This is a genomic window from Metasolibacillus sp., assembly GCF_025291715.1.
Classification (GTDB): Bacteria; Bacillota; Bacilli; order Bacillales_A; family Planococcaceae; genus Metasolibacillus; species Metasolibacillus louembei.
Genome location: NZ_JAMBIZ010000014.1, coordinates 1 through 85,632, shown reverse-complemented (window position 1 = coordinate 85,632; position 85,632 = coordinate 1). Strand labels below are relative to the sequence as shown.

Annotated in this window: 97 protein-coding genes and 1 other annotated feature; of the genes, 78 read left to right on the top strand and 19 right to left on the bottom strand. The window is 37.8% G+C overall.

The features are described from left to right. Positions 1 to 299: 299 nt before the first annotated feature. On the bottom strand, positions 300 to 509 hold the full coding sequence (locus tag M3Z76_RS10920) for a YheE family protein (protein WP_293926557.1): 210 nt from the start codon (positions 507 to 509) through the stop codon (positions 300 to 302). Between the two features lie 123 nt (positions 510 to 632). Here M3Z76_RS10920 and M3Z76_RS10915 point away from each other — a divergent pair, with 123 nt between their 5' ends. Both M3Z76_RS10915 and M3Z76_RS10910 read left to right on the top strand, forming a co-directional pair. Further along, positions 633 to 1,778, top strand: a complete 1,146-nt coding sequence (locus M3Z76_RS10915) for a DUF445 domain-containing protein (RefSeq protein WP_293926554.1) — start codon at positions 633 to 635, stop codon at positions 1,776 to 1,778. An 18-nt stretch (positions 1,779 to 1,796) separates the two neighbouring features. Then, positions 1,797 to 2,141 (top strand): YlbF family regulator, encoded by a 345-nt coding sequence (locus M3Z76_RS10910; RefSeq protein ID WP_293926551.1) that lies wholly within the window; start codon positions 1,797 to 1,799, stop codon positions 2,139 to 2,141. A gap of 92 nt (positions 2,142 to 2,233) precedes the next feature. Here the strand turns inward: M3Z76_RS10910 and M3Z76_RS10905 are convergent, their stop codons facing one another. After that, positions 2,234 to 3,532 carry a DUF2252 domain-containing protein gene (locus tag M3Z76_RS10905; RefSeq protein ID WP_293926548.1) on the bottom strand — a complete coding sequence of 433 codons (1,299 nt, stop codon included), beginning with the start codon at positions 3,530 to 3,532 and terminating at the stop codon, positions 2,234 to 2,236. Positions 3,533 to 3,686: 154 nt separating this feature from the next. Between M3Z76_RS10905 and M3Z76_RS10900 the strand changes: the two genes are divergently transcribed. The 6 genes from M3Z76_RS10900 (at position 3,687) to M3Z76_RS10875 (ending at position 9,768) form a co-directional block, all read left to right on the top strand. Then, positions 3,687 to 5,189, top strand: a complete 1,503-nt coding sequence (locus tag M3Z76_RS10900; protein ID WP_293926546.1) for a coproporphyrinogen III oxidase — start codon at positions 3,687 to 3,689, stop codon at positions 5,187 to 5,189. A gap of 241 nt (positions 5,190 to 5,430) precedes the next feature. Then, positions 5,431 to 6,858 (top strand): GGDEF domain-containing protein, encoded by a 1,428-nt coding sequence (locus M3Z76_RS10895; RefSeq protein ID WP_293926543.1) that lies wholly within the window; start codon positions 5,431 to 5,433, stop codon positions 6,856 to 6,858. A 17-nt stretch (positions 6,859 to 6,875) separates the two neighbouring features. Beyond that, positions 6,876 to 8,072 carry an MBL fold metallo-hydrolase gene (locus M3Z76_RS10890; protein WP_293926540.1) on the top strand — a complete coding sequence of 399 codons (1,197 nt, stop codon included), beginning with the start codon at positions 6,876 to 6,878 and terminating at the stop codon, positions 8,070 to 8,072. Then, positions 8,059 to 8,307: a DUF3006 domain-containing protein gene (locus M3Z76_RS10885; RefSeq protein WP_293926537.1), complete on the top strand. Its 249-nt coding sequence runs from the start codon at positions 8,059 to 8,061 to the stop codon at positions 8,305 to 8,307. Before M3Z76_RS10890 ends, M3Z76_RS10885 begins: the two co-directional genes overlap by 14 nt. A gap of 227 nt (positions 8,308 to 8,534) precedes the next feature. Next, positions 8,535 to 9,323, top strand: coding sequence for an HAD family hydrolase (locus M3Z76_RS10880; protein WP_293926535.1), 789 nt, complete (start codon positions 8,535 to 8,537; stop codon positions 9,321 to 9,323). 109 nt (positions 9,324 to 9,432) lie between these two features. Next, the gene (locus M3Z76_RS10875; protein WP_293926532.1) at positions 9,433 to 9,768 is read left to right on the top strand and encodes a hypothetical protein; all 336 of its coding nucleotides are present in this window, start codon (positions 9,433 to 9,435) and stop codon (positions 9,766 to 9,768) included. A gap of 48 nt (positions 9,769 to 9,816) precedes the next feature. Here M3Z76_RS10875 and M3Z76_RS10870 read toward each other — a convergent pair whose 3' ends face one another. After that, positions 9,817 to 11,070: a polysaccharide deacetylase family protein gene (locus tag M3Z76_RS10870; protein WP_293926530.1), complete on the bottom strand. Its 1,254-nt coding sequence runs from the start codon at positions 11,068 to 11,070 to the stop codon at positions 9,817 to 9,819. Positions 11,071 to 11,233: 163 nt separating this feature from the next. Beyond that, positions 11,234 to 12,859, bottom strand: a complete 1,626-nt coding sequence (gene serA / locus M3Z76_RS10865) for a phosphoglycerate dehydrogenase (protein ID WP_293926528.1) — start codon at positions 12,857 to 12,859, stop codon at positions 11,234 to 11,236. Positions 12,860 to 12,919: 60 nt separating this feature from the next. Then, positions 12,920 to 13,164: a binding site (T-box leader), on the bottom strand. Positions 13,165 to 13,491: 327 nt separating this feature from the next. Here serA and M3Z76_RS10860 point away from each other — a divergent pair. Then, positions 13,492 to 14,274: an enoyl-CoA hydratase gene (locus M3Z76_RS10860; RefSeq protein ID WP_293926526.1), complete on the top strand. Its 783-nt coding sequence runs from the start codon at positions 13,492 to 13,494 to the stop codon at positions 14,272 to 14,274. A gap of 616 nt (positions 14,275 to 14,890) precedes the next feature. Here M3Z76_RS10860 and M3Z76_RS10855 read toward each other — a convergent pair. Continuing rightward, positions 14,891 to 15,700 (bottom strand): hypothetical protein, encoded by an 810-nt coding sequence (locus tag M3Z76_RS10855; RefSeq protein WP_293926523.1) that lies wholly within the window; start codon positions 15,698 to 15,700, stop codon positions 14,891 to 14,893. Positions 15,701 to 15,976: 276 nt separating this feature from the next. Here M3Z76_RS10855 and M3Z76_RS10850 point away from each other — a divergent pair, with 276 nt between their 5' ends. Beyond that, positions 15,977 to 17,155: a hypothetical protein gene (locus tag M3Z76_RS10850; protein ID WP_293926521.1), complete on the top strand. Its 1,179-nt coding sequence runs from the start codon at positions 15,977 to 15,979 to the stop codon at positions 17,153 to 17,155. A 47-nt stretch (positions 17,156 to 17,202) separates the two neighbouring features. Here the strand turns inward: M3Z76_RS10850 and M3Z76_RS10845 are convergent, their stop codons facing one another. Then, positions 17,203 to 17,388: a YhzD family protein gene (locus M3Z76_RS10845; protein ID WP_293926518.1), complete on the bottom strand. Its 186-nt coding sequence runs from the start codon at positions 17,386 to 17,388 to the stop codon at positions 17,203 to 17,205. A 180-nt stretch (positions 17,389 to 17,568) separates the two neighbouring features. Here M3Z76_RS10845 and yhaM point away from each other — a divergent pair, with 180 nt between their 5' ends. Continuing rightward, positions 17,569 to 18,504: a 3'-5' exoribonuclease YhaM gene (gene yhaM / locus M3Z76_RS10840; protein ID WP_293926515.1), complete on the top strand. Its 936-nt coding sequence runs from the start codon at positions 17,569 to 17,571 to the stop codon at positions 18,502 to 18,504. Positions 18,505 to 18,664: 160 nt separating this feature from the next. Here yhaM and serC read toward each other — a convergent pair whose 3' ends face one another. Further along, on the bottom strand, positions 18,665 to 19,756 hold the full coding sequence (gene serC / locus M3Z76_RS10835; RefSeq protein WP_293926512.1) for a 3-phosphoserine/phosphohydroxythreonine transaminase: 1,092 nt from the start codon (positions 19,754 to 19,756) through the stop codon (positions 18,665 to 18,667). Between the two features lie 223 nt (positions 19,757 to 19,979). Between serC and M3Z76_RS10830 the strand changes: the two genes are divergently transcribed. Continuing rightward, complete coding sequence (locus tag M3Z76_RS10830) at positions 19,980 to 20,318, top strand: zinc ribbon domain-containing protein YjdM (RefSeq protein ID WP_293926510.1); 339 nt, start codon at positions 19,980 to 19,982, stop codon at positions 20,316 to 20,318. A gap of 44 nt (positions 20,319 to 20,362) precedes the next feature. Here the strand turns inward: M3Z76_RS10830 and M3Z76_RS10825 are convergent, their stop codons facing one another. Beyond that, positions 20,363 to 21,205, bottom strand: coding sequence for a peptidylprolyl isomerase (locus M3Z76_RS10825; RefSeq protein ID WP_293926507.1), 843 nt, complete (start codon positions 21,203 to 21,205; stop codon positions 20,363 to 20,365). 151 nt (positions 21,206 to 21,356) lie between these two features. Here M3Z76_RS10825 and M3Z76_RS10820 point away from each other — a divergent pair, with 151 nt between their 5' ends. Then, the gene (locus tag M3Z76_RS10820) at positions 21,357 to 21,461 is read left to right on the top strand and encodes a YjcZ family sporulation protein (protein ID WP_293926504.1); all 105 of its coding nucleotides are present in this window, start codon (positions 21,357 to 21,359) and stop codon (positions 21,459 to 21,461) included. 51 nt (positions 21,462 to 21,512) lie between these two features. Here the strand turns inward: M3Z76_RS10820 and M3Z76_RS10815 are convergent, their stop codons facing one another. From M3Z76_RS10815 to M3Z76_RS10790, 6 genes are all read right to left on the bottom strand, one after another. Then, positions 21,513 to 21,725: a hypothetical protein gene (locus M3Z76_RS10815; protein WP_406601089.1), complete on the bottom strand. Its 213-nt coding sequence runs from the start codon at positions 21,723 to 21,725 to the stop codon at positions 21,513 to 21,515. 42 nt (positions 21,726 to 21,767) lie between these two features. Next, positions 21,768 to 22,310, bottom strand: coding sequence for a DUF3267 domain-containing protein (locus M3Z76_RS10810; protein WP_293926495.1), 543 nt, complete (start codon positions 22,308 to 22,310; stop codon positions 21,768 to 21,770). Positions 22,311 to 22,454: 144 nt separating this feature from the next. Continuing rightward, on the bottom strand, positions 22,455 to 23,003 hold the full coding sequence (locus tag M3Z76_RS10805; protein ID WP_293926492.1) for an HTH-type transcriptional regulator Hpr: 549 nt from the start codon (positions 23,001 to 23,003) through the stop codon (positions 22,455 to 22,457). A 158-nt stretch (positions 23,004 to 23,161) separates the two neighbouring features. Then, positions 23,162 to 23,542, bottom strand: a complete 381-nt coding sequence (locus tag M3Z76_RS10800) for a YtxH domain-containing protein (RefSeq protein ID WP_293926489.1) — start codon at positions 23,540 to 23,542, stop codon at positions 23,162 to 23,164. Positions 23,543 to 23,655: 113 nt separating this feature from the next. Next, positions 23,656 to 24,183, bottom strand: coding sequence for a tryptophan transporter (locus M3Z76_RS10795; RefSeq protein ID WP_293926486.1), 528 nt, complete (start codon positions 24,181 to 24,183; stop codon positions 23,656 to 23,658). Positions 24,184 to 24,302: 119 nt separating this feature from the next. Then, entirely contained in the window at positions 24,303 to 24,716 is a 414-nt protein-coding gene (locus M3Z76_RS10790) for an HIT family protein (RefSeq protein WP_293926484.1), read from the bottom strand. A gap of 104 nt (positions 24,717 to 24,820) precedes the next feature. Between M3Z76_RS10790 and M3Z76_RS10785 the strand changes: the two genes are divergently transcribed. Together M3Z76_RS10785 and M3Z76_RS10780 are read left to right on the top strand one after the other, a co-directional pair. Beyond that, positions 24,821 to 25,573: an ABC transporter ATP-binding protein gene (locus M3Z76_RS10785; protein WP_293926482.1), complete on the top strand. Its 753-nt coding sequence runs from the start codon at positions 24,821 to 24,823 to the stop codon at positions 25,571 to 25,573. Beyond that, positions 25,557 to 26,741 (top strand): ABC transporter permease, encoded by a 1,185-nt coding sequence (locus M3Z76_RS10780; RefSeq protein ID WP_293926479.1) that lies wholly within the window; start codon positions 25,557 to 25,559, stop codon positions 26,739 to 26,741. The genes M3Z76_RS10785 and M3Z76_RS10780 overlap by 17 nt, the downstream gene beginning before the upstream one ends. 79 nt (positions 26,742 to 26,820) lie before the next feature. Here the strand turns inward: M3Z76_RS10780 and M3Z76_RS10775 are convergent, their stop codons facing one another. Next, positions 26,821 to 27,327, bottom strand: a complete 507-nt coding sequence (locus M3Z76_RS10775; RefSeq protein ID WP_293926476.1) for an antibiotic biosynthesis monooxygenase family protein — start codon at positions 27,325 to 27,327, stop codon at positions 26,821 to 26,823. 228 nt (positions 27,328 to 27,555) lie between these two features. Between M3Z76_RS10775 and hemE the strand changes: the two genes are divergently transcribed. The 11 genes from hemE (at position 27,556) to M3Z76_RS10720 (ending at position 39,986) form a co-directional block, all read left to right on the top strand. Further along, positions 27,556 to 28,605, top strand: coding sequence for a uroporphyrinogen decarboxylase (gene hemE / locus M3Z76_RS10770; protein WP_293926473.1), 1,050 nt, complete (start codon positions 27,556 to 27,558; stop codon positions 28,603 to 28,605). Between the two features lie 22 nt (positions 28,606 to 28,627). Further along, positions 28,628 to 29,560 carry a ferrochelatase gene (gene hemH / locus M3Z76_RS10765; protein ID WP_293926470.1) on the top strand — a complete coding sequence of 311 codons (933 nt, stop codon included), beginning with the start codon at positions 28,628 to 28,630 and terminating at the stop codon, positions 29,558 to 29,560. Positions 29,561 to 29,840: 280 nt separating this feature from the next. Beyond that, positions 29,841 to 31,277 carry a protoporphyrinogen oxidase gene (hemY, locus tag M3Z76_RS10760; protein ID WP_293926568.1) on the top strand — a complete coding sequence of 479 codons (1,437 nt, stop codon included), beginning with the start codon at positions 29,841 to 29,843 and terminating at the stop codon, positions 31,275 to 31,277. Positions 31,278 to 31,416: 139 nt separating this feature from the next. Beyond that, positions 31,417 to 32,421: a permease gene (locus M3Z76_RS10755; protein ID WP_293926467.1), complete on the top strand. Its 1,005-nt coding sequence runs from the start codon at positions 31,417 to 31,419 to the stop codon at positions 32,419 to 32,421. A gap of 11 nt (positions 32,422 to 32,432) precedes the next feature. Continuing rightward, the gene (locus M3Z76_RS10750) at positions 32,433 to 33,338 is read left to right on the top strand and encodes a TIGR03943 family putative permease subunit (protein WP_293926464.1); all 906 of its coding nucleotides are present in this window, start codon (positions 32,433 to 32,435) and stop codon (positions 33,336 to 33,338) included. A gap of 148 nt (positions 33,339 to 33,486) precedes the next feature. Continuing rightward, entirely contained in the window at positions 33,487 to 34,434 is a 948-nt protein-coding gene (locus M3Z76_RS10745) for a YncE family protein (RefSeq protein WP_293926461.1), read from the top strand. Next, positions 34,435 to 35,127 (top strand): response regulator transcription factor, encoded by a 693-nt coding sequence (locus M3Z76_RS10740; protein ID WP_293926458.1) that lies wholly within the window; start codon positions 34,435 to 34,437, stop codon positions 35,125 to 35,127. Continuing rightward, positions 35,124 to 36,512 (top strand): sensor histidine kinase, encoded by a 1,389-nt coding sequence (locus M3Z76_RS10735; protein ID WP_293926455.1) that lies wholly within the window; start codon positions 35,124 to 35,126, stop codon positions 36,510 to 36,512. The genes M3Z76_RS10740 and M3Z76_RS10735 overlap by 4 nt, the downstream gene beginning before the upstream one ends. A gap of 3 nt (positions 36,513 to 36,515) precedes the next feature. Beyond that, a complete protein-coding gene (locus M3Z76_RS10730; RefSeq protein WP_293926452.1) occupies positions 36,516 to 37,007 on the top strand; it encodes a FixH family protein in 492 nt (163 codons plus the stop codon). Positions 37,008 to 37,133: 126 nt separating this feature from the next. Continuing rightward, entirely contained in the window at positions 37,134 to 37,706 is a 573-nt protein-coding gene (locus tag M3Z76_RS10725) for a TetR/AcrR family transcriptional regulator (protein WP_293926450.1), read from the top strand. A 96-nt stretch (positions 37,707 to 37,802) separates the two neighbouring features. Continuing rightward, entirely contained in the window at positions 37,803 to 39,986 is a 2,184-nt protein-coding gene (locus M3Z76_RS10720) for a YhgE/Pip family protein (RefSeq protein ID WP_483310162.1), read from the top strand. Positions 39,987 to 40,160: 174 nt separating this feature from the next. Here M3Z76_RS10720 and yhfH read toward each other — a convergent pair whose 3' ends face one another. Next, the gene (gene yhfH, locus M3Z76_RS10715; protein WP_293926446.1) at positions 40,161 to 40,286 is read right to left on the bottom strand and encodes a protein YhfH; all 126 of its coding nucleotides are present in this window, start codon (positions 40,284 to 40,286) and stop codon (positions 40,161 to 40,163) included. Positions 40,287 to 40,428: 142 nt separating this feature from the next. On the opposite strand from yhfH, the gene lplA reads away from it, so the two are divergent. The 11 genes from lplA to M3Z76_RS10660 all read left to right on the top strand — a co-directional run bounded on the left by lplA (position 40,429) and on the right by M3Z76_RS10660 (position 52,794). Continuing rightward, on the top strand, positions 40,429 to 41,421 hold the full coding sequence (lplA, locus tag M3Z76_RS10710; protein ID WP_293926443.1) for a lipoate--protein ligase: 993 nt from the start codon (positions 40,429 to 40,431) through the stop codon (positions 41,419 to 41,421). A gap of 220 nt (positions 41,422 to 41,641) precedes the next feature. Next, on the top strand, positions 41,642 to 42,346 hold the full coding sequence (locus M3Z76_RS10705; RefSeq protein WP_293926441.1) for a response regulator transcription factor: 705 nt from the start codon (positions 41,642 to 41,644) through the stop codon (positions 42,344 to 42,346). Further along, the gene (locus tag M3Z76_RS10700) at positions 42,346 to 43,344 is read left to right on the top strand and encodes a sensor histidine kinase (protein WP_293926438.1); all 999 of its coding nucleotides are present in this window, start codon (positions 42,346 to 42,348) and stop codon (positions 43,342 to 43,344) included. The genes M3Z76_RS10705 and M3Z76_RS10700 overlap by 1 nt, the downstream gene beginning before the upstream one ends. Positions 43,345 to 43,346: 2 nt before the next feature. Next, a complete protein-coding gene (locus M3Z76_RS10695; RefSeq protein WP_293926435.1) occupies positions 43,347 to 44,120 on the top strand; it encodes an ABC transporter ATP-binding protein in 774 nt (257 codons plus the stop codon). Next, a complete protein-coding gene (locus tag M3Z76_RS10690) occupies positions 44,092 to 46,023 on the top strand; it encodes an ABC transporter permease (RefSeq protein ID WP_293926433.1) in 1,932 nt (643 codons plus the stop codon). The genes M3Z76_RS10695 and M3Z76_RS10690 overlap by 29 nt, the downstream gene beginning before the upstream one ends. A 159-nt stretch (positions 46,024 to 46,182) precedes the next feature. Continuing rightward, complete coding sequence (locus M3Z76_RS10685; RefSeq protein ID WP_293926431.1) at positions 46,183 to 47,733, top strand: fatty acid--CoA ligase family protein; 1,551 nt, start codon at positions 46,183 to 46,185, stop codon at positions 47,731 to 47,733. A gap of 128 nt (positions 47,734 to 47,861) precedes the next feature. Next, complete coding sequence (locus M3Z76_RS10680; protein WP_293926429.1) at positions 47,862 to 48,608, top strand: tetratricopeptide repeat protein; 747 nt, start codon at positions 47,862 to 47,864, stop codon at positions 48,606 to 48,608. Positions 48,609 to 48,700: 92 nt separating this feature from the next. Then, the gene (locus M3Z76_RS10675) at positions 48,701 to 50,680 is read left to right on the top strand and encodes a S9 family peptidase (protein WP_293926427.1); all 1,980 of its coding nucleotides are present in this window, start codon (positions 48,701 to 48,703) and stop codon (positions 50,678 to 50,680) included. A 141-nt stretch (positions 50,681 to 50,821) separates the two neighbouring features. Next, positions 50,822 to 51,454: a hypothetical protein gene (locus M3Z76_RS10670; protein WP_293926424.1), complete on the top strand. Its 633-nt coding sequence runs from the start codon at positions 50,822 to 50,824 to the stop codon at positions 51,452 to 51,454. A 215-nt stretch (positions 51,455 to 51,669) separates the two neighbouring features. After that, positions 51,670 to 52,314, top strand: a complete 645-nt coding sequence (locus M3Z76_RS10665) for a DedA family protein (protein WP_293926422.1) — start codon at positions 51,670 to 51,672, stop codon at positions 52,312 to 52,314. A 15-nt stretch (positions 52,315 to 52,329) separates the two neighbouring features. Continuing rightward, positions 52,330 to 52,794, top strand: coding sequence for an S-ribosylhomocysteine lyase (locus M3Z76_RS10660; RefSeq protein WP_293926419.1), 465 nt, complete (start codon positions 52,330 to 52,332; stop codon positions 52,792 to 52,794). Positions 52,795 to 52,828: 34 nt separating this feature from the next. Here M3Z76_RS10660 and M3Z76_RS10655 read toward each other — a convergent pair whose 3' ends face one another. Next, complete coding sequence (locus M3Z76_RS10655) at positions 52,829 to 53,605, bottom strand: enoyl-CoA hydratase-related protein (protein WP_293926416.1); 777 nt, start codon at positions 53,603 to 53,605, stop codon at positions 52,829 to 52,831. Positions 53,606 to 53,904: 299 nt separating this feature from the next. On the opposite strand from M3Z76_RS10655, the gene M3Z76_RS10650 reads away from it, so the two are divergent. The 21 genes from M3Z76_RS10650 to M3Z76_RS10550 all read left to right on the top strand — a co-directional run bounded on the left by M3Z76_RS10650 (position 53,905) and on the right by M3Z76_RS10550 (position 72,306). Continuing rightward, positions 53,905 to 55,143, top strand: a complete 1,239-nt coding sequence (locus M3Z76_RS10650) for an EAL and HDOD domain-containing protein (RefSeq protein ID WP_293926413.1) — start codon at positions 53,905 to 53,907, stop codon at positions 55,141 to 55,143. Positions 55,144 to 55,213: 70 nt separating this feature from the next. Beyond that, positions 55,214 to 56,044, top strand: coding sequence for a YitT family protein (locus tag M3Z76_RS10645; RefSeq protein WP_293926565.1), 831 nt, complete (start codon positions 55,214 to 55,216; stop codon positions 56,042 to 56,044). A gap of 34 nt (positions 56,045 to 56,078) precedes the next feature. After that, entirely contained in the window at positions 56,079 to 56,396 is a 318-nt protein-coding gene (locus M3Z76_RS10640; RefSeq protein ID WP_293926410.1) for a c-type cytochrome, read from the top strand. 125 nt (positions 56,397 to 56,521) lie between these two features. After that, positions 56,522 to 57,463 carry an HPr(Ser) kinase/phosphatase gene (gene hprK, locus M3Z76_RS10635; RefSeq protein WP_293926407.1) on the top strand — a complete coding sequence of 314 codons (942 nt, stop codon included), beginning with the start codon at positions 56,522 to 56,524 and terminating at the stop codon, positions 57,461 to 57,463. A gap of 15 nt (positions 57,464 to 57,478) precedes the next feature. Beyond that, positions 57,479 to 58,297, top strand: a complete 819-nt coding sequence (gene lgt / locus M3Z76_RS10630) for a prolipoprotein diacylglyceryl transferase (RefSeq protein WP_293926562.1) — start codon at positions 57,479 to 57,481, stop codon at positions 58,295 to 58,297. 10 nt (positions 58,298 to 58,307) lie between these two features. Further along, positions 58,308 to 58,946 carry a pyrophosphatase PpaX gene (gene ppaX, locus M3Z76_RS10625; protein ID WP_293926560.1) on the top strand — a complete coding sequence of 213 codons (639 nt, stop codon included), beginning with the start codon at positions 58,308 to 58,310 and terminating at the stop codon, positions 58,944 to 58,946. 4 nt (positions 58,947 to 58,950) lie between these two features. Beyond that, entirely contained in the window at positions 58,951 to 59,457 is a 507-nt protein-coding gene (locus M3Z76_RS10620; RefSeq protein WP_293926404.1) for an acyltransferase, read from the top strand. A gap of 489 nt (positions 59,458 to 59,946) precedes the next feature. Further along, positions 59,947 to 61,110 carry an ATP phosphoribosyltransferase regulatory subunit gene (locus tag M3Z76_RS10615; protein WP_293926401.1) on the top strand — a complete coding sequence of 388 codons (1,164 nt, stop codon included), beginning with the start codon at positions 59,947 to 59,949 and terminating at the stop codon, positions 61,108 to 61,110. Continuing rightward, positions 61,107 to 61,730: an ATP phosphoribosyltransferase gene (gene hisG, locus M3Z76_RS10610; protein WP_293926399.1), complete on the top strand. Its 624-nt coding sequence runs from the start codon at positions 61,107 to 61,109 to the stop codon at positions 61,728 to 61,730. The genes M3Z76_RS10615 and hisG overlap by 4 nt, the downstream gene beginning before the upstream one ends. A 16-nt stretch (positions 61,731 to 61,746) precedes the next feature. Further along, positions 61,747 to 63,027, top strand: coding sequence for a histidinol dehydrogenase (hisD, locus tag M3Z76_RS10605; RefSeq protein WP_293926397.1), 1,281 nt, complete (start codon positions 61,747 to 61,749; stop codon positions 63,025 to 63,027). Further along, positions 63,028 to 63,618, top strand: coding sequence for an imidazoleglycerol-phosphate dehydratase HisB (hisB, locus tag M3Z76_RS10600; protein WP_293926395.1), 591 nt, complete (start codon positions 63,028 to 63,030; stop codon positions 63,616 to 63,618). Next, positions 63,615 to 64,217, top strand: a complete 603-nt coding sequence (gene hisH, locus M3Z76_RS10595) for an imidazole glycerol phosphate synthase subunit HisH (RefSeq protein ID WP_293926392.1) — start codon at positions 63,615 to 63,617, stop codon at positions 64,215 to 64,217. The genes hisB and hisH overlap by 4 nt, the downstream gene beginning before the upstream one ends. Then, a complete protein-coding gene (gene hisF, locus M3Z76_RS10590; protein ID WP_293926390.1) occupies positions 64,217 to 64,969 on the top strand; it encodes an imidazole glycerol phosphate synthase subunit HisF in 753 nt (250 codons plus the stop codon). The genes hisH and hisF overlap by 1 nt, the downstream gene beginning before the upstream one ends. Continuing rightward, on the top strand, positions 64,966 to 65,580 hold the full coding sequence (gene hisIE, locus M3Z76_RS10585) for a bifunctional phosphoribosyl-AMP cyclohydrolase/phosphoribosyl-ATP diphosphatase HisIE (RefSeq protein WP_293926388.1): 615 nt from the start codon (positions 64,966 to 64,968) through the stop codon (positions 65,578 to 65,580). The genes hisF and hisIE overlap by 4 nt, the downstream gene beginning before the upstream one ends. A 306-nt stretch (positions 65,581 to 65,886) precedes the next feature. Continuing rightward, positions 65,887 to 67,407, top strand: coding sequence for a tetratricopeptide repeat protein (locus M3Z76_RS10580; RefSeq protein ID WP_293926385.1), 1,521 nt, complete (start codon positions 65,887 to 65,889; stop codon positions 67,405 to 67,407). A gap of 74 nt (positions 67,408 to 67,481) precedes the next feature. Then, complete coding sequence (gene trxB / locus M3Z76_RS10575; protein WP_293926382.1) at positions 67,482 to 68,426, top strand: thioredoxin-disulfide reductase; 945 nt, start codon at positions 67,482 to 67,484, stop codon at positions 68,424 to 68,426. A 187-nt stretch (positions 68,427 to 68,613) separates the two neighbouring features. Beyond that, on the top strand, positions 68,614 to 69,078 hold the full coding sequence (locus M3Z76_RS10570; RefSeq protein WP_293926379.1) for an NUDIX domain-containing protein: 465 nt from the start codon (positions 68,614 to 68,616) through the stop codon (positions 69,076 to 69,078). 24 nt (positions 69,079 to 69,102) lie between these two features. After that, a complete protein-coding gene (rapZ, locus tag M3Z76_RS10565; protein WP_293926376.1) occupies positions 69,103 to 69,984 on the top strand; it encodes an RNase adapter RapZ in 882 nt (293 codons plus the stop codon). Between the two features lie 4 nt (positions 69,985 to 69,988). Continuing rightward, the gene (locus M3Z76_RS10560; RefSeq protein ID WP_293926373.1) at positions 69,989 to 70,966 is read left to right on the top strand and encodes a gluconeogenesis factor YvcK family protein; all 978 of its coding nucleotides are present in this window, start codon (positions 69,989 to 69,991) and stop codon (positions 70,964 to 70,966) included. Positions 70,967 to 71,013: 47 nt separating this feature from the next. Further along, positions 71,014 to 71,955 carry a DNA-binding protein WhiA gene (gene whiA / locus M3Z76_RS10555; protein WP_293926370.1) on the top strand — a complete coding sequence of 314 codons (942 nt, stop codon included), beginning with the start codon at positions 71,014 to 71,016 and terminating at the stop codon, positions 71,953 to 71,955. A gap of 93 nt (positions 71,956 to 72,048) precedes the next feature. Next, positions 72,049 to 72,306, top strand: a complete 258-nt coding sequence (locus tag M3Z76_RS10550) for an HPr family phosphocarrier protein (protein ID WP_293926367.1) — start codon at positions 72,049 to 72,051, stop codon at positions 72,304 to 72,306. A gap of 464 nt (positions 72,307 to 72,770) precedes the next feature. Here the strand turns inward: M3Z76_RS10550 and M3Z76_RS10545 are convergent, their stop codons facing one another. Together M3Z76_RS10545 and M3Z76_RS10540 are read right to left on the bottom strand one after the other, a co-directional pair. Then, positions 72,771 to 73,871 carry a tyrosine-type recombinase/integrase gene (locus tag M3Z76_RS10545; protein WP_293926364.1) on the bottom strand — a complete coding sequence of 367 codons (1,101 nt, stop codon included), beginning with the start codon at positions 73,869 to 73,871 and terminating at the stop codon, positions 72,771 to 72,773. A gap of 82 nt (positions 73,872 to 73,953) precedes the next feature. After that, positions 73,954 to 74,613, bottom strand: coding sequence for a LexA family protein (locus tag M3Z76_RS10540; RefSeq protein WP_293926361.1), 660 nt, complete (start codon positions 74,611 to 74,613; stop codon positions 73,954 to 73,956). Positions 74,614 to 74,792: 179 nt separating this feature from the next. Here M3Z76_RS10540 and M3Z76_RS10535 point away from each other — a divergent pair, with 179 nt between their 5' ends. From M3Z76_RS10535 to M3Z76_RS10440, 20 genes are all read left to right on the top strand, one after another. Continuing rightward, the gene (locus M3Z76_RS10535) at positions 74,793 to 75,014 is read left to right on the top strand and encodes a helix-turn-helix transcriptional regulator (protein ID WP_107842015.1); all 222 of its coding nucleotides are present in this window, start codon (positions 74,793 to 74,795) and stop codon (positions 75,012 to 75,014) included. A gap of 105 nt (positions 75,015 to 75,119) precedes the next feature. After that, entirely contained in the window at positions 75,120 to 75,434 is a 315-nt protein-coding gene (locus tag M3Z76_RS10530) for a DUF771 domain-containing protein (protein ID WP_293926355.1), read from the top strand. A gap of 165 nt (positions 75,435 to 75,599) precedes the next feature. Next, on the top strand, positions 75,600 to 76,070 hold the full coding sequence (locus M3Z76_RS10525) for a hypothetical protein (RefSeq protein ID WP_293926352.1): 471 nt from the start codon (positions 75,600 to 75,602) through the stop codon (positions 76,068 to 76,070). Between the two features lie 126 nt (positions 76,071 to 76,196). Continuing rightward, positions 76,197 to 76,331: a hypothetical protein gene (locus M3Z76_RS10520; protein ID WP_293926349.1), complete on the top strand. Its 135-nt coding sequence runs from the start codon at positions 76,197 to 76,199 to the stop codon at positions 76,329 to 76,331. A gap of 195 nt (positions 76,332 to 76,526) precedes the next feature. Then, positions 76,527 to 76,709 carry a hypothetical protein gene (locus tag M3Z76_RS10515; protein WP_293926346.1) on the top strand — a complete coding sequence of 61 codons (183 nt, stop codon included), beginning with the start codon at positions 76,527 to 76,529 and terminating at the stop codon, positions 76,707 to 76,709. Positions 76,710 to 76,793: 84 nt separating this feature from the next. After that, the gene (locus tag M3Z76_RS10510) at positions 76,794 to 77,672 is read left to right on the top strand and encodes a hypothetical protein (RefSeq protein ID WP_293926343.1); all 879 of its coding nucleotides are present in this window, start codon (positions 76,794 to 76,796) and stop codon (positions 77,670 to 77,672) included. Then, entirely contained in the window at positions 77,672 to 78,145 is a 474-nt protein-coding gene (locus M3Z76_RS10505; RefSeq protein WP_293926341.1) for a siphovirus Gp157 family protein, read from the top strand. The genes M3Z76_RS10510 and M3Z76_RS10505 overlap by 1 nt, the downstream gene beginning before the upstream one ends. A 10-nt stretch (positions 78,146 to 78,155) precedes the next feature. Continuing rightward, the gene (locus M3Z76_RS10500) at positions 78,156 to 78,341 is read left to right on the top strand and encodes a hypothetical protein (RefSeq protein WP_293926339.1); all 186 of its coding nucleotides are present in this window, start codon (positions 78,156 to 78,158) and stop codon (positions 78,339 to 78,341) included. A gap of 11 nt (positions 78,342 to 78,352) precedes the next feature. Next, positions 78,353 to 78,802 carry an AP2/ERF family transcription factor gene (locus M3Z76_RS10495; RefSeq protein WP_293926337.1) on the top strand — a complete coding sequence of 150 codons (450 nt, stop codon included), beginning with the start codon at positions 78,353 to 78,355 and terminating at the stop codon, positions 78,800 to 78,802. A 33-nt stretch (positions 78,803 to 78,835) separates the two neighbouring features. Next, positions 78,836 to 79,537 carry an AAA family ATPase gene (locus M3Z76_RS10490; protein WP_293926335.1) on the top strand — a complete coding sequence of 234 codons (702 nt, stop codon included), beginning with the start codon at positions 78,836 to 78,838 and terminating at the stop codon, positions 79,535 to 79,537. Next, entirely contained in the window at positions 79,537 to 80,004 is a 468-nt protein-coding gene (locus M3Z76_RS10485) for a DUF669 domain-containing protein (RefSeq protein ID WP_293926332.1), read from the top strand. Before M3Z76_RS10490 ends, M3Z76_RS10485 begins: the two co-directional genes overlap by 1 nt. Positions 80,005 to 80,073: 69 nt before the next feature. Further along, entirely contained in the window at positions 80,074 to 80,277 is a 204-nt protein-coding gene (locus M3Z76_RS10480; protein WP_293926329.1) for a hypothetical protein, read from the top strand. After that, positions 80,277 to 80,645 carry a hypothetical protein gene (locus tag M3Z76_RS10475; RefSeq protein ID WP_293926327.1) on the top strand — a complete coding sequence of 123 codons (369 nt, stop codon included), beginning with the start codon at positions 80,277 to 80,279 and terminating at the stop codon, positions 80,643 to 80,645. The genes M3Z76_RS10480 and M3Z76_RS10475 overlap by 1 nt, the downstream gene beginning before the upstream one ends. Next, positions 80,638 to 80,985 carry a hypothetical protein gene (locus M3Z76_RS10470; protein WP_293926324.1) on the top strand — a complete coding sequence of 116 codons (348 nt, stop codon included), beginning with the start codon at positions 80,638 to 80,640 and terminating at the stop codon, positions 80,983 to 80,985. Before M3Z76_RS10475 ends, M3Z76_RS10470 begins: the two co-directional genes overlap by 8 nt. A gap of 55 nt (positions 80,986 to 81,040) precedes the next feature. Then, positions 81,041 to 83,350, top strand: coding sequence for a phage/plasmid primase, P4 family (locus M3Z76_RS10465; RefSeq protein ID WP_293926558.1), 2,310 nt, complete (start codon positions 81,041 to 81,043; stop codon positions 83,348 to 83,350). A 299-nt stretch (positions 83,351 to 83,649) separates the two neighbouring features. After that, on the top strand, positions 83,650 to 84,075 hold the full coding sequence (locus tag M3Z76_RS10460) for a hypothetical protein (RefSeq protein ID WP_293926322.1): 426 nt from the start codon (positions 83,650 to 83,652) through the stop codon (positions 84,073 to 84,075). Positions 84,076 to 84,192: 117 nt separating this feature from the next. Beyond that, positions 84,193 to 84,597: a YopX family protein gene (locus M3Z76_RS10455; RefSeq protein WP_293926320.1), complete on the top strand. Its 405-nt coding sequence runs from the start codon at positions 84,193 to 84,195 to the stop codon at positions 84,595 to 84,597. Continuing rightward, positions 84,594 to 85,142, top strand: a complete 549-nt coding sequence (locus M3Z76_RS10450; RefSeq protein ID WP_293926318.1) for an ERCC4 domain-containing protein — start codon at positions 84,594 to 84,596, stop codon at positions 85,140 to 85,142. Before M3Z76_RS10455 ends, M3Z76_RS10450 begins: the two co-directional genes overlap by 4 nt. Further along, entirely contained in the window at positions 85,142 to 85,327 is a 186-nt protein-coding gene (locus M3Z76_RS10445; RefSeq protein ID WP_293926315.1) for a hypothetical protein, read from the top strand. The genes M3Z76_RS10450 and M3Z76_RS10445 overlap by 1 nt, the downstream gene beginning before the upstream one ends. A gap of 41 nt (positions 85,328 to 85,368) precedes the next feature. Then, positions 85,369 to 85,632 (top strand): phosphoadenosine phosphosulfate reductase domain-containing protein (locus M3Z76_RS10440; RefSeq protein ID WP_295656264.1); only part of this gene is annotated, 264 nt, incomplete at its 3' end.

The window sequence follows — 85,632 nt, the reverse complement described above, 5'->3', positions numbered from 1 at the left end:
ACAGGAAACTATTGAATTGGTGAAAAAGTGTTCAATTGAAATGAGCAAAAACTGTTAATTTTATTTTAGCGGTTACACCACATCGCCCAATCGAAAAATTGCATATATACTGATAAAATTCCTTGGATGATTTCCAATGGTATTCCCTCCTACTAGCTCTATGCTAGTCTAGTATATGCTTAGCTGGTTTTGTTATGAGGAGGGAGTTTTTAATGAGGAGTTTGCGTAGTTACTGTTACTAACTGATGGTAAATTTTTTAAGGGACGTGTCTTTTCAGACAAGCCCCTTAACCCGATGCTCAATCATATACATGGAATAACATAAGCTCATGCACCATTTTCTCGACAACGGCTAAATCGTCCTCTGCTGGTGCTGCACCAAGAAATCGAATGCTACCATCTTTATGATATTCCGCTTGATAGCGCTGTTGTTTATAGAAAAAACTAATAAGCCAGCCAGGTAACTGTTTATTTTCATACAATGGCTTAAAATGAAAATGCTGAATCATGAAACCACCCCTTCCTGTTAATCGTACTAAATAGGTGAAGCAATATGCAATAGCGATTGCTTTGTGAAATAGCTTTTCTGTTATACAATATGAGCGTAATTGATATAGAAACGAGAGGATATCATGGATAGTTTATTTGGGCTATTAATTTTACTAGCAGGTGTAGGTGCAATTGTAGGTGCCGCAACCAACTATATGGCGATTAAAATGCTGTTCCGTCCGTATAAGCCGATTTATTTTATGCGTTGGCGCTTGCCATTAACGCCAGGGCTTATTCCAAAAAGACGGGATGTGCTAGCAGTACAATTAGGGAAAACGGTATCGGATTATTTATTAACACCTGATACGATTAAAAAGAAATTTTTGTCGCAGGATATACGTGATAACGTACAGGCCTTTGCTAAGCAAAAAATTACTGAAACTGTATTTACGACAGAGAAAACAATTAATGATTGGCTAATGCTTGCGAATTTACAGCATATGCCGGCATTGCTGGAACAAAAAGTGGATACGGTCATTGCCAATCAATTCACATCTGTCAAAAACACGCTCGCAACAAAAACGATTCAGCAGCTATTACCTGAAGATTTAGAGCCAGTATTAGATAAAAAAATTGGTGAGGCAGTCGATCAAATTTTAGATAAAGGGGTCGTTTATTTCCAATCACCAGAAGGTGCAAAAACAATTAAAAATATGCTGGATGATTTTTTAAGCTCAAAAGGCTCCTTTGGCGGCATGATTCAAATGTTTATGGGCGATTCCTTATCACTTGTAGAAAAAGTACAGCGTGAGCTTATTCGCTTCTTACAAGCACCTGGAACGAGCGCTCTTTTATATCGCATTTTTTCAGCAGAATGGGATAAAATTAAACAGCGCCCAGCAATGGACTTTATGAAAGATGTAAACTTTGATACGATTGAACAGAGCATTCAGGTATATGCTAAGGAGCAGCTAGCAATCGAGGCACGTTTAGATAAAACGATTCACGATTATTGGCCGAATGGGCAAGCTTGGGTGTGTGATGAGCTACTACCAAAAGTAATGGACAAAGCATTTTTAGCAGCGGAAGAGAAAATTGAAGATGTGTTAAAGCGTCTAAATTTAGCGGAAGTTGTGCGAGAGCAAGTTGATTCATTCCCAATTGCCAAGCTGGAAGAGCTTGTTTTAGGCATAATTAGCCGTGAGCTACGTATGATTACATGGCTAGGTGGTATTATTGGTGGTCTTGTCGGTATTGTGCAAGCACTCATTGTCTTTATGACAAAATAATAGGAGAGTAGGAATACGATGATTAACATTTATGACGATATTAACAGATTGGAAGCAACATTCCGCAATACAAATGAATTTAAAGTATTACAGGAAACGGTAGAGGCTGTGCGTGGAGATGAGGAAGCAAAAAACTTATTTACAAACTTCCGCGATATTCAAATGAAGCTACAGCAAAAGCAAATGGCTGGCGAGGAGCTTTTGGAGGATGAGTTAGCTTACGCACAAAAGGCAGCACAGCTTGCACAGCAAAACGTTAAAATTCTCGCAATGCTTGAAGCTGAAATGGGCTTAAGCCGCGTAATCGAAGAAGTAAACCGTATTTTAACAAAGCCTGTTCAAGCGCTTTATGACGGACTATAAAATATGATTTGTAGCACAAACCTTAATGTTGGTTTGTGCTACTTTTTTACTTATAGTTTTTGGAGAGAGAATCGCTCATAAAATCTGCCGCCTCAATTTTCTACTGGAAACCATTCATTTACAAGGTCTTGAAATTGCGCATAGTCTGCATAAACGATTTCTTTATAGGACAACGCCTGTAAAATGATTTCCTTGCTAAAAGTATCTGGCGTTGCTTGAATGACTTGTAAAATTTCATCCTCGCTATGATATGTAAAAACAGCAGAGTAATCGATATCTGCACGGGCATGGGCCTTCGCAGCGATACGTCCCATAATGGCAGTAGTGGCAAAATAATCTTCCAGCTCTTTATAGTTTTTTGGCTTAACCTTTTTCTTGAAGGGTGAGCGTTCACGGATGTAAAATTGCTGGTCATTTATTGTTAAATAAGCTAAGTAAGGGTCTTCTAAATGATGCATAGCCTTTTGTGTGCCAACAACACGTGCACCTTGATGCTCATAATGTATCCAAAATGCTTCGTGATATGGTAAAAAATAAGAAGGAATCGCTGTGCGTACTTCCTTCATTTCCAACACGACATCATCTGCATGCTGTGTGTCATCGCCACTCTCAATTAAAATATAGTAGCGCTTCAAGCCGATAGACGCTGTACCAGAGCCATATTTAATGGCGATATCCTTCACCTTATAATGTGGTAATGCTTCAATGATTGCCGAATATTCCTCGGCGGATGCAGGCTGTAATTCCTCTGACCATTGGAAAATATGTTGTCCATCCTCAGTCAGGTGGGCAATTTTTTGCAAAAATTGCTCTCGTTGCTGTTTTTCTAGCTTTTTCAATACTTTTTTGATAGGGCCTGTCGTATTATCCTTTGTAAAAATTAATGTGAAGGGGTCATCCTTTTTTTGTTGAAAGCGTTGAAGCTGCTGAATATAGCTTGTTAAAAACGATTGGATTGCCATTTCCTGTGTAGCAGTATGCAAGCCTTGCTCCTCCAAATAAAGTGCGATGCTAACACTCATACGAAGCAAATCATATAAATAGGAGCCAACATAGCCTTCATCAAAATCATTAATGTCGAACACAATTGTACCTGACTCATTTTGAAAAGCACCGAAGTTATCCATATGCATATCGCCTTGAATCCAAGTTGGTTTCATTGGAGGTGTATGGAAAATTGACGGGATTTTTGTTGTATCATAATAAAATAAATAGGCACTGCCCCTAAAAAAACGAAATGGACTTTCCAGCATTTTTTGATATTTAGCTTGTCGCTGCTCCTCTGTTAATGCCATACATTGTTGGTCAAATTCAGTGAAAATAGTTGCAAGTAGCTCCTTACGTAAAAATGCTCGTGTATGTTTGACCTGCTCTAATAAAACATGCTCCATTTGAATATCCCTCCTACTAAGCTGTTAAAGGAATTATACAAAAGAAACAATTAAAAAACATCAAGCATTTTTACAAAAAATATCGACGTTTTTTGGTACAATGATAATTAGTATGTTTATAAACGCTAATTTACAATGAGGTAGAGAAAAAATAATGAAAACAATACAAATAAATGAACAGTTTAAAGAAGATTGGAATCGTGTGTTAAACCATATTGCCAATCTTTTTTATGAAGATTCAGTTATTCAACTTACACAAGATGGCACTGATATGGCTATTGCTTTTCAGCATCGTATAGAAGCAGATTTTACAATTCATACAGAGGCGCAATTAACGGTTGATGGTGAAAAATATACGAGCAATTATGCGATTCGTTATGCAACAGAGGGAACTGAAAAGGAGCAGAGCATTCGCATGAAGCGTGCGCTCTCATACGTAATGCTTGATGTGCTTGAGCAGTATACAGGTATGACGCAGCAATGGGGCATTTTAACAGGTGTGCGCCCAACAAAGCTTTATCATAAATACCGCAAAGCTGGCATGCGTGAGGAAGAAATTTTTGCTATTTTAAAAAAGGATTATCGTCTATCAGATGCGAAAATTTCTTTAATGAAGGAAATTGTGGCACGACAGCTTGAAGTGATTCCAGATTTGGATGAGCTAGGGCAGGAAATTTCAATTTATATTGGTGTACCGTTTTGTCCAACGATGTGCGCTTATTGTACATTCCCAGCGTATGCGATTCAAAGTAATCGCAAGCAAGGACGCGTAGAGAAGTTTATTGATGGGTTGCATATTGAATTGCGCGAAATGGGTAAATGGTTAACAGAAAATAATATGCGCATTACCTCGATTTATTGGGGTGGGGGAACGCCTACCTCTATTGAAGCCGATGAAATGGACGCGCTTTATCAAACGATGTTTGAAGCATTTCCAAACCCGCATACGATTCGAGAGATTACAGTAGAGGCAGGACGTCCTGATACGATTACACCAGAAAAGTTAGAAGTATTGAAAAAATGGGGAATTGATCGTATTTCTGTAAACCCGCAGTCGTATACGCAGGAAACATTAAAGGCAATCGGGCGCCATCATACAGTACAGGAAACGATTGATAAGTTTTGGCTATCGCGTGAGCATGGTATGAATAATATTAATATGGACTTAATTATTGGTCTGCCAAATGAGGGTATTGCAGAATTTGAGCATTCGTTAAATGAGTCCGCAAAAATGATGCCTGAATCGTTAACTGTGCATACATTAAGCTTTAAGCGCGCATCTGAAATGACGCGCAATAAAGATAAATATCGTGTAGCAGATCGAGATACGGTAAGTGAAATGATGCAGATGGCGACAGATTGGACAAAAAATAACGGCTATGTTCCTTATTATTTGTACCGTCAAAAAAATATTTTAGGGAACTTAGAAAATGTCGGCTATTGTAAGCCTGGCGAGGAGTCTATTTACAATATCGTAATTATGGAGGAAGTCCAAACAATTTTAGGCATTGGCTGTGGTGCCTCATCGAAATTTGTTCATCCTGAAACAGGGAAAATAACTCAGTTCCATAATCCTAAAGACCCAGCAGCTTATATTGCGACTTTTGAAGAAGCAATTAAGAAAAAAATTGAAATTTTAAATGATTTATACGCATAAATTAGGTAAAATAGCAGGGAATAGCATATTTATTTTATGTTATTTCCTGCTTTGTTTAAATAGGGGATATTTGTTATTAAAGGAATTGTAGGTAACTCATTTTAAAATAGAGGGGCATATGATATGAGCGTTGTAAGAAACTAAAATGAGAAGTTGTTAGAGAAATTAGCCCGTTAATCAAGATAAATATTTGTATTGAATAATTCCTCCGCTTTCCGTGGAGAGTCAAGGAGATGCGTTGATGAATAAAGGTACACTAAAAGAGCTAGCTGCAACAATTAGACATCTACGTGCTGAAGAGTGCTACGAGGATATTATTATTTTAAGTGATGAAGTTGAGAATAGATTATTCAAGTTAAATGAAGTGGATGACATCTTAGACATATTAAAAAATCGAATTGTTGCTTATATATATACGGGCAGCTATGAAGAAGCCTTTGCTGCGCTCTTTCAAGTGGAACAAATATGCAGCAGTCATCCATCGAATGAACATTACAGCCTATACTATGGGTTAGCAGGTATTTTATATATGGTGTTAAACCATACGGAAATGGCAAAAGAGGTTATGCTGAAATCGGAATCACTTGCTCGAAAGCAAAAGGAATATAAGCGGTTATGTTACACATATTCCAATTTATCGAATCTGTATCATGATTTAAAAGACTATGCGCGAGCGAAGGAATATGCGATGAAATCGCTTAAGGTGGTACCTTATTTTGAGTGCGAAGAAATTGATTTACTGCCGATAGAGGGAAATGCGGTAATTGCTCTTGCGTATGTTGGGGACATAGAAGAGGCAGATGTACTATATGTAAAAATGCAAGAAACTATACGACGATATGGCAGGGATCGTGATGATCGTAATCGGGCGTTGCTGTATAATGCAAGAATGGCATTGGCATTTACGAAAGGCTATATTGAGCAAGCAATTGAAGCTGCTGAAAAAGCAAAGCAAATTTTTTTCGGGCAGGGTGATATTTATATGGTCAAAGTCATGCAACGTGGCCTTATTGATTATTACAAGAAAAGTAATAAAATTGAGAAGCTTGTTGGAGCCCAAGAGGAGTATATTGAGCTATTAGAAAAGCATAAGCAAGAATCATATAATCGCGCCTTATTAAAATTCCAGCTAGATGAAAAGAAGCGGAAGTATAAAATGGCATCCTTTATTGATCCATTGACTAAAATATATAATCGTGGCTATATCGAATATCAAGCACCAAAGTATCTATTAGACGCTGCGTCTTACAATCATTTTGTTGGCTGCATTATTTTTGATATTGACTATTTTAAGCAAGTAAACGATGAACATGGACATTTAGTAGGCGACGATATTATAAAGTTTGTAGCAACAAGTGCAGCAAAGCTATTTGCACAATATGACGCTATTTTTGCTCGTTATGGTGGAGATGAATTTATTGCGTGTGTACATACAAAAGATACACAGCAATTTGAAGAAATAATAAATAAGCTTTATTTATTATTCAAAACGCAATCTATTTTAACTAAAAAAGGACATGTAAAAATTAGTTTGAGTATAGGTGCTTTTGTAGTAGATGCTACAAATGTTGAAAATTTCACAGAGCTTTTAAAGGCAGCTGACGAAGAGCTATATGTAGTAAAGCGCAACGGTCGCAATGATTTTAAAATTGCTTATGCCAAGCAGTAGAAAAGATGAGGTTTTAAATGAAAAAAATATTTTTTAGTTTACTTGTAATTGCTTTATTGCTAGCAGGCTGTACAGTGGAATTTCAACAAACAGAGCAGCAGCCTGTTTCCGGTAAAGAAATGCGAGTGCATTTTATTGATGTAGGGCAAGGTGATTCTATTTTGATTCAGTCACCAAGTGGAAAAACGATGTTGATTGATGGAGGCGTAAAAGGAGCAGGTAAAATGGTTGTTGACTATTTACGCGAGCAAGGTGTTAATAAATTAGACTATGTTGTTGCGACACATCCTGACGCAGACCATATCGGTGGTTTGATTGCCGTGTTAAATTCCATTTCAATCAAGCATTTTATTGATTCTGGAAAAGTGCATACATCACAAACATTTGAGGAAATGCTAACATTAGTTTCGGATAAAAATATCGTTTATAGCGTACCAGAGAAAGGCGATATAATTGATTTTGATAAGGAATTAAAAACAGAAGTAATATATGCGAACGAAAATGCCTCAGACAATAATGATGCGTCAATCGTTTTGAAAATTACATATGGAGAAGTATCATTTTTATTAACAGGTGATGCAGGTGTGAGTATTGAAAAGCAGCTGTTAAATGAAAATATTCAAGCAACCGTGCTAAAAGCAGGACACCATGGCTCAAATACGAGTAGCTCTTTAGCCTTCGTTCAAGCAGTAAAGCCTGAGGCGATTGTTTTAAGCTATGGACAGGATAATAAATATGGTCACCCACACGCAGAGGTTATTGAAAATGCGCTAACAGTTAAAAGCAAAATTTACGGTACTGCAGAAGCGGGCACGATTGTTTTTACAACAAATGGGGTAAGCTATAATACAACAGCGGCTGAGTGGACGGGTATTGGTGCGACGAGCTCCGTTACACCAAAGCCAACAACGAAGAAAACAACGGTTGAGTTAATGAGCAAGGATTTAGTTAATGAAGTGGTAGTCCTTCAAAATACGGGAAGTGAACCAGTATCATTACAAGGCTGGCAGCTTGTATCTGTAGAAGGTAATCAAGTATTTAATTTCCCAAATATTACACTTCAGCCAAACGGCAAATTATCGATTACAAGTGGAGCAGATGCAAAGGATGGCAAAGGAAAATTAAAATGGACTTCAAAGCAAATATGGTCAAATAGTGGTGATGCAGCAAAGCTTATCAATGTAAAGGGAGAGATTGTTAGTGAGCTTGAATAACTATACATTAGATCGCTTTGAAGGAGATTATGCGATTTTTTTGAAGCGACCAGAGGAAACTGAGCAAATTTTGATCCATCGTAGTGAATATAGCGAGCTACTGTCTGAAGGGGATATTGTAGCAATTAGCTATGAAGATGGCATCTATCACATCGAGCGATTAGATGAAGAAATAACTGCACAGCAAAATAAGATGAAGCAAATGGTGCAGGCATTGCGTAATAGGAAGAAATAAAGGAACTGTCGGGGGATTTTTCCCGACAGTTCCTTTGCTATATAGCAAGCTGCCGCTGAATTTTCAAAAACAGCTCCTCAAGTTTATATATTCACTTTAACATAGTAGTTAGCGAGGCTGTAAAATAAAGCTCTCAAATAATTAAAGTTGAATTTTATGAAAGAATGTTCTGAAAAGTTAGCTATTATGGTAGGATAATAGAAGAATACATAGATAGGGGCTGCCATATGACAATTGAAACCATCATTTTTGATTTAGATGATACATTATTATGGGATAAAAAATCAGTGCAAACAGCATTTGACAATACTTGTGCATATGCAAGTGAGCGTTATGCTGTGGATGCAAAGCAATTGGAGCAGGCTGTACGTGAGAGTGCTAGGGCGCTTTATGAAGCATATGAAACATATGATTATGCGATGCTAATTGGCATTAATCCATTTGAAGGGCTTTGGGGAACATTTGATGATCCAACTGAGATGTTTCAAAAAATGAAGTCACTTGTACCAGCATATCGTACAGATGCATGGACACAGGCGTTAGCAAAGCTTGGGGTTGAGGATGCTGCGTTTGGCTTTGAGCTTGGAGAGCGATTTGTAGCAGAGCGTAAAAAAAATCCATTTTTATATGAGGATACATTTGCGGTATTGGATGAACTAAAGGGAAAATATCAGCTCGTTTTGCTAACGAATGGTGCACCGAGCTTGCAAAATACCAAGCTTGAAATCACGCCGCAGCTCATATCTTATTTTGACCATATTATTATTTCAGGTGATTTCGGCAAAGGAAAGCCAGATGTAGCTATTTTTGAATATGTGCTAGAGCAGGCTAACACAACAGCTGAAAATGCCATAATGGTCGGCGACAATTTAATGACAGATATTTTAGGGGCATCGCGTATAGGGATGCGCAACGTCTGGGTGAACCGCGAGCACAAAGAGCCTAATGCAGAGGTAATGCCTACATATGAAGTAGATTCATTAACAGCATTTTTGACGCTTGTAAAGAGTCTATAAAAATGGAGTGTGAAAGTAGCTAATTACTTTCACGCTTTTTTTATTCAACATATTGAATTTTCTGATTTTTTAGATATAATAGAGTATAGTGAATGGAGGGGAAATGTTTATGAACTGTTGTGAAAACTGCCGACGTACAGCAGATATTGTGGAAATTCATCAATTACATGTAGAAGGACATGTTGCAGAGCTTTGTCTCGCATGTCATGCTGTATTAGCGCAGGAAAGTCAGCGAGCACGCTTTTTCACCCTAGTACGTAGCAAAGATCATAAATCCTCTAATACAGAAATGCAAAAAATTCATCGCAAGCTATCGCTTTTGATGACAGCAGGCATCATTGCAATTGCCTGTGTATCAGGAATAATGGTTGTAGATCATATGGACATATTACAAACAGCATCGACGCCATATTTGACGTTTGCGGAGCTGAATCAATATAGATAAAAGAAGGCTGATGATTTTCATCTAGCCTTCTTTTTATACGTAAAATGGTTACTGTGTAATGATTTCTGACACTGTCACAAATTCATAGCCTTGCTTTGATAAATAGCTTAAAACACTATCTAAAGCATCTGCTGTTGTTTGGTGAATATCATGCATTAATATAATGCTGCCATTGTATGAGCCATTTTGTATGGCCTTTAACGTTTTAGCAGGCATATGATGTTGCCAATCGAGCGTATCAACAGACCATGTAACAAGCGGAACAGATAAGGAGCTTAAAATTTCTTTATTGTATGCGCCATACGGAGGTCTAAATAATGTTGGCTCCTCACCAATAATTGATTTAACAATAGTATTTGTTTCATTAATTTGTGCATTAACTTGATTTAGTGATATTTGTGTGAGCTTAGGATGATTCCATGTATGGTTGCCTATTTCATGCCCTGCATCATAAATTTCCTTTAACACTTTAGGACTCTTATTAACGCGATGTCCAGTCACGAAAAATGTTGCTTTTGCATCGTACTTTTCTAATGTTGCTAATATTTGCTTTGTCACAGTAGGATGTGGGCCATCATCAAAGGTTAAAGCAATGCGCTTCGTTTTTGTTGCAACACCTTGACTGTATTTGCCAAGCTTCGGCATCGGAATTTCCTTTAAGCCATGTGCTAATACATAGCCTTCAACCTGTTGAGCTGACACAACATACGCCCAGCCTTGAAAATCTGTATATACATCCACCTTCGTGTTTGCAGGAATGACAGATAGATTTTCCCCTGATTTACTTGCAACATCACGCACTACGAGCCCATCTGGTCGTTGGACAAGCATTTTTTTAGTAGTCGGTGTTTTTAATGCTGTTGCGATGACATATCCTGTTAAATTTCCATACTGAACAAAATACCAGTTTTCCTCATTCGTTGCGTATACATGTACGATGCTATTTACATAAAGATTGCCTAAATGCTTTGCTTGAGCAACTGTTGACTCGCGTACAATCGGTGGGTTTTTTGAAGATACAAGCATTAATTTTGCTTGAGCAGATTTCAGCGTAGTAGAAGGTACGTAGCCTTGCTGACCTTTATATTCAATATGTGCCCACCCAGCTTTGACATTATGTAAAAGGACAATTGCTTTCGGTGGTAATGCTGTAATCGGTGTAACATAGTCCTCTGATAGTAAGTATGTTTCCTCTACAACAGTTCTTACCGCTGTTTTATTTTGCGCTGCTTTGGTTTCCATGTTCAGAAAGGCAATGCTTAGCAATAATACAGCAAGTAAACTAAAGAGCCATTTTTTCATATACGATCTCTCCTTTGCTTACCATTATATGCGACAGCGAATAAATAAGTAAAAAGAGAAGTCTGAAAAAAGGAAGGAATTTTTTATAATAAAGCGTTTATAGCAAATAATACATTGTCTGAAAAGTAGCGCATTCAGGCTTCTTTTCAGACAATTATTATTGCTACAGTGTAATTGCTTTCACTTCGTCAATGTTTTCGAGCTGTGCGACATATTGTAAATCTTCAGCTGTGACAATATTGTCGATTGCCAGCATCATTACTGCCGAACCACCGACCATATCGCGACCTACTTGCATTGTGGCGATATTAATATCCTTTTCAGCTAATTTTGTTGCGACGCGACCGATTGCGCCAGGCTTATCCGTATTTTTAATATATAAAAGGTTACCTGCTGGAATAACATCGACTACAAAGCCTTCTACTTTGACGATGCGTGCACCTAAACCATTTAATAAAGTACCTGCAACTGTATGCGTTTCATTAGCTGTTTTAATTTCAACCGTAATTAAATTTGTAAAGCCTTTTGCTGTCGTTGTTTTATGCTCATTAATGTTCATGCCGATACGCTCAGCAAGGTAACGAGCGTTGACATTGTTGACATGTGTGCCGTGGTTTGTTGATAGCAAGCCTTTAATTGCATTTGCTGTTAACGGGCGTACATCAAAGTTTGCAACATCCCCAGCATAGGAAATATTTAATTCCTTTACTGCTTCAGTTGTTACTTGAATTAGAAATTGTCCAAGCTTTTCAGCAAGCCCGAAAAACGGCTCGATTTGTGCTAGCTTTTCTTTTGAAATGGACGGCATATTGACAGGGTTTGTAACAGTGCCTGTTTTGAAAAATTTAATAATATCATTTGATACATCAACAGCAACAGATTCCTGTGCCTCGATAGTAGATGCGCCTAAATGTGGTGTTGCAATGACTTCAGGCAATGTTAATAATGGATGGTCTGTTGCAGGCTCTGTAATGAAAACATCTAATGCTGCACCTGCTACTTTTTTCGCTACAATTGCATCGTATAAATCATCTTCATTAATAATACCGCCGCGTGCACAGTTAATAATGCGAACACCGTCTTTCATAATAGCAAAGCGCTCTTTATTAATCAGATTGCGCGTTTCTGGTAATAACGGTGTGTGCACTGTAATAAAGTCAGCCGCAGCACATACTTCATCAACTGTTCCCTTTGTGACACCAAGCTCTTGTGCACGCTCCTCAGATAAAAATGGATCGTAGGCAATCACTTTCATGCGCTGACCTTTTGCTCGATATGCGACTTCCACACCGATACGTCCCATGCCAATAATACCTAAAACTTTATGTTTTAATTCAACACCAACATAAGATTTGCGATCCCAAATACCATTTTTTAACGTATTAAATGCTTGTGGGATGTAGCGGGCAAGCGCAGTCATCATCGCAATCGTATGCTCAGCTGCAGAGTTTGTATTGCCATCTGGCGCATTGACAACGATAATTCCATGCTCTGTTGCAGCGGCTAAGTCGATATTATCAACACCAACACCTGCACGCCCAATCAATTTTAAATTTTTGGCTGCTTCAATTACTTCGCGTGTTACAGTTGTTTGTGAACGCACTAACAGCACATCAACATTGGCAATTTTTTCGATTAATTGCGACTGTGTTAAGCCTGTATCTGTTATGATATTTAAATTCAATTCAGATTCTTGGATTAATGGATAAATGCCATCCTCACTTAATGGATCAGCGATAAAAACCGTAATTGCTTTTGTTGCTCTTTCTACTGCTTGCGTTGTCATCATTTCATTCTCTCCTTTAATTTTTAAATAAAATAAAAAGCCCTTCGCTCCCTACATCAACATGTAAGGGGCGAAAGGCTATAAAGAACATACTTACGCGGTACCACCCTTATTCATTGCAAAAATATTCAGAAAAATATAATTGCAATCTTTCCAATGCGTAACGAGCATGACGCGGATAAGTATACTGTAATTTTCCACTTATCTATTCAGGAGTGGAACTACATTCGTCTTCTTCACTGATTCGCACCAACCATCAGCTCTCTTTAGAACAAGTACGATGAGCATGTCTCCGTCACAATATTTTGCATATTTAAATTTGATAACATCATAAGCCGGAAATAAATGTTTGTCAACGACTTTTTCCGAAAAAAACGAAAAAATAATCTGAAAAATTTGTTTGTATGCACTGAAAAGCGAACTAATTTATTAAAATATTTTATTAATGTTCGTATTTTGTAACCGTTATCATTTTAAGAAAAGCTTATTATAGCGGAGATTGCAGAATATTAAGTTAATTATGATTTGAAATGGAAAATGTTCGATATTTACTAAATTTTTTTTAGAAAAAGGAATTCGACAATAAAAGTAGAATATTAAAAGTGAATGGATATTCATTATTGGAGGAGATAGCTGTGAATTACACAACAATTAATTTAGAAATATTAGAGCGAAAAGCGATTTTAACATTAAATCGTCCACAAGCAATGAATGCAATGGATGCGACAATGATGCAGGAATTAGCTAACTGCTTAGAGCAGTTACACGAACAACCGGATGTGCAAGTGTTAATTGTCAAAGGTGAAGGCCGTGCCTTTTCAGCTGGTGGCGATATTAAAATGATGCTTGGTGCAGATGGAGCGGTTGATTTTGAAGCGCTGATGTCCTCAATTACCCGCTTTACAAAAGCCTACTACACATTGCCGATGCTAACGATTGCACAAATCCATGGTGCAGCAGCTGGGTTAGCCTTTAGCCTAGCGTTAGCAAGTGATGTAGTTGTTGCAGAAGAATCCGCAAAGCTTGCGATGAACTTTATTGGCATTGGACTTGTTCCAGATGGTGGCGGTCATTTCTTTATGAAGGAGCGCTTAGGTGTAGCAAAAGCGAAGCAGCTCATTTGGGAAGGCAAAGTGATGGAGGCACAGGAGGCATTAGCACAAGGATTAGTAGATTACGTTGTGCCAGATAGTGCGGCAACTGCAACCGTAGACCAAATTGTAGGTAAAATGCTAGCATCACCAATTGCTGCAATGCTTGAAACAAAGCAAATTTTGCATACAGAAAAATTACTAGAGCTAGAGCGTATTTTGCAGGCAGAGGCAAAAGCTCAAGCAAAAATGCATGCAACAAAGGATCATCAAGAGGGCATTACGGCATTTGTTGAAAAGCGCCCACCTAATTTTATAGGGCAGTAAACAAATTAGATAAAAATATAAGAAGCGAACGGGGAGCAGAACCCTAGGAGCTTATAAAAAACACGAGAATAGATACTAATTTTTCTATTTTACAGAGTTAAATATCCTTTTTGAAATCAACAAAATGTTAGACCAATTGTATAGTGTTACACCCAAAAATTAGAGTGAAAATCTAACTTTAAAGGGACACTATCTATATGGTCTAACATTTTTCTTTTATCCAACCTCCCTTAAATTACTAAAATTCACATGCTACCAAGAAAAGTAGAGAAGATATAAAAACTTAGATTAATGATACAGACACATAAGATGGATATAGTGTATAACTTACTATTCTTTATTTCATATATGAAACAGATGCCACCTAATAGTAATAAATATATCCAACTACATGTCCATAATATATTCCCTATTTCATTTGAAAAGAGGGTAAAAAAGCCAGTAATAAATAATCCCCAAATAATTATTACACTACTGAAAAAAATATATGTTAATAAAGTTGGTTTTAGATTATCATTTCTTAAAGATCCAGTAGCAATTAGGAATATTGTGATAAAAATGATGGCTATAAGTAATAGTGACAAAATTTATTTCCTCCTTGCAAAAAGATATTTAATTAGTGTAAATGATATCTTGTAATATGGTAAATCATCAATGAACAATATGCTAATTGTTTATCCCTATTACATGGGTCATTTCCATATGAGTTACATATAAACGCAGCAACACCGTGTTCACAATCGCTCATATAAAAGTTAATATAAGCTTGTGGATGAGTTTTAGCGTAGTGATAGTGATCTGTATAAGGTCCATTAAAACGATTACAATGAACTTGGTCTCCTACCTGATACTTATAAGTTCCATGAGGTGGAGGAGAAAATAGAGGAACTGCCCCTACATTGTATGAAGCATAGCTCATAGAATCAATTATTTCACTAAGGTTTAGTTCAATTATTGCTTGAAATATCCCTTCTGAATTTTTCTGAACTTGAACTTTATTATTAAAGCCATCAATTTCTATAAAAACTTGACTATGCTTTTCATCTACATGAAATTTTCCATCAAATGATTGTTGTATCTTATTATTAACACTTATTTTCATACCATGTTTTTCGTGGTGTATAGTTGGAGTATTCAGCGAATTGTGATTATGGTTATTATTTCTTAAAATATCTGAAGTCTTTCTGTATAAGACAGGAATATCATTTTCAATCTCCCAACCAATTTTCGTAAGAATTTGTTTTTGATGTTCAGTAGCATTTTTCCAATCCATATCAGGTGCCGAATATTTAATTATTATTTCTCCATTTAATTCATGATTGATATTATTAGAAAAAGTTGCTGATGTCATTTGCATATTATTTGGAAAACATAGAAACAGCACAGTTAAAATAATTACAAGATATAAAAATTTATTGTTTTTCATATTTTAATTCTCCTTTTTACATATTTTATATAATTATAACTTAATAATCCTTTTTTAAAAAAATAACAACTAGATTTTTTTAATTGTATCAAAATAAGTAGAATTTTGTACCGACATATCCCACCAATTTTTATTGATAGTACTCTTTTAGTGCATTTTTATTAGATTTATCTCACTTTGATATGAGTATAGAAATTCGTTAGCCAAAGAAAATTCACTGTACATCTATGCGAAAGATGATTATTATATAAAAGATAAAATTGAGGGGAAGCACATATGGAAGGCAAATATTATACAAATCAAAGTGTCAATGTTTATTGTCCTACAGTAGAAAAGGCAGTGGATATTTGTTCACACTATATAACGAATAATGAGCGATTATTGCTTGAAGTGCCATTTGAGCAATATGAGGAAATTATTAACGTTATGAAGCAGCAAGTAAGTGATACAATTGATTACAGGCAAATCATTAAAAAAGGCGCTTTTACTTATGCCCAAATTGAACATATAACACTTGCAAGAAATATTCATGGTTTAACGATGGATGAGCAAGGACGTATCCATTTTGTTAATGATGCAATTAGCATCAGTGCAGTAACTGCCTTTGCGCAAAGTAAGTGGAACGGTGCACCACGTAAAGTGGCGATTGAAAATGGCATCCATACAGGGCTAGCTGTTTTAGGAGAAACATTTGCTGAGGAAGTCATCTCATTACAAATATATAATCATGAAGAGGTTATAGCGGACTTTGATTTAAACCCTGATATACGAGGTGCCTTTAAAACAGGTGGTGCGAAAATGGCCTCTAAAAAAATGGCTACAGCGATAACGAAAAAGGCGATGATTAGCTCTGCCGCACTAAAAAAAGGCATTATGCTATTGAATACGAATGTAGTGACAGGTGCGCTTGTTACAGGGATGATGTCGACAGTGGATATTGCGCATACGGTGAGAGGGAAAATGTCCTCACAGCAATTGTTTAAAAATATCGCAAAAACGGCTGCTAGTGTAACCGGTGGTATGATAGGAATGCTTGTTGGAAGCGGTATTGGCCTGACAATTCCAAATGTTAGTACAGCGATTGTCAGCATGATTGGCGCAATTGTTGGATTGCTTATCGGAAGCGGCTTAGCTAGCAAAATTACAAAGCGAGCTCTTGATATGTTTATACGCGATGATGCGCTACAAATGCTCGATATTTTTAATGAGCGCTTAACTGTTTTAGCTGGGGAGTATTTATTGAATGAGAAGGAGCTAGAGCAAGCATTACATGATTTCGAAGCATTGCACAATATGCCAAAAATGCTAAAAGAAATGTATGCAGCTGAAGACCGAGAACAATTTGCAGACCAATTAATTCAAGGTGAGTTAATGCGTATTGTTAAATTGCGCATGTATTTGCATGTACCAACAAATGAAGAAATATATGAGGTGCTTCAGCCAATGGCGATGTAAAGCCTGCTAAAAAACAACAGCCGTCTAAAAGTAAACGGCTGTTGTTTTTATACGTGAAATAAAATAAGCTTTCCTGCACTATTTACAAGGCGATGCGTTTTTTCTGCTACACCTTTTTCTTCAATTTGTTTTTGGCCCTCAGTTTTTGCTGCCTCATCATTGGCAAATGTCCATACTTCATCAAACAATGTTTCCCCTGTTTTTTCAAATGCTGTGAAGCGATAGTTTTCCATAGATTCCCCACCTTTTATGTAAATCTAACTATATTATGAATGAACATTCATTTTATGTCTATTATTTTCTTTGAATTCGCCATATTATTGACAATTTGTGAGATGATTATAGTAAATCATGGTACAATAATAGTAAAGAAATCGTGCTGTAGACGATGAATGTAAAGGAGTGATTTCGTAGTGGAAGGAATTACGAAGCTTCAAGTTGGGGAGCCAGTAGACCAATTTTTATTAATTAAACAAGCTACAAAAGGTGTGACAACAGTAGGGAAACCTTTTATGTCGCTTATTTTACAAGATAAAAGCGGTGATATTGAGGCAAAGCTATGGGATACAAATGAAGAGCATGAAAATATGTATAAAGCGGAAACGATTGTGCGCGTTGGGGGAGAAATCCATGATTATCGTGGGAAAAATCAGCTGCGCATAAAGCAAATTCGCGTAGCACGACCAGAGGAAGGCATCCAAGTGAGCGATTTAGTGCCATCGTCAGCTATTCCAAAAGAGAAGCTAATGGAGGAAATGACGCAGTTTTTCTTTGAAATTAAAAATCCTAATATTTCGCGTATTACACGCTTCTTAATTAAAAAGCATCAGCCTAGCATCCTTGTGCAACCAGCGGCGACGAAAAATCACCATGATTATGTATCAGGCTTACTTGACCATGTCGTATCAATGCTACGCTTAGGCAAGGCAATCGCTGAATTATATCCATCTTTAAATACAGATTTATTGTATGCAGGGATCATTTTGCACGATATCGGAAAAGTAGTGGAATTAACAGGACCTATTGCTACAGCCTATACGATTGAGGGCAATTTGCTTGGTCATATTACGATTATGGTCAATGAAATTGGGCAGGCAGCCACGGAGCTAGGAATTGAGGGCGAAGAGGTTATGCTGCTGCAACATCTTGTGTTATCGCACCATGGTAAAGAGGAGTGGGGCAGCCCGAAAAAGCCGATGATTCAAGAAGCGGAAATTTTACATTATATTGATAATATCGATGCGAAAATGAATATGTTAAAACGTGCATTAGATAAAACGAAGCCAGGTGAATTTACAGAGCGTCTATTCCCATTAGACAATCGCTCATTTTATAAGCCGACAATTTAAGAAATGGCTGTTGGAAATTTCCAACAGCCATTTTGGATTTTAAAAGTAACGATTCGCACATAAGATAAGCGGATTCGCCCATCGAGCATGGGAAATCGCTCAATGAACAGCAAAATTCTCCCAACCAAACTAAAAACAAGAGTATGCCTCTGTTTTTAATTTATTGCTTCGCCTGAAACGCAACCATAAAGTCTGCTAATGCTTTGCATGTTTCATACGGTACGGCGTTGTATGTTGAGGCGCGACAGCCACCAACTGAGCGGTGTCCGTTTAAGCCAACGAAGCCTGCTGCCTTTGCTTCAGCTAAAAATTGCTTTTCCAGCTCTTCATCAGCTAGGCAGAATGTGATATTCATAAGGGAACGGCTATCTTTTTGTGCATGTCCTATATAGAAGCCATTTGATTCATCTATTGCATCATAAATAAGCGTTGCTTTTGCTTGATTATGAGCTGCAACCTTTTCTAAGCCACCTTGCTGTTCTACCCATTTTAATACTTCACCTAACATATAAATGCCGAATGTTGGCGGTGTATTGTATAGAGAATTATTTTTTGTAAATGTTGTGTATTTCAGCATTGTCGGGATGTTCGTATTCGCTTTTTCTAGCAAATCTTTGCGGATAATGACAACCGTTACGCCAGAAGGTCCTAAGTTTTTTTGGGCACCGGCATAAATAAGTCCAAATTTACTAATGTCGATAGGTGTTGATAAAATATCGCTCGACATATCAGCAATGAGTGGTGCCACTGTTGTCGGGAATTCCTTCCACTGTGTGCCGTAAATTGTGTTATTTGTTGTAATGTGCACGTATGCTGATGCAGCATTTAAATTTAATTCATCCAAGGCAGGGATGTGTTTATAATGATTATCCTTTGTTGAGGCCGCAATAACAGGTGTGCCAAATAATTTTGCTTCCTCTAAAGCCTTTTCAGACCATACGCCTGTTAAAATATAGTCAGCTTGGCCATCTTGCTGTAGAAAATTCATCGGTATCATTGAAAATTGCAAGCTTGCACCACCTTGTAAAAAGATGATGTCATAATTGTCAGGTACAGCGTAAATTGTACGTAAGCGTTCGATTGCCTCATTATGTACTTGCTCAAAGTCTTTACTGCGATGGCTAAGCTCCATAATCGACATGCCTGTGCCGTTGAAATTAACTAATTGTTCTTGTGCTGCTTGAAGCACCTCTAAAGGTAAAGCAGAAGGCCCAGCATTGAAATTAAATGCACGTTGATTTGTTGAATTCAAATGGAAACACTCCTTTTCTAGTGTGAATATAACTATATAATACACTGTTCTTTTATTATTATGGAAAAATTCTTAAAATTCCTTCTATAAAAAGTAGAAAAGAGTAATTTTTTTATGTAAAACACGAATATTTTGACACGAATAAGACTGAATATTTGTCTTAAGCTTGAATTTAATGTGGGAATATGCCAGTATAGAGGGGATTAGTAAAGGAGGAGTTTTAATGGAAAATTTACCAAATTGCCCACAATGTAACTCGGCGTATACATATGAAGATGGGGCGATGTATGTTTGTCCAGAATGTGCATATGAATGGTCTACGACAGAGGAAGCATCTGTAGAGGAAGGGCTAGTTGTACGTGACGCAAACGGCAATTTATTAGCAGATGGTGATACTGTAACAGTTATTAAAGACTTAAAAGTAAAAGGAAGCTCCTCTACGTTAAAGATTGGCACACGTGTGAAAAACATCCGTTTAGTAGAAGGCGACCATAATATCGATTGTAAAATTGATGGCTTCGGTGCAATGAAATTAAAATCTGAATTTGTTAAGAAAAACTAAAATAAAAAAGGAAATGCATTTTGTCGCATTTCCTTTTTTATTTTTTATTTTACTGAATATTTATCGAAAGCGCCTTTTAAATCAGCATCTTTTACTTCAACTTTTGCATCTTTTAAAAGCTTTGTAATAACATCATCCATGCTGAATTGTGCAAGAAGCTGTTCGCGAATTTCATCTTTTTTCTCTTCTAATGTACCATAGTCCTCTACAGGGCGCTTTTCAGTTACTTCAATTACGTGGTAACCGAATTGTGATTTAACAGGCTCGCTTAATGTATTTAATTCAAGTGCGTATGCAGCATCATTAAATTCTTTTACCATCATACCTACTGTGAACCAGCCTAAATCGCCGCCTTTTTCAGCAGAGCCATCAGATGAAAGCTCTTTTGCTACATCAGCGAAATCCTCGCCATCGTTAATACGTTTAATTGCTTCTTTCGCTGTTTCTTCATCCGCAACTAAAATATGACGCGCATGTAGCTCCTGGCTAGCTTGGTCATAATATTTTTGGATATCCTCATCTGCTACTTCCATTTCCTCTAATGCTTTTTGGCTTAATAAGTTGATGCGAATGTTTTCCTTTAAGCCTTCTTCAGATAAACCGTTTTGCGAAAGTAATGTTTCAAATTGCTCGCCAGCAGATTCCTTTACTGAAGCCAATTCTTTATCGATTTCTTCGTTTGTCACTTTGTATTTGTCATTTAAGATTTTTTCAACCATGATTTGCTGTAATAATTGTTCACCAGCTAAAGATTTCATTTCTTTGTAAAATTCGTCCTGTGTTAAGTCCCCTACACTTGACGTAACAACTACTTCTTTCCCTGCGTTGCCGCATGCTGCTAAACCTAAAGATGCAGCTAATGTTACTGCTAAAAATGTTTTTTTCATGTGAAATATACGCTCCTAACTTTCTTTTGAATGCAATAGTTACTATAACATAAACGTCAAAAAAACAAAATGGTTGCATGTTGAAAGTGCCTAAGATTTAAAGTGGTATGTGCATACGATAGATGATAGAAAGGCGAAAGGAGGGAGCACAATGGGCGGTGGAGGCTATAATGGCGGCGGTTACGGCTCAGGTTTCGCGCTACTTGTTGTATTATTTATTTTATTGATCATTGTCGGTGCTGCATATCTTTATTAATTAAAAGGAGGACAGTCGGAGAAGGTAATCTTTTCCTACTGTCCTTTTGTTTTAAACAGTGAATAATACTTCCATATAAAAAGAAACTAATAAAATCGTTATAAGGACATTAATCGTACGAAAGATTTTCGGTTGCTTTTCTTCTGGAATTTCTTTGCGTATACAAAGAGCATAGGTCATGCGGTTTATTTGAAATAAATAAAATACAGAGAATAATATAATTACTACTAATAGCAAGCCTATTCCTCCTCTCTTTCGATTCATCGTCAAGCATACCAAATATGTAACTAGTAAGACAAGTTATAGCTACAGTACAGATGGTATTAATATTTCGTAGCCTCTAGGCGTTTCTTCAATTAATGCATTGGCAGGTGCACGCAATAAATGCTTAGCATTGATTAAATCAATTAAACATATGCTACTATGAAAACCTAGTAGTAGGCAAGCATAGTGTGAGTATAAAGGGAAAAATATTGCAATTGCTAAAAACAGGCTATTTAACAATAAAAAAGGTGCCAGCAATGCAAATATATAACGCTTTTTAGAAATTGGCTCTAGCAAGCGCATACGCAAAATAGGAACAAAGCGGAAAATTTTTTTCCAGCGAAATTTCATTTTCCCTCGATAATCGAATAATGGTATATAATGAAACGCTTTATGAAGCGGATATAGCAGCAAAAAAGCAATAAAAAATAACAGCATGTATCGATCTGTATGTGGTGCGCGCAATTGTAAGCTTGTTAATACATAGGATGAGCAAAAAACAGCAACAAATGTTAGCACGGCTAATAAGGTAAGCCGTAAAATGCCATATTCAGATGCAACGTTAATTGTTTTCCAGCAGTGCATAAAGCACCTTCTTTCTAGTCAATAATTTCGTATCACTATTGTAAAGAAAAAGCGATAAAATAGCTATTGTTTTCAATTTACTGAAAATGGGCGTGTCCAAAAAAGTATTATCTTTTTGGACACGCCCTTTAGCATCTGTTCATATTATTGCTGGGAAGATGAGTGCACTTGATCAAAATTATCTTTAAAATTTTTAAATGAGCGTTCAAAAATTTGAATAAAGTCATCACCATAAATATTGCGAATAACCGCCATGACATCTAAAAATTCTGGGAATCTGCCATAAAGCTCTCGCAAAGGTAGAGAACCATCTAAAATGCAGTGTGGTGTATCATGATAATGCTCATTCATCTTCGTGATGAGCTGCGAGCCAGCTTCTGTTAATTCCACATATGTATTACGCTTATCATCATCACGTTTCGAAAATTTCAATAAGCCACGCTCTTCTAATTTTTTCGAAAAATTAAAGGCTGTAGAAACATGCATTACGCCAAATTTCGCAACATCTGAAATCGATGCACCTTGCAAATGAAATGAAATCCATAAAATATGATGTTCATTAATATTTAAGTCGTAGGGCTTAATCCATAGCTGCCAGTCTTTTTCAACTGCCTTCCATAACGCTTTGGACAGTTGTGCCGTTCTTTGGCTATAAAGCATTGCTTCTTTAGTCGTATATACTTGTTCAGACAAAACCTTCACCTTCTTCTTTCATAGCGATTTTAAAATATTATAGCAGTAAAAGAAAAAAGTTTAAAGTTTGAAAAATAAAATAATTTTGTTTATACATAAAAATAACGAAAAAGCATTAAAAATGGCATGATTTCATAGTGTGTGGTGAATCAAAATACCTATTTATTTTGCTCGTCCTTTTCTGTAAATTGGGATAAGTTTTGCTCGATTTCGCTAATAGATTTCTGTAATCCCTCGATTTCTTGTTTTAATAAAGCAGTTTCTGGCTCGATTTGCTGCTTAAAGCTTGTAATTGATTGCGATAATTCTTTTATTATTTGTGGAATATTGTTTTTTGCTTCATTTGACAAATTTACGAAAGATTGTTTAACGTTTTTCGCTTGGGTATTGACATTGCCGATTTGCCCTTTAGCATCTGTAGAGAATTTTGCGATATTTGTTCTTAATTCCTTGCCCGATTGTGGTGTAGATAAAATAGTGGCAACTGCAGCACCAATAATACCTGTAGTTAATCCAATTAAAAATGGCTTCGCTTTCATAAAAGCATCTCTCCTTTAATCAATTCATATATATATTAAACCACTACATCTAGAGATTATACAAACATTCTAATCAAAAAGGAGCTGTCTCATTGTGAGACAGCCCCTTGAAGTTATGCGTGTGATACTGCTGTTTTAAAGCTGGAACGTTTTAATAGTTTGCTAACAATCGGGAAAATAATAACGAAGGCAATTGTGTTTAAAACAACTGCTGGCAATACGACTGTTAAAAATAAAACGGAAAATTTAATTGGTACATCTGTTAATAGCAATGCCATTGCTAAAAAAGTTGATCCAGAAACAATTGTGCCAATTGCCACTAAGCTAATTGTAACAGCTAGTTTTTGTACTAATTGACGTAAAGCAAGCACAATAATTAAAAATAAAAAGCCTGTAACTGCTTTATCAATAATATTTGGTACGAAGCCACCTGGAAATGTTGAAAATAATCCAGAAAGCACGCCTGTTGAAAGTGCTAATAAAAATGTTTCCTTAAAGGTTGGGAATAATAAAATGCCAATAAACATCATTGTTAGCATAAAGTCTGGCTTCATACCTCCATTAATGCCTGGAATAATCACATAAAGTGTAGCACCGACCCCAACTAAAAGTGCCATTAAAACTAAATTTTTCGTATTCATTTGTCTCGTCTCCTCTAAGCTCAGCTAATTTTGTCGTTCTCCTAATATGCGCTCATCGCTATTAGCGAAAACTTATATTTGATTGTACGGATAAATGCATGAAAAAGCAACTCAAATTTTCAGAGGAATGATTTAATCGCTTCTGCCGCCTCTGTTAACTCTTCACGTGAAGGCTGTGTTGTTGTCCAAACTAAGCGCAGACCATCCGTTTCATCGTAGCGAGGGATGAAATGTAAATGGTAATGGAATACCGTTTGTCCAGCAGCGGCTCCATTGTTGTTTACTGTATTTAAGCCAGCTGGATTGAACGCTGCTTGAATTGCCTTTGCTACTTTTGGTGCCGCCGCATATAAATGGCTTGCTACTTCCTCAGGCATTTCCATTAAATCACGGCAATGCGTTTTCGGAATTAGTAAAGTATGTCCCTTGGTTAATGGCATAATATCCATAAAGGCATAAACATGCTCGTCTTCATATACTTTCGTACTTGGGATAGAGCCGTCGATAATTTTACAAAATAAGCACTCACTCATTGTTCAACACTCCTTCATAAAAATGTACATATATTTTAGCATATATTGACTGCTTGTTCTGCTTATTTTTGTTAAACTAAACAAAGAGATAGGAGTGGTGTTTTATGACAATTTTACAAGTGACAAATGTGACAGGTGGCTATACACGTAAGCCTGTAATTAAAAATTTATCGTTCACAATTGAAAAAGGGGAGCTAGTTGGCTTAATCGGGCTAAATGGTGCAGGGAAAAGTACAACGATTAAGCATATTATCGGTACGCTGTTACCACAGGAGGGCGAAATTCGCTTAAACGGTGTAACATTAAAGGAAAATATGGATGCCTATCGCACGTCTTTTTCCTATATTCCAGAAACGCCAATTTTATATGATGAACTGACATTGAAGGAGCATTTAGAGCTAACAGCGATGGCTTATGGCTTAGATGAGAAGGCTTTAAAGGAACGCTCCTCCTTTTTATTAAAGGAATTTAGAATGGAGAAGCGCCTAAACTGGTTCCCATCACACTTTTCCAAAGGGATGCGACAAAAGGTCATGATTATGAGTGCTTTTTTAATTAACCCAAGCCTTTATATTATTGACGAGCCTTTTGTTGGCTTAGATCCGCTCGGCATTCAATCGTTACTAGAGCAAATGGATATGAAAAAACGAGAGGGCGCTTCGATTTTAATGTCGACACATATTTTATCAACGGCTGAAAAATATTGTGACCGCATTATTTTATTGCACGAAGGACATGTTCGTGCACAAGGTACGATGGACGATTTGCGAGCAGCCTTCAATATGCCAAATGCGAGCTTGGATGATTTATATATCGCAATGACGAAGGAGCAAGACAACAATGAACAACATGGATAATATATGGAAATCGCGCTTTGTGCATTATATTAATGAAGTCCAAAAATATATGCGCTTTATTGTGACAGGACATATTGCCATTGTTTTTGTCTTCGTGATAGGTGCGGCAGGCTATCAATATAGCGAATGGCTGAAAGTAGCACCAGCAAGCTTTCCTGCTGAGTGGCTTGTAGCAGCTGCTGTTGGGCTTGTGCTCGCATTTAGTCGCCCAACAACGCTCATTCGAGAGCCCGACCAAGTATATTTATTACCCTTAGAAACGCAAATGCCTGCTTATTTTAAAAAGGCAGTTAATTGGACATTTTGGTCACAGCTGATTGTTCCTGTTATTGTCTATATTGTGGCGATTCCGTTGTTAAATACAGTGACAGAGCTATCGTCATTGCAGGTTTGGTTAGGTCTTGCTTTTGTTATTGCTTTAAAGTATTTGAATGTGAAAATTGAATTTAATTATCGCTTTGCCAACCGTGGACATGCAATTGTCATTGACCGTTTAGCGCGCGGGGCATTGTCAATTTTAGCAATTGAAACAGCGTTAACAGCGAGCATTTATATGGCTGCCATTTATTTAGTGCTATTCATTGCTTACAATATGTCTCTGAAAAAGCGCGTGGCAGACCAGCCTGTACCATACGAACATTTTGTACGCTTAGAGCAAAATCGCATGCTACGCTTTTATCGTTTTGCGAATTATTTCACAGATGTACCTCATTTACGTGGTACGATTCGCCATCGTGCATGGCTAGATGGCGTGTATAAATGGATACCATTTGCACAAAAAAACACGCAGCTTTATTTAGTATGGCGCACGTTTATTCGTACAGATGACCATTTTTATTTATGGGTGCGTTTAACAGCGATTGCCGCAGTGATTACAGCTTTTGTCGATATTTCGATTGTGGCGTGGATTGTAGCTGCTGCACTTGCCTTTGCAACAACACTACAGCTAAAGGTTGCCCTGCTATCGAACGGTGAATTTCGCATGGATATGCTATTCCCTATTGCTCCAACACAGCGAAAGCAGGCAGTTGAAAAGCTGTTACGCATTGCAAGTGTTGTGCAAGCGGTGATTGTAACGCTTTGCGCGATGATGCAGCCGCATTTTTATGTGATTTTTGTTGTGATGATTGCTGTAAGTGAATTGACGCTACGCTTGTCGAAGAAATAGAGGGAACGTAGAATAAATCTTCAGAAACGTAGAATAAAATATAAACGAGGCATGGGTCAAAAACCCGTGCCTCGTTTTATTATTCCTCGTCTACTGGCGCGCTATATTTTGTTACATAGCTTTTGCCGCTAAAAATATTTTGCGCAGGAGAAGTCGCTGGACGCTCACTATGCGCTTTTTTAAAGGCTTGTGAGGATTGCCATGCCTCGAACGATGCAGGTCCTGCCCATTGTGTTAGCACAATATACGTATCGGAATCTAATGGGCGTAACAGCCTAAATGCGATAAAGCCTGGTTCCCCGTCAATAGCGCCTGCTCGGTTTAAAAAGCGATGCTCGAAAACAGGGCGTCCTTCATCTGAAACAGGGATATTGTTCATAACAAAATAGCCTTTTTGCTGCAAATCACCTACTGCATCTAATACCTCATATTTGCGTGGTACAGCGAAAACGGATTTTTTCTTCTCGCTTTCTTCAAGTAAAAGTGTATTGCCCTCACCGTGCATAATAAAAATGGAATCACCGTTATGCTGTGCGCGAATTTTCTCCATATAATCCGCTGTGCCTGATGTGAAATAAATATACATATTTGTTCGCCTCCTAATTTACAGTACTACCTCCATTTAAAGCTATTGAAACGATATTTGTCAAAAGCATGGTTATAGAAACAACATTTTTATGACATTTTAATAAGAAAACTATACAATAGATGGTGGACAGCTTACTATTGATAACAGATATCAATAAAATTTAAGCGATAATAATTAATTTTGTTTTAAAGCAATGACATTGAGGGGAGAGTAAATTAAGTAAACATGAAAACAATAAATGATACACTGCTAAAAGCAGCACGCGGTGAACGTACAGAATACACACCTGTATGGTATATGCGACAGGCGGGGCGTTCACAACCTGAATATAGAGAGATTAAAGAGAAATATTCACTTGAAGAAATTACAATGCAGCCAGAGCTCTGTGCGTATGTCACACGTTTACCAGTTGAGCAATATGATGTGGATGCAGCGATTCTTTATAAGGATATTGTGACACCATTGCCAGGAATAGGTGTGGATGTGAAAATTAAAGCAGGTGTAGGTCCTGTTATTTCTAATCCAATTCGTTCAAAGCAAGATGTAGAAAAGCTTGGGGAATTTAATGCCAAGGAGCATACACCGTATGTGCTAGAAACAATTAAGCTGTTAACGCAAGAGCAATTAAGCGTGCCGTTAATTGGCTTTGGTGGTGCACCATTTACATTAGCAAGCTATATGATTGAAGGCGGTCCTTCACGCAATTACGCAAAAACAAAATCGTTTATGGTGTCAGAGCCACAAGCATGGTTTGCTTTAATGGACAAGCTTGCCGATATGATTATTGCGGACATTACGGCACAGGTTCAAGCTGGAGCAAAGGCCATTCAAATTTTTGATTCATGGGTAGGCGCTTTAAATGTAGCCGATTATCGTATTTATATTAAGCCTGTGATGACGCGCATTTTTAGTGAGCTACGCCATTTAAACGTACCATTGATTCAATTCGGTGTTGGAGCAAGCCATTTAGTGAATGAATGGCATGAATTGCCGATTGATGTTGTAGGTTTAGATTGGCGCCTATCAATCAGTGAGGCGCGCGCAAAAGGCATTACAAAGCCTGTGCAAGGAAATTTAGATCCAACAATGCTTTTAGCTAGCTGGGATGTGCTTGAAGCACGTGCAAAAGAAATTATTGACCAAGGACTTGAAACGCCAGGACATATTTTCAACTTAGGACATGGGGTATTCCCAGAGGTGGACCCTGCGGTATTAAAGCGTTTAACAACATTTATTCATGACTATAGCCGCGAGCAAATTGCAAAGCGCAGATAAGCAAAATTTAGACGAGGTGACAATGATGAAGCAAGTACGTGGATTGTTAGTGATGGCATATGGTACGCCATACAAGGAAGAGGATATCGAGCGTTATTATACGCATATTCGTCATGGGCGTAAGCCTGCACAAGAGGATATCGATGATTTAGCTGAACGCTATCGTGCAATCGGTGGCATTTCACCGTTAGCGAAAATGACAGAGGCACAGGCAAATGCTTTATGTGCACGTTTAAATGAAGTACAGGACGAAGTGGAATATAAAGTGTTTATTGGCTTAAAGCATATCGAGCCATTCGTGGAGGATGCCGTTGCAGCAATGGTCAACGAAGGCATTACAGAGGCTGTATCTATTGTATTAGCACCACATTTCTCTACATTCTCGATTAAATCATACAATGGCCGTGCACAGGAAGAGGCGGACAAGCTAGGTGGTACGCTAAAAATTACGTCTGTGGAGGCATGGTATGATGAGCCGAAATTTATTGAGTATTGGCGCCAAGCTGTTGATGGCGAGCTAGAAAAAATGTCAGCAGAAGAGCGTGCAAACTGCTGCTTAATCATTTCTAATCACTCTTTACCTGAAAAAATTAAGCTTGCTGGTGATCCGTATGAAGATCAATTAATTGAAACAGCAAACTTAATTAAAGCAGCGGCTACTATTGAAAATATTGCAGTAGGCTGGCAATCAGAAGGTAAAACACCAGAGCCTTGGTTAGGGCCTGATGTGCAAGATTTAACGCGTGAGCTATTTAATGCACATGGCTATAAAGCATTTATGTATGCTCCTGTAGGGTTTGTAACAGAGCATTTAGAAGTGCTTTATGACAATGATATTGAATGTAAAGTAGTTTGCGACGAATTAGGTGTGGGCTATTATCGCCCAGCAATGCCAAATACACATCCATTATTTATTGACGCAATGGTTGATGCCATTTATAAAAAACTAGCATAATTGAATAAAGGGCATGTCTGAAAAGTCATTTAGAGGCATGCCCTTTGCAATGAATAAGCATAGGGGTTGTCTGAAAGATTATTCCCTTTCAGACAACCTTCGTATGTTTAATTCTGTTGATTAGCTCAATTAGTAAAAAATCCTTACTGATTGAAAGCTTTATCTTGATTCAGCAGGAGTTTACATAACTATTTGATTGAATACAGCTGGTGGAGATACACAATCTTCTCCTGAATCAAGATAAAGAATACTAATATGTGATACTTATAACAAGAGAGTGATGAGAGTGACAAGTAAAAAAAGACGGAGGGTTGTTGTTGTCGGTGGAGGTATCACTGGATTATCCGCAGCCTTTTATTTGCAGCAAGAAGCGAAAAAAAATAATTTACCTATAGAAATTATATTGATTGAAGCATCTTTGCGTCTTGGAGGGAAAATCCAAACATTGCGTAAAGACGGCTTCATTATTGAGCGAGGTCCAGAATCGTTTTTCGATCAGTCAGGGAGCGTGCGTAACTTAGCTGCTAATTTAGGAATTGAAGAGGACATGGTTCACCATAATACAGGCCAAACATATGTAGCGGTTGGGGGGGAGCTTTATCCAATTCCAAGCGGTATTATGTTAGGTGGCGCACCTCAAGTATCTTCCTTTATCACATCTGGTCTAATTTCGTTGACAGGAAAAATCCGCGCAATTGGCGATTTATTATTGCCGAAATCGCCAGAAAAAGAAGATGAACCAATTGGTGATTTTTTTAGACGGCGATTCGGTAAGGAAGTTGTTGAAAATTTAGTGGAGCCTTTATTAGCAGGAACATTTGCTGGTGATATTGATCATTTAAGCATACAAGCGATGTTTCCACAATTTTTTCAATTGGAAAAGGAACATCGTAGCTTACTGCTCGGTTTGAAAAAAAATGGTAAGCATTTATATCCTCATATTATAGGCGAGCAAGCTTATTATGAAACCTTTCAAAACGGCTTAGAAACGTTAGTAGAAGCGCTAGAGAAGCAAATTGGAGCATGCACGATTTTAAAAGGGGTACGTGTAGAAGCGATTGATAAAGGGCTAGATGACTCCATGACGATTCACGTAAACAATGGTACGCCAATACAGGCAGATGCTGTCATTATGACATCGCCCTTTAATGCGACAAAGGAAGCATTTAAAGCGCATCATTTAATGCAGGATTTACCGAATATGAATTATGCAACAATTGCTACTGTAACGATGGCATTCAAGCGTGAGCAAATTGAAAAATATAAAGAAGCGATGAGCTTTTTCGTTTCAAGGAATAGCGATTTTGTTATTACATCCTGTACGTGGAGCAACAGAAAATGGGATAATGTAGCGCCAGATGATTGCGATTTATTGCGTGTTTATATTGGGCGTGTTGGCGATGAGGCTGTTGTGGAGCTATCAGATACAGAAATCGAAAAAACCGTGCTACAGGATTTATCGCGTTTATTAGGTATACAGGATAAGCCGCTTTTCACGGTTGTTACACGTTGGAAGCAAGGGATGCCACAATATACGGTAGGGCATGAAAAGCGACTGCATACGATGCAAAAGGAATTAATGCAGCAATTCCCCTATGTTCAAATAGCGGGGAGCTCCTATGAGGGGATAAGTGTACCGGAATGTGTTGCACAAGGTAAGGATGCTGCGCAAAACATACTTGCAAAACTGCTTGAATATGATGTTGAAAATGAGTAGGGAAAGATAGCCCTGCTCACTTTTTTATTGACATCTCTATTTTAGCAATCTCCAGTAAAAAATCATTAGAATATCTCAGTGCTATTTCTCATAAGTTACTTTTAAACATAATCTACTTCAAAATGCTATGGAGGGAACTATGGGAAAAGGTGCTTTCATTACTAGAAGTCTATTTATTGCTTGGGGAATGTTTATTTTATTATTGCTGTTTCTTATAGCACCGATATTAAATAACATTACCTCCTTCAGCACAGTAACAGCTTCATTTTTAAGCTTAAATACGATATTTTTAAGTATTTTAATAGAGGCATTGCCCTTTGTATTAATAGGGGTATTGATTGCAGGGGTTATTCAAATATTTTTAACGGAAGAGCATATTCGAAAATGGATTCCTAAAAATAAATTTCTAGCTGTTATTATGGGGTGCTTTGTAGGTGCATTATTTCCAGCCTGTGAATGCGGCATTGTACCAATAGTAAGAAGGTTGATTACAAAAGGGGTGCCTTTGCCTGCTGCAATTGGATTTATGCTAACAGGACCCTTGATTAATCCTATTGTTATTGTTTCAACATATATGGCTTTCGGAAATAATTTAGAAATAGCGGGATATCGAATGATTTTAGGCTTTATTCTCGCAATCATCATAGCGCTACTCGTTAGTTTATTTTTTCAAGGAAATCAATTTAAGAGGGAGCTTTTACACGCTAAAGATGTTGTCAAAACAAACAAGGAGCCTTTTTTAAAAAAATTACATAGCATGCTAAAGCATGCCATAGACGAGTTTTTTGATATGGGCAAGTATTTAATTATTGGTGCATTTTTAGCGGCTTTTGTACAAACTTATATGTCAACAAAGGCATTAGTTGCAATAGGAAGTGACTTATCCTCCTCATTGCTGGTAATGATGGGGTTAGCGTTTATCCTCTCACTTTGTTCAGAGGCAGATGCCTTTATAGGTGCTTCGTTTAGCTCAATCTTTCCTACACCAGCCATCCTCTCCTTTTTAATTTTTGGTCCAATGATTGATTTGAAAAATACAATGATGCTTTTAGGTGTATTTAGAGTAAAGTTTGTTATATGGTTATTTATTTTTATTACAGCTGTTGTCTATTTTAGTTTATTTCTATTGGCGGAGATACTATAGGGAGGGACAAGATGAAATTTCGTTATCAACAAGCGTTTAGAGCCTGTATTTTGCTCGCATTTTCCGCTATGATTTTTAGCTTACATTGGACTGGAGACATAAAAAAATTAATTAATCCAAAGTATAATCATCTAAGCATAGTTGCCGCATTGTTATTTTTCATTTTGTTTTTAGTACAGGTCACTAGAATACTTTCATTAAAAAAAGAATCGCATTGTCAGCATTGCTGTTCCTCGCATGATCATGGAGACTCAGCTTTCACAACAAAAAAGTATCTTTCCTATACAATTATTATCATTCCTATACTTACAGGTTTTCTAATGCCCGCTCAAATATTAGGCTCTACAATAGCCGATAAAAAGGGCGGAGTAATGATGCTGACAAATCAACAGCAAATGAAAATAGAAGATTATGTTACTTCAAATCAACCGATTGTTGACAATATATACGATCATGAACCTGATCCAGCATTATTGGATGGCAGAAAAGAAATGAAGGAAAATGAATATGAGCTTTTAAGGACAGAGCTTTCTAAAAAAGAAAAAATCACTATGACGGAGGAAGACTATATTATTTATTATGATGAAATAAATAATAATATAGCACAGCATATCGGGAAAAGAATTCAATTAAATGGCTTTGTTTTAAAAGAAAAGGAATTTGCTGAAGACCAACTCGTCATATCGAGATTTTTTGTCACTCATTGTATTGCAGATGCCAATATAGTCGGCTTCCTTTCAGAATTTCCAGAGGCTGCTTCTCTTGACGAGGATACATGGATTGAAGCAATGGGCACAATCGATGTAACAGAATTTGATGGCGCATTACTACCTGTTATTAAAATAGAACAATGGGTAAAGATTCAAGAGCCTGAAACGCCTTATTTGTACCCGATTGATGTTTGGATTACGTCATAGCTGAATGATATAAAGAGAAATGCAAACGGAATTTTTAGTTTGCATTTCTCTTTTTCATGATGAACACTATATATTGTTCATAAATTTACCGCAAGTTTTTCATTATTATTTCACAATTATCGAGTACGATAGGATGGGAGGGTGAGTGATGAAATATAAAATCATATGTGTCATTGTATTTGTATCGTTATTAGTAGGATGCACAAATGAACGCTTCCACAGTATTAACACACATCAATCATTCGTAGCATCAATGAATATTTTAGAGCCTTCGCTGACATTTTATAACCGCAAAGGTGAACTCATTGCAGATTGGACGTTTGAAAAAGCGTACACAGGTGCAATATTAATTCAGCGAGACCGTATTTTATTATATGGGCATCAATTAGCAGAGGCGGATATTTATGAGCTGTCCTCTGGCAAAAAGCTTGCGACATTAGAAACAGGTATTGGCACGACAAATGCCTATTATGCTGAAAAAGAGCAAATGATTTTTTTAACAAATAGTCGCACGAATAAATTAATGCGCTACAATTTATATGGTGAGCCCGATGGCGAGCTTGCGTTGCGCAATTACCCGATGTCGATGATTGCACATGAAGGCTTATTGTATGTTGTTAATTATAAAGATACTTCTTTATCCGTCATTGCTATGGAAGATTTAGTATTGCAGGCAGAGTGGTCCATTGAAAAGTCATCACATGGACTGGCGATTGTTGACAATAAGCTGTTAGTTGGAGGACACGGGGAAGGAATGCGTCCGAATGAAACGGTGAAGGTACACGATTTAGCATCAGGTGAAGTGCTCTCTACATTATCTATGCCGTTGATGCCAATTGGCTTTGCACAGCATGAAAATGAGTTAGCTGTTGTCAGTCATGGCAGCAATATGCTTTATGTCACAGAGCAAAAAGGGAAGCTAAAATGGCAATTAGAAATAGGTGCAAATCCATTTGCTGTGGCATATTTTAATGAGCATATTATCGTTGCAGGCTATGACGATCATACACTATATTTTATTAAGGAAGGCCAAATCGATCAAACCATTTCAGTAGATAAAGGTCCGTTTCAATTGCTTGTAAGGGGGGATTCCTAAGTGACAACTGTATTAATTGTAGATGATGAGCGAGATATGCGAAATTTATTGGAAGTCGTTTTACGCAAGGAAAATATACAAACGATAACAGCTTCAAACGGTTATGAGGCTTATGAGCAATTAAATAAACGCACAATTGACCTTATTTTATTAGATATTATGATGCCTGAAATAGATGGCTTTACCGTTTGCAAAACCATTCGTCAAACATCCAATATACCCATTATTTTTTTAACAGCAAAGGATGCTAATGAAGATAAAGTAAATGGCTTAACAATTGGCGGTGATGATTATATCGTCAAGCCATTTACTGCGAACGAGGTGATCGCACGAATCTTCGCAGTGTTAAGGCGTACAGAAGCTGTTGATATGCAGTTAACACAAAGGTTATTAGTGCACGGTATTATTAAAATAGATGAAATATCGAGAAAAGTATTTGTACAGGACAAGCCTGTACCATTGACATTAAAGGAATATGAAATTCTCCATTTATTTATGCAAAATCCGAATATCGTCTATTCACGTGAGAAGCTGCTTGATTGCATTTGGGATATGGACTATGCAGGGGGAACGCGCACAGTCGATACGCATATTAAAACGCTACGTTTAAAGCTTGGTACACAATTGAAGGATGCCAGTGAATATATTCAAACGGTATGGGGGATTGGTTATCGATTTGGAGAGCCACTATGAAAAAGCTGACAACAAAAATTTGGCTATTAATGTGTAGCTTACTGTTGGCAACGATTGCTTTTATGTATATTTTATCCGAGTTTATTTATGAGGAGCTATACGTTTCCGATATGGAGCAGTCGATGATTGAAGTTGGCGAAAAGCTGCAAACGATGTATCGTGGTGGCAAAGTAGATGATGCATTAATTGCGCGCATTGAGGAATTTAATGCATACTCGCATTTTCAAATATTCGCGGTGCGCAACCCACGTGAGCTGAGCGCCTGTGTACCGTTCGATATCGACTATGATACGCTCATTGGCGCAGAAGAACGAGAGCAGCTATTGCAAGGTCGAGCGGTGACAAAGGTAGGCTATGAAAAGCGTTTTGATCGACCGATTATTTCAGTTATTCTACCATTTACGGAGCAAAACCGCTTAGAGGGAATTATTTATTTATATTATCCACTAACAAAAATTAGCGAGCTAGCGACAACAGAAGTAGGCTTATTAATTGGCGGAGCTGCCCTATTTTCTATATTTGTTGCATTATTTATAGGACAAGGGCTACGTCGCATTATGCGTCCGCTTCATGAGGTACAGCAGGCGGCAGAAAAAATGTCAGAAGGGCATTATGAAGCAAGGGTAAATGTGACATCAAAGGATGAAGTCGGTCAATTGGCTAAAGCCTTCAATCAAATGGCCCATGCTATTCAGCAAGAGGATGAGCAGCAAAAGGCTTTTTTAGCGACGGTTTCACATGAGCTGAGAACACCGATTAGCTATGTCAAAGGCTATAGTGAAGCAATTGGTCAAAATTATATGACAGAGACTGAGCAGCGTGAGGCAATTCAGCTCATTACACGTGAGGCTGGTCGTATGGAGCGTTTGACGAATGAATTATTGCAGCTTGCCCGTACAACGCAGGAGCAGGAGGAGCTAGAGCTTTATCCGATTGTGCTCGCTGAGGTGGTGCGTGAGGTGACAGCTATTTTACACGGCACTGCGCAAACAAAGCAAATTGAAATAAGTGAAATACTTGATGAGGAATTAATTGTTTTAGGCAATGAGGAAAAGCTAAAGCAAATTTTTATTAATATTTTAGAAAATGCTCTTCGTTATTCTTTGATTGGCTCTAAAGTGCAAATTACAGCAACTACAGATGAGCAGTTTGCATTGATTTCCATAAAGGATACGGGTATTGGTATCCCAACTGAGGATTTACCGCATATAACAGAGCGCTTTTACCGTGTGAACAAGGCAAGAAGTCGTTCAGATGGTGGTAGTGGTTTAGGTTTGTCTATTGTAGAGCAGTTAGTGAAGCTACATAAAGGGCAATTGACAATTGAAAGTGAAATAGATAAAGGCACATGTGTTTATGTGAAAATACCATTAATGGAGGAATAAAAAATGAAAAAATGGCTTTTAAGTTTATTAGCAGTACCAATGATGTTAGCAGGCTGTAATGATGAACCAGAGGTAGATACGATGGATAGTGGGGTTATGCCACAGGAAGTAATTGTTGAGATTCAAACACCAGAAGCGGTTGCGGTAAATGAGGAAGTGGAGCTAGTAGCATATGTGACACAAGGTGATGAAAATGTAGATGATGCAACAGTGCAGTTTGAAGTATGGGAATCAGGATTTAGAGATGAGGGCCATATGATTGATGGTCAATTAGATAAAGATGGTGTCTATAAAGCAGCATTTACATTCGACCATGACGGCGTTTATTATATGTTTGCACATACGACAGCACGCAGCTTACACGTGATGCCGAAGCAGCAAATTACTGTAGGCAATCCAGATATGAGCAAGGTACTGGAGGATAAAAGCGACAATTCAATGCAGCATGGTGAGCATGAGGAAAACGATGAGGATGAAGAGGAGCACCATCATTAAAAATTTTTTTGAATAAATGCTTGCAAATTTTTTTGAGACATGTATAATAATGACCAGATGACCGAAATGGTTTTCTGGTCATTTCGCTTTTAAAGTGATTCTTTATGGAAAAAGGGGGGAAATAAATTGGATCGTAGGCAGGAAATTTTAGAGGCAGCAACAAAGTCGTTTTCTTTATTCGGCTATAAAGGAACGACAATGGAGCAAGTTGCTAAAATTGCGAATGTCGGTAAAGGGACGATTTATACTTTTTTCTCTAATAAAGAAGAAATTTTAAAGGAAGTTGTGATGTCGCTTATTAAGGAAATGAAAGTGGCGATGGATGCAACGATTGATACGAATCAGTCCTTTACAGAAAACGGGCATAGCGTATTAATGAAAATGCTGGAATTTAGAGAGCGCCACGTACTTTTCGCCAAATTAATTGAGGAGGAAAAGGAGCTGCGCACGCCAGCGGTTAAACAGATGCTTCAGGATATTGAAAGTGAGGGAATCTCCTATATTGCAAGCCGCATTGAAACGGGGATTAGCAAAGGTGAGGTGCATGAATGTGATGCGCCACTTGTCGCGTATTTATTGTTTAAATCTTATTTAGCATTTGTTGTAGATTGGCAGCAAATACATGATGAGCCGATGGGTGAGGATCAAATTTTGGATATCTTTAAGCAAACGATTTTTAGAGGCTTACAAAAGCAATAACAAAATCAGTTTTCGATTAGGGAAACTTGATTTTTTATTGGTCTAAAATGACCAATTGACGTTTTTGGTCATTACGTAAAAAGAAAGGTGATGTCAGTGTTTAAATCAGAATGGTTACAGATTTTTAAGACACGCAAAATGTTAGTATCGATTGTCGCGGTGTTATTTATACCAGTACTATATAGCGGCATGTTTTTATGGGCATTTTGGAATCCATATGCACAATTAACGAATTTACCAGTTGCGATTGTCAATGAAGATAGCGGTGCAAATTTTGAAGGCGAAACGATGCATCTTGGTGAAGAGCTAACAGATAAGCTTGTCTCCAGTGAGCAATTTAAATTTGAGGAAATCTCAGCAGAGGATGCAGAAAAGCAATTGCAGGATCGCAATTATTATATGTTAATTCGCATTCCAGAAAACTTTTCACAGCATGCAACAACATTGCTTGATAAAGAACCTTCAAAATTAGTCATTGATTATATACCAAATGAAGGCTTTAACTTTTTAAGTGCTCAAATTGGTGAAACAGCAATGGAAAAAATTAAAATTGAAGTGAATTCACAAGTATCAAAAACATATGCTGAAAAATTATTTACTTCCATTACAAAGCTTGGAGATGGTTTTGCTGAGGCAGCAGATGGCGCATCAAAATTAGATGAAGGTGCACAAAAGCTAATGGATGGTGCTGGAGATTTACAAGGCTATTTAGAGCAATTAGCATCAAGCACAATCGAGCTAGCTGACGGTACGAGCGAATTAAAGCAAGGTGCACAAAAAGCAGCAACAGGTGCAACAAGCTTAGCTGATGGTGTTGCAAAGCTAGAGCAAGGTAGCTCACAATTATCGGCAGGCGCTGGTGAATTATCAGCGGGTGCAAAGCAATTAGCACAAGGTATTAACAATTATACAGATGGCGCAGCAAAAGTTGCTGAAGGTCAAAATACATTAGTAGAAAAGCAACAAGCATTTAATCAAGGCTTAAATTCTTTAACGCAAAATACAGAGAATTTACAGACGGGTGCAAGCCAATTAAGTGAAAGTGCAACAAAATTAAATGCAGGTATTGGCTCATTATCAGAGCAAATGCAGCAAATTTTAGCGACGCTTCCTGAAGAGCAGGCAGCCAGCTTACAGGCAACATTAAAGCAATTAAATGAAGGTAGCACACAATTAGCTAGTGGCTTAAATAATTTAACGACAAGCACAGGCTCATTGCAGCAAGGTGCAGCACAGTTAAACGAAAGCAGCAGCCAATTGCTTGCAGCACAGCAACAAATTAGTGCGGGTGCTAATGATTTAGTCGCAAATAGCGATGCATTACGTGGCGGTATTCAAAATATTGCTGGCGGCAATGCGACAATGGCTGAAAAGTTAAATGAATTAACACAAGGTGCAGGTGCAGCTAAAAAAGGTGCTAATGAATTAGCAACGGGCTTAAATACGTTAGTAACAGGTTCAGGTAAATTAAATGATGGTACATCATTGCTTGCTGAAAAATCTGGTGAGCTTGCAGAGGGCTCTACAACGTTAGCAGACGGTACAAAAGAGCTTGCAGAAGGTACAGAAACATTAACATCAAAACTACAGGATGCAAGTGAAGAGGCTAAAATTGACTCAGGTGATGCCAACTATGAAATGGTGGCACAGCCAGTTGATGTAGATAAAACAGTTGTTAACCATGTACCAAACTATGGCACAGGTTTTGCACCATACTTTATTTCTTTAGGCTTATTCGTAGGGGCATTATTAATTTCGATTGTTTTCCCATTTGTTGAGCCAGCAGTACGCCCAACAAATCCTGTCGCTTGGTTCTTTAGTAAAGTATCAGTTTTAGCAGTCGTTGGTATTATCCAATCTGCGATTACGATTGCGATTGTTGTTGGCATTTTAGGACTTGAAGTAGATAGCCTACCGTGGTTTATTGTCACAACGGTATTAACAAGCTTTACGTTCTTAGCGATTGTTCAAATGCTTGTATCGATTATGGGTGACCCAGGACGCTTCGTAGCGATTCTTATTTTAATCATCCAATTAACAACGAGTGCGGGTACGTTCCCATTAGAATTAGTGCCAATGCCATTACGTGCATTCAACCCATTCTTCCCAATGACGTACTCAGTGCAAGCATTTAAAGTAGCAATCTCTACAGGTGATGGAGCATTCTTAGGCTTTAACTTTGCAGTATTAGCAGGCTTCACACTTGTATGCTTAGCAATTACACTTGGCTACTTCGCATTAGTTTTCACACGTCGTTATTCAAAGCAACAACAAGCATAATAAAAATGAAATTGCCTGAAAGAGTAGCATGCTACTTTTCAGGCAATTTTTTAGTGGGCTAAACATATCCATGCAAAAAGACAGTAGGAGGGCAAATGAACACTTGCCCTCCTACTGCCCTTTATGCGTAAGCAGTTCATTTATAGAATCATCATAGGGATGCGATTCATGGGATTAGTTTGTATTGCAGTTTTCGCAACAATGGCTGTAGCATTCACTTTGCTCTTCCATTGCTTTGCCGCATTGTACACAAGTTTTCTCTGGCAAGTTTCTGAAAAATTCCACTACGTTTTCTAACATAATCATTTTCCTCTCCTTGAGCTAACTGTTATAATACTGATTTATTTATATGTATTGTATTATAACAGTATGCATTCGTCAACACAAAATGCCTAATTTCATGTAAAATAAATTTGAACATATGATGAAGGGAAGATACAGCATGTATTTTATTGATAATAAAGGCATTACAGACCCACGCATTAACTTAGCAATTGAAGAGTATATTCTACGCAATATGGATATTGAGCAGGATGATTTTTTGCTGTTCTATATCAACCAACCATCTATTATCATTGGCAAAAATCAAAATACAATTGAAGAAATTAATACAGATTATGTAGAGGATAATAACATTATCGTTGTGCGCCGTTTATCAGGTGGTGGTGCTGTTTATCATGATTTAGGCAATTTGAACTTTAGCTTCTTAACGAAGGATGACGGTGATAGCTTCCACAACTATAAAAAGTTCACGCAGCCTGTAGTTGACGCATTAGCGAAATTAGGTGTCAATGCAGAGCTATCAGGACGTAATGATATTTTAGCGGAAGGGCGCAAAGTTTCAGGCAACGCTCAATATGCAACACGTGGTCGCATGTTTAGCCACGGTACGTTAATGTTTGATACAGATATTGACCAAGTTGTCTCAGCATTGAAGGTGAAAAAGGATAAAATCGAATCAAAAGGCATTAAATCAGTGCGTTCACGCGTTGCCAACATTTCAGAGTTTTTAACAGACAAAATTTCAGTAGAGCAATTCCGTATGGAAATTTTAAAATCAATTTTCAATGGCGAAGAAAACATTCGCTACTATGAGCTAACAGACGAGGATTGGACGAAAATCCATGAGCTATCAGCAGAGCGCTATCAAAAATGGGAATGGAATTACGGCAAATCGCCACGCTTCAATATTCAAAAAACACATCGCTTCCCATCTGGCGGTATCGATATTCGCTTAGAGGTGAATCGCGGTATTATTGAGGAAATAAAAATTTATGGAGACTTCTTCGGTGTTGGCGATGTAGCGGAAGTGGAGCAGCTTTTAACAGGCTGTAAATATGAGCGTGCCGCAATTGCTGAGGCATTAAAGAAAATCGATATTGCGACATATTTTGGCGGTATTACAATCGAAGACTTTTTGCAGTTGATTTATTAATAAGCTGTAGTAAGGGGCTGTCTGGAAAGAAACTTCTTTCTGGACAGCCCTAATTTTTATTTTAAGAATTTAAGGCTGTTTTGTGATTTCATTTTTGACATAAAATCATGTAAGCTTAAGAAGGAGGCATTTAGCAACTACTTGGCTAGTTGGAGCGTCTACATAAATTGTGTGAGAATTGTGTGAGTGCCTGGCACCTGGAAAAAGGAGGGATTTGACGATGGAGAAGCATCGAATTTTTATTGTGGAAGATGATAAGAAGATCGCTTCCTTGCTTGCAGATACGCTGCGTAAATATCAATATGAAGTAGCGGTGGTGCAGGATTTTGATGCGTTGATTGAAGAGTTTTTAGCATTTGCACCACATATGGTGCTGCTTGATATAAATTTACCCGCGTATGATGGCTATTATTGGTGCCGTCAGCTACGACAGCATACGACATGTCCGATTTTGTTTATTTCAGCACGTTCTGGAGAGATGGATCAGATTTTTGCGTTAGAAAATGGTGGGGATGATTTTATTACGAAGCCGTTCAATTATGAAATTGTGCTGGCGAAAATTCGTAGTCACTTGCGTCGTACATACGGGGAGTATGCAGCAAGACAGGAGGAGCGCACAGTAAAGCAAGGGATACTGACGCTGTATTTAGAAAGCATGGAGCTGCATGTGAAGGATATTGTGATTCCTTTGCAAAAAAAGGAATGCATTATTTTAGATTTACTGCTTGGACAAGCGCCAAAGGTTGTGTCGCGTGATGCGTTGTTAGAGCAATTATGGGATGATCAAGCATTTGTGGATGAAAATACGCTCAATGTCAATATGACGCGCGTTCGTAAAAAGCTAGCGGATTACAATGTGAAGTCGGCAATTGAGACGGTGCGTGGTGCAGGCTATCGCTTTGTTCTAAGTGCGGAGGAAATGTAATGGGATTGAAGCTTTTTTTACAAGAACATATTTCCTATATTATTTTTCAAGTGCTACTTGTGCTATTTGTGTTACTTCTATATTGGTTAGATGGCTTTCGTAATTTTGAAACAGCTGTTTATAGCATTGTCATTAGCACAATTTTAATTATATCCTTTTTAGCTGTACGTTATATGCTGCGCCGTCGTTACTTAAGTAAAATTATGCAGCTGCCTGTGACGATGGAGGATGCGCTACAAAAAAATGCAAAAACAATGGAATATATGCAAACGGAAAAATATATGCACCAGCTATATTATGTGTACCAAAATGAAGTGCAAGCATTATATGCGAAGCAAAAACGTCAATACAAATTTATGAATCAATGGATTCACCAAATGAAAACACCAATTGCTGTTTTAGAGCTACTTTTGCAGGAGGAAGCACCACTTGATAAAAAAAGTGTACAGGAGGAAGTGGAGCGACTAAAACGAGGGCTGGATATGGTATTAATGAGTGCGCGCCTGGATAGCTTTGAGGACGATATGCAGGTGGAGCAAGTACCATTGAAGGCGATTGTCACAACGGTTATTAATGAGCATAAACGTCTATTTATTACGAATCGAGTTTTTCCAGAAGTGCATATTGATGAGGAGTTTACAATTGCAAGCGATTCAAAATCGCTACAATTTGCATTAAGTCAGTTTATTACGAATGCGGTGAAATACACATTTGAGCCGAATAAAAAAATTGTGATTTGTGCACGACAAAAGGGAGGCAGCATCACTTTATCAATTAAAGATGAAGGGATTGGCATACCAAGATCAGATTTATCACGTGTTACAAAGGCTTTCTTTACAGGAGAAAATGGACGCAAAACAGGGGAATCAACGGGCATGGGGCTATATTTAGCAAATGAAATATGCGATAAGCTAGGGCATCAGCTTGTCATTACATCAGAGGTCGGGGTTGGGACAACGGTATATATTACATTTTCAAGCGAGCGAAATGGGGGATAATTGTGGCGATTTTACAAATCAATGAAGTAACAAAGGTATATGAAGGAAAAGTAACACATCGCGCGCTCAATCAGCTAAGCTTTGAAGTGGAAAAAGGTGAGTTTTTAGCGATTATGGGACCATCTGGAAGCGGTAAAACAACATTACTGAATATGATTTCAACAATCGATCATCCGACGTCAGGTGAAATTATTTTAGAGAAAATTAAGCCACAAAGCTTAAATAAAACGGAGCTCGCATATTTTCGTCGTCGCCAGCTCGGCTTCGTGTTTCAAGACTTCAATTTATTACCAATGCTAACGGTCGAGGAAAATATCGTTCTGCCGTTAACGCTTGATAACCAGCCATTGCAAGTGATGGAAAAGCGTCTTGCTGATTTAGCAGAGAAATTAGGCATTGAAGCTATTTTAGAAAAGCGTCCAAATGAAATTTCTGGGGGACAAGCACAGCGTACAGCGATTGCACGAGCATTAATTCACCAACCTTCTATTATATTGGCGGATGAGCCAACGGGAAATCTTGATTCACATGCATCAAGAGAGGTGTTGGAACTGTTAAGTAAAATTAATAAGGAGCGACAGGCGACGATTGTTATGGTAACACATGATCCAATCGCAGCGAGCTACTGTGACCGTGTGTTATTTATTAAAGATGGTGAGTTCTTTAATGAAATTTATAGTGATGACCGCCGCCAAACGTTTTTTCAGCGTATTTTAAATGTTTTAAGTTTATTAGGAGGGCAAGTGGGTGACCTTTCAACAATTCGCTTACCGTAATGTGTTTCGCAATTTCCGCATATATGCAGCCTTTTTTATGGCAAGCTTTTTCTCAGTTTTTGTTTTCTTTATTTATTCGATGCTGATGTTTCATCCAGCAAGTGAACAAGGCTTTTTAGGAAATGTATCCTTGCTCGGCATGCTTGTTGCTGAAATTATTTTAATGCTGTTTTCATGGTTTTTTATTTTTTATTCAATGAAGGCCTTTTTAGAGGCACGCTCTAAAGAGTTTGCGATTTTGCTACATCTCGGTATGGAAAAAAGGCAATTAAGCAAGCTGGTCTTTTTAGAAACGATGTTAATCGGGGTTATTTCTAGTTTTTTTGGCATTGTATTTGGCTACGCCTTTTCAAAATTTTTCTTTATGATTGTACGCGAAATTTTATATTTAGATGAGCTACCTCTTTATTTTTCATGGGAGCCATTTGTTTTAACATTAACTGTCTTTATGAGCGCCTTTGTCGTGATTTCTTTTATTAGTGTATTAATGACAAGGGAAACAAAGCTAATCGACTTACTAAAGGGACACCAATCGGTTGATGTGTCCAATGCGTATTCGAAAATTCGTGCATGGCTAGGTATTTTTTTAGTGGGGCTTGGCTATCTTTTAGCAATTATCACGACATTTGTGACACTTCCAATTATGCTGCTAGTCATTCCACTTATCGTGACAATCGGTACGTATTTTATATTTACGGATACAATATTAGCCTTTATTGAACGAATCAAAAAGCGCAAAAAGGTGTATTGGCGCAAGACACGTATGTTATCGCTTGCTGAGCAAGGGCATATTATGTACAGCAATCGCAAAATGTTTGTTGTTGTAACGCTTGTTTCGACGTTAGCTTTTTTATGCGTAGGTGTATTATCCGCATTGTCGTCCTACACAGCTCAATACGATAAGCTCAATCCGCTTGGCATCATTTATAAAGGCACTGTCAATAATCCTTATGAGGTAGCACATATTTCCTCGTTACGATATGAATTAGAGGAGGCAGGATTATCCTACAATTTGGCGCGTTTTGTTGTAAAAAAGCAAACGTCTACACATACGTCCAATTCAGTTGAAGTGTTTCGCGCATCAGATATTAATCAACTGCTATTTTCCTATGGTTATCCAATGGTGCGAATTGGGCATGGGGAAGCGATGTTCATTGCTTACTCAGAGGACTCAATTAAAGAGCTCGAAAATAAAATTGTGCGTACAACGTTAAAAGAAAATAATATTGAGCTTGTTATTAATAGCGTATATCCAAAGCTTATTTTCCCTGACGCTATTATTAGCCGCAATGCGATTATTGTTAGTGATACGGATTTTGAAAAAATTACGAACCCATTTGAGCATGCAAATATTGTGGAGCCAAGCTATCATTTATACGCATTTGATATTGCGAACTGGGCTGATGCAGCAAATATTGGCGCAGAGCTATATTATACAGTTGCTGAGGAATATTTAAAGGATCGTTATACGCTGCCATTTTACTTTGAAAATGCAGGCTTAAATTATTCTTATATATTAGCTGCCTACTCTTTATTTACTTTAGTAGGCTTGTTAGTTGTCGCTGTATTTTTACTAGCTGCAGGGAGCTTTATTTACTTTAAGCTATATACAAGCTTAGAGCGTGAGAAGAAGCAATTTGATGTATTAAAGCGTATGGGACTAACCGATAACGAGCAAAAGCGCTTAATTACACGCTATTTATTCCCACAGTTTTTCCTACCGTGGGGGCTTGCTTTGGTGCATAGTATGTTTGCCTTTTTAGTGCTGCAATCTATTTTAAAAAATGTCATGCACGTGTCTCTTGGAAAGGAAATTATTTTTGCTTTCTCCTTTATTATTATGATTCAAGTTATTTATTTTTATTTGATTAGATGGCGTTATATTGCGCATGTGCGCTCATAAAATTCAGCATAAAATGACATAAGCGACAAGATTTTTGCATAATGATATGAAAGCTATTGTAATCTTGTAATGTTTATTTTAAAATAATATTAAATGAATGATAATTCATTTTTTGTTCGGCGTCTAAAAGGCGCCATTGATAAAAGGGGGATGGGTGTATTGAATCTAGTAGAAAAGGTAAGACAGCAAGCTCTCGAACAACCAGAAAAAACGGCCTATCATTTTATGGGGAAAAATACAAGCTACAGTGAATTTGAGCAAACGGTTGACCGTTTTGCAAAAGCTTTGCAGGATATGGGCGTAGAAAAAGGCGACCATGTAGCATTATTATTGGGGAACACACCTCATTTTTTAATTTCACTGTATAGTGCGATGCGTATTGGTGCAACAGTCATTCCAGTGAATCCGATTTATACACCTGATGAAATTTCATATATTGTTCAAAATGGTGATGTAAAAGTGGTGATTGCACTTGATATGCTACTTCCGCTTGTAGAAAAAGGGGTACAAGCATTTACGAAAGTAGAGAAATACATTATTTGTGAAACGGCGGCAGACACAGGGGAGAAAGTTGCTGCATTGAGCGATAATGCAAAGGCGAAAACCGTTCTTTTCACAGCTTTATTAAAAACGACAGAAGGCACAGCAAAGTCTACTACATTAGTAGAAGATGATAATGCCGTTATTTTATATACATCTGGCACAACAGGCTATCCAAAAGGCGCTATTTTAACACATGGCAATTTATATTCAAATGCACGTGATGTTGGCGCATATTTGAAAATAACGGAGACGGATCGTGTTATTGCGACATTGCCAGTATTCCATGTTTTCGCATTAACGGTTGTTGTCAATGCACCATTAGTCCAAGGTGCGACTATTTTATTAGCACCGCGCTTTAGCCCAGGCGAAATTTTTGAGCTGGCAAAAGCGCAGGAGGCAACAGTTTTCGCAGGTGTACCGACAATGTATAATTTCCTTTATCAATTTGCAGAAGGAGATGCCGCAGCATTTAAAACGTTGCGCTTAGCTATTTCAGGTGGGGCATCTTTACCTGTTGCTTTGCTGCATAACTTTGAGGACAAGTTTAATGTCCGCATTTCAGAAGGCTATGGGTTATCAGAGGCGTCACCAGTAACCTGCTTTAATCCATTAGATAAGGAGCGCAAGCCAGGCTCCATTGGTCAATCAATTATCAATGTAGAAAATAAAATTGTTGATCCAGATGGTAATGAAGTACCTGTTGGCGAAGTGGGCGAATTGATTGTACGTGGACCGAATGTGATGAAGGGCTACTACAATATGCCGGAGGAAACAGCTGTGACAATTCAAGATGGCTGGCTATACACAGGCGATTTAGCGCGTAAAGATGAGGAGGATTATTTCTACATCGTTGACCGCAAAAAAGATATGATTATCGTTGGAGGCTACAATGTGTACCCACGTGAAGTAGAGGAAGTGCTTTACTCACATCCAAATATTGTAGAGGCAGCAGTTATCGGCTTACCAGATCCTGATTTTGGTGAAGCAGTATGCGCTTACGTTGTAGTAAAGGATGATAGCGTAACTGTTGAGGAGCTAAAGCAATATTGCACAGAGCATATTGCCAAATATAAGGTGCCAAAAGTTATTGAAATTATCGATGAGCTACCAAAAAATACAACAGGCAAAATTTTGCGCCGCTCGTTAAAGGAGCAAGCAGCAAAATAGTAGATGGGAGAGTGTCTTAAAGGGCACTCTCCTTTTTGAGTTATAGAAATTGCTTGATTAGACAAGAAGGCGATTGCTTCTCAATTATTTGGATAATTGTGTACAATATAATGAAGGAGGTATGTGATATGAATGAGGATAACGATAAAAAGAAAAAGTTTTCATTGTTTAATCAAATTTCGAAGTCGTTAGGGTTTGAACAAGAGGAGCAAAAGCAAGAAGAAGCTGAGGAACAAATGCAAGTCGAAAATATGGAACAGCAAGTGACTGCAACGACAGAGACGATCCCATCAGAGCAAAAATCGAATGTCATTAATTTTATAGAGGAAAAGGAAAGAAATAAAGTTCAAGAAGGGCTAAAATGGCTGAAGGCTGCTGCGGATGCAGGGGATACAGGCGCAATGAATGAGTTAGCCTATTGCTATTTAACAGGAAAAGGTGTGACACAAAATACAGTGGAGGGTGAGCATTGGCTACGTACATCAGCAAGCTATGGTGATTTATGGGCAATGGTTGATATTGCGATTCGCTTGCTTGATGGAGAAGTGCTCGCTAAAGATTCTGTAGAAGGTGAAAAGTGGCTAAGATTAGCAGTTGACCGAGGAGATCGTGTTGCGACAAGAATTTTAGGCTATCGTTTAATCACAGGTGATAGCTTGGAGCGCAATATAGACGAAGGGGTAAAGTGGATACGAAAAGCAGCAGAGGAATTACATGAGCTTGTAGCAATGCGCTTGTTAGGTATTTATCTCATTAGAGGCGAGCATGTCGAACAAAATATTAATGAAGGTGAATATTGGCTAAAGCGGGCAGCAGAGGCGGGTGAGAAGGTTGCGATGCGTGAATGGGGCAAATATTTAGTTAGAGGACTATAACTAGAATTATTCGAATATTGACACATATTTGTATCGTGGTAAACTTAATATTACGAAGTTCGAAATAACAATAAGAAAGCAGGGAATAGGGAATGACAGCATTTTTAACAAAAGAGCATTTATACACATTGCAATCTGTAACAGCACCAGTACTAGCACCAAATGGGCAGGAAGCTGTATTTGTACGCACGCTAATTGATCAAGAGGACAATAAATATTATGCACATCTTTTCCACGTTGAGCTAGCGAGTGAGGAAGTAACGCAATGGACATTTGGCAAGGAGCGTGTAAGTGGTGCTAAATGGTCACCTGATGGTAAACAAGTTGCTTTTTTATCAAATCGCGACGAGAAAAATCAGCTTTATATTTTAAAGCGCAATGGTGGAGAAGCGAAAAAAGTAGCAGATTTCCCATATGGCGTTAGCTCATTTGTATGGAGTCCATGCGGTCAAAAGCTTTGGGTGACAGCTAGTCTGAAAGATGGAACAGCATTCACAGATGCAGTGGAAAAGGAAGACAAAAAATTACCTGAAGCGTATGTTGTGGACAGAATGAAGCATAAAATGGATGGCGTTGGTGGCAATGGTTTGCGCAAACAAGGCATGAGCACACATGTGGCAGAAGTAACACTTGATGGCACAATTACGCAATTTACAGAGGGCAATCATGATTACGCATTAAGTGCTGTTTCACACGATGGCAAAAAGCTAGTAATTGCTGTCAATCGCTCAGAAAATCAAGACTTTGAATTCCGCCAACCGCTTTATATTGTAGATGTAGCTACGAAGGAAGAAACGGTTTTAGTTGAGCAGGATGGCTATTATGGCGGTGCGGCATATTCATTTGATGACCGTTATATTGCTTATGTAGGTAGTGATGCAACATTTAAAAATGCGACACATACAAATGTTTATGTCTACGATACTGAAACAGGGCAAACGAGCAATTTAACAGAAAGCCTTGATGCACCTGTTGGTGATTATGCAGTAGCCGATTTCCAACAAGGCGCAGCAGCCCCAGCTGTCGTTTGGACTGAAACAAATGCACTTTATTTCCAAGTATCAACGATGGGCGATATTCGTTTATATTATGCAACATTGGAAGGTGAGCTGTACCCTGCAACACCAGAAAGCGAGCATGTCTATGGCTATGCTGTAGCGAAAAGCGGCAATGAAGCGATTGTGGCCGTTTCAAACCCAACATTCCCTGGCGAGCTATTTACACACAATATTGCAACAGGCGAGCGCAAGCAGCTAACGCATTTCAATGATGCTTATTTAGCAGAAACGACATTATCTAAAGCAGAGCCAATCGTCTTCAAAGGAGCGAAGGATTGGGATGTACATGGCTGGATTATGAAGCCTGCCAACTACGTGGAAGGTGAAAAATATCCGTTGATTGTGGAGGTTCATGGTGGACCGCATACATTGTATGCTAATACCTTCTTCCATGAAATGCAGCTTCTAGCAGCGCAAGGCTATGGTGTATTGTATATTAATCCGCGTGGCAGTCATGGTTATAGCCAAGCATTTGTAGATGCGGTGCGCAACGACTATGGTGGTGGCGATTTCGAAGATATTATGTTAGCAACAGATTATGCACTAGCAAATTATGACTGGATTGATACGGAGCGTCTTGGCTTAACAGGTGGTAGCTACGGCGGCTTTATGACAAACTGGGCTGTGGGACATACAAATCGCTTTAAGGCAGCGGTAACACAGCGCTCGATTTCGAACTGGATTAGCTTCTTTGGCGTATCGGATATCGGCTACTACTTCACAGATTGGCAAATTGGTGGCGATATGTCAGATATCGAAAAGCTATGGCACCATTCGCCATTAAAATATGCAAAAAATGTAGAAACACCATTGCTTATTTTGCACAGTGAAAAAGATTTCCGCTGTCCAATTGAGCAAGCAGAGCAGTTTTATATTACGTTAAAAACAATGGGCAAAGAAGTTGGCTTTGTTCGCTTCCCAGATTGCGACCACAATTTATCACGCACGGGGACGCCAAACTTACGTATCCAGCGTTTAGAGCAAATTGTTGGTTGGTTTGAGAAATATATTTAATCAGAATTATCTATTATAAAAATATGAAAAACAGATTCAGAAAAGCTCTATTTTTTTGAATCTGTTTTTTTATGTTATCGTTGAAGGGTTATTATCTATATTAAAATTGTAAATATTCAATTTAGAAGGCGGTGTACTTTGATGAAAAAAAGCTTAGTAATGATTATTGGAATTGTATGTATTTCTATAGTTGGATGGTTCATCTTTGGAAATAAAAAAGAAATAACTAATGGGATGGAAGAGCGCTTATTTGGTAGAAATTTAATTGTAGATGCCAAAACAGATGTAACGCCAGATTTAGCATCTATAGAAAACAAAGCTGAAATGATTGTTATTGGGAAGAAGGTTGTTCAAGAAGATCCCACTGTTATTTATAATCAAGAGGACCGCATCGATGTTGCATATACTTTGTCTAACTTTTTAGTCCAAAAAGTTATAAGTGGTGATGAGGTGCAAAGTGGTATGGAAATAACAATTTTAGAAAACGAGGCATACAATAAACGCGAAGATATTGCATATCATATCGCAGGCTATGAGTTAATGAAGGAAGATAATGAATACTTATTATTCTTAAGAAAATCAACGACAGATCCATACTATATAATTATAGGGAATAATTATGGAAAAGTGCCTTTGCAAAATGAAACGAGTGCCTTGCGAGAGGCTGTACAAAAGGCAAATACAAGCTATGCTACAGAAAAATTATCCGAATGGGCACGCGAGGATAAGGTTAAACAGCAGGCACTTGAAAAATACGCTTCCTATTTGGATTGAGGCTAAATAGCTTTTTTGTAATTGGCTCTTTACTTAAACATTAAGGGGTTTATAAAAAATAAAATGATGAATGCACAATTATTTTAAAAAGAAGCGTCCATTTATTCGCAACATTTTGTATTAATTTTCGTTCTAAATTAATATTATAAAAAGCATAGTAAATCATATTATGCTAAAATGAGAGAGTAAAAATTGATGAGAAAGTGAGTATATGGATGGCGATTATTCAAGGCTTGATTGATTTTATTTTACACATTGACCAGCATTTACAGGAAATTATTCAGCAATTTGGAGGCTGGTCGTACGCAATTTTGTTTGCGATTGTATTTGTAGAAACAGGCGTCGTCATTATGCCGTTTTTACCAGGAGATTCCTTACTATTTGCAGCAGGTACATTTGCGGCGTTAGGCTCCTTTAATTTACCATTGTTAATGGCGGTCTTTATTACAGCTGCAATTATTGGAGATACGGTAAATTACCATATCGGACGAGCTGTTGGCTTATCGATCCCACCTGATAGCTTTTTAGGTCGGGTTATTAATAAAGAGCGCATGGATGCGGCACAGCGATTTTTCAATAAGCATGGCGGAAAGACGATTGTCATTGCGCGCTTTATGCCATTTATTCGGACGTTTATTCCGTTTGTGGCAGGAGCTAGCCGTATGAACTATAAATACTTTATTATGTATAATGTTATTGGAGCATTTGCTTGGGTATTGATTTGTACGATGCTTGGCTACTTCTTTGGCAATATCCCTATTATTAAAGAAAACTTCTCCACAGTATTGTTATTAATTATTTTTATTTCTGTTATACCAGCGGTTATTAGTGCGTTAAATGGGAGACGAAAAAATAAATAAGCGAGGTTATGGAAAATGACAAAAATGAATGTAGAAAGCTTTAACTTAGACCATACGAAAGTAGCTGCACCATATGTACGTTTAGCTGGATTAAAGGAAGGGCAGCATGGAGATGTTGTACATAAGTATGATATTCGCTTTAAGCAACCAAATAAAGAGTATATGAAAATGGATGCTCTTCATTCGATTGAGCATTTAATGGCTGAAAATATCCGTAACCATTCAGAACATGTTGTTGACCTTAGTCCGATGGGCTGTCAAACAGGTTTCTATTTATCTGTTATTAACCATGATAATTATGATGAAATTTTAACTATTTTAGAAAAAACGTTGCAGGATGTTGTCAATGCAACAGAGGTGCCAGCATGTAACGAAGTGCAATGCGGCTGGGCTGCGAATCACAGCTTAGAAGGAGCACAGCAATTAGCGCGTGAAATGCTTGCAAAGCGTGCGGAGTGGGCAACTGTTTTTGCTGAATAAAAAGCGAGGAAGTGCAAAATGCACTTCCTCATTTTTATTTCCCTTTAAATTGCGGTGCTCGCTTTTCAACGAAGGCATTTAATGCTTCTATGCGGTCTTCAGTCGGTAAAGTGATTTCATATGCTTTACGCTCGATTTGTAGGCCTGTTTGCAAATCAACCTTCATTCCTTGTTTGACAGCAAATTTTGCTTGCTGTAAAGCGATTGGCGCATTTTGCAAAATTGTATTGGCAAAGCTCTCAGTAGCTTGCATTAAATGCTCTTGTTCAACTAGCTGTGTAAATAACCCACAAGCTAACGCTTCCTCCCCTGCAATTTTTTTCGCTGTTAAAATAAATTCCAATGCTTTTGCTTCACCAATTAAGCGAGGCAAGCGCTGTGTGCCGCCAGCACCAGGAATAATGCCGAGCTTCGTTTCTGTTAAGCCAACAACTGCATTTTTGGCAGCAATGCGAAAATCACAGGCAAGAGCAAGCTCAAGGCCACCGCCAAAAGCGTAGCCATTCAGCGCACAAATGGTTGGCTGTGGCAATGCTTCGATAGCATTGAATACTTCAGCAAATTTATTTAAATTTCGTTTCACTAAAGGCTCTGGTAATGTTTGGCGCTCCTTTAAATCAGCGCCGACAGAAAAGGCTTTATCGCCTGCACCTGTAATGATAACAAGTCGAATATCAGGGTGTATACGAATGGATTCTACAATCGCTTGCAGCTCACATAGCATTTCAAAATTAAAGGCATTTAAAACATCAGGTCGATTTAGTTTTACATAGGCGATAGATTGCTGTTGCTCATATTCAATGATGTTCATAAATAACTTACTCCCCCTTAAACGTATATAGTATTATATTACATGTCTCGAAATATATAGGCAATTATAATTGAACAATGCATTAAAGATAAGTATGCTATAATTAAGTGATTTTAAAGCATAAAGCATGAAAACAACTAAAGATTTTGCTGAAATATAGCAGTGAATTTGCTATTATTTGTACGTTGGCAAAATTAATAAATAATATGTTAAAAGAATGCTATTTTAGCTTTCTTTATAAAATAAACGTAATAACAAGAATGAAAAAATTATGAAGATACATAAAGTGAGGAGTTAGTGTGGAAGTTTTTATTGGTAGACAACCGATTTTTGATGAAAAAGAACAAATTGTCTCTTATGAATTGTTATATCGAAGTAAAAATATGAATGCTTTTCCTTTAGAGGGCGTAGGAGCAGATGCTGCAACAATTGATGTTATTATCAACTCATTTTTAGCAATTGGTATAGATAAAGCAACAGGTGGTGCGCCAGCCTTTATTAATTTTACTGAAAAGCTATTGTTTAGCCCATTAGTCGATTATGTGAACCCACAAGAAGTAGTTATCGAAATTTTAGAAGATGTCAGCATAACACAGGGTCTTATAGAACGTGTAAAGGAGTTAAAGAAAAAAGGCTTTAAACTAGCGCTTGATGACTTTGTATTGAATGATGAAGTAACGGTGTATGATGAATTGTTTCATTATATAGACTATATTAAAGTCGATTTTTTAATTACTCCTTTATTAAAACGTATGGAAATTGAAAATAAAGTAAAATCGAAATTTCCACATATTCAACTCTTGGCAGAAAAAGTAGAGACACGAGAGCAATATGAAGTTGCGATACATTCGGGCTATGTATTGTTTCAAGGGTATTTTTTTGAGAAGCCACAAATTATGAGAGCGATTGATATACCTGCAAATATTATTAATTACTTCCAAATTATTTCGATTTTAAAGGATGAGGAGCCCGATATAAATATATTAGCAGAAAATATTGAACGGGAAATATCGATTTCTTATAAGCTTTTACAGCTCATTAATAGCTCAAAAAATCGCAAAAAATCTAAAATACGTTCAATTAAGCAAGCGATTGTTTTGCTAGGGCTAACGGAGCTACGTAAGCTTGTGTATTTACTTGCAATGCGTGAATTAAATACTCATGAGCAAACAGATACGTTTAATGAGCTAGTTGTAGCGTCATTGTTTAGAGCGAAAGCATGTGAAAAAGTAGCGAAGCTAAATTATAAAAAGAATTTTTCTGAGTATTTTTTAATTGGTCTATTATCGTTAATTGATGCCTTATTAAAGCGACCGATGCATTTAATTTTAAGAAAGATGCCGCTATCAGAGGAAATCGTGCAAACGATTAACGGTGTAGAAACAGAAATGACACCCTATTTACAATTTAGTGAAGCATTGTACAAATTAGATTGGGACAAGCTGACAGAATTATCACAGCAGCTAGGCTTGAACCAAGAAAAGGTATTCCAAATTTATGATGAAACAGAGCAATGGGCAAGAGAGGTTATTAGCTAGTAGCTTATGCTATAAATAAAAATTGCATATAGAAAGAGGAAGTCGTGTGAACAGTAGTGAGCAGTTAACAATGAAAGATACAGTTAGCGAGTATATATTTGTTATTGTAGGAGCTGCGATAATTGCAGTGGGGTTTAATGTTTTTTTATTACCGAACCAAGTAGCCTCTGGTGGCGTAAGTGGAATTAGTACCATTTTAAATGGCTTATTTGGTTGGAATGCAGGAATTATTCAATATGCATTTAATATTCCTTTATTTATTGCAGGTGTTTTAGTTTTAGGTAAGAAATTCGGTGTAAAATCCTTTATTGGTACAATTACATTGCCTGCATTCGTTATATTGACGAGTGGCTGGGAGCCATGGACTTTAAATCCACTACTTGGTGCCATTTTTGGTGGGATTGTTGTTGGTTCAGGACTAGGCATTGTTTTCAAAGGTAAAGCTTCAACAGGCGGTACCGATTTATTAGCGCAAATTATTACAAAATTCACAGGGCTTACTCTAGGCACAAGCGTTTTGATGATTGATGGTATTATCGCTGTGAGTGCTGCATTAGTATTTGATTTAGAAAAAGGCTTGTATGCGATTATCGGCTTATATGTGACGACAAAAACGATTGATATTATTCAGCTTGGCTTTAGCCAATCGAAAATGGCGTATATTATTACAAACATGGAAGAGGAAATGCGTGAAGCTATTTACAGAGAAGTGAATCGCGGTGTAACGAAGCTTCCTGCCTTCGGTGGTTACACTGGAGAAGAAAAAACATTTCTTATGGTTGTTGTTTATCAAACTGAATTCACGAAATTGAAACAAGTTGTGAAGATGGTGGACCCAACAGCATTCGTTGTCGTTTCAGATGCCTATGAGGTGCTAGGAGAAGGTTTCAAACGTGTCTAACTTTGCTATACTGAAATGGATTGGAGGGGTTGAAATGAAAAAATTATTATTAACAGCTACATTTAGCTCAGCATTATTTTTAGCTGCGTGTGGTGGCGCTGAGGAAGAAAGCGGTAATGCAACACCGCAGCCAGAAGGTGAAAAAATTGTGATGCAAACCTGTGCCAGCTGTCACGGCGGTCAATTGCAAGGTATGCGTAAAACACCTGCATTAAATGATGTAGGTGCACGTTTATCGGAGGAAGAAATTTTAAATGTCATTTTAAATGGTACATCAAATGGTATGCCTGGTGGTTTAATTAAAGGCGAAGATGCTGAAAAAGCAGCGGCATGGTTAGCAGAACAAAAATAATGGGGAGGGGACGTCTGAATTTCGAGGCGCCCCTTTTATTGGTTTATAAAGGATACATTTTCCGTAAAAATGACTGGAACATGTTACAATAAGGAAAGACTATAAAGGATCGAGAGGTTGTGCCAATGGTTCAAGTTACAACAAGAGATGTAATGGAGAAATTTAATTTACAAATCGTGAGTGGTCATGAAGGGATTGGGCGCGCTATTACAACAAGTGATATTTCAAGACCCGGGCTTGAGATGGCTGGTTACTTTACACATTACCCAGCAAATCGTGTCCAGCTACTTGGAAAGACAGAGCTCTCCTTTTTTGAAATGCTTCCAGAAAATGTGAGAATTGAACGTATGTGCTTGTTATGTGCACGCAATACACCAGCAATTATTCTTTCAAGAAGTATGGAAGTACCAAAGGAATTAATTGATGCATCGAATAAAAATCATGTACCTGTTTTAGTTTCAAAGCAAACGACAACTCATTTTTCGAGCCGCTTAACAAATTATTTAGAAAGTGAGCTGGCACCGACCACAGCTATTCATGGGGTACTTGTGGATATTTATGGAATCGGGGTACTCATTCTTGGGAAAAGCGGTGTAGGGAAAAGTGAAACAGCATTAGAGCTTGTCAAAAAGGGGCATCGTCTTGTAGCAGATGACTCTGTAGAAATTCGTCAAGAATCAGAAAATATGATTATCGGTAGCCCACCCCCATTGTTGGAGCATTTATTGGAAATTCGTGGAATCGGTATTATTAATATTATGACATTATTTGGTGCAAGTGCTATTCGACCATATAAAAGAATTACACTTGTTGTAGAGCTAGAAAACTGGGATCCAAATAAATCATATGATCGCCTAGGGCTTGATGAGGAAAAAATGAAAATTATTGATACGGAGCTAACAAAGCTAACAATTCCTGTTCAGCCTGGACGTAACGTATCTGTTATTATTGAAGTAGCTGCGATGAATTATCGTCTAAAAAGAATGGGCGTTAATGCAGCAGAGGAATTTTCCCGAAGGCTAGATGCAGTTATCGCATCAAATGGGGAAATGGATGATTTTAATTAAAGAAGGAGTAAAATGATGGACTTTATTATGATGAAAATCAATCCTGTAGCATTCTCCATTGGACCTATTGATGTGCGATGGTATGGTATTTTAATTGCTTCAGGTATTGTACTAGCTTACTTTTTAGCACAGCGTGAGGCGGTGCGATTAGGTATTCACCAAGATTTTATTGCGGACATGCTCATTTGGGCTGTGCCAATTGCAATACTAAGTGCACGTGTTTATTATGTAGCAATGGAATGGGGGGCTTATAAAGACAATCCACTTCGAGCAATTGAAATATGGAATGGTGGAATTGCAATTCATGGTGCATTGATTGGTGCATTTATTACAGCTTATATCTTTACAAAAAGGCGAAATGTCAGCTTCCTGCGTATTGCAGATATCGCAGCACCGAGCATTTTAGTAGGACAAATTATTGGACGTTGGGGCAACTTCATTAATCAAGAGGCACATGGCGGGGAAGTATCGCGTAGCTTTTTGGAAAGTCTCCATTTACCTAATTGGTTGATTGAGCAAATGTATATCGAAAATTTAGGGTCATATGTACACCCAACATTTTTATATGAATCATTATGGAATGTCGTAGGCTTTATTATTTTAATCATTGCACGTAAATTCAATTGGCGTCGTGGGGAAATGTTTTTCTTCTATCTTATTTGGTATTCAATTGGACGCTTCTATATCGAATCACTACGAACAGATAGCCTGTATTTAATTGGTGATTTACGTTCAGCACAAGTCGTGTCGATACTTGGTATTGTCATTGGTTTAGCTTGTATTATTTATCGTCGAATTACTGTAAAGCCTGCTGTACGCTATTTAGACAAATAAAGGGTGAATTATAATGGTAAAAGCGTTATTATTTGATTTTGATGGAACATTGTTAGATACAAATGAGTTAATTATCCAAACATTTATGCATGTATTAGAAGAAAAATTTCCTGGGCAATATTCGCCAAAAGATTGCATAAATTTTATTGGTCCTTCATTAAGACAATCTTTTACTGAAATAGCTCCAGATATGGTAGATGAACTAGTAGCAAGCTACCGCAAATGGAATATTGAACATCATGATGAGCTTGTGACACAATATGATGGGGTTGTTTCGACATTACAACAATTGCATGCACAAGGTATAAGGTTAGCGATTGTTTCGACAAAACGTGTGGATATGATTGAACGCGGTTTAAAGGTGCTAGGTGTTGGTCATTTATTTGAGCATATTATTGGCTTTGATAGTGTACAGCATGTCAAGCCACATCCTGAGCCAATTTTATTAGCATTAGAAAAGCTCCAAGTAGCAAAAGAAGATGTCATTATGATTGGGGATAATTCGCATGATATTGAGGCAGGGCATAATGCAGGAGTGAAAACGGCAGGTGTTGCATGGACTTTTAAAGGCGAGGATTACTTAAAGCAATTTTCGCCGACATATATTCTTGACAATATGACCGATTTATTAACAATTGTGAAAGGATAAGCCTATGAGAAGAACAGAGCGTTACAAAGTGGAAGGGGCAAATTCACTTTGGCATGTTTATCAAACGGTATCTTTTTGGAAAATCGTCAAATGCTTTATTTTTATTCAAATTGGACGCATTACACCATTTATGGCAATGAAAAATTGGATTTATCGCACATTTCTTCGAATGAAGATTGGCGAAAAAACATCACTCGCACTAATGGTCATGCCTGATACGATGTTTCCAGAGCGCATTTCGATTGGAGATAATTCAATTATAGGCTTTAACACAACGATTTTAGCACATGAATATTTAATAAATGAGTATCGTTTAGGTGATGTGAAAATTGGCAGCAATGTTATGGTTGGTGCCAATACAACGATTTTGCCAGGTATAGAGATTGGTGATGGCGCCATTGTTTCCGCAGCAACACTCGTACATAAAGATGTACCAGCAGGATGTATGGTAGGGGGAAATCCGATGCGCATTATTTTCACGGCAGAGGAAATGGCAGCACGACAAAAATAGCAATAACAAGCTGATGAGAAAGAAGCTCTCATCAGCTTGTTTGCGTTTTATGGTGATGAAACATGAAACCCGCAAATAAATCATAGAAAGCGCAAATAAACTGAGAAACCCGCAAATAAATCATGGAAAGCGCAAATAAACTGAGAAACCCGCAAATAAATCATAGAAAGCGCAAATAAAATGAGAAACTCGCAAATAAATCATGGAAAGCGCAAATAAACTGAGAAACCCGCAAATAAATCATAAAAAACGCAAATAAACTGAGCAACTCGCAAATAAATCACGGAAAGCGCAAATAAACTGAGAAACCCGCAAATAAATCATAAAATCCGCAAATAAAACAAAACCCGCCAATATAGAAAATTTCAAAGGTTTCAATTAAATACCATGTTATGCCAACGTAGATGCAATCTAGTCAGAAGCTTGACAACATATTCACTTTATTATACTATCACACTAGTGAATTAAAGTGTATTGAGGTGCATAGCAATGTCTACGATTAAATTATTTGAAAAACCACTTGGGATGCGTGATACATTCCCGCAAACATATGAAAAACTAGAAGCCATTCGAGCACAGGGGCGTCATTTTTTATACGCTCGAGGCTACGATTTTATAAAAACACCATCAGTGGAATATTACGACACAGTAGGGAAGGCGTCTGCTATTGATGACGCTGCTCTATTCAAACTGGTGGATAATCAAGGAAATCTTCTTGTTCTTCGTCCTGATATGACGACCCCGATTGCACGCATTGCAACGGCAAAATTATTAAAGGAAAAAATTCCACAGCGCCTTGCATACTTTGCAAGTGTTTTTCGTGCACAGCAAACAGAGGGTGGACGTCCAGCAGAATTTGAACAGATGGGCATTGAATTAATTGGTGATTCCTCTGTTTTCGCAGATGCGGAAGTTATTATAACAGCGATTCAATTGCTTCAGCAGTTAGGCATTCAAACTTTTACGATTACGATTGGACATGCGCGTGTATTACAGGCAATTTTGCAGCAATATACAGCAACTGAGGAGCAAATGAATCAACTGCGCAAATTATTGGTGGAGCGCAACTATGTTGGCTTTGAAGAGGCGGTTAAATCCTTTGCTTTACCAACGGAAAAAAGCGAGATTTTATTGCAATTTATTGAAGAAGCAATGAACATAAAAACCGTTCTAAATATAGAGAAATATGTAGTCAATCAAAATGAATTAACGTATATGTTTGAGTTGGAACAATTGTTAAAGCAAGCAAATTTAATGGACTATATTACGTTTGATTTTACGATTACAAGCCATATGAATTATTACACGGGTATGCTGTTTGAAGTATTTGCAGTAGGCAGTGGCTTCCCGCTTGGCAATGGTGGACGCTACGATGGACTTTTAGCGCATTTTGGATCAGAGGTTGGTGCGACAGGCTTTGGTTTACGTGTTGACCGCTTATTAGAGGTTGTGCCTGCAAGCGATGCGACATTCACAACAACTTTGCTGTTATTTGAGTCAGCTTTGTATCATGAGGCGTTGCAATACGCAGCAGATTTACGTGCAGATGGTCGTCGTGTGACAATGCAAGCGATTGAAAGTTTAATAGACATTGCTGCATATCAGAAGGAATTTAATGAGGTTGTTTATGTGCAAGAGGAGGGGCAGCGATGACAGAGCTAACAATTGCGATGCCGAAAGGACGTATTTTTACGGAGGCATGCAAAATATTAGAAAATGCAGGCTTCAGGTTGCCCGATGAAATGGAAGAAACACGCAGGCTGATGATTGAAATTCCAGAGGAAAATATTCGCTTTATTTTAGCGAAGCCGATGGATGTGCCTGTTTATGTAGAGCATGGTGTTGCAGATATAGGCATTGCAGGAAAAGATGTTTTATTAGAGCAACAACGCACGGTGCATGAGCTGCTTGATTTAAAAATCAGCGCCTGCTATATTGCCTCGGCAGGGTTGCCTGATACAACGATGAATGAAGTAGCACCTCGCATAGCAACAAAGTATCCGCATATTGCGACGAAGTATTATAAGGAAATTGGTGAGCAGGTTGAAATTATCGAATTAAATGGTTCGATTGAGCTGGCACCGATGATTGGATTAGCGGATCGCATCGTTGATATTGTATCAACAGGACGCACATTAAAAGAAAACGGGCTTGTGGAATATGAGCATATCGCGGATGTGTCATCACGTTTAATCGCAAATCCTGTAAGTTATCGTTTGAAAAGCGCACGCATTCAAGAATTAGTAAGTCGTTTAAGAAAATGCGTTGACTAGGAAGAAGGGCTAATATATGCAAATTACAACATTAACAAACAATATTTCATTAAAGCGCCCATTAGAGGGGGGCAATGAACAGCAACTAGCTGTCGTGCGTGAGGTGCTTGCAAACGTCAAGGCACAAGGCGATATGGCCATTCGTACATATAGCGAAAAATGGGATGGTGTCACCTTGACTGATTTCCGTGTTTTGCAGGAAGAAATAGAGGAAGCCGTTGCTAACTTTGACCAAGTGTTGTTGCAGGATTTAACGGAAGCAGCAGCAAATATTCGCCTTTATCATGAACAGCAACATCGCACAGGTTATAAGTTACCTTTAGCAGATGGCTCCTATTTAGCACAGCGCATTATCCCGTTAGATGCAGTAGGACTATATGTGCCAGGAGGGTCAGCGGCATACCCATCATCGGTCTTAATGAATGTTATTCCAGCACAGGTTGCGGGAGTAAAGCGCATCGTTATTACATCCCCTGCTAGTAAAAATGGCAAATTGCCAGACGCAGTGCTTGTTGCAGCACATATTTTAGGGGTAACGGAAATATATAAAATTGGTGGTGCGCAGGCGATTGCTGCATTAGCTTATGGTACTGAAACAATTGCCCCTGTTGATAAAATTACAGGGCCAGGCAATATTTATGTGGCATTAGCAAAGCGTGAAGTGTTTGGCGAAGTGGCAATCGATATGATTGCAGGACCAAGTGAGATTGCGATTTTAGCAGATGAAACAGCCTATGCAGATGAAGTGGCGGCTGACTTATTATCACAAGCAGAGCATGATGCGTTAGCATGTGCAATTTTAATTACAACATGTGAATCGCTTGCTGAGGAAGTTGCGGAGGAAGTGGAGCGTCAGCTTGCAATATTACCAAGAGAAGCGATTGCACGACAAGCGATTGAGCGCTTCGGTCAAATTTATCTAGCCGAAACAATGGAAATGGCGATTGCCGCAGTGAATTCTTTAGCACCTGAGCATTTAGAAATTATAACGGTCGATGCAGAGGCAGATGCACAAAAAATTACGCATGCGGGTGCTATTTTTATCGGGCGTTACAGCTCAGAGCCTGTCGGTGATTATTTTGCAGGGACAAATCATGTCTTGCCAACAAATAGCACAGCCCGCTTTGCGAGCGGCTTGAATGTAGATGATTTTATTAAGCGCACAAGCGTTGTTTATTATAGTGAGAAAACATGGCAGCAAAACATGCCAAAAATTGCGCGTTTAGCAAGATTAGAAGGCTTAGAAGGACATGCTAGAGCAGTTGAGGCGCGCGGCTGGAAAAAAGGAGAGGTATAGATGCGATACGCGAAAATAGAACGCAACACAAATGAAACGAAAATTGCAGTAGAGCTAAATTTGGACGGAGAAGGGCAGGCACAAATTGAGACAGGCGTACCTTTTATGGACCATATGCTCGACTTATTTATAAAGCATGGTTTATTTGACGGTAAAATTATCGCAGATGGCGATACGCATATTGATGCACATCATACGACAGAGGATATTGGTATCGTTTTAGGGCAAGTAGTGCGTGAGGCATTAGGCGATAAAAAAGGCATTAGGCGCTATGGCAATGCTTTTGTACCAATGGATGATGCGTTGGCGCAAGTTGTCATCGATTGCTCAAACCGCCCGCATTTAGAATATCGCGTCACGCCAACATTAACAGAAAAAGTAGGCACATTTGATACGGAGCTAGTACATGAATTTTTATGGAAGTTTGCATTAGAGGCGCGTATGAATATCCATGTCATCGTGCCGTATGGACATAATACACATCATATTATCGAGGCGATTTTCAAGGCATTAGCGAGAGCGCTTGATGATGCAGTGCAAATTGACCCACGCGTAAAAGGTGTGCCGTCAACGAAGGGGCTGTTAACGTGAAAATAGGTATCATTGATTATGGCATGGGCAACTTATTTAGCGTGGAGCAAGCGTTAAAGCGTTTAGACACGGAGGTTGTTGTCACAGCAGAGCGAGAGCAGCTAAATGCAATGGATGCCCTTATTTTACCAGGGGTTGGTGCATTTCCAGATGCGATGAAGCGGCTGCATGACGCAGGGCTTGCTTCATATATTCAGTCAACAACAAAGCCGCTACTTGGCATTTGCCTTGGTATGCAGCTTTTATTTGAAGAAAGCGATGAAGTGACCTATACAAAGGGACTTGGCATTTTTTCGGGACGCATTACAAAGTTTACGAATATACCACGCATTCCACATATGGGCTGGAATAATTTGCAGTTTGCACAAATACCAACTTGGTTACTAGCATTACAGGATGAGCGCTTCGTTTATTTTGTGCATTCCTTTTTTGCAAGCGACTTAAAGCGGGAGGAGCTTGTCGCATTTGCAGATTATGAAGGTGTGCAAGTACCAGGAATTGTAGCGAAAAATAATTTTACAGGTATGCAATTCCACCCTGAGAAATCAGGTCAATTTGGCTTATCGTTATTAAAGCAGTGGCTGGAAGGTGTGAAGTAATGTTAACGAAACGTATTATTCCGTGCTTAGACGTTAAGGATGGACGCGTTGTCAAAGGGATTCAGTTTGAGTCATTACGCGATGCGGGTGATCCTGTAGAGCTTGCAACATTTTATGACGAGCAAGGTGCCGATGAGCTTGTTTTTTTAGATATTTCAGCCTCTGTGGAAGGGCGTGCAACGATGGAGGATGTTGTCCGTCAAACAGCAGCGACGTTAGCGATTCCGTTTACAGTTGGCGGTGGCATTCGCACATTGGACGATATGAAGCGCATATTGAGAGCAGGTGCGGATAAAGTATCGATTAATACTTCCGCATTGGAGCGACCGAAGCTAATTCAAGAAGGTGCTGATTATTTCGGCTCACAATGTATCGTTGTGGCGATTGATGCCCATTTTTGTGAGGAGGATGGCACATGGATGGTCTATACGCATGGGGGTCGCAATAAAACAGCTTGGCAAGCAATTGACTGGGCACAGGAGGCAGTACGTTTAGGTGCTGGTGAAATTTTATTAACGAGCATGGATCGAGATGGGGAAAAATCAGGCTTTGATGTTGCCTTAACAAAGGCGATTCGCGATGCGGTAACAGTGCCTGTTATTGCAAGTGGAGGAGCAGGGAATGCTGAGCATTTTGCCGAGGTGTTACAAGACGCAGATGCTGCACTAGCTGCTTCCATTTTCCACTATAAAGAAACGAGCGTAACAGCGATTAAAGCGTATTTACGTGATAAAGGAGTTTGTGTGCGATGATAGATGTGAAATTTAATGAACAAGGTTTAATAACGGCTGTTGTGCAAGATGCAAAAACGAAGGAAGTATTGACAGTTGCTTATATGAATGAGGAATCTTTAGCGAAAACAATGGAAACAAATGAAACATGGTTCTTTTCACGCTCTCGTAATGAATTATGGCATAAAGGGGCAACGAGCGGTAACACACAGCAAGTCGTTGCCATTACGACAGACTGCGACCGCGATGCTTTAGTTGTCGAAGTATTGCCAGCAGGTCCAGCATGCCATAACGGTACAACCTCTTGCTTTACAGAGCAGCTTGTACGCAATGAGGATGTTGGCTCTGTCAGCATTCTATCGAAATTAAGCGAGTTAATTAAAGAGCGAGAGCAACAAATGCCAGAAGGCGCCTATACAACGTATTTATTCGATAAAGGCATCGATAAAATCGGTAAAAAAATCGGTGAGGAAGCGATGGAAGTCGTCATCGGTGCAAAAAATCGTGATGCGGAGGAAGTAAAATGGGAAGCAGCCGATTTAATGTATCATTTGCTCGTTTTATTACAGGAGCAAAAGGTCGACATTTACGAAGTATTAAAGGTGTTAGAGGAAAGGCATCAGAAAAAATAAGCTATAGGAAAGGTGTGTTGTTACATGCTTTTCCTATAGTTTTTTATATATTAATTTAAAATTAAAGTGTGTTGAGGAATTTTTTAAGTATGTTCGCATGACTAATGCATTGTTTGTGCTATAATAATATGAAGTTATATAGGACTGTCAAATGTATTTAGGCTGTTGGCAAAGGGCGCGTCTGAAAAGTCATTTTGAGACGTGCCCTTTGCGACGAATGCAAATATTTAGTATATAGGTTAAGGCTGTCTAAAAAGATGCTATCTTTTCAGGCAGCCCTCTATTCTTGTTTCGGAGGAAATATTGTTGGAAAATAAAGAACACCAAAAAGAAAAGATTGTCTCCTTTTTACCGACAGGTGATTATTATTACGAGAAAGCAATAAAGGCACTTGAAAAGGAGCAAATTGATAAAGCTTATAAATATTTAAAGCGCGCAGAAGAATTAAGTCCAGATGATGTAAGAGTGCTAACACAGTATGGACTATTAGAAATAGAGGCTCAAAACTATGAGCATGCATATGAATTGATTCATACGGCATATAGCTTAGAGCCAAGCAATTCAGAAATTGTTTTTTTGCTAGCGGATGTTTCAGGCTGTTTAGGCTTAATGCGCGATGCTAAAAAATATGCGGAGCAATATTTAGCGCAGGAGCCAGATGGTATATATGCGCTTGATGCATATGAAATTTTAGATTTCGTAGAATATGAGGAAAACATTGCAGAGGATGTCGATGAGCAGGATGCGGAAAAATTAATCGGGCAGGAGAAGGCACGCCGCTTTATGGAGCAGGGGGATTTTCAAAAAGCGATTGAGGTGCTAGAGCAGTTAATCGAAAAATTTCCTGATGCATGGCCAGCTTATAATAATTTATCGCTTGCTTACTTTTATATTGGTGAAGCGGAGCAGGCACACGCCTTATTAAAGCATGTTTTGCGAGAAAATCATGGCAACCTCCATGCGCTTTGTAATTTAGCTGTTTTTGCTTATTACGAGCGACAAGAGGAGGAGCTTAAAGGGCTGATGGCATTATTGAAAAAAATCCAGCCTTATGAGTGGGAAAATCGCTATAAGCTTGGCGCTACGTTAGCGTTAATTGGCGAGTATGAAACGGCTTATAAATGGCTACGTTCCATGCATAAACGAGGATATGAAGGCGATCCAGGCTTTTATTATTGGCTAGCACAGTCTGCGTATTTTTCGAAGCAGGAGGATATAGCAAAAGCTGCATGGCAAGCATTGCTTGCTTTAGACCCTTCAAAGGAAGGGCTGGAGCCGTGGCATACGCAATCGCTTGCTACAGAGGAGCATTCATTAGAAAAAAATCGTGAATTAATTATTGAGAAAATTAATAGTAGTTACACATCAGACCGTTTATTTGGCTTTTTTATGCTAAAACATTCACCACATAAGCAGGAAATTGTTGCACACCCTAAATGGATTGATATTGAGCAATATAATGAAGTAGAAAAGCTTTGCTTAGCTTACGCACTTGGGCATGAATTTCAAATGGAAACAGCATCTGAAAAGAGCTTTGTTCGTTTTCTACAAGTAGCTGAAAAATTGTTTGCTGTACATGGTGACCTAAGCTTTACAGCGGCTTCAGCATTACAGCTATGGTTTTCCATTGGAGAAATTGCTTTACGTGCAAATTATGCCTTTAAAAATCCTGTGGCGATTGCAGCAGCGATTGATTATATGCTGCAATCGGCACTTGGCGAAAATATAACAAAAAAGCAATGTGCTGAAAATTATTGTGTAGGTGTAGCAACATTAACGAAGTATATGAATGAGTTATTAACATTCGTACCAACAAAGGCTGAATAGGCATTTTATTTGAAACTAGCTTTTGAATTGTATACGATGAGGGCAGTGTAGTTGAGCTTTAAGGAGGATTTTTTATGACAGAGGAAAAAATTTACGATGTAGTAATTATTGGTGCTGGTCCAGCAGGTATGACAGCTGCGGTTTATGCATCTCGTGCCAATTTAGCTACGCTGATGATTGAGCGCGGTATTCCAGGCGGTCAAATGGCAAATACAGAAGAGGTTGAAAACTATCCAGGCTTTGATCATATTTTAGGCCCAGAATTATCGACAAAAATGTTTGAGCATGCCAAAAAATTCGGTGCTGAATACGCTTATGGTGATGTATCAGAAATCATTGACGGAGAACAATATAAAACGATTGTTTCTGGTAAAAAAGAATATAAAACACGCGCCATTATTATTTCAACAGGTGCAGAATATAAAAAGATGGGTGTGCCTGGCGAACAAGAGCTTGGCGGTCGCGGTGTAAGCTATTGTGCGGTATGTGATGGAGCATTCTTTAAACAAAAGAATTTAATCGTTGTCGGTGGAGGAGACTCTGCTGTTGAAGAAGGCGTCTATTTAACGCGCTTTGCAGATAAAGTAACGATTGTTCACCGTCGCGATAAACTACGTGCACAAAAAATTCTTCAAGATCGCGCATTTGCCAATGAAAAAGTAGATTTCATTTGGAATGCAACAGTAAAAGAAGTGAATGAAGAGAATGGTAAAGTAGGTAGTGTAACATTAATATCTACAGTTGATGGCACGGAAACAGAAGTAAAAACAGACGGTGTATTCGTTTATGTAGGAATGGTTCCACTAACTGCACCTTTTGCACATTTAAATATTTTAAACGAAGCAGGCTATGTTGTAACGAATGAAAAGATGGAGACAGCTGTACCAGGTATTTTTGCAGCTGGAGATGTGCGTGATAAAATGCTACGTCAAATCGTAACAGCGACTGGTGATGGCAGTATTGCTGCACAATCCGCACAGCATTTTGTTGAAGAATTAAAGGAAAAGCATAATCTTTAATTGAACTTTAATAATGCTGTAACTTTCTTGCAACAATAAAAGGGTATACTAAATGTATTAGTGAATCTCCCTTTTTGAAATTTTTTAGGTTGTTTCTGCTTATTTGCAGAAGCAACCTCTTTTTTGTGCTTAAAATGTCGCAAGCAATGTATAATGAAAAATAGCAATTCAATTAGAGGTGAGAAATATGCAAAGAATCGCCAATTTATTAGCAATACAGGATGGAAAAATATTATTATTACAAAAGCCGAGGCGCGGTTGGTATGTAGCACCAGGTGGAAAAATGGAGAGCGGTGAATCCATTTATGATGCAGCAATTCGCGAATTTCAAGAAGAGACAAATACAACGCCGCAAAATGTTCATTTAAAAGGTGTTTATACGATGGTTATTAAGCGAGACCAAGAAATCGTCAATGAGTGGATGCTTTATACATTTGTCGCACATGGTATTGCAGGTGTTCCTTATAAGGAAACAAAGGAAGGTGTGCTCGGTTGGTTTGATATTGAGCAATTACATCATTTACCAATGGCTGAAGGGGATCGAACAAATTTATTGTTTGTTGCATCACAACAAGGGATGCAATATGGTACTTTTGAATATACAGAGCAATTTGAGCTTTTAAAAGAAACAATACAAAATTCACAGGAATAATAAGTGAAGGGAGAACTATCGATTATGGAAAACCAAGTATATGCACAAGAGCTAGTAATTATTTCAGGAATGTCAGGTGCTGGAAAGACGGTGGCAGTGCAAAGCTTTGAGGATTTAGGTTTTTATTGTGTCGATAATATCCCGCCAGAGCTACTTACGACATTTTTAGCCTTAATGCGTGATTCAGAGCGAAAAATTTCACGCATTGCTGTTGTGATGGACTTGCGCGGACATCAATTTTTTGAGTCGGTACCAGAGGTGTTAAAGGAGCTGGCAAATCAAGAGGAGACTCAAGGCAATATTTTATTTTTAGATGCTGATGATGAAACCTTAGTGAGACGCTATAAAGAAACACGTCGCTCACACCCTTTAGCGCCAGCAGGCTTATTGCTAGACGGCATTAAATTAGAGCGCCAATTGCTTGCGGAAATTAAAAGCCAGGCAAAAACCGTTATTAATACATCCAAGCTGAAGCCTAGAGAGCTACGCGAAATGATTACGAGCAAATTTGCACATTCAAATAAGCCAATTTTTTCAGTGAACGTTATGTCCTTTGGCTTTAAGCACGGTATGCCAATCGATGCAGATTTAGTATTTGATGTACGCTTTTTGAAAAATCCATATTATGTGGAGGAGCTACGTCAAAAGACAGGCTTGCAAACAGAAGTTTCCTCTTACGTTTTAGCAACAGAGGAGACACAGCAGTTAATTGCTAAACTAACAGATTTACTTCAATTTATGGTGCCTCTTTATAAAAAAGAGGGGAAATCACAGCTCGTCATAGCCTTTGGTTGTACAGGTGGGCAGCATCGCTCTGTGACATTAGCTGAATATTTCGGAAAGCTGCTTAGCCAAATAGAGCATACTGTCGTGACACATCGAGATATTAAACATAGAAAGGCTTGATGAGATGGAAAAACACAATAAAAAAATCGTAGTCATCGGTGGGGGCACAGGGCTTTCTACCGTTATACGAGGGCTAAAAAAGAAGCCCTTCGATATCACGGCTATCGTAACGGTAGCCGATGATGGCGGGTCTTCAGGGCGCCTTCGCGATGATTACGATATTCCGCCACCAGGCGATATACGTAATGTCATTGCTGCACTTTCTGATGTGGAGCCGCTCGTTGAACAAATGTTTCAATATCGTTTCGCTCATTCGGAGGATTTAAGTGGACATTCATTAGGGAATTTAATGCTAACAGCATTGACGGATATTACAGGTGACTTTAGCCATGCTATCGCAGAAATGAGCAAAGTATTAAATGTACATGGCAAAGTATTACCTGCTTCTAATAAAAAAATAACATTGCATGCCGAGCTAGTAGATGGAACATATATTGAAGGCGAATCGCGCATTCCACATGCAGAGGCAGCAGTAAAGCGCGTATTTTTATCGCCCCAAGATGTAACACCATTGCCAGCAGCAATTCGTGCGATACATAGTGCAGACTATATTTTAATTGGCCCAGGAAGCTTATATACGAGCATTATCCCGAATTTGTTAGTAGAAGAATTAGGCACCGCCGTTATTCGCTCAAAGGCGGAGAAAATATATATTTGCAATTTGATGACGCAAAAGGGTGAAACGCTAAATTATAGTGCAGCAGACCATATTGAAGCGATCCATGCACACATGAAAGCACCATTTATTCAAAAAGCACTTGTTAATAATTTTGCGATGCCACAAGAAGTGATTGATAGTTATCAGGCTGAATGTGCAGAGCCTGTGGAAGTAGATGTGGAACGCATTGAGCAAATGGGTATTGAAGTGATTCAAAAGGAAATCGCCCGCATTAAAAATAATACGGTGCGCCATCATGCAACGAATGTAGCGCAATGGCTAGAAGAATACAGCGAACAAAAACAAAGAAAAAAGAAAATGTAGTTTGGCTATAAAAGTACGAACCGCAACGAAGAAAGGGGGAACTACCGATGTCGTTTGCATCAGAAACAAAAAAAGAGCTAACACAGGTCGAGGCTGATGATGAGAGCTTAAAGGCGGAGGTTTCTGCATTAATTCGCATGAATGGCTCTTTATCATTTACAAATCGTCAGCTTAGCTTAGATATTCAAACGGAAAATGCAGCAATTGCCAGACGACTTTATACAATCGTCAAAAAGCTTTACCCATATAATGTTGAACTACTTGTGCGTAAAAAGATGCGCTTAAAGAAAAATAATGTATATATTTGTCGTGTACGTGAAGGTGCACGTGAATTGTTAACAGATTTGCAAATTATTTCAGATGAATTTCAATTTAATCATGACATCTCTGAATCCCTTGTACAAAAAAATAGCCATAAAAGAGCCTATTTACGTGGAGCCTTTTTAGCAGGGGGCTCTGTCAATAATCCAGAAACATCGTCCTATCATTTAGAAATTTATTCGTTATATAAAGAGCATGGTGAAGCACTCGCCAGCTTGATGAATACATTCCAGCTAAATGCCAAAACGATTGAACGGAAAAAAGGCTTTGTGACGTATTTAAAAGAAGCGGAGAAAATTTCAGATTTTTTAAGCTTAGTAGGAGCACATCAAGCAATGCTAAAATTTGAAGATGTGCGCATTGTGAGAGATATGAGGAACAGTGTAAACCGCATTGTAAACTGTGAAACGGCGAATTTGAATAAAACGATTGGAGCAGCGTTGCGCCAAGTTGAAAATATACGCTATATTGATAATGCTATCGGATTGGACCAGCTACCCGAAAAGCTGCGCGAAATTGCACGCCTACGTGTAGAATATCAAGATGTAACATTGAAGGAGCTTGGTGAAATGGTATCAACAGGCGTTGTCAGCAAATCGGGTGTTAACCATCGCCTGCGCAAAATTGATGAAATTGCTGAAGCACTTCGTCGTGGTGAAAAAATATAAAATAATTGTGAAAACGAATACATTGTCCTTTTTCTATTAATTCGGTAAGATAAAGCTAGATAGATGAACGGTATAGGAAAGGGAGAAACGTAGATGATTGAAAACCAAGTAGAAGTTAAATTGAAATCAGGATTGCAGGCGAGACAGGCGGCGCTTTTTGTACAGCAAGCAAATCGCTATAAATCCGATATTTTTTTACAAAAGGATAATAAAAAAGTAAATGCAAAATCCATTATGGGCGTCATGAGCTTAGCGATTGCTAGAGGCACACAGCTGACTTTAATTGCTGCTGGCGACGATGCTGAAAAAGCCGTTGCTACATTGACGCAATTTATTGAACAGGAAGACTAAGAGGGAAAAGCGATGTATCAATGCAGAGAAGCCTCACGCGAAGAAATTCAATTTGTTGAGGATGAATTAGCAAAATATAAAATTTTTTGAAAAAATAAAATAGCTGCCAGAAAAGTCATAGCTTTTCTGGCAGCTTTCTTTAATTAAAACCGATGTAAGTTTAAAGAGAGGTGGATAAGGCTCCATCGGTACAGTGTGATTTCGCCTTTATCCATGGACTCCCTCTTATGAGTCAATTAGGCTGCTAAAACTAATTGCTCATAAATCAGGTCTTGCTATACAAAATATTATATTGAAACAGTAAAATGGCGCCCTCGGAGGGAATGAATTAACCCCTCGTAGGACTTGATATAATAATGTTTTGTCTTTTATTTGTGTAAAATTTGTGTAAAATATTTTATTTTACGAACAAGAATAGACAACGTTTGAAATTTTATCAGATTTTTTATTAATAGTCTAGTCTATTATTGATATAAATTTAATACAATACTTTCATCTTTTTCTTTAAGCTCTTTTAATACGTGTGTATACGTATTGTAAGTTGTTGTAATGTCAGCGTGTCCTAAGCGTTCTGACACATATTGTATAGTTGTGCCTGCATAAAGTAAAGACGATGCGTGTGTATGCCTTAAAGCGTGAATAGTGACTACATCAAATTCTAAAGTCTCTAAAATATTTTTTAAAACTTTATTAACAGCGTTATTAGTTACGACCAACTTCTTACTAAAAGCGGAATAAAATATTAGATTATGGGGGCGTTCCGGCAGTACCTTTATTAACTCTTTAAATATATTCATTATCTCAGGGGCAACTGTAATAACACGTGGTTTGCTATCAGCTTTCAATTCCCCGAATTCATTTACATCGTCTTTTTTATATTTCCATGTTTTATTTATATCTAATGTATTATTATTAAAATTAAAATCATCATCAGTTAAACCTACTAATTCACCATATCTTGCTCCTGTTACTAAAGCTAGTAAAAGCATATAACCTGATAAGTTTTTTGGATTTAGTTGTTCAATCAAATTAAAGTACAATACTTTACCTTCCTCAAAATTCAAATATTTATCTGTTTCTTTTTTTGCTTTAACAGTATGGTACAACTCAATTTTTTGTGTAAAATCATGCAATATTAAACCTTCAAGAACTGCATCTTTAACGCAAGCCCGCACATGCGTATTAAATTTCCTTACCGTTTCTTTTGATTTACCTTGTCCGTATTGATTTATAAATGCTTGATATTCTTGTCGAGTAATTTTTTGGATAGGTCTATCTGCGAAGTGCTCTTTTATTGAATTCTTAGAATTAATATAACGATTATACGTTGTGTAATGTCTATTCTTTTTAAATGTTTCGATCCAGTTAGTAAAGTATTCTACAAATGATTGGTTTTTAACTATTACAGATGCACCTTTTCTTAAACTTCTTTCAACTTCTTCTGCTGCCGCTTTCGCTTCACCTTTTGTTCTGAACCCGCTTTTACGAATAGGTTTAAGTTTACCATCAACCATATTACTAATGGTATATTGCCATGTAGAGCCGCGTTTTTGATAACTTGCCATTATAGTATCTCCTTTCGTATATAAGAAAAGACCAAGCGAATGAGCAAGGTCTTTCTTTTTTTAATTAATAAGCGCTTGTTAATTAATCAACATTGACGATGTACAAAATTACTTTTCCGTGTATGCATAAGTTTTCATCAGTGTTTTTAAATACATAATCGTGAAACTTTGGATTGTTCGAATTTGATTTAAAAATCAACTCGTTATCATCTCGATAAAAAGTTTTGACCGAATAGTCGTAGTTATGACTGTACACTACAATGTCACCGTCTTTTATGTCCTCCACAGTTTGAGGAAGAACGGCTATTAATGAATTATGCGGGAATAAATTATTCATGCTGTCACCATTTACTCGCATGAAGTATACATTTTTGTTACCTGCATACTTGCCTAATAATTCATCAGCTATAGCGATTGTATCGTAGTTTGTTATACTATCAATTTCGATTGGTAAGCCTGCTGAAACCGAAAAAGGAATGTATCGGTAATAATTACGTTTACTTATATCATACACAACTCCATTTTCTTTTATGGCCATTTCATCAGATATAAATTGTAAACTGTCTGTCGTAATTCCAAGACCCCTACATATCTTCATTACGTTATCTATAGAAGCTTTACCAACTCCACGTTCTAATATTGATTGCAATGTTGTTGGCGGTATACCAATATGCTTTGCAAACTTTGTTCTACTATCCCACTTTTCATCAATCATATTTTTTATATATTCTGTTCTGCTCAATTACTTTCACCTCCTTATACTAATATTATATACGAAATTTCGTAATTATACAAGGTCCTTTTACTCATTTTCGTTTAATTTTAACGAAAAAACGTTTTTTTGCATTGACTTAAAACTCAATTACGTTTAATATTCGTATTAACACAACGCAATTGCGTTTTCGGAAGGAGTGAAATCGTATGAATAAAAAATTCCCGAACTTAGAAGCCGAACTGGCAAGAAAAGGAATTCAGCGTAAAGACATTGCAGAAAAAATAGGCGTTCGTGTTGCTACAGTTTCGGACAAATTGAACGGTAAATACCCGTTCACCTTAGATGAAGCTACTGCAATAAAAAATATTTTCTTTCCTAATTTATCTATGGATTATTTATTTTCGGAAGTTGCTAATATGGCAGTTTAATAATTTTCAAAGCGCTGTGATACCGAGCTAAATACGGTATACATTCGGACTTATAGCTTATATAACGGTAGCAACGTTAATGAATAAATAGAGAGGTGAAATTGCATGCAGGCTTTACAAGTAAATTTAACTGTTAGTATTCCTGAACACCTTGTACTTGTCGAAAAAATAGAGTATGAACAAATGCAAAAAGAACAACTATTAGGGCGAGCGTGGACAATGGATGATTTAGAAGAACGTACAGGTAGAGGTCAATTGTGGCTTAAATCAAATTTATTGTATGTACCAAAATTCAAAGAACAATTGAAAGATATAGTTCATTATCCAAATGTACAAGGAGAAAAATGGGCGTTTAAAGCAAATGAAATGGCGCAATTTTTGAATGATAATTTTCATCTTATATACGGAGGTACAAAATGAATACAACAAACAAGCAATGGTTACAAATGACTGTGGAGGACAAGCAAACGGCGTTAAGAAAGGTGGCTAAACAATGAGTTTGAAACGATGGTTATCGTATCCATTACGCAAGCGACTGGCAAGCGTAAGTAACGCAATTAATGCGACAAAGGAGGAAGTTATCAAATGGTATTAAAACCTACACTAACTGTGGATGGCAAGGAATACGAGGTGTTTAGTTTAACATTTCGTGATGGAGTAGCAGATTCAGTAACTATTTTCGACAAAAGTCAAAATTGCATTACTTACCGTAATGAAAAACTTACAAGTTCCTATATAGAAGAAAATCTAAAATTAGACTTTTCAAAAGCTCTTAGATTCATAGGAGTTAAAGAAAAGATTGCTAGTGAACGAGAAAAATTGATTGCACATCTTGATGAAATGCATGAGCGAGAAAATCAAGAATTAATTGAACTAGCAATAGATGCAATGGAAGGCAATGCAGAAGAACCGTTTGCATTAAATCTAGTAGACAAGCAACGAGATTACAAGTTTAAACAGCAACGTTTAATGGGATTGCTCGATGCTATCGAGGAAGTCAAAGCCTATACGGAAGGATATTACGCTTATGGAAATGATGCAGAAGTTGAAGCGTAATAACGTAATCAAGCAATTAAACAAGCTTGGTATTCATGAAATCGAAGGACGGTCCTTAGATGATGTTATGTATTCAGACTTGCTTAAAAAGCTTGTTAAAGCTCGCTTGAAAGGTGGTGAGAGTAAATGATGAACGAATTAAAAAATTACCGTAAGCATGATGCGAAATTATCAGCAGACGAGTTGAACCGTAAGTTTAAAACGTGGTATCACAAAACATTTAATCGTCCGCAAAAGTCACGTCATAATCGTACAAAGTGAGGTTGTAAATAATGAAACGTTACAAATTAGTTCCTGCAAATAAAGGATTTTGGGGTAGATTTGCAGCACGAATGATGTTTCAACGTGATAACTTGCGTATAGAAAACAAACGATTACGTGATGCACTTGAACAAATAGCGAATTCTGATGGGTGGACTTTAGAACCGTATCCACTATGTACAGCAGAGCAGGCTCATGAAAGATGTATTGAAGCCGCTACTAAGGCATTGGGAGTTGATAACGATGGATATTGAGCACCCTGACATAACTCATGTTAACCGTACAGGCTATACAAGGGAACAATGGAGAGCCATCCACAGAAATGAAGTGGATAACGAACACGACAAATCTGAATGGGATGACCATGAGGATGAATAAAAACTCGCTAACTATTGCAGTAGTTAACGAGCGCAAAACAAAATACTACAGTGCTATTGTAGCACACAAAGGAGAATATCTTAAATGACAAAGTTTAAAATCGGAGAAAAGGTTAGGCTTTTGAATGGTGGTAATGTTTATCCGTTACTTGGTTTTGAAAACGGACAAACCTACACAGTTGTTGGATATACATCAGATACTTTTGGTAGAGATACAAGAAAACGTATTAAACTCGAACGAAATAGAGCTTATGGATATGCTCTCCCTTGTGATTTAGAGTTAGTCGAATCAAAAATAACTAAAAATCAACGTATCACAGCATTAGAAAATGAAGTTAAGCGTTTAGACAAATTTAGCGAGGGCTTAAGAGGCGAGTTAACAGGTGCGTTAAAGAGAATTGAATTACTTGAAGCACAGCTTGTTGAAAAGGTAGCAGTTGTCGAAAAATCAGCAAATAAGCAGCGTGCCGAAATGATTAAAAAGGCTAAAGAGTTTGTTAAAAAATATCAAGCTGTACGTGCAGGCGATGAATCTCATAGAGAGGGAAACAAGACTTGTCAACAATACTATTATGAAACTGAATTTATTGTAAAGGGCAATAAAGTAACAGCTTTAATTCGTTGGGTATCATGTGGCAAGACAGTGCAGAAAAAGGTACGACATGTCGGGCGCGCTCGTTGTACACCTACTGACGTATTTAATGAGTGGATTGGCAAAGCCATCGCATTAGGACGAGCATTAGATTTAGATGTAAGCGAATTTGAACAGGCGGTACAGCCTATAGTGGCGGTAGGTCAATTGATTGAAGTTTGTTTTTTAGATAATAAGCCAGCTGGACGTTTCTTAGCTGTTAGTGGAATTGATACAAATGGATATCCTACTCATGATAATGGTACGTATACGAGCCATTATAAAATCATCAACGACACAGACGCTCAATATTTAAGCGAGGTGGTTGAATAATGGCAACACTCTACGAATTACAAGGAGCGTTATTGCAAATCCAACGCATGATTGAGGACGGTAACGAAGGCTTAGAAGATACACTCGAATCAATTGAACTTGCGACAGCGGACAAGCTGGAAGGCTATGCAATGGTGATTAAAAATGTCGAATCTGACATTGAAGGTTTGAAGGCTGAGGGAAAGCGTTTGGCTGAGCGCCGTAAGGCAATGGAGAGCAACGTCAAGCGCATGAAAGACAGTATGTATGAAGCATTGCTAACTGTGGAAGGCAATCGCTTAAAAACGGATAAATTTACATTCAGCTTGCGTAAATCAACATCGGTGCAAATTGTTGATGAATCGCTTATTCCACAGCAATTTATTCAAACTGAAACAAAAATCAGTAAAACAGAGCTATCAAAAGCACTTAAAAATGGTGAATCAATTGCAGGTGCTAGCTTAGTAGAAAATCAATCATTAAGTATTCGATAGGAGGTAAATAATGGGCTTACTAGGTATTCTATTAATCGTGTTTATTTTATTAAAAGCATTTAGTGTCATTGATTGGTCATGGTGGTTGGTGTTCATTCCTGCATACATCATAGGTGCAATCGTGATTGTTCAAATTTTATTATTTGTTGTCATTGGTACAAAAACTCGTAAAGAGTTTAATAAATTCAAATGGTAGGAGGTAACCCAATGAACGAAGTAATTACAATTCCAGTTAGTCGTTTTAAGTCATTGGACAATATTATTGCTGAGATAAATAAATCTGTGGACGGCAAAACAGTAAAGGGAATATTCCTCAATCGCACATCGCTGTTAAAAGGTGAAATCGAAATTATTACTAGCCCTCCACAGATTGTAGAAGTGGAAAAGGTAGTCGAAAAAGAAGTAATTAAAGAAGTGCCTTTAAAAGTTATCAATCAAGTTAAAAAACAACGTGGCGCTACTTCACAATATAGAGGTGTTGCGAAAAAGGGAAATCATTACTATGCCATGATACAGGTTAATGGCAAAAAGCATTGGTGTGGGTCTTACTTACACGAATCAGCAGCAGCTGAAGCATACGACAAAAAAGCTTATGAGCTGTTAGGCGATAAGGCAATTTTAAACTTTCCCGAAAACTATGAAAAGGCGGCTAAATAATGGCTAAAGAAATAAATGAGGAGTGTGGAAGGCTTGCAAATTACAAGCGCTAGCGAAATGAAAAAAGAAGAAAATTTTTGCCAACTACTATACGCAGAACCAGGCGGGGGAAAAACATCTACAATGCAATATTTAGAGGGTAAAACATTGTTGTTGGATATTGACCATACTAGCCGTGTTTTAGCTGGTAAAGAAAATATTGATATTGCAAAGATTGATACAGACAACCCAGAAGCGAGCATTAAAGAGTTTTATGTTTATGCCAAAAAAAATATTGCAAACTATGAAAATATCGTAATTGATAATCTATCACACTATCAAAAATTGTGGCTGATGGAAAAGGCAAAAAACACTAAAAGTGGTCAGCCTGAACTAAAAGACTATGGTATTTTTGACAATCATTTAATCGGCATTGTCGAAGCCTTCAAGGGGCTTGGGGTTAATGTGATATTTACAGCTTGGGAAACAACAAGACAAATTACGCTTGAAAGTGGACAGCTGTACAATCAATTTTTGCCCGACATTCGCGAAAAAGTAGTTAATCACATCATGGGCATTATCCCTATCGTTGGACGATTAGTACGCAATCCACAAACAAAAGTACGTGGCTTTATATTAAGTAAATCAGATGGCACGTTTGCTAAAAATCAATTAGACAATCGTGAATTTTGTTTGCAAAATGAAATTTTTACAATTGGCGATGTAGTGCCATCCACAGAGGAGGAAAATAAATAATGTCATTCTTTAAATTAGATGTAAATAACGTATCAAGTAGCTTTGAATTAGTAGCGGAAGGGAAATACGAAGCGAGTATTGTAAATGCTGAACCTGGTAAAACGCAAGCTGGAAAGGACAAGCTTTCCGTAGACTTTGAAATTCGAAGCGATGTTAACCAACCACATCAAGGCGCTAAAATTTTATATAATACGTTCACATTTGAGCATGAAGTATCAGTTAAAATCGTAAACTCGTTAATTGCTGCTTGTGGGTTCCCACACGGACACCCATTCACTTCACCGCAAGACATGGCTAATCAATTGATTGGGAAATATTTAGAAATCAATGTGAAACACGAAAAAAATACGAAAGACGGTCAAGAACGAATTTTTGCTAAAGCAAAATATTATGACGTATCGAAAGTAAATCCACCACAACAGGCAGGGGCGCCAATTACAGTCGGCGATGATGCGTTACCATTCTAAAACTAAATAGAGGGCTCTTTTTCGGGGCTCTCTTTTCTTATACCCAAATTCGGTTATGGAGGGCTGAAAATGGCTAAAAACGATGCATATAGCAACGAAAAATTACAAAAAATTAAGGCGCAATTTCCGAATGAATTGACGTTTAAAACTTATTTGGAATTATCCAATTTCGGATTGAGCGACAAGGATATTAAACGCATGTATAAAATCAGTACAAACGTTTTTCAGTTTTTTAAAAGTAATCATATGAAGGTATTGGGAGGGAAAATATAGTGGATATTCAAAGCGAAATTAATAGCAATCATGTGCTTAGTCAAGTGCAAGAATTATTGATTAATCAAACTGAAAAAGGTATTGAAAAATATGGTCGAACAGTGCGGCCGAGTGAGCTATCAACAGCCGAATGGCTGGACCATGCAAGTGAGGAAATCATTGATTTATTGGTTTATTTGCAAGTGTTAAAAATAAAAACAGGTACTAATTATCTTAGCTCTTTACTAGCAGAAAATAAGCAACTATGTAAGGTGCTTGGAGATATTCGGAAAGTCTGTTTAGATGCGAAGGAAAGCTATGTAGAAGAAAGTGTAATTGACAGCATTTTAGAAATCATATCTATGGCAGGTGGGGAATCAAATGAATGAAAAAGTGAAGGTTAGTCGTGAGGTTGCGAAAGCGATTGAATATGTAAAAGAAAATTATAAGTTTGAAAGTTCGTTGCGAGTGCATTTAAGCGAAAATTGGCATTCTAGTCATTTGCGATGTTTAAAAGAACTTTCGACAGAAGCTTTTGTTTCATTGTTACTAAATGGTTACGAAATCGAAGAAACGCCGGAAGAAAAATTGTTAGCAACTTATCAACGTCAACGAACTTGGCAAGAAACGAATGACCCGTATGACAGACGAGCGCATACAGCATACGGAAATGCGATTGTATATACATTAGATACACTAGGTATAAAAATCAAAGGCATCAACGAATGAAGGTGAGAAAGTGAAAACACCAATTAATTTTAATGAAATACCATCGGAATTACGAATGCTGCCCCAATGGATATTGTGGAAGGCGGAGAAAAAAGGCGGGCGCTATACAAAAATACCATATCAAGTTGATGGAAATGAAGCTCGTTCCAATGATCGCCGCACATGGTCTACATTTGCAACAGCGGCGAAGTTTTATACAGAAACGGACGCTGACGGCATAGGCTTTGTATTTAGCCGACAAGACAACTACATCGGCATTGATATTGATAAATGTGTGACGTATGCGAGTGATGATAAAGACAAAGTAAACCCAATTATTAATGATTTTGCACAAGAGGTCATTAACGCGTTGGACAGTTATACAGAGTTTAGCGTATCAGGTACAGGCATTCACATAATCATCAAGGGTAGCCTTCCACAGTCTGTAGTGGGAACTGGACGTAAAAGTACAAAGCATGGCTTAGAAATTTACCAATATGGCCGTTACTTTACGATGACTGGTAATCGTGAAAATTCAAACGAAATTTATGACCGAACGGACGAGTTGGCAGAGATTTTCGAAAAGTATTTTGACGATTCGGACGTACAAGGTCGTGTGAATTTAGCAGAGTTCGAAAAAGATGAAATTAAGCTGTCAAACGAAGCACTTTGGGAAAGAATGTTCCGTTCGAAAAGCGGCGATGAAATACGGTCATTGTACAACGGAAATTTAATAAACGATGACCATTCATCTAGTGATATGGCACTATGTAACCATTTGGCTTTTTGGACTGGAAAAAGCGCTTCAAGAATGGATTCAATGTTTCGTGAATCAAGTCTTATGCGTGATAAATGGGACAGAATTCACTTTTCCGATACAGGGGAAACATACGGCGAAAGAACGATTGCTACAGCTATTTCTTCTACCACTACAACAGTGTTAGACCATCAAAACGACAGTGAATTTTCATTTGCCGTCCACAGTGATGATGTAGAGGAAGTAGACAAGCCAGCTAAAAAATTTAAGCTAACTGATTTAGGTAACGCCGAGCGAATTGCATACGAATATGGTCATGTTATCCGCCATGTAAATACGGTCGGGTGGTACATTTGGAACGGCAAGCATTGGGAGATTGATACTAAAGGAAAATTACAGCGATTAGTCGCAAAGGTAGTGCGTAAATTAGGTAAATCAGAAGATGAAAACGAGCAAAAATGGGCGCGCCATTGCGAAAAACATAATGTGCGCGAAGCTGCTATTAAAGATTTACGTGTTTTAGTGCCGGCGGACCGCGAAGAATTTGACCGACATAAATATTTGCTAAATGTCGAAAATGGGGTTGTGGATTTAAAAACAGGAAAATTACAGCCACATGACCGAGAGTTGAAACTTACAAAAATAACAAATATCTATTATGACGAAAATGCAAAATGTCCGAATTGGTTAGCATTTTTAGACCAAATATTTTTAGGTGACAAAGACTTACAAGAATATATGCAACGTTTAATTGGTTACTCGCTAACAGGCGATATCAGCGAACAAATCATGATGTTTTTGGTTGGCGGCGGCTCAAATGGTAAATCTACTTTTATCAACACTATTAAGGACCTCGTAGGCGAATATGGTAAGCAAGCTAAATCAGATACGTTTATCAAGAAAAAAGAAACAGGCGCTAACAATGATATTGCTAGATTAGTAGGAGCACGCTTTGTATCTGCGATTGAATCAGAGGAAGGGGAAAAGCTTTCCGAATCATTTGTAAAGCAAATTACAGGTGGTGAGCCTGTCCTAGCTCGCTTCTTGCGTCAAGAGTATTTCGAGTACATTCCAGAATTTAAAGTATTCTTTACCACTAATCATAAGCCGATTATTGGTGGCTTAGATGAAGGGATATGGCGCCGAGTTAAATTGATTCCATTTGATTTAAACTTGCCAGCACACAAACGCGATAAAAAGCTACCCGAAAAATTATCGCTTGAAATGAGCGGAATACTCAACTGGGCGATTGAGGGCTGTTTAAAGTGGCAGAAGGACGGATTAAAAGAACCGTTGGTTGTTACAAAAGCAACAGGTCTATACAAAGAGGATATGGATATATTAGACCCTTTCCTTGTCGAATGTTGTTATGTGGATAAGGAAAATGAATCAATCAAAATTGAAGCGCAAGAGCTTTATAAAACGTATGACAGTTTTTGTTACACGGCGAAGGAACGTGTTGTTGGAAACAGAAGTTTTTACCGAATGTTGGAAACTAAAGGATTCAAAAAAGAACGTGGTGCAAAAAACAAAAATTTCTTTTTAGGAATAACTTTACAGGAAAGAGCGTCTAAATGGGTTACGGAAGAATCATCAAAAACAGCGAAAAGTAACTTTAAGCTAGTTTAAGTAACCCTTTAAATTCTTTAAGTAACCCGCAGAAAATCAGTAATATCAATACTTTGTAGTTATTTTGTTACTTTGGTTACTTAAATATATATAAAATAAAAAAATAAAATATATATAAAGATACTACTATAAGGGCGTAATGCGATTTCCGAGTAACCTTTTTAACCCGAAACGCTTAAAGTCTTGTGGCTGTAAGTGTAAAGTGGGTTACGGAAAAGTAACCCGGGTTAATTAAGGGGCATAAAAACGACATATTCAAAAAATTAAGTAACCCGTAAATTGTAAGGAAGTGGAAAGCGGTGGTTTTATATATTTTAGCTCAAATTTGGAAATTTGGTGGCGTGATTGAACGTGATGAAAGTGACGGTCAACTCGAATTAAAAAACCATCAAAAAATACCGTCAGAAGTTTTAAAAGCAGCCGAGCCTATTTTTGATGAAATAGATGCCTACCTCAAATCTGTGGAGGGCATGAACGCAACAGACATGACAGCATGGAAAATGATAGTTGCTTTGGCTGGTTGGCAACGTAATGAATCTATTGGCAATTTTTTAAACAGTGATGAAGTAGCTTTAAATCTATTTATGGACTATCAAGCTAAGTTAGCTGTGAACGGTTGGGGAGAGCTATACGAGGATTGGCGAAAATATGAAAATGCCGAAACGGAACAGCTCAAAAAACAAATCTATGAACGTGCTATTTTACATGCACGTCAAAATAAGTGATTTAAGCGTGTTTTTAGGCGTTTTAGATTAAAGGTGATAAATAATACTACTTTGATATTAAAACGCCTTACAGAAAGCGCTAGATAGGTAAAAATGATATGTTAGGGGGTTTTTATAGTGAGGGAAATTAAATTTCGTGCTTGGTGCAATGTTGAAAATAAAATGTATTGGGTAGGCGAAGAAGAATTAATTCATTTTTATTTTGATAGTAACAGTATTGTAGCAGATAAATTAATTCCTGATGATTCGGTTGAGGGGTTTTATGCTGAAAAGTTAGAACATCTGCAATATATGCAATACACAGGCTTAAAGGACAAGAACGGCGAGAAAATCTATGAGGGGGATATCTTGAAATTCGAACATAAAGAGGGCTACGCTAATGAACTGCAAGTAGTCACAATGGATGAATGGTGTTGGGGAACGGATGAGTACGCTTTTTACGAAATAGTAGAGCGTAAGTATGTTTTTGAAGTCATCGGCAATATTTACGAAAATCCTGAATTGCTAGGTGATACAAAATGATTCATTACCGCTTTGCTGACAAAGAAATTGACGCACTGTTAAAACACTTAACCATCATCATGGACACTAGGGAAAAATCATCTATGCACATCATCGAATATTTCAAGCAAAAGGATATTCCGATGAAATTGCAAAAACTTGATACAGGTGATTATAGCTTTATGATTCCGTCCAATGAGGACACGCAAAAACTAGGGATAACACGTGATTTATATTTCAATTCTTACGTTGAGCGTAAAAATTCCGTTGACGAAATATGCGGTAACTTGCAAAAAGATACTCAACAAGCATTTATCAATGAGTTGATTCGCTCACAAGGTAGCAAATTCGTTATCTTTGTGGAGGACCCGCATTTTGACCGTAATTTAGCACAAGGGAATTACCGTAGTCGATACGACCCAAAGGCTTTACGAGGGCGATTAGATAGCCTGCAAGCGAAATATAATTTCGAAATTCGTCCAGTCGAAAAGGACATGATGGGACATGTTATTTTACACAGGTTTTTATATCAAGCAAGGTATTACCTAAAAAATGGGGTGTTCTAATGCTCAATAAACATGGTATTCCAATTTGTAATATTGGTAATAAGCGTAAAAAACCAAAAGAAAAATTAAATACAAGAACATTCCTCACAACTGTGGAGGGCGTAGAGGTCACGGCTGTGATTCCTGACTTCTCGCCTATCTGTCAGTTGCTAGTTAAAGAGGGTTGGAAAGAAATTGATAACTAAGTATTTGAACCATTAAGCGTAGCAAAAAAGAGGTGATATTCATGATTAAACAAAGTTATGACGATGGCAAAAAGCATGTACATGTGTTGTCGTTCGGCGGAGGTACACAATCTACAGCATTGTTGCTAATGGCTTTAAAAGGCGAGATAAACGGTGTCATTCCAGACTACATCATTTTTTCTGATACAGGTTGGGAACCACGCAGTATTTATAATTGGGTGGACAAAGTTAATAGCTATATTAAACAAAAATATGGGCGTGAAATCATTTTCACTAACGGAGGAAATATTCGTGAGGATTTTATA

Excerpts from the sequence above, each read along its gene's own strand:
- M3Z76_RS10920 (WP_293926557.1), bottom strand. The coding sequence starts at position 509 with ATGATTCAGCATTTTCATTTTAAGCCATTGTATGAAAATAAACAGTTA.
- M3Z76_RS10915 (WP_293926554.1), top strand. The coding sequence starts at position 633 with ATGGATAGTTTATTTGGGCTATTAATTTTACTAGCAGGTGTAGGTGCA.
- M3Z76_RS10910 (WP_293926551.1), top strand. The coding sequence starts at position 1,797 with ATGATTAACATTTATGACGATATTAACAGATTGGAAGCAACATTCCGC.
- M3Z76_RS10905 (WP_293926548.1), bottom strand. The coding sequence starts at position 3,532 with ATGGAGCATGTTTTATTAGAGCAGGTCAAACATACACGAGCATTTTTA.
- M3Z76_RS10900 (WP_293926546.1), top strand. The coding sequence starts at position 3,687 with ATGAAAACAATACAAATAAATGAACAGTTTAAAGAAGATTGGAATCGT.
- M3Z76_RS10895 (WP_293926543.1), top strand. The coding sequence starts at position 5,431 with ATGAATAAAGGTACACTAAAAGAGCTAGCTGCAACAATTAGACATCTA.
- M3Z76_RS10890 (WP_293926540.1), top strand. The coding sequence starts at position 6,876 with ATGAAAAAAATATTTTTTAGTTTACTTGTAATTGCTTTATTGCTAGCA.
- M3Z76_RS10880 (WP_293926535.1), top strand. The coding sequence starts at position 8,535 with ATGACAATTGAAACCATCATTTTTGATTTAGATGATACATTATTATGG.
- M3Z76_RS10875 (WP_293926532.1), top strand. The coding sequence starts at position 9,433 with ATGAACTGTTGTGAAAACTGCCGACGTACAGCAGATATTGTGGAAATT.
- M3Z76_RS10870 (WP_293926530.1), bottom strand. The coding sequence starts at position 11,070 with ATGAAAAAATGGCTCTTTAGTTTACTTGCTGTATTATTGCTAAGCATT.
- serA (WP_293926528.1), bottom strand. The coding sequence starts at position 12,859 with ATGATGACAACGCAAGCAGTAGAAAGAGCAACAAAAGCAATTACGGTT.
- M3Z76_RS10855 (WP_293926523.1), bottom strand. The coding sequence starts at position 15,700 with ATGAAAAACAATAAATTTTTATATCTTGTAATTATTTTAACTGTGCTG.
- M3Z76_RS10850 (WP_293926521.1), top strand. The coding sequence starts at position 15,977 with ATGGAAGGCAAATATTATACAAATCAAAGTGTCAATGTTTATTGTCCT.
- M3Z76_RS10845 (WP_293926518.1), bottom strand. The coding sequence starts at position 17,388 with ATGGAAAACTATCGCTTCACAGCATTTGAAAAAACAGGGGAAACATTG.
- M3Z76_RS10830 (WP_293926510.1), top strand. The coding sequence starts at position 19,980 with ATGGAAAATTTACCAAATTGCCCACAATGTAACTCGGCGTATACATAT.
- M3Z76_RS10825 (WP_293926507.1), bottom strand. The coding sequence starts at position 21,205 with ATGAAAAAAACATTTTTAGCAGTAACATTAGCTGCATCTTTAGGTTTA.
- M3Z76_RS10820 (WP_293926504.1), top strand. The coding sequence starts at position 21,357 with ATGGGCGGTGGAGGCTATAATGGCGGCGGTTACGGCTCAGGTTTCGCG.
- M3Z76_RS10815 (WP_406601089.1), bottom strand. The coding sequence starts at position 21,725 with ATGAATCGAAAGAGAGGAGGAATAGGCTTGCTATTAGTAGTAATTATA.
- M3Z76_RS10810 (WP_293926495.1), bottom strand. The coding sequence starts at position 22,310 with ATGCACTGCTGGAAAACAATTAACGTTGCATCTGAATATGGCATTTTA.
- M3Z76_RS10800 (WP_293926489.1), bottom strand. The coding sequence starts at position 23,542 with ATGAAAGCGAAGCCATTTTTAATTGGATTAACTACAGGTATTATTGGT.
- M3Z76_RS10795 (WP_293926486.1), bottom strand. The coding sequence starts at position 24,183 with ATGAATACGAAAAATTTAGTTTTAATGGCACTTTTAGTTGGGGTCGGT.
- M3Z76_RS10790 (WP_293926484.1), bottom strand. The coding sequence starts at position 24,716 with ATGAGTGAGTGCTTATTTTGTAAAATTATCGACGGCTCTATCCCAAGT.
- M3Z76_RS10785 (WP_293926482.1), top strand. The coding sequence starts at position 24,821 with ATGACAATTTTACAAGTGACAAATGTGACAGGTGGCTATACACGTAAG.
- M3Z76_RS10780 (WP_293926479.1), top strand. The coding sequence starts at position 25,557 with ATGAACAACATGGATAATATATGGAAATCGCGCTTTGTGCATTATATT.
- M3Z76_RS10775 (WP_293926476.1), bottom strand. The coding sequence starts at position 27,327 with ATGTATATTTATTTCACATCAGGCACAGCGGATTATATGGAGAAAATT.
- hemE (WP_293926473.1), top strand. The coding sequence starts at position 27,556 with ATGAAAACAATAAATGATACACTGCTAAAAGCAGCACGCGGTGAACGT.
- hemH (WP_293926470.1), top strand. The coding sequence starts at position 28,628 with ATGATGAAGCAAGTACGTGGATTGTTAGTGATGGCATATGGTACGCCA.
- hemY (WP_293926568.1), top strand. The coding sequence starts at position 29,841 with ATGAGAGTGACAAGTAAAAAAAGACGGAGGGTTGTTGTTGTCGGTGGA.
- M3Z76_RS10755 (WP_293926467.1), top strand. The coding sequence starts at position 31,417 with ATGGGAAAAGGTGCTTTCATTACTAGAAGTCTATTTATTGCTTGGGGA.
- M3Z76_RS10750 (WP_293926464.1), top strand. The coding sequence starts at position 32,433 with ATGAAATTTCGTTATCAACAAGCGTTTAGAGCCTGTATTTTGCTCGCA.
- M3Z76_RS10745 (WP_293926461.1), top strand. The coding sequence starts at position 33,487 with ATGAAATATAAAATCATATGTGTCATTGTATTTGTATCGTTATTAGTA.
- M3Z76_RS10735 (WP_293926455.1), top strand. The coding sequence starts at position 35,124 with ATGAAAAAGCTGACAACAAAAATTTGGCTATTAATGTGTAGCTTACTG.
- M3Z76_RS10730 (WP_293926452.1), top strand. The coding sequence starts at position 36,516 with ATGAAAAAATGGCTTTTAAGTTTATTAGCAGTACCAATGATGTTAGCA.
- yhfH (WP_293926446.1), bottom strand. The coding sequence starts at position 40,286 with ATGTTAGAAAACGTAGTGGAATTTTTCAGAAACTTGCCAGAGAAAACT.
- lplA (WP_293926443.1), top strand. The coding sequence starts at position 40,429 with ATGTATTTTATTGATAATAAAGGCATTACAGACCCACGCATTAACTTA.
- M3Z76_RS10705 (WP_293926441.1), top strand. The coding sequence starts at position 41,642 with ATGGAGAAGCATCGAATTTTTATTGTGGAAGATGATAAGAAGATCGCT.
- M3Z76_RS10700 (WP_293926438.1), top strand. The coding sequence starts at position 42,346 with ATGGGATTGAAGCTTTTTTTACAAGAACATATTTCCTATATTATTTTT.
- M3Z76_RS10680 (WP_293926429.1), top strand. The coding sequence starts at position 47,862 with ATGAATGAGGATAACGATAAAAAGAAAAAGTTTTCATTGTTTAATCAA.
- M3Z76_RS10675 (WP_293926427.1), top strand. The coding sequence starts at position 48,701 with ATGACAGCATTTTTAACAAAAGAGCATTTATACACATTGCAATCTGTA.
- M3Z76_RS10670 (WP_293926424.1), top strand. The coding sequence starts at position 50,822 with ATGAAAAAAAGCTTAGTAATGATTATTGGAATTGTATGTATTTCTATA.
- M3Z76_RS10665 (WP_293926422.1), top strand. The coding sequence starts at position 51,670 with ATGGCGATTATTCAAGGCTTGATTGATTTTATTTTACACATTGACCAG.
- M3Z76_RS10660 (WP_293926419.1), top strand. The coding sequence starts at position 52,330 with ATGACAAAAATGAATGTAGAAAGCTTTAACTTAGACCATACGAAAGTA.
- M3Z76_RS10655 (WP_293926416.1), bottom strand. The coding sequence starts at position 53,605 with ATGAACATCATTGAATATGAGCAACAGCAATCTATCGCCTATGTAAAA.
- M3Z76_RS10645 (WP_293926565.1), top strand. The coding sequence starts at position 55,214 with ATGAAAGATACAGTTAGCGAGTATATATTTGTTATTGTAGGAGCTGCG.
- M3Z76_RS10640 (WP_293926410.1), top strand. The coding sequence starts at position 56,079 with ATGAAAAAATTATTATTAACAGCTACATTTAGCTCAGCATTATTTTTA.
- hprK (WP_293926407.1), top strand. The coding sequence starts at position 56,522 with ATGGTTCAAGTTACAACAAGAGATGTAATGGAGAAATTTAATTTACAA.
- lgt (WP_293926562.1), top strand. The coding sequence starts at position 57,479 with ATGGACTTTATTATGATGAAAATCAATCCTGTAGCATTCTCCATTGGA.
- M3Z76_RS10620 (WP_293926404.1), top strand. The coding sequence starts at position 58,951 with ATGAGAAGAACAGAGCGTTACAAAGTGGAAGGGGCAAATTCACTTTGG.
- M3Z76_RS10615 (WP_293926401.1), top strand. The coding sequence starts at position 59,947 with ATGTCTACGATTAAATTATTTGAAAAACCACTTGGGATGCGTGATACA.
- hisG (WP_293926399.1), top strand. The coding sequence starts at position 61,107 with ATGACAGAGCTAACAATTGCGATGCCGAAAGGACGTATTTTTACGGAG.
- hisD (WP_293926397.1), top strand. The coding sequence starts at position 61,747 with ATGCAAATTACAACATTAACAAACAATATTTCATTAAAGCGCCCATTA.
- hisB (WP_293926395.1), top strand. The coding sequence starts at position 63,028 with ATGCGATACGCGAAAATAGAACGCAACACAAATGAAACGAAAATTGCA.
- hisF (WP_293926390.1), top strand. The coding sequence starts at position 64,217 with ATGTTAACGAAACGTATTATTCCGTGCTTAGACGTTAAGGATGGACGC.
- hisIE (WP_293926388.1), top strand. The coding sequence starts at position 64,966 with ATGATAGATGTGAAATTTAATGAACAAGGTTTAATAACGGCTGTTGTG.
- trxB (WP_293926382.1), top strand. The coding sequence starts at position 67,482 with ATGACAGAGGAAAAAATTTACGATGTAGTAATTATTGGTGCTGGTCCA.
- M3Z76_RS10570 (WP_293926379.1), top strand. The coding sequence starts at position 68,614 with ATGCAAAGAATCGCCAATTTATTAGCAATACAGGATGGAAAAATATTA.
- rapZ (WP_293926376.1), top strand. The coding sequence starts at position 69,103 with ATGGAAAACCAAGTATATGCACAAGAGCTAGTAATTATTTCAGGAATG.
- M3Z76_RS10560 (WP_293926373.1), top strand. The coding sequence starts at position 69,989 with ATGGAAAAACACAATAAAAAAATCGTAGTCATCGGTGGGGGCACAGGG.
- whiA (WP_293926370.1), top strand. The coding sequence starts at position 71,014 with ATGTCGTTTGCATCAGAAACAAAAAAAGAGCTAACACAGGTCGAGGCT.
- M3Z76_RS10550 (WP_293926367.1), top strand. The coding sequence starts at position 72,049 with ATGATTGAAAACCAAGTAGAAGTTAAATTGAAATCAGGATTGCAGGCG.
- M3Z76_RS10545 (WP_293926364.1), bottom strand. The coding sequence starts at position 73,871 with ATGGCAAGTTATCAAAAACGCGGCTCTACATGGCAATATACCATTAGT.
- M3Z76_RS10535 (WP_107842015.1), top strand. The coding sequence starts at position 74,793 with ATGAATAAAAAATTCCCGAACTTAGAAGCCGAACTGGCAAGAAAAGGA.
- M3Z76_RS10530 (WP_293926355.1), top strand. The coding sequence starts at position 75,120 with ATGCAGGCTTTACAAGTAAATTTAACTGTTAGTATTCCTGAACACCTT.
- M3Z76_RS10525 (WP_293926352.1), top strand. The coding sequence starts at position 75,600 with ATGGTATTAAAACCTACACTAACTGTGGATGGCAAGGAATACGAGGTG.
- M3Z76_RS10520 (WP_293926349.1), top strand. The coding sequence starts at position 76,197 with ATGATGAACGAATTAAAAAATTACCGTAAGCATGATGCGAAATTATCA.
- M3Z76_RS10515 (WP_293926346.1), top strand. The coding sequence starts at position 76,527 with ATGAAAGATGTATTGAAGCCGCTACTAAGGCATTGGGAGTTGATAACG.
- M3Z76_RS10510 (WP_293926343.1), top strand. The coding sequence starts at position 76,794 with ATGACAAAGTTTAAAATCGGAGAAAAGGTTAGGCTTTTGAATGGTGGT.
- M3Z76_RS10505 (WP_293926341.1), top strand. The coding sequence starts at position 77,672 with ATGGCAACACTCTACGAATTACAAGGAGCGTTATTGCAAATCCAACGC.
- M3Z76_RS10500 (WP_293926339.1), top strand. The coding sequence starts at position 78,156 with ATGGGCTTACTAGGTATTCTATTAATCGTGTTTATTTTATTAAAAGCA.
- M3Z76_RS10495 (WP_293926337.1), top strand. The coding sequence starts at position 78,353 with ATGAACGAAGTAATTACAATTCCAGTTAGTCGTTTTAAGTCATTGGAC.
- M3Z76_RS10485 (WP_293926332.1), top strand. The coding sequence starts at position 79,537 with ATGTCATTCTTTAAATTAGATGTAAATAACGTATCAAGTAGCTTTGAA.
- M3Z76_RS10480 (WP_293926329.1), top strand. The coding sequence starts at position 80,074 with ATGGCTAAAAACGATGCATATAGCAACGAAAAATTACAAAAAATTAAG.
- M3Z76_RS10470 (WP_293926324.1), top strand. The coding sequence starts at position 80,638 with ATGAATGAAAAAGTGAAGGTTAGTCGTGAGGTTGCGAAAGCGATTGAA.
- M3Z76_RS10465 (WP_293926558.1), top strand. The coding sequence starts at position 81,041 with ATGCTGCCCCAATGGATATTGTGGAAGGCGGAGAAAAAAGGCGGGCGC.
- M3Z76_RS10450 (WP_293926318.1), top strand. The coding sequence starts at position 84,594 with ATGATTCATTACCGCTTTGCTGACAAAGAAATTGACGCACTGTTAAAA.
- M3Z76_RS10445 (WP_293926315.1), top strand. The coding sequence starts at position 85,142 with ATGCTCAATAAACATGGTATTCCAATTTGTAATATTGGTAATAAGCGT.